This is a genomic window from Actinocorallia aurantiaca (genome assembly GCF_039533685.1).
In the GTDB taxonomy this organism is placed as follows: domain Bacteria; phylum Actinomycetota; class Actinomycetes; order Streptosporangiales; family Streptosporangiaceae; genus Actinocorallia; species Actinocorallia aurantiaca.
Genome location: NZ_BAAATZ010000007.1, coordinates 18,374 through 120,252, shown reverse-complemented (window position 1 = coordinate 120,252; position 101,879 = coordinate 18,374). Strand labels below are relative to the sequence as shown.

Annotated in this window: 72 protein-coding genes and 1 riboswitch; of the genes, 42 read left to right on the top strand and 30 right to left on the bottom strand. The window is 72.6% G+C overall.

The annotated features are described in order from the left end of the window. Positions 1–7: 7 nt before the first annotated feature. From ABD327_RS11035 to ABD327_RS10965, 15 genes are all read right to left on the bottom strand, one after another. Positions 8–706, bottom strand: coding sequence for a hemerythrin domain-containing protein (locus ABD327_RS11035; RefSeq protein ID WP_344450202.1), 699 nt, complete (start codon positions 704–706; stop codon positions 8–10). A 148-nt stretch (positions 707–854) separates the two neighbouring features. Then, positions 855–2,078 carry an aspartate aminotransferase family protein gene (locus tag ABD327_RS11030; RefSeq protein WP_344450201.1) on the bottom strand — a complete coding sequence of 408 codons (1,224 nt, stop codon included), beginning with the start codon at positions 2,076–2,078 and terminating at the stop codon, positions 855–857. Next, positions 2,065–3,483: a GMC family oxidoreductase gene (locus tag ABD327_RS11025; RefSeq protein WP_344450200.1), complete on the bottom strand. Its 1,419-nt coding sequence runs from the start codon at positions 3,481–3,483 to the stop codon at positions 2,065–2,067. The genes ABD327_RS11030 and ABD327_RS11025 overlap by 14 nt, the downstream gene beginning before the upstream one ends. Next, a complete protein-coding gene (locus ABD327_RS11020) occupies positions 3,468–4,124 on the bottom strand; it encodes a 4'-phosphopantetheinyl transferase family protein (RefSeq protein ID WP_344450199.1) in 657 nt (218 codons plus the stop codon). The genes ABD327_RS11025 and ABD327_RS11020 overlap by 16 nt, the downstream gene beginning before the upstream one ends. Then, positions 4,108–4,947: an aminoacyl--tRNA ligase-related protein gene (locus ABD327_RS11015; RefSeq protein WP_344450198.1), complete on the bottom strand. Its 840-nt coding sequence runs from the start codon at positions 4,945–4,947 to the stop codon at positions 4,108–4,110. The genes ABD327_RS11020 and ABD327_RS11015 overlap by 17 nt, the downstream gene beginning before the upstream one ends. Next, on the bottom strand, positions 4,925–5,176 hold the full coding sequence (locus ABD327_RS11010; RefSeq protein ID WP_344450197.1) for an acyl carrier protein: 252 nt from the start codon (positions 5,174–5,176) through the stop codon (positions 4,925–4,927). The genes ABD327_RS11015 and ABD327_RS11010 overlap by 23 nt, the downstream gene beginning before the upstream one ends. 67 nt (positions 5,177–5,243) lie before the next feature. Next, positions 5,244–6,131: a diiron oxygenase gene (locus ABD327_RS11005; RefSeq protein ID WP_344450196.1), complete on the bottom strand. Its 888-nt coding sequence runs from the start codon at positions 6,129–6,131 to the stop codon at positions 5,244–5,246. Between the two features lies 1 nt (position 6,132). After that, the gene (locus ABD327_RS11000) at positions 6,133–7,167 is read right to left on the bottom strand and encodes a hypothetical protein (protein WP_344450195.1); all 1,035 of its coding nucleotides are present in this window, start codon (positions 7,165–7,167) and stop codon (positions 6,133–6,135) included. Then, entirely contained in the window at positions 7,164–7,418 is a 255-nt protein-coding gene (locus tag ABD327_RS10995) for an acyl carrier protein (RefSeq protein ID WP_344450194.1), read from the bottom strand. Before ABD327_RS10995 ends, ABD327_RS11000 begins: the two co-directional genes overlap by 4 nt. Beyond that, on the bottom strand, positions 7,415–8,407 hold the full coding sequence (locus ABD327_RS10990; RefSeq protein WP_344450193.1) for a ribonucleotide-diphosphate reductase subunit beta: 993 nt from the start codon (positions 8,405–8,407) through the stop codon (positions 7,415–7,417). The genes ABD327_RS10995 and ABD327_RS10990 overlap by 4 nt, the downstream gene beginning before the upstream one ends. Then, the gene (locus tag ABD327_RS10985; RefSeq protein WP_344450416.1) at positions 8,404–10,941 is read right to left on the bottom strand and encodes an AMP-binding protein; all 2,538 of its coding nucleotides are present in this window, start codon (positions 10,939–10,941) and stop codon (positions 8,404–8,406) included. The genes ABD327_RS10990 and ABD327_RS10985 overlap by 4 nt, the downstream gene beginning before the upstream one ends. Before the next feature lie 2 nt (positions 10,942–10,943). Next, positions 10,944–11,630 (bottom strand): class I SAM-dependent methyltransferase, encoded by a 687-nt coding sequence (locus tag ABD327_RS10980; protein WP_344450192.1) that lies wholly within the window; start codon positions 11,628–11,630, stop codon positions 10,944–10,946. A gap of 23 nt (positions 11,631–11,653) precedes the next feature. Beyond that, complete coding sequence (locus ABD327_RS10975; RefSeq protein WP_344450191.1) at positions 11,654–12,322, bottom strand: SGNH/GDSL hydrolase family protein; 669 nt, start codon at positions 12,320–12,322, stop codon at positions 11,654–11,656. A gap of 20 nt (positions 12,323–12,342) precedes the next feature. Beyond that, positions 12,343–13,788, bottom strand: coding sequence for an NAD(P)/FAD-dependent oxidoreductase (locus tag ABD327_RS10970; protein ID WP_344450190.1), 1,446 nt, complete (start codon positions 13,786–13,788; stop codon positions 12,343–12,345). Between the two features lie 52 nt (positions 13,789–13,840). Further along, positions 13,841–14,641, bottom strand: coding sequence for a methyltransferase domain-containing protein (locus ABD327_RS10965; protein ID WP_344450189.1), 801 nt, complete (start codon positions 14,639–14,641; stop codon positions 13,841–13,843). 448 nt (positions 14,642–15,089) lie between these two features. Here ABD327_RS10965 and ABD327_RS10960 point away from each other — a divergent pair, with 448 nt between their 5' ends. The 18 genes from ABD327_RS10960 (at position 15,090) to ABD327_RS10875 (ending at position 58,779) form a co-directional block, all read left to right on the top strand. Continuing rightward, on the top strand, positions 15,090–16,292 hold the full coding sequence (locus ABD327_RS10960; protein ID WP_344450188.1) for a helix-turn-helix domain-containing protein: 1,203 nt from the start codon (positions 15,090–15,092) through the stop codon (positions 16,290–16,292). A 138-nt stretch (positions 16,293–16,430) separates the two neighbouring features. Further along, complete coding sequence (locus tag ABD327_RS10955) at positions 16,431–17,123, top strand: MOSC domain-containing protein (protein WP_344450187.1); 693 nt, start codon at positions 16,431–16,433, stop codon at positions 17,121–17,123. Between the two features lies 1 nt (position 17,124). After that, positions 17,125–17,751 carry a TetR/AcrR family transcriptional regulator gene (locus ABD327_RS10950; protein ID WP_344450186.1) on the top strand — a complete coding sequence of 209 codons (627 nt, stop codon included), beginning with the start codon at positions 17,125–17,127 and terminating at the stop codon, positions 17,749–17,751. A gap of 31 nt (positions 17,752–17,782) precedes the next feature. Next, entirely contained in the window at positions 17,783–19,180 is a 1,398-nt protein-coding gene (locus ABD327_RS10945; protein WP_344450185.1) for an MFS transporter, read from the top strand. Positions 19,181–19,440: 260 nt separating this feature from the next. After that, the gene (locus tag ABD327_RS10940; protein WP_344450184.1) at positions 19,441–20,436 is read left to right on the top strand and encodes a DUF7064 domain-containing protein; all 996 of its coding nucleotides are present in this window, start codon (positions 19,441–19,443) and stop codon (positions 20,434–20,436) included. Next, entirely contained in the window at positions 20,433–21,491 is a 1,059-nt protein-coding gene (locus ABD327_RS10935) for a phosphotransferase (protein ID WP_344450183.1), read from the top strand. Before ABD327_RS10940 ends, ABD327_RS10935 begins: the two co-directional genes overlap by 4 nt. A gap of 82 nt (positions 21,492–21,573) precedes the next feature. Further along, positions 21,574–21,685: riboswitch (SAM riboswitch) on the top strand. Positions 21,686–21,695: 10 nt separating this feature from the next. After that, a complete protein-coding gene (locus tag ABD327_RS10930) occupies positions 21,696–23,066 on the top strand; it encodes a helix-turn-helix transcriptional regulator (RefSeq protein ID WP_344450182.1) in 1,371 nt (456 codons plus the stop codon). 103 nt (positions 23,067–23,169) lie between these two features. Next, positions 23,170–32,448 carry a type I polyketide synthase gene (locus ABD327_RS10925; RefSeq protein ID WP_344450181.1) on the top strand — a complete coding sequence of 3,093 codons (9,279 nt, stop codon included), beginning with the start codon at positions 23,170–23,172 and terminating at the stop codon, positions 32,446–32,448. Positions 32,449–32,502: 54 nt separating this feature from the next. Continuing rightward, positions 32,503–37,065, top strand: a complete 4,563-nt coding sequence (locus ABD327_RS10920; protein ID WP_344450180.1) for an SDR family NAD(P)-dependent oxidoreductase — start codon at positions 32,503–32,505, stop codon at positions 37,063–37,065. A 1-nt stretch (position 37,066) separates the two neighbouring features. Then, positions 37,067–45,712 carry a type I polyketide synthase gene (locus ABD327_RS10915; RefSeq protein ID WP_344450179.1) on the top strand — a complete coding sequence of 2,882 codons (8,646 nt, stop codon included), beginning with the start codon at positions 37,067–37,069 and terminating at the stop codon, positions 45,710–45,712. Between the two features lie 12 nt (positions 45,713–45,724). Beyond that, positions 45,725–51,781, top strand: coding sequence for an SDR family NAD(P)-dependent oxidoreductase (locus ABD327_RS10910; RefSeq protein WP_344450178.1), 6,057 nt, complete (start codon positions 45,725–45,727; stop codon positions 51,779–51,781). Beyond that, the gene (locus tag ABD327_RS10905) at positions 51,778–52,551 is read left to right on the top strand and encodes an SDR family NAD(P)-dependent oxidoreductase (RefSeq protein ID WP_344450177.1); all 774 of its coding nucleotides are present in this window, start codon (positions 51,778–51,780) and stop codon (positions 52,549–52,551) included. The genes ABD327_RS10910 and ABD327_RS10905 overlap by 4 nt, the downstream gene beginning before the upstream one ends. Before the next feature lie 40 nt (positions 52,552–52,591). Beyond that, positions 52,592–53,014, top strand: coding sequence for an ester cyclase (locus ABD327_RS10900; protein WP_344450176.1), 423 nt, complete (start codon positions 52,592–52,594; stop codon positions 53,012–53,014). After that, positions 53,011–53,466, top strand: a complete 456-nt coding sequence (locus ABD327_RS10895; RefSeq protein WP_344450175.1) for a nuclear transport factor 2 family protein — start codon at positions 53,011–53,013, stop codon at positions 53,464–53,466. Before ABD327_RS10900 ends, ABD327_RS10895 begins: the two co-directional genes overlap by 4 nt. Positions 53,467–53,592: 126 nt before the next feature. Beyond that, a complete protein-coding gene (locus ABD327_RS10890) occupies positions 53,593–55,236 on the top strand; it encodes an ABC transporter substrate-binding protein (protein WP_344450174.1) in 1,644 nt (547 codons plus the stop codon). Then, positions 55,233–56,174 carry an ABC transporter permease gene (locus ABD327_RS10885; RefSeq protein WP_344450173.1) on the top strand — a complete coding sequence of 314 codons (942 nt, stop codon included), beginning with the start codon at positions 55,233–55,235 and terminating at the stop codon, positions 56,172–56,174. Before ABD327_RS10890 ends, ABD327_RS10885 begins: the two co-directional genes overlap by 4 nt. Further along, on the top strand, positions 56,171–57,022 hold the full coding sequence (locus tag ABD327_RS10880) for an ABC transporter permease (RefSeq protein WP_344450172.1): 852 nt from the start codon (positions 56,171–56,173) through the stop codon (positions 57,020–57,022). The genes ABD327_RS10885 and ABD327_RS10880 overlap by 4 nt, the downstream gene beginning before the upstream one ends. Next, the gene (locus ABD327_RS10875; RefSeq protein ID WP_344450171.1) at positions 57,019–58,779 is read left to right on the top strand and encodes a dipeptide ABC transporter ATP-binding protein; all 1,761 of its coding nucleotides are present in this window, start codon (positions 57,019–57,021) and stop codon (positions 58,777–58,779) included. Before ABD327_RS10880 ends, ABD327_RS10875 begins: the two co-directional genes overlap by 4 nt. On the opposite strand, the gene ABD327_RS10870 is transcribed toward ABD327_RS10875, so the two are convergent. Together ABD327_RS10870 and ABD327_RS10865 are read right to left on the bottom strand one after the other, a co-directional pair. Further along, positions 58,772–59,263: a hypothetical protein gene (locus ABD327_RS10870; protein ID WP_344450170.1), complete on the bottom strand. Its 492-nt coding sequence runs from the start codon at positions 59,261–59,263 to the stop codon at positions 58,772–58,774. The genes ABD327_RS10875 and ABD327_RS10870 overlap by 8 nt on opposite strands. A gap of 108 nt (positions 59,264–59,371) precedes the next feature. Next, a complete protein-coding gene (locus ABD327_RS10865) occupies positions 59,372–59,764 on the bottom strand; it encodes a hypothetical protein (RefSeq protein WP_344450169.1) in 393 nt (130 codons plus the stop codon). A 147-nt stretch (positions 59,765–59,911) separates the two neighbouring features. Here ABD327_RS10865 and ABD327_RS10860 point away from each other — a divergent pair, with 147 nt between their 5' ends. After that, positions 59,912–60,298, top strand: coding sequence for a DUF6221 family protein (locus tag ABD327_RS10860; RefSeq protein ID WP_344450168.1), 387 nt, complete (start codon positions 59,912–59,914; stop codon positions 60,296–60,298). 6 nt (positions 60,299–60,304) lie between these two features. On the opposite strand, the gene ABD327_RS10855 is transcribed toward ABD327_RS10860, so the two are convergent. Together ABD327_RS10855 and ABD327_RS10850 are read right to left on the bottom strand one after the other, a co-directional pair. Further along, positions 60,305–61,888 (bottom strand): CocE/NonD family hydrolase, encoded by a 1,584-nt coding sequence (locus tag ABD327_RS10855; protein WP_344450167.1) that lies wholly within the window; start codon positions 61,886–61,888, stop codon positions 60,305–60,307. Between the two features lie 8 nt (positions 61,889–61,896). Continuing rightward, positions 61,897–63,531, bottom strand: a complete 1,635-nt coding sequence (locus tag ABD327_RS10850; protein WP_344450166.1) for a DUF3237 family protein — start codon at positions 63,529–63,531, stop codon at positions 61,897–61,899. 63 nt (positions 63,532–63,594) lie between these two features. Here ABD327_RS10850 and ABD327_RS10845 point away from each other — a divergent pair, with 63 nt between their 5' ends. From ABD327_RS10845 to ABD327_RS10835, 3 genes are read left to right on the top strand one after another with little or no spacing between them, the layout of a single operon-like run. Further along, on the top strand, positions 63,595–64,095 hold the full coding sequence (locus ABD327_RS10845; RefSeq protein WP_344450165.1) for a MarR family winged helix-turn-helix transcriptional regulator: 501 nt from the start codon (positions 63,595–63,597) through the stop codon (positions 64,093–64,095). A gap of 33 nt (positions 64,096–64,128) precedes the next feature. Further along, positions 64,129–64,944: an SDR family NAD(P)-dependent oxidoreductase gene (locus ABD327_RS10840; protein WP_344450164.1), complete on the top strand. Its 816-nt coding sequence runs from the start codon at positions 64,129–64,131 to the stop codon at positions 64,942–64,944. Beyond that, entirely contained in the window at positions 64,934–65,542 is a 609-nt protein-coding gene (locus tag ABD327_RS10835) for a TetR/AcrR family transcriptional regulator (protein WP_344450163.1), read from the top strand. The genes ABD327_RS10840 and ABD327_RS10835 overlap by 11 nt, the downstream gene beginning before the upstream one ends. Positions 65,543–65,548: 6 nt before the next feature. Here the strand turns inward: ABD327_RS10835 and ABD327_RS10830 are convergent, their stop codons facing one another. Beyond that, positions 65,549–66,136 carry a TetR/AcrR family transcriptional regulator gene (locus ABD327_RS10830; RefSeq protein WP_344450162.1) on the bottom strand — a complete coding sequence of 196 codons (588 nt, stop codon included), beginning with the start codon at positions 66,134–66,136 and terminating at the stop codon, positions 65,549–65,551. 103 nt (positions 66,137–66,239) lie between these two features. Here ABD327_RS10830 and ABD327_RS10825 point away from each other — a divergent pair, with 103 nt between their 5' ends. Next, positions 66,240–68,414 (top strand): MFS transporter, encoded by a 2,175-nt coding sequence (locus tag ABD327_RS10825; RefSeq protein ID WP_486303497.1) that lies wholly within the window; start codon positions 66,240–66,242, stop codon positions 68,412–68,414. Next, positions 68,407–69,492: a CU044_5270 family protein gene (locus ABD327_RS10820; RefSeq protein WP_344450161.1), complete on the top strand. Its 1,086-nt coding sequence runs from the start codon at positions 68,407–68,409 to the stop codon at positions 69,490–69,492. The genes ABD327_RS10825 and ABD327_RS10820 overlap by 8 nt, the downstream gene beginning before the upstream one ends. Before the next feature lie 72 nt (positions 69,493–69,564). On the opposite strand, the gene ABD327_RS10815 is transcribed toward ABD327_RS10820, so the two are convergent. After that, positions 69,565–70,152, bottom strand: coding sequence for a TetR/AcrR family transcriptional regulator (locus ABD327_RS10815; protein ID WP_344450160.1), 588 nt, complete (start codon positions 70,150–70,152; stop codon positions 69,565–69,567). A gap of 124 nt (positions 70,153–70,276) precedes the next feature. Here ABD327_RS10815 and ABD327_RS10810 point away from each other — a divergent pair, with 124 nt between their 5' ends. After that, positions 70,277–71,815, top strand: a complete 1,539-nt coding sequence (locus ABD327_RS10810) for an MDR family MFS transporter (RefSeq protein WP_344450159.1) — start codon at positions 70,277–70,279, stop codon at positions 71,813–71,815. 56 nt (positions 71,816–71,871) lie between these two features. Here the strand turns inward: ABD327_RS10810 and ABD327_RS10805 are convergent, their stop codons facing one another. Continuing rightward, the gene (locus ABD327_RS10805) at positions 71,872–72,708 is read right to left on the bottom strand and encodes an oxygenase MpaB family protein (RefSeq protein WP_344450158.1); all 837 of its coding nucleotides are present in this window, start codon (positions 72,706–72,708) and stop codon (positions 71,872–71,874) included. Then, entirely contained in the window at positions 72,705–73,580 is an 876-nt protein-coding gene (locus ABD327_RS10800) for an oxygenase MpaB family protein (RefSeq protein ID WP_344450157.1), read from the bottom strand. The genes ABD327_RS10805 and ABD327_RS10800 overlap by 4 nt, the downstream gene beginning before the upstream one ends. A gap of 470 nt (positions 73,581–74,050) precedes the next feature. Between ABD327_RS10800 and ABD327_RS10795 the strand changes: the two genes are divergently transcribed. Beyond that, the gene (locus ABD327_RS10795; RefSeq protein ID WP_344450156.1) at positions 74,051–74,524 is read left to right on the top strand and encodes an NUDIX hydrolase; all 474 of its coding nucleotides are present in this window, start codon (positions 74,051–74,053) and stop codon (positions 74,522–74,524) included. Positions 74,525–75,056: 532 nt separating this feature from the next. After that, positions 75,057–75,347 carry a hypothetical protein gene (locus tag ABD327_RS10790; RefSeq protein WP_344450155.1) on the top strand — a complete coding sequence of 97 codons (291 nt, stop codon included), beginning with the start codon at positions 75,057–75,059 and terminating at the stop codon, positions 75,345–75,347. Positions 75,348–75,474: 127 nt separating this feature from the next. On the opposite strand, the gene ABD327_RS10785 is transcribed toward ABD327_RS10790, so the two are convergent. Next, positions 75,475–76,107 carry a hypothetical protein gene (locus ABD327_RS10785; protein ID WP_344450154.1) on the bottom strand — a complete coding sequence of 211 codons (633 nt, stop codon included), beginning with the start codon at positions 76,105–76,107 and terminating at the stop codon, positions 75,475–75,477. Positions 76,108–76,230: 123 nt separating this feature from the next. Continuing rightward, on the bottom strand, positions 76,231–77,613 hold the full coding sequence (pdxR, locus tag ABD327_RS10780; protein WP_344450153.1) for a MocR-like pyridoxine biosynthesis transcription factor PdxR: 1,383 nt from the start codon (positions 77,611–77,613) through the stop codon (positions 76,231–76,233). A gap of 46 nt (positions 77,614–77,659) precedes the next feature. Between pdxR and ABD327_RS10775 the strand changes: the two genes are divergently transcribed. The 6 genes from ABD327_RS10775 to ABD327_RS10750 all read left to right on the top strand — a co-directional run bounded on the left by ABD327_RS10775 (position 77,660) and on the right by ABD327_RS10750 (position 84,317). Further along, entirely contained in the window at positions 77,660–78,865 is a 1,206-nt protein-coding gene (locus ABD327_RS10775; RefSeq protein WP_344450152.1) for an MFS transporter, read from the top strand. Continuing rightward, on the top strand, positions 78,798–79,391 hold the full coding sequence (locus tag ABD327_RS10770; RefSeq protein WP_344450151.1) for a dihydrofolate reductase family protein: 594 nt from the start codon (positions 78,798–78,800) through the stop codon (positions 79,389–79,391). Before ABD327_RS10775 ends, ABD327_RS10770 begins: the two co-directional genes overlap by 68 nt. A gap of 290 nt (positions 79,392–79,681) precedes the next feature. Beyond that, on the top strand, positions 79,682–81,130 hold the full coding sequence (locus ABD327_RS10765; protein ID WP_344450150.1) for an APC family permease: 1,449 nt from the start codon (positions 79,682–79,684) through the stop codon (positions 81,128–81,130). Continuing rightward, positions 81,111–81,581, top strand: coding sequence for a hotdog family protein (locus ABD327_RS10760; RefSeq protein WP_344450149.1), 471 nt, complete (start codon positions 81,111–81,113; stop codon positions 81,579–81,581). The genes ABD327_RS10765 and ABD327_RS10760 overlap by 20 nt, the downstream gene beginning before the upstream one ends. Then, the gene (locus tag ABD327_RS10755) at positions 81,574–83,145 is read left to right on the top strand and encodes a class I adenylate-forming enzyme family protein (RefSeq protein ID WP_344450148.1); all 1,572 of its coding nucleotides are present in this window, start codon (positions 81,574–81,576) and stop codon (positions 83,143–83,145) included. The genes ABD327_RS10760 and ABD327_RS10755 overlap by 8 nt, the downstream gene beginning before the upstream one ends. Further along, entirely contained in the window at positions 83,121–84,317 is a 1,197-nt protein-coding gene (locus ABD327_RS10750; RefSeq protein WP_344450147.1) for an MAB_1171c family putative transporter, read from the top strand. The genes ABD327_RS10755 and ABD327_RS10750 overlap by 25 nt, the downstream gene beginning before the upstream one ends. Here the strand turns inward: ABD327_RS10750 and ABD327_RS10745 are convergent. From ABD327_RS10745 to ABD327_RS10735, 3 genes are all read right to left on the bottom strand, one after another. Further along, entirely contained in the window at positions 84,254–85,111 is an 858-nt protein-coding gene (locus ABD327_RS10745) for an SAM-dependent methyltransferase (RefSeq protein WP_344450146.1), read from the bottom strand. The genes ABD327_RS10750 and ABD327_RS10745 overlap by 64 nt on opposite strands. 111 nt (positions 85,112–85,222) lie before the next feature. Then, on the bottom strand, positions 85,223–85,744 hold the full coding sequence (locus tag ABD327_RS10740) for a hypothetical protein (RefSeq protein ID WP_344450145.1): 522 nt from the start codon (positions 85,742–85,744) through the stop codon (positions 85,223–85,225). Then, positions 85,741–86,466 (bottom strand): hypothetical protein, encoded by a 726-nt coding sequence (locus ABD327_RS10735; protein ID WP_344450144.1) that lies wholly within the window; start codon positions 86,464–86,466, stop codon positions 85,741–85,743. The genes ABD327_RS10740 and ABD327_RS10735 overlap by 4 nt, the downstream gene beginning before the upstream one ends. 140 nt (positions 86,467–86,606) lie before the next feature. Between ABD327_RS10735 and ABD327_RS10730 the strand changes: the two genes are divergently transcribed. The 3 genes from ABD327_RS10730 to ABD327_RS10720 all read left to right on the top strand — a co-directional run bounded on the left by ABD327_RS10730 (position 86,607) and on the right by ABD327_RS10720 (position 90,311). Further along, entirely contained in the window at positions 86,607–87,206 is a 600-nt protein-coding gene (locus ABD327_RS10730; RefSeq protein WP_344450143.1) for a TetR/AcrR family transcriptional regulator, read from the top strand. A 217-nt stretch (positions 87,207–87,423) separates the two neighbouring features. Next, on the top strand, positions 87,424–88,767 hold the full coding sequence (locus tag ABD327_RS10725) for an MFS transporter (RefSeq protein WP_344450142.1): 1,344 nt from the start codon (positions 87,424–87,426) through the stop codon (positions 88,765–88,767). Between the two features lie 92 nt (positions 88,768–88,859). After that, on the top strand, positions 88,860–90,311 hold the full coding sequence (locus ABD327_RS10720; protein WP_344450141.1) for a pyridoxal phosphate-dependent decarboxylase family protein: 1,452 nt from the start codon (positions 88,860–88,862) through the stop codon (positions 90,309–90,311). On the opposite strand, the gene ABD327_RS10715 is transcribed toward ABD327_RS10720, so the two are convergent. Next, a complete protein-coding gene (locus ABD327_RS10715; protein WP_344450140.1) occupies positions 90,271–91,383 on the bottom strand; it encodes an acyl-CoA desaturase in 1,113 nt (370 codons plus the stop codon). The two genes, ABD327_RS10720 and ABD327_RS10715, sit on opposite strands and share 41 nt — an antisense overlap. A 195-nt stretch (positions 91,384–91,578) precedes the next feature. Here ABD327_RS10715 and ABD327_RS10710 point away from each other — a divergent pair, with 195 nt between their 5' ends. From ABD327_RS10710 to ABD327_RS10695, 4 genes are all read left to right on the top strand, one after another. After that, positions 91,579–92,856 carry a cytochrome P450 gene (locus ABD327_RS10710; protein ID WP_344450139.1) on the top strand — a complete coding sequence of 426 codons (1,278 nt, stop codon included), beginning with the start codon at positions 91,579–91,581 and terminating at the stop codon, positions 92,854–92,856. After that, the gene (locus ABD327_RS10705) at positions 92,853–94,436 is read left to right on the top strand and encodes a peroxidase family protein (protein ID WP_344450138.1); all 1,584 of its coding nucleotides are present in this window, start codon (positions 92,853–92,855) and stop codon (positions 94,434–94,436) included. The genes ABD327_RS10710 and ABD327_RS10705 overlap by 4 nt, the downstream gene beginning before the upstream one ends. Before the next feature lie 327 nt (positions 94,437–94,763). Next, positions 94,764–96,947: a hypothetical protein gene (locus ABD327_RS10700; RefSeq protein WP_344450137.1), complete on the top strand. Its 2,184-nt coding sequence runs from the start codon at positions 94,764–94,766 to the stop codon at positions 96,945–96,947. 556 nt (positions 96,948–97,503) lie between these two features. Continuing rightward, on the top strand, positions 97,504–98,499 hold the full coding sequence (locus tag ABD327_RS10695; protein WP_344450136.1) for an aldo/keto reductase: 996 nt from the start codon (positions 97,504–97,506) through the stop codon (positions 98,497–98,499). Between the two features lie 271 nt (positions 98,500–98,770). Here the strand turns inward: ABD327_RS10695 and ABD327_RS10690 are convergent, their stop codons facing one another. Continuing rightward, entirely contained in the window at positions 98,771–99,193 is a 423-nt protein-coding gene (locus ABD327_RS10690) for a VOC family protein (RefSeq protein ID WP_344450135.1), read from the bottom strand. Positions 99,194–99,691: 498 nt separating this feature from the next. Here ABD327_RS10690 and ABD327_RS10685 point away from each other — a divergent pair, with 498 nt between their 5' ends. Together ABD327_RS10685 and ABD327_RS10680 are read left to right on the top strand one after the other, a co-directional pair. Continuing rightward, entirely contained in the window at positions 99,692–100,276 is a 585-nt protein-coding gene (locus ABD327_RS10685) for a TetR/AcrR family transcriptional regulator (RefSeq protein ID WP_344450134.1), read from the top strand. Then, positions 100,273–101,862, top strand: coding sequence for an MFS transporter (locus ABD327_RS10680; RefSeq protein ID WP_344450133.1), 1,590 nt, complete (start codon positions 100,273–100,275; stop codon positions 101,860–101,862). The genes ABD327_RS10685 and ABD327_RS10680 overlap by 4 nt, the downstream gene beginning before the upstream one ends. Positions 101,863–101,879 lie beyond the last annotated feature (17 nt).

Here is a 101,879-nt window from a genome sequence, read left to right as displayed (position 1 = left end):
CGGCGGGTCAGCGTCCTCGTCCGCCCATGGGGTCCTTGGGCTTCTGCCGGCCCTGCGGCTGCTCCTCCTGCTCCTGCTCCTGCTGGAACCGGCTCCGGTTCTGGTTCTGGCCCTGGTTCTGGTTCTGGCCGCGCTGCTTCTGGCCCTGGTTCTGGCCCTGGTTCTGGTTCTGGCCGCCTCTGGCCTGAGCGGTGCCCTTGAGCGCGCCGGGCCGGGGCGCGGCGTGCGGGCGTGCCCGTCCGGCGGACGCGGACTGCTTGCTCTGCATGAGCTGCTCGCCGATCCGCTGGGCGCGCTGCGGGTCCATGACCTTGCGCAGCGCGGGCATGACCTGCTGCTCCTCGAAGTCCATGTGGGACTTCATGTCCTGGGCCGCGTTGCGCAGCATCTCCTCGAACCTGGCCTCCTGCGGGTCGATGTTCCGCAGTTCGCCCATCATCTGCTGCGCGGCCTGCTCCTGCCGGACGCCCTGCTCGGCCAGCTGCTCACCGTTGGCCATGAGCTCGCGGACGGCCGGCCAGAAGCACTCCTGCTCGGCGGTCTCGTGCCGGGAGTGCTCCATGATGAGCCGGTCGACCATCTGCCGGCGCCGGGCGAGCGCGGCCTGGTTCGCCCCGTTGGCGCTGTTCGGCGAGCTCTCCAGTTCGCGGAGCATGCGCCGGATCTCGCGGTGGCCGTTCTCCAGAGCGGTGAACACGTCTTCCATGTTTCCCCCGTTGGTATCGTGCGTCACCGTCGGTGACGACAGCAGAGGGCCTCCCCTGATCACATCCGGCAAATCCCTGTTATGCGCAGTTCGGGGCGTTTCTGGCGATGCCTTTTCCGGGCTTTCCTGTGTCTTGCCGGAAGTGTGCTCAGTCCATGAGAGTGCCGATGGAGTCCTTGAAGGCGGCGCGGATCCTGTCGGCGTCACCGTCGGTGAGTACTGCCGGAGGCGTGAACCGCACGACCCGGTCGGCCGAGAGGGTGGAGGCGGTGATGACGCCCCGGGCCAGCAGGGCGGAGACCAGCGCGCCCGCGCGGGCGGGGGTGTCGAGCTCCACGCCGAGCAGCAGCCCGCGGCCCCGGACGTCGCGTACGGCGGGGTGCCCGGACGCCGCGCGCAGCCCGTCCAGCAGGAGGCCGCCGAGGTGCTCGGCCCGCTCCAGCAGCAGCTCGTTCTCGACGGCGTCAAGGGTGGCGGTCACCGCGGCCATCGCCAGGGGGGAGCCCGCGAAGGTGGAGGTGTGCAGGCGCGCGTTGCGGTCCAGGGGGCGGAACGCCTCGGCGGTGCCCAGCACCGCGCTGACCGCCACGCAGCCGCCGCCCAGGCTCTTGCCCGCCAGCAGGAGGTCGGGGGAGACGCCCTCCCGGTCGCAGGCCCACCAGGTCCCGCCGAGCCTGCCGGTGCCGGTCTGGATCTCGTCGACGACCAGGAACGCGCCGGCCCGGCGGCACTCCCGCGCGACGTCGGCCAGGTAGCCCTCCGGCGGGACCACGACGCCGCCCTCGCCCTGCACCGGCTCCACGATCACGCAGGCCCTGGCCGGGTTCGCCGCCAGCTCCTCGGCCAGCGCGCCGGCGTCGCCGTAGGGCACGGTCGTCACGTCCGGAAGGAGGGGGCGGAACGGCTGCTGGAAGACGGGCCGGTCGGTGACGCTCAGCGCGCCCAGGGTCTTGCCGTGGAAGCCGCCGCGCATCGAGACGATCCGGCGGCGGCCCGCCGCGCGGGCCAGCTTCAGCGCGGTCTCCACCGCCTCGGCCCCGGTCGTGGCGAAGTAGACGTGGTCCAGCCCGTGCGGGGCGATCCCGGTCAGCCGGGCGGCGGCCTCGGCGAGCTCCCCCGACAGCAGCGTCCGGGTGGCCAGGGGGTGCCGGTCGAGCTGGGCGTGCAGCGCGGCCACCACGGCCGGGTGCCGGTGGCCCAGGAAGAAGGTCCCGTAGCCGCCGCAGTCCAGGTACTCGCGGCCCTCCTCGTCCCAGACGCGCGCCCCCTCGGAGCGGACCTCCACCGGCAGCCCGGCGTGCTCGGCCAGCCGGGCCGCGCTCGCGCTGAGATGCCGCCCGTACAGCTTCACGATGTCGTCACGGGTCTTCAAGGCTCTCCTCCAGGATCAGGTCCACGGCGCGTTCGCCGACCACCACGGCGGCGGCCTGGGTGTGGGCGCGGGGGATGGCGGGGCACACGCTGACGTCGGCGACCCGCAGCCCCCGGACGCCGTGGACGCGCAGCCGCTCGTCCACGACGGGTCCGATCCGGCAGGTGCCGACGGGGTGGTACAGGGTCTCGGCGCCGAGCCGCACCGCGGACTCCGAGGCGCTTCGCGCGGCGGGGGTCAGCGGCTCGCCCGCCCAGGCGGCCAGGTCGGGGTCGTCCAGCAGCCGGTGCGCCCGCCGCACCCCGGACAGCAGGACGCGCAGGTCGGCGGGGTCGGCGAGGTAGCCCGGGTCGATGCGGGGCTCCCCGCCCTCGAGGGTGATCCGGCCGGCGCTGCCCGGCCGCAGCAGGACGACGGCCAGGGTGCAGCCGGTGCCGGGCGCGGCCCGCCCGTGGTCCAGGAACGGGACCGGCATCCACAGGAACTCCAGGTCCGGGGCCTCCGCCCCGGCCGAGGAGCGCAGGAACGCCAGCGCCTCGGCGTTGTTAGAGCTCGGCCGGATCCGTTCGGCGCGCTCGCCCGGCCCGAACACCAGCGGCACCATGAGGTGGTCGAGCAGGCCGCGTCCGACCTCCGGCAGCGGCACGGCGACGTCCTCCAGGCCGTCCGGGTCGCCGATCCCCGACCGCATCAGCAGCACCGGGCTGCCGACCGCGCCCGCCGCGACCACGACCTCCCTGCGCGCCTCCGCGTACCGGAGACCGCCGTCGGCCGTCAGGTACTCCACACCCGAGGCCCGCCCTTCCCGCAGGACGACGCGCCGCACGTCCGCCCCGGTCAGCAGGGTCAGGCCCGGGCGTCCCAGAGCCGGCCGGAGGTAGGCGTCGGCGCTGGACCAGCGGCGCCCCCGGTGCTGGGTCACCCGGACGGGACCGCACCCCTCGCCCTCGGCGAGCGGGAGCATTCCGTCCCGCGCGCAGGCCCGGAGGAAGTCCGCCGTGCTCGGGTGCGGCGAGCGCAGCGCCTCCAGCCGGACCGCCCCCTTTTCCGCCCGTTCGAAGCAGGGCAGCAGCTCCTTGTGTGACCAACCGGGTACGTCCCAGTCGTCGTAGTCCGCGGGATGCCCGCGCGTCCAGATCTGGGCGTTGACCGCCGACGAGCCGCCGAGGGTCCGCCCGCGCGGCCAGTACAGCGCCCGCCCGCCGAGCCCGTCCTGCGACTCGGTCGTGTACGCCCAGTCGTACTCGGTCCCGAACAGCCGGGGGAACGCCGCGGGCACGCGCACCTCCGGCCGCCGGTCGGGCGGGCCGCACTCCAGCAGCGCCACCGACGCCCCGGCCGCGCTCAGCCGGGCCGCCAGCACGCAGCCCGCCGTGCCCGCGCCGACGATCACGTAGTCGTGCATCCGGGTCCTCCGTTCCAGTCCAGGGCAGCCACCGCCCCCGCGAAGCCCGCGGGCACCGGGAGCGGCACCGCGGGCGAGCCGGGCCCCCCGGTCGGCGGCGGGTCGAGCAGCCCGGAGCCGTGGGCCTTGATCAGCGCCTCGGTCCTGGTCCAGGCCTGGAACCAGTACGCCTCGCGGGCCGCCCCGTCCAGCGCGTCCAGGGCGGCGCGGTCGGCGGGGGAGAAGAACCGCTCGGCGACGGCGTCCCCCTTGTCCAGCGGGCGGACGCGCTCGACGTCGACGCCGATCCTGGCCCGGTGGGCGACCGCCACGCAGACCAGGCCCGAGGAGTAGGAGAGGCTGAAGTCCCAGTCGGCGCCCGGCAGGTACGGGCGTCCGGTGAGGGTCCTGGCGAACCGGACGCGTTCGGCGGGAAGGCCGAGCCGGTCGCCCAGGACCCAGCGCAGGATGGCCCGGCCGTGGGCGGCCTCGGCCCTGACCTGCGGCAGGGCCAGCCGCGCGAGGTAGCGCAGGTCGTCGGGGGCCAGCATCTCCCAGCCGTCCTCGGGCACCTCGCGCGCCTCGGCCGTCCACACCTCGACCGCCGCGCCCCCGACGGTGAGCCCGGCCGCCTGCGTCAGCGTCCTAAGTCCCGCCGACATGCTCGCGCAGCGCCTCGGGGGACAGGTCGAAGTGGCCGGTCAGGGCGCTGATCCAGCGTTCGATCCCGAAGGCCACGCAGCCGGAGAAGGCCGGGGAGCCGTCGGGCAGCCGCAGGTCGCAGCGCTCCCCGAAGAAGTTGCGGTGGAAGTTCACCGAGGCGATCGCCAGGGAACCTCCGAAGACGAACTCCTCCTTGGTGGGGAACAGCTGCGACATCAGCGCCCGCGCCCCGCCGGAGTCGAAGAACGGGTCACTGGCCGCCTCCACCTCGACCGGCAGCCCGATCCGCGTGAAGTACTCCAGCAGCCGGGTCTTGAACTCCGCCAGATGGGCCAGGACGGACTCCCGGTCGCCGACGCAGACGATCTCCCGCATGGAGAAGCCCAGCAGCCGCCGCAGCCCGTCGTAGTGGTCCTCCCGCCGGAAGCAGGTGGCCACCGTGGTGACCTTCAGCGGCTCGGCGACCTCCGTGCCCGCCCGGTCGAAGTAGACGTTGTAGCAGGCGGCCGACGGCAGCGCGTACGAGGCGTCCAGCAGGTCTCCGGCAGGGATCGCCGGCTCCCTGCCCTGTTTTTCGAGCGCCTCGGGACGCAGTCCGCTGCCGGTGATCGCCAGATGCGGGAAGTTCTGGAAGTAGTCGATCCGGTGCAGGTCCTCCACCCGCATCAGCGGCGGGTACAGCCGCGCCTGTGCGCCGCAGTCCGCGGCCCAGGAGGTGAACAGTTCTTCCAACGCGGTGCGCAGCGCGACCGCTTCCGGGCCGAGGGTGGCCAGCCCGTCGCGGGTCCGGGCGGCGGGGTCAGCCGAGATCGGGGACGGCATCGAAGAACCTCTTCGCGATCGAGCGGACGGTGCGGAAGTCCTCGGGGGTCACGTCCTCCAGCGAGATCTCGGTGCCGGTGTGCTCCTCGACGACGTACAGGAAGTTCATGAAGCCCAGAGAGTCGAGGATCCGGTTCTCGATGAGGTCCAGATCCAGGTCGATCTCGGTCAGGTCGGGCCTTTTGGACAGCAGGTAGTCGACGACGAAGTCGACGCCGCTCTGGCTCACGGGACCTCCTTGCGGGGAGAGAGGGGCGATGGCGTGCTCGGCAGGGCGCGGACCGCGCGGCGGGAGGTCAAGAGTCCTCGAGGCTCTCGTCCGGGAGGATTCCCTCGTTGACGAGGAACCTCATGGTCCGCTTGAGGATGTTCCGGTTGTGCTCGGCGTGCGCGGGGTCGGCCAGGACGCGGTTGCGCACCTTGTAGGGCTCGGGGATGCCGGCGTCCCGGAAGACCGCCGGGTTGACCAGCGACTCCAGGGAACGGCGCAGGTAGGACTTCAGGTAGCGTTCGACCTCGCCCAGCTCCTCCGGGGTGAGCCGGGAGCGCAGGTCCTTGTGCAGCAGCGCGACGATCTGCCGGCCGAAGGCCACGTGGCGGGACTCGTCCTGGTGGTGGATGGCGTTGACCTGCCGGATGGTCGTGTCGAGCCGCTCGTCCACGCCCATCTGCCGGTTGAAGTGGTCGACGATCTCCTCGAACAGCAGGAGCCGGGCGAAGACCAGGAAGTGCGAGGCCGGACCCTGGATCCCCTGGTCGAACTTGAACGTGAGATCGGGGTAGATCTTCCCGCCGTACTTGTTGCAGAAGGTGGCGAAGAACCACATGTGCTCGTTCTCTTCGCCGATGATGTGGTGGAAGTACTCCGAGGTGAGGGCGAACTCCTTGGTGTGGATGCGCGCGATGACCTCGGTGACCAGCTCCCGGATGCCGTGCACGTTCAGGCTGTAGAAGTTGATGCTCTCCCACTTGCTGAGCCGGTGCAGCTGCTCCTCGGTCAGTTCGCCCAGGACCTCGGTGCCGTGCACCGACATCAGCTCGGGGGACATCCAGTAGCGCTCCTCCGGCAGCGAGTCCGGCCACTGGAAGAGCTGGTAGGGGTTGTAGTAGTCGGCCTCGGACTTGGCGACGAGCCGGTCGAGGATGTCCTTCAGCCTTTGCTCGGAGTCGAGGAGCAGGGCCATGTCACGCTCCCTCTCTGGGTGCGGTGCGGACGGTGGTCCGGGTGGCGGGGGCGTGCTCCGCGCCGCCGCAGCGGTGCCGGAACAGCGGCTGGTCGGCCTCGTGCGAGGAGGGCAGCAGCCGGTTGAAGAAGGAGCCCGAGCACGCCCGCCGGAAGTCCGGGTGCGGCGCGTCGGCGTGGCCGGAGAGCAGGCCGAACACGGGGTCGACCGCCTTGACCCGGCCGTCGGAGTCGACGACCTCCAGCCAGGAGTGCGCCAGGTCGAGCATGCCCAGGATCCAGCCGCGACGGGTGCGCGCCTCGAACCCGGCGTCCCGGCACCTGGCGGCCAGGTCCAGGCTGACCGAGATGCACGGGGCGACGCCGTGCGGCAGGACCAGCTCGGGCCGGGCCTGGAGCTCGACGGGGAGCTTGACCCAGCGGCTCCGGTCGTACTCGCCGACGATGTCGCGCAGCACGGGCGAGCGCAGTTCCCGGCGCTCGCCCCGGGTGGCGACCCGGGCGGTCATCGTGAACCCGTCCGGTCCGGAGCCCCGCAGGGCGTCCTGGCCGTCCTGCGGGGGTTCGAGCTCCAGCAGCCGGCCGCCGAACGCCTCCGGCAGGGGCAGGGCCGCCCGCCAGGACGGCTCTTCGGCGTCCCCCTTCCCGGCGGGGCAGCCGTCGGGGAGGGGGCAGGACAGCGCGACCGACAGGTCCCAGTGCCGTTCGTCGAACCAGGTGGAGGGGTCGCGGCCCATCCAGCGCAGCGCGAACCGGATCCCGGTCTCCGGCGCCGAGGCGCCGGAGCCGGAGTGCAGCGCCAGGTTGAACAGGTCGTAGCGGTCGAACCACTCCGCGCCGGACGGCCCCGAGCAGGGCAGGCCGGCCGCGACGAGCTCCTCCAGCAGGCCGTCGCCGCAGCGCAGGATGTCGAGCGCGCCCCGCCGGTCGACGACCTCCTCGCGGTAACCCTCGGGGACGGGGAACAGCTCCTCCAGCGCGGCGAGCCAGCGCTCCCGCAGCAGGGCCGGGTCGGTCCCGGCGGACAGGACGCTCATGCCCGCGCCGAGACCATGTGCTCGACGAGCTCGGCCACGTCCCGGACGGTGACCAGGTCGATCGCCTGCTCCTCCTCGATCGGCTCCAGCTCGAACTCCGCCTCCAGGACCAGGGCCAGCTCGACCACGGCCATCGAGTCGTAGCCGAGGTCCTCCATGATCCGCTCGTCCGGGCCGGCCTCCCGGGCGCCCAGCGGGCACATCTCGCCGATGATCCGGCGGACGTTCGTCAGGATCTCCTCGTTGTTCAACGGGTGTCCTCTCCCTTGCTCAAGGCGCCGGCGGCCCGGACCGGGTGCGGCGTGTTCCAGTGTTCGGCGTAGGCGTCCAGGGCCCGCTCCAGCGCGCGGTCCCAGACGGCCCCGGCCTCGGGGACGGCCTCGGGCAGCCCGATGTGGGAGAGCTGGCGCATCGCGCGGTCCCGTGCGATGTCGAAGCCGCCGCGCAGCTGGGCCGCGCGGATGCCCAGCGCGGTCCGCACCGCGGGCACGGCCTGCTTGCGCAGCGGGCCGACCAGGACCCGGGCGGCCAGATCCAGGCCGTGCAGGTAGGACTCGAGCACCGGCCCGCCGTACCCGGCGCCCACCCCGTCGCGGGCGGCGAGCATCCCGAACGCCACATGCCGGGACTCGTCGCGGGTGACGTTCGTCAGCCCCTCCACCAGGGCGGGAAGCGGCAGCCGCCGGGCCAGCTGCCGGGTGGTGCGCAGCGCGGTCGCGGCCAGCACCCCCTCGGTGATCAGGTGGTAGTAGACGACCGCCCGGTACCAGGAGGCCCGGTCGTCCTCCGCCCAGACCGCGCGGGTGACGCGGCGCAGCTCGGGCGCGAAGTGGTTGGTGTAGTCGGCGGAGTCGGCCAGGCCCTCGCCGCTGATCCCGGCGGCCTGCCGCAGGTAGGTCTGGAAGAAGCGGACGTGCCGCCCCTCGTCGGCGAGCTGCGTGGACAGGTAGATCCGGTCGTCGTCGGTCGGCGCCCGGTCCACCAGGGAGCTGAGCGTCTCCACGACGGTCACCTCGCCGACCTCCAGCTCGGTGAGGGCGTTGAGGAGCTCGGTCCGGTAGAACGGCCGCAGCCGCGTCCACGCCGCGGTGTCGTCGGCCAGGTCGAGCGCCGCGACGCTCCACTGCTGCCGCTCCCACCGGTAGTACAGGTCCTGCGAGGTCGGCATCAGGTCGGGTCTGACGTCCTGGGTCTCGGTGATGTCCGAGACGACGCCGGGCAGGTCGCCCGCGATGGTCATCGTGCCCCTCCGAATTCGAACGCCCTGGTCAGGCCGTTCAGCAGATCGAGAGCCCCGTCGACGCGCGTCTCCGGGGCGGGTTCCGCACCGCGGACGAAGCGGTACCAGTCGGTGAAGACGCCGGTGAACGTCACGTCGCATGCGGCGTCCGGGCCGGGCCCGGCGGTGGCGACCAGACCGTCGGGCCCGGCGGACAGCAGCCACTCGCCGGGATCCGCGTCGGTGATCCTCAGCCGGACCCGCACGGGCGCGGTCAGCCTCTCCGGCACGAAGAACTGCTGGAGGCCGCCGTCGAGCTGCCAGCGCAGGAACGTCGAGGGGTCGCCGCCGGTCAGGTCGAGCCGCTCCATGGCGGCGCGCTGCTCCTCGTTGCCGCCCGTCCAGCGGGTCCGCGGCACCCGGACGCACACGACGCGCGCCTCGAACAGCAGCGTGTCGCCGTCCTCCGGGTAGGCCTCCAGCCGGACCACCACCCGCCGCTTGCCGGAGTCGACGACGAACGCCCGCATCCGCATCGGGCGCCCGATCGGCACCGGGGCGCGGTAGTCGAGCTCCGTGCGCCGCGTCATCGTCGGCTCGCCCGCGAACTCGGACGCGACCAGAGCCGTCATCTCGTCCACGAGCGAGGCCAGATGCCCGCCGTGCGCGATGCCCGGACCGCCCTGGGCGTGCTCGGGAGGCGTGTGGACGCACACGGCCGCCTCGCCGTCCCACTCCACGTGCAGGTGCAGCCCGCCTTCGTTGGCGCCGCCGCAGCCCATGCACTGCGGATAGTGGTCCAGCCTGCGGCCCGGCGCGGTCTGAGGCTCCTCCGGGGGTTCGGCCCCCGGCCAGGGCGCCGGCCGGTCGGTGTGGTCGCTCCAGTCGGTGAAGCACAGCCGCGCCGCGGACCCGCCGCGAAGCAGGGTGTTCCAGATGACGCGGCGGCGGGGCTTGCCGCTGGAGGTGCGCTCCACGCAGCCGCGCCTGCCGTGGAAGACGGCCATGGCGACCGAGCCGGAGGTCGCCGAGCGCAGCACCGGGACGACTCGGTCGAGCCAGTCCGTGCCGGCGTCCTCGACGATCGCCACCACCACGTCCTGGTCCCCGACGGCGCCGGCGACCACCGCGCAGCGGTCGGCCCGCTGCCCGGTCGCGGCGGCGACCTGCTGTTCCAGGTCCTCCGCGTGGATCTTGCGGCCCCGGACCTTCAGGCTGTCGCCGATCCGGCCGACGACGTAGAGCTGGCCGTCCAGGAGGAACCCCGAGTCGCCCGTGCGCAGCCCGTCCGGGGTGAACCCGGTCGCGCCCTCCGCGGCGGGGGCGTCCGTGCGGTAGCCCTGGGCGACCGACTCCCCGGAGACGACGATCTCGCCGAACCGGCCCTCGGGCAGCGGGACCCCGGCGTCGTCGACGATCCGCACCCCGACCCCGGCCAAGGGAGCGCCGCAGCCGGTGAGCCAGCCCGGCCCGCTCACCTGGTCGGCGCCGAGCACGGCCCGTTCGGCGACCTCCACCGGCTCGCCGACCCGCAGCCCCGTCCCGGCCGTCCGGATGACCGTGCTGCCGTCGCCCGGCCGCACCCCGGTGACCGCGAGCGTGGCCTCGGCCATTCCGTAGGCGGCGACGAGGCGCTCGGGCGGGAACCCGAACGGGCGGGTCAGCGCGGTGAAGGCGGCCACGCCCGCCGGGTCGATGCGCTCGGCGCCGAGGATCGCCATCCGCAGCCCGCTGAAGTCCATGCCCTCCAGCTGCTCGGGCTTGAGGCGGCGGGCCGCGTAGGAGTAGCCGAAGCTGGGCGCGGTCGTCATCGTCGCGCCGAGCTCGCCCAGGCAGGCCACCCAGCGCAGCGGGTCCCGGACGAACTGGTCGGGCGTCATCAGCCTGAGGTCGACCTGCTGCACCATCGGGCACAGCAGCGAGCCGACCAGGCCCATGTCGTGGTGCAACGGCAGCCAGGAGGTGAACACGTCCCCCCTGCGCAGGCCGCCCCACTCGATGATCGCGCCGAGGTTGTGCTCGAGGTTGTCAGGCGAGACCCGCACGCCCTTGGGCCGGCCGCTGGAGCCGGAAGTGAACTGCAGCAGCGCGGTTTCGGGCAGGGGCGCGCGTACGGCGTCCGCGGCCTCCGGCAGGGCCGGCCAGTCCAGCAGGACGCTGCGCTCCGCCCGGCCGGACGCGGCGGCGGCCTCCGCCGCGGTGTCGGCCAGGCCCTTGTCGGTGAGGATCAGCGACGGGCGCGCGACGTCCAGGATCCCGGCGACGTGGTCGACGTACACGTCCCGGCCTCGGAAGGTCAGGGGGGCCGCGACGGGCGAGGGGGTCGCCCCGGCCAGCAGCGCGGCGACGAAGGAGACGATGAAGTCCCGCGAGTCCGAAAGCATCAGCGACACCGGCTCGCCCGGCACCGCCCCCTCCTCGCGGAGCAGGGCGGCCACCCGGCGGACGTCTCCCGCCAGTTCCGCGTAGGAACGGAACGTCCAGGAGCCGCGTTCGCCCGCGAAGTGGATCCCCTGATCCGGAACCGGATCGTCGAGCCAGTCCAGGAGGCGCATCCTCACGCCGCTTTCGTGTACTCGAAGTACAGGACGGCCCCGGACGTCTCGGTCGCGACCTTCGTCAGCCCCGCGTCGGCGAACCAGCCGAGCACCTCGTCCACCGGGGTGACGACGTCGAGGATGTTCATCTTCACCCACAGGTCGATGAACCGGTCGGGCAGGAAGCCGGCCTTGCGCACCACGACGCTGCCCCGGACGGTGCCGCCGGGCTTGACGACGCGGGCCATCTCCTTGACCGCGGTGGCCGGGTCGGGCACGCAGTGCAGCCCGCTGTAGGAGACGACGACGTCGAACGAGCCGTCCTGGAAGGGGAGCGCGCCCGCGTCGGCCTGCCGGGCCTCCACGTAGTCCAGCCCGCGCCGGGCCGCCTCCGCGCGCACCCGTTCGAGCATCACCGGGGAGATGTCCGCGGCGACGTAGCGCAGTCCGGCCCCCGGCCGGAGGCCGAGCAGCACCACGCCTCCGCCGGAGGGAACGTCCAGCACGGACGTGCCCGCGGGCAGGTCGCGGACCTGCTCCATGTGCCGGTACATCTTGCGGTTGTCGGTGCCGAAGACGATGATCCCGTAGGCCATCGCGACGGGGCGGCTCTTGACGCCCCGGTCCCAGGACGAGGCCAGCCGTCCGTTGGAGATCCAGTTCTGGCTGACCGTCGAGGGCGCGGGGGATTCGGATGTTCCAGCCATGGCGATTCCTTTCAGGCGGACGTTCAGGGGGAGAGGTGGCGGCCGAGCCGCCTGACGGTCTCGGCGGCGAGCAGCCCGTGGCCGCGCATCGAGGAGTGCAGGAGGTCGGAGCTGTACATCGTCTTCTCCGCGCAGGCGGGGTGGCCCCACATGTCGACGACCAGCGCGCCGTGCTCGGCGGAGACCCGGCGGACCCGGGCGTTCAGGTCCTGCATGCCCTCGCTGAGCGCCTCCAGCTCGGGGTAGGCCGAGATGATGTTCATCAGGCAGTACGTGACGACGGTCGCGCCGGAGGCCCGCAGCCGGCCGATGAGGGTGTCCAGCTCGCCCTCGACGGCGTCCAGGTCGACCGGCGGGCGCAGCAGGTCGTTGCCGCCGCAGACCACGGCCGCCAGGTCGGGGCCGAACTTCAGCGCCTCGTCCAGCTGCTGCTCGCGGACCTCGGCGGCCAGCAGGTCGCGCAGGCCCAGGTTGAGGTAGGCCAGGTCGGGCTGCCGGCGGGCCAGGGCCTCCCTGGTGCGGTCGGCCCACGGCAGGGTGCGGTAGCCGGGGGTCTCCTCGCCCAGGCCCTCGGCGAGGCTGTCGCCCAGCACCGCGAACCGCTTCCACGGCGCGCCGGCCAGCAGCCGGTCGGCCTCGTCGTCGGACAGGCAGAAGGCGTCGGTCTTCTCGGCGGAGAGGTCTTGGATCACGGTCTTCCCTTCGGGGGCGGTCAGGCGGGCTGGGAGGACGGCTCGTGCCCGGCGGACACGGCGGGTGCGGCGTTTTCGGCGGTTTCGGCGGGTCCGGTGGGACGGCGGCGCAGCCCGAGCCGGGGCTCGAAGACGAGGTAGACGCCGCCGACCGCGGTCTGCTCGGAGGTCGGCATCGAGGCCAGGGCCTCGTTCTCGCCGGCGAACAGGTGCCCGGACTGGGTGAGCCGCTGGGCCACCGCGTCGAGCGCGCTGTCGCGGGTGTCGGCGATGTCCTCCACGCCGGTCACCACGTAGAGGAAGGACTCGTACAGGTTGAGCATGTGCCGCTCGCGCCTGGTGAGCTTCTGCGCCTCGAAGAACTGCGACTCGCGGCTGAAGCTCTTGTAGAAGAACGACACCAGGATCAGCAGCCGCTCGTAGGCCTGGCGGTAGGCCTGCTGGTAGAAGGCGAGCACCTCGGCCTCGGGGAGCTCCTCGCGCAGCAGGCTGGAGACCCCGGCCCCGGCGAGCAGCCCGCTGAAGGTCGCCAGGTGCACGCCGGTCGACAGCAGGGGGTCGAGGAAGCAGGCCGCGTCGCCGGCGAGCAGGTAGCCGGGTCCGGCGAAGGAGTCGGCGGCGTAGGAGTAGTCCTGCTCGGTCTTGACGCCGGTGACCTGCTCGGCGTCCGCCAGCATGTCCTTGATCCGGGCGCAGCCCTCGATCGCCTCGGCGTAGGCGGCCTCCACGCCGCCGGCCTCGCGGCGCTGCTCGGCGAACCGGGCGGCGTTCTTGACCAGCCCGACGCTGTGCGTGCCGTCGTGCAGGGGGATCGCCCAGAACCAGCCGTCCGGCACCGAGCACACCGCGATGGCGCCTTCGGGCCCCTTGTCGAGCGGCTTGACCCCGCGCCAGTACGACCAGACGCCGAGGTTGCGGAACGCCTCGTTGTACTTGCGGTTCTTCAGGTACTTCGTGGCCATGACGCCGTTGCGGCCGGAGCAGTCGATGAGGAAGTCGAAGCCGATGGTCCCGCTCTCGGCGCTGTCCTTGCCGCGGTCCCAGCCGGCCGACACGGGGCGCTCGCCGTCGAACTCGATCGAGGTCACCCGGACGCCCTCGTGCACCTCCACGCCGGAGTCCTTGGCGTGGTCGAGCAGCAGCTCGTCGAACTCCGACCGGATCACCTGGTAGCTGTAGGTGTCGCTGCCCTCGAGGTGGTCGAAGTTCAGTTCCCAGTTCTCCGGGCCCCATTCGAAATAGGCGCCGCCTTTGCGGACGAAGCCGTGCTCCTCCACTTTCTTTCGGACGCCGAGCAGGTCCAGTACGGGAAGCGCGGACGGAAGGATCGACTCGCCGATGTGGTAGCGGGGGAAGACCGCCGCCTCCAGCAGCGTGACCTCGAAGCCCTGCTTGGCCAGGAGGGTCGCCGCGGTCGAACCGGCGGGCCCGCCGCCGATCACCAGGATCCGGGTGTGCGTGCGCATGGCTCTCCTTCGTGCTCGTGGTGCTCTGTGGCGGGTCGGGCGCGAGGACCGGTCAGGCGGGGCGGCGGCCCCACACCGACATCAGGGTCTGGGTGCACATGTCGTACTCGAGGTCGTCGAACCGCTGGTGCAGGGCCGCGGCGTCGTCCTCGCTCATCTGGCCGCCGGCGATGAGGTGGGGCAGCAGCCGGTCGAAGGTCTGGCGGAACATCGGCTCGAGCGGGAAGGTCGCCCCGCGCAGCGTGAGCACCAGGCCCTCGGCGTCCACGTCGACCAGCCCGGCGCGGCGCATGACGCCGGGCAGCCTGCGGCCGAAGGCGGTGTCGAAGCCGAAGGAGCGGGCCAGGTCGGAGACCGCCTCGATGGCCTTCTCCGCGGACGGGTTGGGCTCGGCGGGGCCGTAGGAGCCCCAGTCGAAGTCCTCGACGAGCAGGCCGCCGCCGGGCCGCAGCGCGTCGGCCAGCTTGGCCAGCACCGCCTCGCGCTGCGGCAGGTGGCCCAGCAGCAGCCGGGCGTGCGCGGCGTCGAAACCGCCGCCGGGCAGGTCCTGGGTCACGACGTCCTGCTGGACGACCCTGACGTTGGGGTAGTGCTCGGCCAGCGGCAGGACGAACCGGGGGTCGATGTCGACGGCCAGGACCTCTCCGCTGAGGCCGACGGTCTCGGCGGCCCAGCGGACGAGGCTGCCGCCGCCCGCGCCGGCGATCAGCACCCGGCTGCCGCGGCCGACGCCGAGCGCGGTGAGGTGCCTCTTGCTGCCCGGGTCGTAGGCCGCCTCGATGGCGGCCAGCCGCCGCCGCTCCCCTTCGTCGGCGTTGGAGAGCATGTATTCGGGTGCTGAATCGGTCTGCAATTCTTTCTCCCTGAATGACGGAGAATCCGGCGAGGTGCTCCGACCCTGGCACGCGGCATAATTTCGGGTCAATGATTTTTCGTTGAATTGTGCACGAGTACCATCCGGGCCTCGGGAATGTGCGCGCGCACAACGGCGGGGAGGCTGCGTGGGCGAGGGGGTGCCAAAAGCGGACAGGCATGACGCCTTGACGATTCCCCCATCGTGTGAAACTCCAGCTCATGGGGATTTATGCAGGCCGAGGGCGGGCCGGGCCGGGCTGTGAGGGGTTCCGCCGGAGGTTTTTCCCCGGGCGTCCGGCGGGCCGGTGCCTATAGGATCTGCGGATATTACCGGCGGGTCGGGCATGCCGCCGGGGGCTGTTTATCCCGTTCCAAGGAACCGGAGACCGGTGTTCATCTGACAGACCTATTGTCTTCAAGTGATTTTTTGTTGAAGGGTGTGCCAATTGGTCGACGAATCATCAGGGGCGCCGGCGTCCAGGGCCCGCGCGAGGGCCGCGGCCGTGCTGCTGGAGCGGGTCGAGAAGCTCGGCGAGCAGGTGGTGGCCGAACTGTGCGCCGCCGAGCCGGTGTACCTCGACGGCGGCATCCCGCCGCAGGACCCGCCGAGGTTCATCATCCGGTCCCTGCGCAACGGCCTCGCGGCCCTCGGGGGAGAGCGGGACGAGCTGCTGGCCTGGCCGGGGACCGTCGGGCGGCACCGCGCGTTCCAGGGCGTGCCGATCGTGTCCGTGCAGCGCGCCTACCACCTGGGCGGGCAGAGCATCGCCAACGCGGTGAGCCGGTGGGCGGCCCAGGACGGCCAGCGCCCGGAGGTGGCGGCCGCGCTGGTCGACCGGGTCTGGGACATCGCCTACGAGCACGCCGACGTCGCCGTCAACGCGCTGCGGACGGTCCAGGAGGAGGTGCGCGACCAGCGTTCGGCGGGCCACCTGCTGGACGCCCTGCTGAACGGCGAGACCGACGCGGGGTTCGTGGCCACGGTCGAGCAGGCCTACGCGCTGCAGCCCGGCGGGCGGTACGCGGTGATGGCGCACCGGCCCGCCGCGGGCGGGCCGCCGATGCGCCCGGCCGAGCTGTCGTCCTGGGTGGGCGACATCCGGGTGGTCTGGCGCATGCACGGCGAGACCGCGCTGGGGCTGGCCGTGCTGGGGGACCTGCCCGTCGAGGCGCTGCTCGCGGCGTTCCGCAGCCGGCCCGGGAGGCTCACCGCGATCAGCATCGTCGTCGACGACCTGGCCGAGCTGGGCCGGGCGCGCCAGCTGGCCGACCTGGCCTGCCGCACCCTGGCCGACGGGCGCGGCGTGGTCTCGCTGGAGGACAGGCTCTCCGCGGGGATGCTCGGGCTGAACCCCGATCTGGCCGAGCGGCTGCGCAACCGGGTGCTGGCGTCGGTGCTCGCGCTCGACGCCGCGAGCCGGGACGTCCTGCTCGACACCCTGAGCGCGTGGCTGGCCGCCGACGGCAGCGCCTCCCGGGCCGCGGCCGTGCTGGACTGCCACCGCAACACGGTGCTGCACCGGCTGCGCCGGCTGGAGCGGCTCACCGGCCGGTCGGTCACCTCGCCCCGGGACCTGGTGGAGCTGTCCCTGGCGCTGGAGGCGATCGAGGTGACGACGGGGCGCCGGCTCGTCCCGCGTCCTCGCTGAGGGTCGCATCGGTTCCAGTCATGATCGGGAAAGTTGATGTTCCCGGAAGTGTAAGAACGTACGGTCGTTCTATCAAGTGGTCAGAAGCAGGAATTTCGTCGTTGACCAAATAGAACGACCGTACGTATAGTTTCGGCCGTGACACCTCAGGAACCCTCCCGGAGGGCCATGGAGCCCGAGACGCTGACCGTGAACGGGCTGTTCGTCGGCATGCCCGCACCGCTGGGCGACGGCCCGCGGCGGGTGCTGAGCGCGATCCGCAAGGAGCCGGTCGCGGCGGACGTGCTCGAGCTCGGCGAGACCGGTCTGGAAGGCGACCGGCAGGCGGACCTGAGCGTGCACGGCGGCCCCGACAAGGCCGTCTACATGTATCCGGCGGCGCACTACGCCTACTGGACGTCCCAGGGCTACGACCTGGAGCCCGGCGGGGTCGGCGAGAACGCCTCGGTGACGGGGCAGGACGAGTGGACGGTCCGGATCGGGGACATCTGGGCCTGGGGGGAGGCGCGCGTACAGGTGTCGCAGCCGCGCAGCCCCTGCCACAAGTTCGCGCTGCGCGCCGGGCGCAAGGAGGCCGTCGCGCAGATGATCTCCAGCGGCCTGTGCGGCTGGTATCTGCGGGTGCTGCGCCCCGGAAGGGTGCCGTCGGGCGGCGTCCTGCGGCTGCTGGCCCGCGACGGCGCGGCCCCCACCGTCCGGGAGCTGTTCACCACCAGCTTCGCCCGGGACTACGACCCCGGCCTCCTGCTGCATATGGTCTCCGGGCCGGCCCTCGCCGACCAGTGGCGGGCCGGGGTGCTGACGAGACTCCAGAGAACGGGGACGGACTGACATGACACGGGACCGGAGAGTGGTGCGCGGGGACCAGACCCGCCAGCGGATCCTCGACCACGCGATGGCCATCGCCTCCCTCGACGGGCTGGAGGGCCTGTCCATCGGGCGGCTCGCCACCGACCTCGGGGTGAGCAAGAGCGGGCTGTTCGCGCACTTCGGCTCCAAGGAGGAGCTCCAGGTCGCGGTGATCGCGGCGGCCCGTGACGTCTTCTCGCGGGAGGTCGTCGAGCCCGCCTTCCGGGCGGCGCCCGGACTGCCGCGGCTGGTCCGGCTGTGCGAGGGCTGGCTGGAGTACTCCGAACGCCGGGTGTTCCCCGGCGGCTGCTTCTTCTACGCGGCCGGCGCGGAGTTCGACGCCCGGCCCGGCCGGATCCGCGACCTGCTGGCCGAGGCCCGGCGCGACTGGCTGGGCCTGTGCCGCCAGACCGCGCGGGACGCCCTGCAACTCGGGCAGCTCGTCGAGGACGTCGACCTGGACCAGTTCGTGTTCGAGCTCGACGCGCTGGCCACCGCCGCCAACTCGGCGGCGCTGCTGCTCGACGACGCCTCGGCCTACCAGCGCTCGCGCACCGGGATCCTCTCCCGGCTGCGCGCCTCGGCCACCGGGCCGGGGGACCTTCCCTGACCCTCCCCTCCCCCCAGAGAGGCACAGCCAGATGACATCGGAGACCGTCCCCAAGACCGAGGCGCCCCCGAAGCAGATCAACCCGGGGCTGGTGCTGGCGCTGTGTTCCGGCGCGACCTTCATGGCCTTCCTCGACCTCGCGGTCGTCAACATCGCCTTCCCCGACATCCTGGCGGACTACCCCGACACCCCCATGTCGACCCTGACGTGGGTGGCCAGCGCCTACGCCATCATGTTCGCGGCCCTGCTCACCCCCGCGGGCAAGCTGGCCGACGCGCTGGGCCGGCGCCGGGTGTTCATGATCGCGCTGGCCGGGTTCACCCTGGCCTCGCTGGTGTGCGCCCTGGCCCCGAACCCCGCCGTGCTCGTCGGCGGGCGGGTCTTCCAGGGCGCCTTCGCGGCCGGGATGATCCCGAGCGCGCTCGCCCTCATCATCGCCAACACCCCGTTCGAGCGGCTCTTCAAGGCGGTCGCGGCCTGGACCGCGATCTCCGGGTTCTCCGCGGTGGTCGGCCCCGCCCTCGGCGGCGTGCTGGTCGAGCAGTTCGACTGGCGGGCGGTCTTCCTCATCAACCTCCCGGTCGGGCTGCTCCTGCTGGTCGGGGGCCTGCGGGCGCTGCCCCGGCACGAGGCCCCCGGCGGCGCGTTCCCCGACGTCCTGGGCACCGTCCTGCTCACCGTCGGCCTGGGCGCCGCGGTCGCCGGGCTGACCGAGGGCGACCGCTGGGGCTGGCTCGACCCGCTCACCCTCGTCCTGCTCCTGGGCGGGGTGGCCCTGACGCTGGCGGCCCTGGCCCGCTCGCGCCGCCACCCGTCCCCGGCCGTGGAGACCGGGCTGTGGAGCAGCCGCCGCTTCGCCATGTGCAACGTCGCCTACTTCGTCTTCGGCGCCCCGATGTTCGCCTGGCTGCTCTCCGGCGCGCTGTTCACCACCGGCATCTGGGGGTGGAGCATCATGGAGAGCGCCGGCGCGCTGTCCATCGGCGCCTTCGCCTCCATGGTGACCTCGGTGATCGCCGGGCGGGTGAACGACCAGGGCAAGCACCGCTGGGTCATCGCCCTGGGCACCGCGATGTTCGCCGCCTGCTGCGCGATGATGTCCACCGACCTGTTCGGCGCCGAACCGGACTTCTGGGCGGCCTGGGTCCCGGCCTCGCTGCTGGGCGGCGGCGGCCTGGGCCTGGCCATCACGGGCCTGGGCGTGGTCGCCGCGACGAGCCTGCCGCCCATCCAGTTCGCCGCGGGCCTGGGCATGAACATGACCGCCCGCCAGCTCGGCGGCGCGCTGGGCATCGCCGCCCTGGCCGCGGTGATGTCCGCCGACCGGCTCCCGTTGGACAACTTCCACACGCTCTACCTGGGCTGCGCGATCGCCTCGGCCGTCGCGACGCTCATCGTCCTGGCCTTCCCCGCTCCGGCCGAGGACTGAGGAACGAGGGGGGCCGCACGGCCGGAGAAGCGAGGGCCCCCGCCCCCACCGCGAGGCGCGGGGGCGGGGGCCCTGCCCGCGTTCCCGTCCGAGTGCGTCCGGCACCCTCCGAGCGACCGTCGAGCCGCCCTTGCCGGGAACGTGTACTACCGCGCAGGGGTCTTCATCATTCTGGTTTTTGAACTCTGTTCTATTTTGTTGGCTCTTGTGACATCGTTCGGCGAACAACGTCATGCGTCCGTCTGAGGAGGAGCGACCGCATGGTGAGGATCGTGGAACACGGGACCTGGCGACTCACGGAGGAGGACGAGTCACGGCACGCTCCGGGGGAGGGGATGCTGTGGAACGAGTCCTACTACTTCGACTTCGCCACCGAGGACGGTTCGCTCGGCGGGTACGTCCGGCTCGGCCTCTACCCGAACTGGGGACGGGCCTGGTACTGGGCCTGCGTGGCCAGGCCGGGGCACCCGCTCGTCATCGTCGCGGACGACGACGCCCCGCTGCCCGCCCCCGGTGAGACGGCGGTGCGGACGGACTCCTACCGGGCCTCGCAGGAGATCCCGGAACCGTTCGGCCCCGCCCGCGTGAGCCTGGACGCCGTCGCGCACGTGCTCGCGTCCGCGACGGACGCCTACGGAGACCTCGGCGGGACCGAGACGACGAGGCTCGTCCTGGACCTCGAATGGGACACCGTCGGCGGCGCGTACCCGTACAAGGACCTGCCGCGCTACGAGATCCCCTGCACGGTCTCGGGAACGGTCCGGGTGGGCGACGAGACTTTCGACGTCACCGCCTCGGGGGAGCGGGACCACTCGTGGGGAGAGCGGGACTGGTGGTCGGTCTCCTGGCTGTGGAGTTCGGGGCGGCTCGACGACGGCACCTGGTTCCACGGGATGCAGGCCAACGTCGGCTTCCCCATGGAATGGCCGTCGTTCACCGCCGCGCGTGAGGAGGGTCCGGTCCACCTCGACGGCTTCCGCGCCGAGACGGTCTTCGGTCCGGACGACCTGCCGGAGTACTCGCGGCTCGGGCTGAAGGGCGCGCCGATGACCGCGACGCCGACGGCGTTCGCGCCCGTCGCGGTGACCTCCCCCGACGGCGTCCTCGCGTACTTCCCGCGAGCCCTGTGCCGTTTCGAGGCCGAGGACGGCCGCACCGGACACGGCTGGACCGAATGGCACCAGCCGCCGGGGTGGCGCGACCACGACTGGGCGCCTTCCCCGAACTCCGCCGACGACCAGGAGGACCGGTCATGACCGCCCCCGCCCTTCCCGGAGCCCACGGCCTGACCGCCGCCTGGCTGACCGAGGCCCTCGCGCCCCGCCTCGCCGGAGTGAAGGTGACCGGCGTCGACGCCGTTCCCGTCGGCACCGGCCAGGTCTCCGACACCTTCCGCCTGAACCTCGCCTACGAGCGGCCCGTGGACCTGCCCGCCACCCTGGTCGCCAAGGTCCCCGCCCTCGACCCGGCGAGCCGCGCCGCGGCCAGGGCGATCCGCACCTACGAGATCGAGGCGGGTTTCTACACCCACCTGGCGCAGGGGCTGGCCGCCGCGATCCCCGTCTGCCACTTCAGCGCATACGAGCCCGGACAGGACGACTACACCGTCATCCTGGAGGACCTCGCCCCGGCCCGCCCGGGCGACCAGCTCGCCGGCGTCACCGCCGAGGAGGCCGCGGCGGCCGTGGACGAGCTCGCGATCCTGCACGCGGCCGGCTGGGACTCCCCGGACCTGGCCGCCCTCCCGTGGCTGAACCGCCACGACGCGGCCTCCTCCGAGTTCACTGCGGCGATGGTCACCGGCCTGTACGACGGCTTCCGCGACCGCTACGCCGAGCGCCTGACCCCCGAGATCCTCGCGCTCATCGAGGATTTCCTCCCGCGCATGGCCGCCTACCTGGCTCCCCGTCCCGGTCCGGCGAGCCTCACTCACGGCGACTTCCGCGCCGACAACCTCCTGTTCGGCCGCTCCCGCCCCTACATCGTGGACTGGCAGACCTGCACCTACGGGTCCCCGCTGTCCGACCTGTCCTATTTCCTGGGCTCCAGTCTCCCCACGGAGACCCGCCGCGCCTGCGAGCACGCCCTCGTCCGCCGCTACCACGCCTCCCTGGCCGCGAGTGGCATCCCCCTGACCTGGGACGACTGCTGGACCTCCTACCGCGAACACGCCTTCCACGGCATCACCATGTCCATCGGCGCCTCCATGCTCGTGGAGCGCACCGACCGCGGCGACGACATGTTCTGCACCATGACCGCCCGCCACGCCGACCACGCCCTGGACCTGGACTCCCTGTCCCTCCTCCGCTGAGCCGGGGAGGGGTGAAGATTCAACGAAAACGGGATGGATCTATGGTTTTCCTACTTAATTAGTGTGTATTCTGGCGATGTTCGGCAAGGAGCGCCAGCGCCAAGCCCCGGCTCGCTGGCCGGCAACCCTCACTGCTGCAGGGTGCCCCGGGTGACGCCAGGCGGCGTGCCTCGAGCACGTCGCAAGCAACAGTGAGGACGGACCATGCGGTATGCCCCCCCGATCACACCGGCCACCGTCAAGAGCCTGGTGCGGACCGGGCACCCCGAAGAGGCGGCACTCGCCCTGGCGGAGTTGGAGTCGGGACCCGACCCGAGAGGAACGGTCCGATCCCTGCGGGACTGGGCGTCCTGCTGGTACCCCGGTCTCCTCGGTCCGTCCCGGGACGCGTGCGCCTCGCCGCCCCCGATCTGCGAGGGCCTGGACGCGCTGCGCGAGCTCATGTCCACCGGCGCCGGGGACGAAGCGGTGGCCCGGGCCGAACGGGTGCTCGGCGACTGCCCGATGGGCTCCGGCGCGCTGGAGCCGCTGCTGGCCTCCCTCGCCACGCTCGTCTATGCCGACCGCGCGGACAGGGCCGCCCGCTGGTGCGAGCCGCTGCTGGAGCAGACCACCGCGCACTGCGACCCGGTCTGGCTCGGCGCCTTCGCCGCGATCCGCGCCGAGAGCGCCTTCCGGCAGGGCGACCTCCCGGCCGCGGTGGAGGCGGTGAGAACGGCGCTGACGCATATCTCGTGGCAGAGCTGGGGAGTGGCGATCGGCATTCCCTTCGCCATCATGATCTCGGCCAAGGCGGTGATGGGAAAGAATGAGGACGCGCTTCGCTACCTTGCCGTCCCGGTTCCTCCGACGATGTTCGAGACGCCTGCTGGACTGCATTATCTGGCGGCTCGCGGATATTTTCGCCTCGCTGCCGGAGATGCGGAGAGCGCTTTCGCCGAATTCCTGGAGTGCGGCGAGCGGATGCGGCGCTGGGAGGTCGACCTGCCCGGCCTGGCGGCCTGGCGGATCGGGGCGGGCCGGGCCGCGCTCGAACTCGGCCGCCGCCGCGAGGCCCTGGCGCTGGCCGAGGAGCAGCTGGACCGGCTGGACCGGTTGGGCGCCGGGCGCACCCGCACCCGGGGGCTGGCCCTGCGGCTCCAGGCTGAAGCCGGCACCCCGCGCCGGCGGGGGGCTCTGCTGGAGGAGGCGGCGGCGGTACTGGAGGAGGCCGGGGACCGGCTGGAGCTGGCCGGCACGCTGAGCGCGCTGGGCAAGGCCAGGGACGCCGGAGGCGATCGTGCGCGCGCCCTCGCCGCGGGGGCCAGGGCGCGCGCGATCGCCGCGTCCTGCGGACTGCCCTCCGACCCCGGGCAGGGAGAGGAGGTCCCGGCGGGCGCCCACGGCGTGTCCCGGGCCTCGGTGGTGCTCAGCGAGGCCGAGCTCAAGGTCGCCACCCTCGCCGCGCAGGGGCTGTCCAACCGGCAGATCTCCTCCCGGCTGTACGTCACGGTCAGCACCGTCGAACAGCACCTCACCCGTATCTACCGCAAGCTCGGTGTTTCTCGCCGATTGGATCTGGCGGAATTCCTGTGACCTCCTCTGCTAGGGGTTTCTAGGGGTTGTTAAGGGTGGTGAAAACCCTTGCCCGAGGCGCAGACTCGACTTGATGAATGGTCTGGTCGGCCAAGGAGCAGATATGGGTGGCGTTATTCCCGTCGCGGTCGTCGGATTGGCGTGCAGGATTCCGGGGGCGCCTGATCCGGAATCCTTCTGGCGAATTCTTGAAAAGGGTGAGAGTGCCGTCTCCGATAATGGGGCGCGGGGATCCGGCGCCTTTCTGGAACGGCCGGACCTGTTCGACGCCGCGTTCTTCGGGATCTCGCCGAGGGAGGCCGCCGCGCTCGACCCGCAGCAGCGGCTGGTGCTCGAACTGGCCTGGGAGGCCCTGGAACGGGCGGGCATCGTTCCCGCCGCGCTCGCCGGACGCCCCGCCGGGGTGTTCGTCGGGGCGATCGCCTCCGACTACGCCGGGCTGGTGCGCCGGGCCGGCGCGGTCACCAGGCACTCGCTTCCCGGCCTGAACCGGGGCCTGATCGCCAACCGCGTCTCCTACGCACTCGGCCTTCGCGGGCCCAGCCTGACGGTCGACTCCGCGCAGTCCTCCGCGCTGGTCGCGGTCCAGCTGGCCTGCGAGAGCCTGCGCCGCGGGGAGAGTGAACTGGCCTTCGCGGGCGGCGTCAACCTCATCCTCGGCGAGGAGTCCCGGCTGGTGGCCGACCGGTTCGGCGGGCTCTCGCCCGACGGGCGCTGCTTCACCTTCGACGCGCGGGCCAACGGCTACGTCCGGGGCGAGGGCGGCGGGCTGGTGCTGCTCAAGCGGCTCGACGACGCGCTCGCGGACGGGGACCGGATCCACGCGGTGATCCTCGGCGGCGCGGTCAACAACGACGGCACCACCGAAGGGCTGACCGTACCGAGCGCCCGGGCCCAGGAGGAAGCCGTCCGCCAGGCGGTGGAGGCGTCCGGCCTGGCCCCCGCCGACCTCCAGTACGTCGAGCTGCACGGAACCGGCACCCCGGTCGGCGACCCGATCGAGGCCGCCGCGCTCGGCGCGGCACTCGGCGCCGGACGGACGCCCGAGACGGCGCTGCGCGTCGGCTCGGTCAAGACCAACGTGGGCCACCTCGAAGGCGCGGCCGGCATCGCGGGCCTGCTCAAGGTGGTCCTCAGCCTGAGCCACCGCGCCCTTCCCGCCAGCCTGAACTTCACCGAGCCGTCCCCGCGCATCCCCCTGGACGAACTCGGCCTGGCCGTCCAGCACGAGACCGGAGCCTGGCCTCGGCCTGACGCGCCCCTGATAGCGGGCGTCAGTTCCTTCGGCGTGGGCGGCACCAACTGCCACCTCGTCGTCGCCGAACCGCCGAACTTCGAACCCCGCCGTACCGCCCTGGCCGAGCTCCGGGAGGGACAAGGCTCGGCACCGCACACCGGGGTCGCGGAATCCGAGGATGGAGCCGAGGCCGGTGGGGACGCCCCGGTCGTGTCCTGGCTGGTGACCGGGCGTGATCCCGCGGGGCTGCGCGCGCAGGCGGTGCGGCTGGCCGACGCGGTCGAGGCCCGTCCGGAACTGGAGGCCGCCGATGTCGGGCGGACTCTGGCGGGGCACCGGACGCACTTCGCGCATCGGGCGGTCGTCGTCGGGGAACGGGAGGAACTGCTGGCGGGGCTGCGGACGCTGGCCGCCGGGGGCCAGGCCGCCGGGCTCGTGCGCGGCACGGCACGGGAGCGGGGGAAGACCCTGTTCGTCTTCCCGGGCCAGGGTTCGCAGTGGCCGGGGATGGCGCTGGGGCTGCGGGAGGAGTCCCCGGTGTTCCGGCGCGAACTCGACAGGGCCGCCGCCGCGCTCGAACCGTACGTGGACTGGTCGCTGACCGAGGCGCTGGCCGACCCGGAGGCGCTGGCCCGGGTGGACGTCGTCCAGCCCTCGCTGTTCGCGGTGATGGTCGCGCTGGCCGCCCTGTGGCGTGCACACGGCGTGGAACCGGACGCGGTGATCGGCCACTCCCAGGGGGAGGTCGCCGCCGCCCACGTCGCGGGGGCGCTTTCGCTGGAGGACGCCGCCGCGCTGAGCGCGCTGCGCGCCAGGGCCATCGCCTCGATCTCGGGCACCGGCGGGATGGCGGCCGTCGCGCTGCCCGCGGCCGAGATCGAGGCCCGGCTGGACGGGCGGCTGAGCATCGCCGTGGTGAACGGGCCCGCCGCGACCGTCGTCGCGGGCGAACGCGAGGCCCTCGCGGAGCTGCTGGCCCGCTACCGGGAAGAAGGCGTGCGGGTCAGTGAGATCCCGGTCGACTACGCCTCGCACTCCCGGCAGGTGGAACCGCTGCGGGAGCGGCTGCTGACGGTCTTCTCCGGGCTGCGCCCCGCCCGTTCGGAGATCGCCTTCTACTCGACGGTGACCGGCGGGGCCTTCGACACCACCGGCCTGACCGGTTCCTACTGGTACCGGAACCTGCGGGAGCCGGTCTGGTTCGAGCGGGCCGTCCGGCAGGCCGCCGCCGACGGGTACGGCCTGTTCGCCGAGGTCAGCCCGCACCCGATCCTCACCGGCGCGCTCGGCGAGATCCTGGCCGCCACCGATGACGCTGCCGCCGGTGACGCAGCCGTCGCCGTCGGCACCCTCGCCCGGGAGCAGGGCGGCCTGCGGCAGTTCCTGACGTCCCTCGGCCGGGTCCAGACGCTCGGCGGACCGGTGGGCCGGCCCGCCGGAGGACCGCCCGTGGAACTTCCCACGTACCCGTTCCAGCGCCGCTCCTTCTGGCCGGATGGCGTGCCGCTGCCCGGACGGGACGAGCCGTCCGCCTCGTTCCCGGTGCCCGGACCCGAGGAGGCGCCGGAGCCGCAGGAGGAGCCGGAACAGGCGGAGGCCCTGTCCGGGAAGGAGGCGCTGGAGCTCGTCCTGGGCGCGGCCGCCGTGGTCCTCGGCCACGGGTCGGCCGCCGACCTCGACCCCGAGAGCGCCTTCCGCGACCTGGGCCTGGACTCGGCGGGCGCGGTGGAGTTCCGCGACCGGCTCGCCGCCGCCACCGGCAGGACCCTACCCGCCACCCTCACCTACGACCGGCCCACCCCACGGGAGGTCGCCTCCTACCTGGCCGGAGACCGGGAGGCCGTTGGGGCGGCAGCGGGCCCGTCCGCCGAACCGATCGCGATCGTCGCGGCGAGCGGCCGGTGGCCGGGCGGCGCGAACTCGCCGGAGGAGCTGTGGCGGCTGCTGCGCGAAGGACGCGACGCCATCGGGGGCTTCCCCGTGAACCGCGGCTGGGACCTGGACGCCCTGCACGCCCCGCGCGAGCGGGCACGCCCCGGCACCAGCGACGTGGACCAGGGCGGATTCCTCCATGACGCGGACGAGTTCGACGCGGCCTTCTTCGGGGTGGGCCCCCGGGAGGCCGCCGCCATGGACCCCCAGCAGCGCCTGCTCCTGGAGGCCGGCTGGGAGCTGCTGGAACGGGCCCGCCTGGACCCGTCCTCGCTGCGCGGCAGCCGCACCGGGGTCTTCGTCGGCGTCATGCCGCAGGAGTACGGCACCCGCCTGCACGAGACCCCTCCGGGCTACGAGGGCCACGCCCTGACCGGCAGCCTGATCAGCGTCGCCTCCGGCCGCCTCGCCTACAGCCTCGGCCTGACCGGCCCCGCCCTGACCGTCGACACCGCCTGCTCCTCGTCGCTGGTGTCGCTGCACCTGGCGGCCCGCGCCCTGCGCGACGGCGAGTGCGACCTGGCGCTGGCGGGCGGCGCGACGGTCATGTCCGCCCCCGGCATGTTCACCGAGTTCAGCCGCCAGGGCGGCCTGGCCCCCGACGGCCGCTGCAAGCCGTTCGCCGCCGCCGCGGACGGCACCGCCTGGTCCGAGGGCGTCGGCCTGGTCCTGCTGGAGCGCCTCTCCGACGCCCGCCGCAACGGCCGCACGATCCTGGCGGTGCTGCGCGGCAGCGCCGTCAACCAGGACGGCGCGTCCAACGGCCTGACCGCCCCCAACGGCCCGTCCCAGGAGCGCGTCATCCGCGACGCCCTGGCCGACGCGGGCCTGAGCCCCGCCGACGTCGACGCGGTGGAGGCCCACGGCACCGGCACGGTCCTGGGCGACCCCATCGAGGCGCAGGCCCTGCTGTCGGCCTACGGCCGCGACCGCCGGGCCCCCCTCCTCCTGGGCTCGGTCAAGTCGGTCCTCGGCCACACCCAGGCCGCGGCGGGCATCACCGGCGTCATCGCCCTCACCGAGGCCCTGCGCGCCGGCGAACTCCCCGCCACCCTCCACGTGGACGAGCCCACCCCCCACGTCGACTGGTCGAGCGGCGCTCTCCGCCTGCTCACCGAACCGACCCCCTGGCACCCCGGAGAAACCCCCCGCCGCGCCGCCGTCTCCTCCTTCGGCATCAGCGGCACCAACGCCCACGTCATTCTCGAAGAACCCCCGACCCCGACTCCCGCGCCCCTTGCGGCCCCTCTCCTCGCCTGGACCCCGCCCACAGGGCTTCCCGAAGGCCCCGCGACGGACGGGGTCCGGGAGCGAGAGGCCCTCTCGGCCGAGACGCCGTCCTCGAACGACGGCGGAGCCCTTCGGGAAGGGGCTCCTTCGGTGCAGGCCGATGCCGCATCGGGTTCCGATGACGCGGCGGGTGAGGCCCGGGAGATCCTTCCGGTCTGGGTGCTTTCGGCTAAGGACGACGCGGCGCTGCGGGAGCAGGCCCGCCGGGTCGGGGGGCTGCTGGAGGCCGGAGCCGACGCCGGGGCCGTGGGACGGGCGCTGGCCGGGACGCGGACGGTGTTCGGGCGGCGGGCGGTCGTCGTGGGGGATCCGGGCGGGTTCGGGGTGCTCGCCGCGGGCGGGGAGGCGCCCGGGGTCTTCGTCGGGGAGGCGGCGAAGCGGGGCGGGACGGCGTTCCTGTTCAGCGGGCAGGGCAGCCAGCGGGCGGGGATGGGGCGGGAGCTGTACGCGGCGTCGCCGGTGTTCGCCGCCGCGCTGGACGAGGTCTTCGCGCACTTCGATCCGCTGCTGGGGCGTCCGCTGCGGGAAGTGGTGTTCCACGGGCCGGAGGAGGTCCTGGAGCGGACCGAGTTCACCCAGCCCGCGCTGTTCGCGATCGAGTTGGCGCTGTTCCGGCTCGTCGAGGCGGCGGGGGTGCGCCCGGCGGTGCTGCTCGGGCACTCGGTCGGGGAGCTGGCCGCCGCGCACACGGCGGGGGTGCTGTCCCTCGCGGACGCGGCGAAGCTGGTCGCGGCGCGCGGCAGGCTGCTGCAGGCGCTCCCCGAGGGCGGGGCGATGGCGGCGCTCCAGGCGACCGAGGAGGAGGTCGGGCCGTTCCTGGACGGGCGGATCGACCTCGCGGCGGTCAACGGGCCGTCCTCGGTCGTGGTGTCCGGCGACGCCGACGCGGTCAAGGAACTCGCGGAGAGGTGGCGGGAGGGCGGACGGCGCAGCCGGGTCCTGCGGGTCAGCCACGCCTTCCACTCCGCGCACATGGAGCCCGCGCTCGCCGAGTTCGGAGAGGTCGCCGCCGGGCTGGACTTCCACGAGCCGCGCATCCCCGTCGTGTCCAACGTGACGGGGCGGCTCGCGGAGGAGCTGACCGACCCGGCCTACTGGGTCCGGCACATCCGGGGGGCCGTCCGGTTCCACGACGGGGTGAAGGCCGCCGAGGAGCTCGGCGTGTCGGCGCTGCTGGAACTGGGGCCCGACGGGACGCTCACCGCCCTCGCCCACGAGTTCGCCGGCGGCAAGGTGATCGTCCCGGCGCTTCGCAAGGACCGGTCGGAACCCGAGGCGTTCGCCGGGGCGCTGGCCGCGCTGCACGTCGCCGGAGAGCGGGTGGACTGGGCGGCGCTGCACGGCGACGGCCCCGTCGCGGACCTGCCGACCTACCCGTTCCAGCGCGGCCGCCACTGGCTGTCGCCCGCGCCCGCCCGGGACGCGGCGTCGGTCGGGCTCACCCCGTCCGGGCACCGGCTGCTCGGCGGCGAGCTGGAGCGCGCGGACGGCGAGGGCGGCGTGCTGACCGGCGTCCTGTCCTTGAACGCACACCCGTGGCTGGCCGACCACGCCGTGCTCGGGGAGGTCCTTCTGCCCGGCACCGCGCTGGCGGACCTGGCGCTCCAGCCCGGAGGGAGGCTGGCCGAGCTGACCCTGGAGCAGCCCCTCGTCCTGACGGCGGAGACGAACGTGACGCTCCAGGTCGTGTCCGGCAAGGAGGAGAACGGAACCCGGCCCGTCACGGTGTACTCCCGCGTCCAGGACGGGCCGTGGACCAGGCACGCCTCCGGTTCCCTGGCCGAACCCCACGACGCCCCGGAGCCGCTCACAACCTGGCCGCCGGAGGGAGCCGCCCCGGTCGACGTGACGGGTCTCTACGAGCGGCTCGCGGATCGCGGATACGAGTACGGGCCGTCCTTCCAGGGCCTGCGAGCGGTCTGGAAGGACGGGAACAAGACGTTCGCCGAGGTCTCTCTGGACGGCGAGGCGGACGGGTTCGCCGTCCACCCGGCCCTGCTGGACGCGGCACTGCACGCGGTCGTCGGCGTGGTGTTCACCGACGACCGGACCCGGATTCCGTTCGCCTGGTCGGACGTGACCGTCCACGCGACGGGCGCGACCTCCCTGCGCGTCACGATCACGCCCGAAGGGGAGGGCGCCGTCTCGCTCGAGGCCCACGACACCAAGGGCCGGTCCGTCCTCACCATCGGCAAGATCGCCTTCCGCCAGGCAGCGACGGGACGCCGGCGCGACGCCGACCGCCCCCACCGACTGGACTGGACGCCCGTCGAGCCATCCGGCACGGCCGTCGACGACGGCTGGACGGTCCTGTGGGACGGGGCGCTCCACACGGGCTTCACGGCCCTGCCGGAACGCCGTCCGGCCCCGCCCCTGCCCGAAGGCGTCCACACCGCGACCGTGCAGGCCCTCGGCCTGCTGCAGACCTGGCTGGAAGAGGGCGAAGGCAAGCTCGCCGTTCTCACCAGGGGCGCGGTCTCCGTCCGGCACGGCGAGGACGTCCCGGACCTGGCGGAGTCCGGCCTGTGGGGTCTGGTCCGCACCGCGCAGGCGGAGCACCCCGGCCGGATCGTCCTGCTGGACCTCGACGACCCCGCCGGCACCGGGACGATCGCGGCGGCCCTGGCCTCCGGGGAGGAGCAGCTCGCCGCCAGGCAGGGCGAGCTGCTGGCTCCCCGGCTCGTCCGCCATCCCGGCGACGCGCTCGTCCCGCCGGACGGCCCGTGGCGGCTGGACGTCACCGAGCGCGGCAGCCTCGACGCCCTGGCCGCGCTGCCCGCCCCCGAGGCGGACCGGCCCCTGGCCGAGGGCGAGGTCCGGGTCGCGCTGCGCGCCGCCGGGCTGAACTTCCGGGACGTGCTCATCGGCCTGGGCGTCTACCCGGGAGAGGCCCGCATCGGGGCGGAGGGCGCGGGCGTCGTGCTGGAGACCGGCCCCGGCGTGCGCGGCCTGGCCCCCGGAGACAGGGTCTTCGGCCTGATCCAGGGGCAGCTCGGCCCGGTCGCGGTCACCGACCGCAGGCTGCTGGCCTCCGTCCCGCCCGGCTGGTCGTTCACCGAGGCCGCGGCCGCCCCGGTCGCCTTCCTCACCGCCTACTACGGTCTGGTCGATCTGGGCGGCCTGGGCGCGGGGCAGCGGGTGCTGATCCACGCCGCGACCGGCGGCGTCGGCTCCGCCGCCGTGCAGCTCGCCCGCCACCTGGGCGCGGAGGTGTTCGCGACCGCGAGCCCCGCCAAGCAGCCGCTGCTGCTCGCCGCGGGGCTGGACGCCGACCACGTCGGATCCTCCCGCGACCTGGAGTTCGCCGACCGGTTCGCCCGGACGGGCCCGTTCGACGTGGTCCTCAACGCGCTCGCCCACGAGTTCACCGACGCCTCGCTGCGGCTGCTCGGCCCGGACGGCCGGTTCGTGGAGATGGGCAAGACCGACCTGCGCGACCCCGCCGACGTCCCGGTGCGCTACCTGCCGTTCGACCTGTTCGAGGTGGACCCGGGCAGGATCGGGGAGCTCCTGGCCGAGCTGTCCGTCCTGTTCGGGCAGGGCGACCTCGTCCCGCCGCCGGTCGAGTCCTGGGACGTCCGATATGCCCCGCAGGCGCTGCGGCGGCTCTCCCAGGCCAGGCACACCGGCAAGCTCGTCGTCACCCTGCCCCGCGTGCCCGATCCCGACGGCACCGTTCTGATCACCGGCGGGACCGGCACCCTCGGCGGGCTGCTGGCCCGGCACCTGGTCACCGAGCACGGACGCCGGAACCTGCTGCTGGCCTCCCGGCGAGGCCCCGGCGCCCCCGGCACCGCCGAACTGCTCGCCGACCTGGCGGAGCTGGGCGCGAACGCCAGGGCGGTCGCCGCCGACACCGCCTCCGCCGACGAGTTGACCCGGCTGCTGGAGGACCACCGCGTGACCTCGGTGTTCCACGCGGCGGGCACGCTCGACGACGCGCTGCTCGCCGGCCTGGCCCCCGGGCAGGTCCACGAGGTGCTTCGGACCAAGGCCGACGCCGCCTGGCGGCTGCACCGGCTGACCGAACGGCACGACCTCGCCGAGTTCGTGCTGTTCTCCTCGGCGGTCGGCGTCCTCGGCAACCCCGGTCAGGCCGGGTACGCGGCGGCCAACACCTTCCTGGACGCGCTCGCCGCGCACCGGGCGCACCGCGGGCTGCCCGCGCTCTCCCTGGCCTGGGGCCGCTGGGCTCAGGCCAGTGCGATGACCGGGGACCTCACCGAGGCGCAGCTCACCCGGATGGCCCGGCGCGGGCTGACCGGGATGTCCGCGGACTGGGCGCTGGCCCGCCTCGACGCCGCGCTCGACGGCCCCGACCCGACACTCGTCCCGGCCCGCCTCGACCTGGGCGGCCTCGATGACACCGCCTCCCCGGTGCTGCGCGGCCTGGCAGCGCCCCGCCGCCAGGCGGTCACGGCACGCGCCGCGGGCGGCGGGCTCCCGGACGGCTTCTCCGAGCTCCCCGAGAACGAGAGGCGGCGCAGGTTGCTGCGCCTGGTGCGGGCCACGGCCGCGGCGGTCCTGGGCCACCCGGACGAGGAGGCGGTACGCGCCGACCACGGCTTCCAGGAGTCGGGCTTCGACTCGCTCGCCTCGGTCGAGCTGCGCAACCGGCTCGGCGCGGCGGTCGGCCTGACTTTGCCCGGCACCCTCACCTTCGACCACCCGACCCCGCAGGCGGTCACCGAGCACCTGCTCGGCCTGCTGGCACCCGCGCCGGAACCGGAGGGCCCGGCCCTCCTGTCCGAACTCGACCGGCTGGAAGACCTCCTGGAGCGGGCCGCCGAAGCCGAACGGGAACCGGCCGCGCTGCGGCTGGGCGCCCTGCTGGCCCGGTTCGGCGACCCCTCGGGGGCGCTGGAGGAGGCCACCGGCGACGAGCTGTACCGCCTCATCGACGACGAGCTCCGGCTGTCCTGACAGACACACCCTGACGAAGCGAACGCAGTGAACGAAGAGGGAGAGACGAGCCCGATGGCGGAGGAAGCCAAACTACGCGACTACCTGCGGAGGGTGACCGCGCAGCTCCAGCAGACCCGGCGCAGGCTGGAGGCCGCGGAGGAGGCGGCGGCCGAGCCCGTCGCGATCGTCGGCGTCGGCTGCCGCTACCCCGGCGGCGTCCGGTCGTCCGAGGACCTGTGGCGGCTGGTGCTCTCCGAGCGCGACGTCATCGGCGGGTTCCCCACCGACCGCGGCTGGGACCTGGACGGCCTCTACCACCCCGACCCCGACCACAGCGGCACCACCTACGTGCGCAAGGGCGGCTTCCTCTACGACGCCGGACGGTTCGACGCCGACTTCTTCGGGATCTCCCCGAAGGAGGCCCTGGCCGCCGACCCCCAGCAGCGGCTGCTGCTGGAGACCGCGTGGGAGGCCGCCGAGCACGCCGGGATCGACCCGCACTCGCTGCGCGGCACCCGCACCGGGGTTTTCACCGGCGTCATCGCCCAGGAGTACGGGCCGAGCCTGCACCACCCGCCGGCCCACGACACCGACGGCTACGTGCTGACCGGCAGCACCACCAGCGTGGCGTCCGGCCGGATCGCCTTCACCCTGGGCCTGACGGGCCCGGCGGTGACCGTCGACACGGCCTGCTCGTCGTCGCTGGTCGCGGTGCACCTGGCGGTGCGGGCGCTGCGCTCGGGGGAGTGCTCGACCGCGTTCGCCGGAGGCGCGACCGTCCTGTCGTCGCCGGGCATGTTCATCGAGTTCTCCCGGCAGCGGGGCCTGGCCCCCGACGGCCGGTGCAAGGCGTTCTCCGCCGGGGCCGACGGCACCGTCTGGGGCGAGGGCGCCGGGCTGCTGCTGCTGGAGCGGCTGTCGGACGCCCGGCGGCTCGGCCACCGGGTGCTGGCGCTGATCCGGGGCAGCGCGGTCAACCAGGACGGGCGCAGCAGCCGGCTCACCGCGCCCAGCGGGCCCTCCCAGCAGGAGGTGATCCGGCAGGCGCTGTCCTCGGCCGGGCTCGCCCCGTCCGACGTCGACGCGGTCGAGGCGCACGGCACCGGCACCGCGCTCGGCGACCCGATCGAGGCGCAGGCGCTCCTGGCGGTCTACGGGCAGGACAGGGAGGAGCCGCTGCGGCTGGGCTCCCTCAAGTCCAACATCGGGCACACCCAGGCGGCGGCCGGGGTCGGCGGCATCATCAAGCTGGTCGAGGCGCTGCGGCACGGCAGGCTGCCCAAGACCCTGTTCGCGGACGAGCCGTCCCCGCACGTCGACTGGTCGGCCGGGAAGGTCGAGCTGCTCACCCGGCCGCGTAACTGGCCGGAGACCGGACGGCCCCGGCGCGCGGCCGTCTCCTCCTTCGGGGTGAGCGGCACCAACGCCCACGTCATCCTGGAGCAGGCGCCCGCCGAAGAGGAGGCGTCCGGGGAGCGGCAGCCGGGGCTGCCCTTCTGGCCGGTCTCCGCCCGCACGCCCGAGGCGCTCACCGAGCAGGCGGCGGCACTGGCCGGCGCGGTCGCCGGCGCCCACCATGCCGACGTGGCGTTCACCCTGGCCACGGGCCGGGCCTCGCTCGACGAGCGTGCCGTCGTGACCGGACGGTGCGCCGAGGAACTGGCCGAGGGCCTGCGGGCGCTGGCGCGCGGCGAGGAGTCCCCGCTGGTGCTGCGCGGCCGGGCCGGGAACGGGCTGGCGTTCCTGTTCACCGGGCAGGGCAGCCAGCGGGCCGGGATGGGACGGGAGCTGTACGAGAGGTTCCCGGTGTTCGCGGAGGCCTTCGACGCCGCGGCGGACGCCCTCGACCGGCACCTGGCCGGGGCCGTGGAGCGGCCTGTGAAGGACGTCGTGTTCGAGGGCGGCCCCGAACTCGACCAGACCGTCTACGCCCAGACGGGGCTGTTCGCGCTGGAGACGGCGCTGTTCCGCCTGTTCGAATCGTGGGGCGTGCGGCCGGACTACGTCGCCGGGCATTCGATCGGAGAGCTGTCGGCCGCGTACGTCGCCGGGGTGTGGAGCTTGGAGGACGCGGCGAAGCTCGTCGCCGCGCGGGCCCGGCTCATGCAGGAGCTTCCAGGCGGCGGAGCGATGATCGCCGTCGAGGCGGACGAGGACGAGGTCAGGGCGGTGCTGCCGCCCGGCGTCGAGATCGCCGCCGTCAACGGGCCGGCCTCCGTGGTCATCTCCGGGGACGCCGAGGCTGCCAAGCGGACCGCCGAAACGCTGGCCTCCGCAGGTCGCCGGACCAAGGAGCTGCGCGTCTCGCACGCCTTCCACTCCGCCCACATGGACGGGATGCTCGACCGGTTCGGGGAGGTCGCGGCCGGGCTGAGAGCCGCCGAACCCGCCATCCCGGTGGTCTCCAACCTCACCGGACGGCTCGCGACCGGCCTCACCGACCCCGGCTACTGGGTCAGGCACGTCCGGGAGGCCGTCCGATTCCACGACGGACTACGTGAACTGGCCGCCTCCGGGGTGACGACCTTCCTGGAACTCGGCCCGGACGGGGTGCTGAGCGCGCTCGCCGCCGCCGCGCTGGAGGATGGGATCGTCGCCGAGCCGGTGCTGCGGCGGGAACTGCCCGAGACCGACACCGTCACCGCCGGACTCGCCCGACTCCACCTGCACGGCGCGCGCCTGGACTGGGCGGCGCTGCTGCCAGGGGCCCGCACCGTCGAGCTGCCGACCTACCGCTTCCAGCGGCGGCACTTCTGGCTGGACTCCACCCTCCCGGCATCTGCGTCGGCGTCCGAGTCCGCGTCGGCGGAACAAGGGCCGCCGAGCTACCGGGCGGCCTGGCGTCCGGTGACTCCGACGCCCGCCGCCGAACCTGGATCCTGGTTGCTGGTCACCCGTGGCGGCCCCTGGAGTGCTGCTGCCTTCCAGGCGCTCCAGGCCACGGGAGCCTCCGTCGTCAGGATCGACGCCCCTCCCGGCCTCGGACGCGAGGAGCTCGCCGCCGCGCTTCCGCCCGCCGCCTACACCGGTGTCCTCTCCTTCCTGGCGCTGGGCGAAGACGCCGACCATGCCGCGAGCGTCACCCTCTTCCAGGCGTTGGAGGACGCCGGGATCGACGCCCCGCTGTGGTCGCTGACCCGCGGCGCGGTCGCGGTGGATCCGGCCGAGGACGTGCCGCACCCCGAGCAGGCCCTGCTGTGGGGGTTCGGCGCGATCGCCTCGGCCGAGAGCCCCGAACGCTGGGGCGGCCTGATCGACGTCCCGGAGGAACCCGACTGGGCCGCGGTGGCGGCCCTGCTCACCGGACCCGGCGGAGAGGAGGAGCTCGCGGTGCGCGCCTCTGGTTCCTTCGCCCGGCGGCTCGTGCGGTCCCGGCCCTCCGCCGGAGGGAAGGGCACGGCCCCTCGAGGCACCGTCCTGGTGACCGGAGGGACCGGGGCGCTCGGCGGGCACGCCGCGCGCTGGCTGGCCCGCAACGGAGCCGAACGGCTGATCCTGGCGAGCCGCCGGGGCGCCGACGCCCCCGGAGCCGCCGAACTGGCCGGGGAACTGCGCGAACTCGGCGCGGAGACCGTCTTCGCCGCCCTCGACGTCGCCGACCGGGAACAGCTGAAGGCGCTGCTGGCCGAGCATCCCGTCGACGCCGTCGTGCACACCGCCGCCGCGCTCGACGACGCGCTGATCGGCGCGCTCACACCCGAGCGCGTCGCCCGGGCTCTGGCCGCCAAGGCCACCGCGGCCCGGCACCTGCACGAACTGACTCTGGACCGGGAACTGGAGGCGTTCGTTCTGTTCTCCTCGCTGGCGGCCGTCGCCGGGGTCGCGGGCCAGGCCAACTACGCGCCCGGCAACGCCTACCTCGACGCCCTCGCCCAGCACCGCAGAGCACGCGGGCTGCCCGCCGTCTCGTTCGGCTGGGGCCACTGGGCGGGCGCTGGCCTGGCCACAGAACAGGCCGCCGGGGAACTCGCCGGGCAGGGAGTCCGCCCGCTGCCACCGGAAGAGGCCGTCGAACTGCTGGGGGTCTCCTCCGGCGCGCACCTGGTCGTCGCGGACGTCGACTGGGACCTGCTCGTCCCGGACCGTCCGATCGCCGCCGAACTGCGCACCCGCGCACCCGCGACCGGACCGGTCGCCGGCGAGCTGGCCGCGCGCCTCGAAGGCAGGCCGGAGACCGACCGGCGGCGCATCCTGCTGGACGCGGTCCGGCAGGCGATCGCCGAGGTGCAGGGCCGCTCGGGCGCGGCGGAGGTCGATCCCGCCGCGCCGCTGCGGGACCAGGGCCTGGACTCCCTGGGCGCGGTCCGGCTGCGCGGAAGGCTCGGCGCCGCGACCGGGCTGCGCCTCCCGGCCTCCCTCGCCTTCGACCATCCCACCCCGGCGGCCCTCGCCGACCACCTCCTCGGCCTGCTCACCCCCGAGGAGGAGGACCCCGCCGTCGCCCTGCTGGCCGGCATCGACGCGTTGGAACCGCTGCTGGAACGCATCGACGAGGCGGCCAGGACCGCCGCCGCGTCCCGGCTCCGCGACCTGGCGACCCGCCTCGGCGGCGGCGGAGAGACCGCCGGCCGGCTCGCCGAGGCCACCGACGACGAGCTCGTCGAGTTCATCGGATCGACCCTGGGGATCGAGTGACATGAGCGACCAGATCAGGCACCTTCTCAAGCGCGTCAGCGCCGAGCTGTACGAGACCCGGGAACGCCTCAAGGGCATCGAGGACGACCGGCACGAACCCCTCGCGATCGTCGGAGCGTCCCTCCGCCTCCCCGGCGGCGTCACCTCGCCCGAGGACCTGTGGGACCTGGTGGCCTCCGGAGGCGACGCCATCGGGGACTTCCCGTCCGACCGGGGATGGGACCTGGAGTCGCTCTACGACCCCGACCCCGAGCACCAGGGCACGACCTACACCCGCAAGGGCGGCTTCCTGGAGGACATCGCGGGGTTCGACGCGGAGTTCTTCGGGATCTCCCCGCGCGAGGCCCTGGCGACCGACCCGCAGCAGCGGCTGCTGCTGGAGGTCGCCTGGGAGGCGTTCGAGCGGGCCGGGATCGACCCGCACTCCCTGCACGGCAGCCGGACCGGGGTGTTCGCCGGCGTCAACGGCCAGGACTACGCCGCGCGCCTGCCCGGCGTACCCGCCTCCGTCGAAGGACACCTGAGCCTCGGGAACGCGGCCAGCGTGCTGTCCGGGCGCATCTCCTACCAGTTCGGCTTCGAAGGCCCGGCGGTGACCGTCGACACCGCCTGCTCCTCCTCGCTGGTGGCCCTGCATCTGGCGGCCCGCTCGCTGCGCTCGGGCGAGTCCGACCTGGCCCTAGTCGGCGCGGCCACCCTCATGACGTCCCCGGTGAACTTCGTGGAGTTCTCCCGTCAGCGCGGCCTGTCTCCCGACGGCCGCTGCAAGGCGTTCGGCGCGGGCGCGGATGGCACCGGCTGGGCCGAGGGCGTCGGAGTCCTGCTCGTGGAGCGCCTCTCGGACGCCCAGCGCAACGGCCACCGCATCCTCGGCGTCGTCCGTGGCACGGCGATCAACCAGGACGGCGCGTCCAACGGTCTGACCGCCCCCAATGGTCCCGCCCAGCGCGCCGTCATCCAGGCCGCCCTCGCCGACGCCCGCCTGAACCCCGCCGACGTCGACCTCGTCGAGGCCCACGGCACCGGCACCGCCCTGGGCGACCCCATCGAGGCCGAAGCCCTGCTCGCCACCTACGGCCGCGACCGCCTCCACCCTCTGTGGCTCGGCTCGGTCAAATCCAACATCGGCCACACCCAGGCCGTCGCGGGCCTCGCCGGAGTCGTCAAGACCGTGCAGGCCCTCGCTCACCGCGAACTTCCCAGAACCCTGCACGCGGACGAGCCGTCCCCGCACGTGGACTGGTCGGCCGGCCCGGTGAAACTCCTCACCGAGCACCGCCCCTGGCCCGCCCGATCCGCCCCCCGCCGCGCGGCGGTCTCCGCCTTCGGCGTCAGCGGCACCAACGCCCACGTCATCCTGGAAGAGGCCCCGGAGCAGATCGTCTCCTCGGCCTCCGGCCCCGAGACCGGGACATCCGGTACCTCGCCCGAGACCGCCCCGGCACGGTGGGGCGGCCTCGACGCGCGTCCTTCCGGGCGGGCCGCCTCTTCGGAGGCCGACCGGCTGTCGCCGCAGGCGGTCTCAGCGCGGCCGGACGGTTCCGACGCGCGCCTGTCGCCATGGGTGGTGTCGGCGAGGACGGGGGAGGCGCTCGCGGCGCGGGCCGGTCAGCTGGCGGAGGTGTCCGGCGACGCCGCGGACATCGGATGGTCGCTGCTCGCGACGCGGGCGGCGCTGCCGGAACGGGCGGTGGTGGTCGCCGCCGGCGAGGACGGGCGGCGGGAGGCGCTCGAGGCGCTGGAGCGGGGAGAGGACGCGCCGGGGCTGGTGCGCGGACGGGCGGGGGCCGGGGGGACGGCCTTCCTGTTCACCGGGCAGGGCAGCCAGCGGGCCGGGATGGGCCGCGAACTGTACGAGCAGTTCCCCGTGTTCGCGGAGGCCTTCGACGCCGCGGCGGACGCCCTTGACCGGTACCTGGCCGGGGCCGTGGAGCGGCCGGTGAAGGATGTCGTGTTCGAGGGCGGCCCCGAACTCGACCAGACCGTCTACGCCCAGACGGGGCTGTTCGCGCTGGAGACGGCGCTGTTCCGCCTGTTCGAATCGTGGGGCGTGCGGCCGGACCACCTCGCCGGGCATTCGATCGGGGAACTGTCCGCCGCGTACGTCGCGGGAGTGTGGAGCCTGGAGGACGCGGCGAGGCTCGTGGCCGCCAGGGGGCGGCTGATGCAGGCGCTGCCGCCCGGCGGGGCGATGGCCGCCGTCCAGGCGCCGGAGGCGGAGGTGCTGCCGCTGCTGGAGGGGCGGGAGCACGAGATCGGGCTCGCGGCGGTCAACGGGCCCGCGTCCGTCGTCGTCTCGGGGACCGAGGCGTCCGTGCTGGAGATCGCCGCCGGGATCGAGGAGAGCGGACGGCGGGTCAAACGGCTGCGGGTCTCGCACGCCTTCCACTCGCCGCTGCTGGAGCCGATGCTTGAGGAGTTCGGCGTGATCGCGCGGAGCCTCTCCTACAACCGCCCGGACATCCCGGTGATCTCCACGGTGACCGGCCGGGAGGCGACGGAGCTCACCGACCCGGACTACTGGGTCCGGCAGGTGCGCGGCACGGTGCGCTTCCACGACGCCGTCCTGCGCCTGGCGGAGGCCGGGACCGCGACGTTCGTCGAACTCGGGCCCGACGGCACGCTGTCGGCGCTGGCGGAGGAGGCCCTCGACGGCCCGTCGGCGGTCCCCGCGCTGCGCAGGGACCGGGCCGAGGACGAGTCCGCCCTGCTCGCGCTCGGCCAGGTTTACGCCAACGGAGGGGAGGCCGACTGGACCCCGCTGTTCCCCGGCGCTCGGACCGTGGACCTGCCCGTCTACCCCTTCCAGCACCGCAGGTTCTGGCTGGAGGCCGAACCCTCCGCCGACGCGGGCGCGTTCGGCCTGGAGGAGACCGGGCACCGGCTGCTGCCCGTCATCACGGACCTGCCCGGTGAGGGCGGCGCGGTCCTCACCGGGCGGATCTCCCGCACCACCCACCCGTGGCTGGCCGACCACGCGGTGCGCGGCACCGTCCTGGTCCCGGGAACCGCCTTCGTGGACCTCGCGCTCCGCGCGGGCGAGCGCACCGGCACCCCCGAAGTGGACGAACTGGTCATCGAGGCGCCGCTGGTGCTGTCCTCCCCGTCCGCCCGGGCCGACCTGCGGGTCGTCGTGGGCGAGACCGACGCCTCGGGCGGGCGGCCGGTCTCGGTCCACGCGCGCACCGGCCACGCCTGGACCCGCCACGCCCACGGCAGGCTCACCGAGTCCCGGCCCGCCGCTCCGGACACCTCCTCGTTGGAGGCATGGCCGCCCCCTGGCGCGACCGCCCTGGACGCGGCGGACTTCTATCCCGCGCTGGCGGCCACCGGCCTGGACTACGGCCCGGCCTTCCAAGGCGTCACCGCCCTGTGGCGCGACGGCGACGTCCTGTACGCCGAGGTCTCCCTCACCGAGGCCGAACGCTCCGACGCCACCGGTTTCGGCCTGCACCCCGCTCTGCTCGACGCCGCCCTCCACCCGGCGGCCGCCGCGGCCGACGTCCCGGAGGGCCACAACCTGCTGCCTTACGCCTGGCACGGCGTCCGCCTCCACGCCACCGGCGCGACGGACCTTCGCGTCCGCCTCATCCCTTCGGCGGACGGAGACCTGGAGGTCATGGCTGCCGACGGCACCGGCGCCCCCGTCCTGACCGTCGCGTCCCTGCGCTCCCGCCCGGTCGAGGCCCGGAGCCTGGGAGCCGCCGCAGACGACCCCCTCTACGCCCTGTCCTGGCAGCCGGTCGACCTCACGCAGGCTCCGCCGACCCCCGTCCTGATCCACCACGCCCGCACAGGCGAGGGCGACCCCCTCACCGAGACGCGGATCCTGACCTCCAGCGTGCTGACCGCCCTCCAGAACCACCCCGAGGACGCCCCGCCTCTGGCGGTCCTCACCGGCGACCCGCGCACCGACCCGGCGGCCGCCGCCGTCTGGGGCCTGGTCCGCACCGCCCAGACCGAACACCCCGGCCGCTTCCTCCTCGCCGCCGCTCCCACCGTCACCGACCCCCTCCTGACCGCCTTCGCCGCCGGCGAACCCCAGCTCATCGAGACCCCCACCGGTCTTCTGGCCCCCCGCATCACCCGCGTCGTCACCGATCCCCTCCTGAACGCCTCTGCCACCGGCCTTCCGGCCACGCACACCGCCCCGAGCAACTCCTCTTGCGAGACTCCTGTGGGTAATCGCCAGTCGGATTCGGACGTGCTGGACAGCACTCTCGCGAGGGTGGGCGCTGCGGAAGGCGGCTGGGATCCGGAAGGGACCGTGCTGGTCACCGGGGGGACCGGCGGGCTGGGACGGCTGGTGGCGCGGCACCTGGTGCGGGAGCACGGGGTGCGGCGGCTGGTGCTGGCCGGAAGGCGGGGGCCCGACGCGCCCGGGGCGAGGGAGCTCGCGGAGGAGCTGCGGGAGCTCGGCGCCGAGGTCGAGGTCGCGGCGGTGGACGTCGCGGACCGGGAACAGGTCGCCGGACTGCTCGCGGCGGTTCCGGCGGAGCGGCCGTTGAAGGCCGTGGTGCACCTGGCGGGGGTCGTCGACGACGGGGCGCTGTCCGGGCTCACCGGGGAGCGGGTCGCACGGGTGCTGCGCGCCAAGGCCGAAGCGGCCTGGGTGCTGCACGAACTCACCCGGGAACTGCCGCTCGAGCGGTTCGTGCTGTTCTCCTCGGTCGCCGGGGTGCTCGGCAGCGGAGGGCAGGGCGCGTACGCCGCCGCCAACGGCTTCCTGGACGGGCTCGCCGGGCTCAGGAGGGCGCGGGGACTGCCGGGACAGTCGCTGGCCTGGGGGCTGTGGGCGGGGGAGAGCGGGATCACCGCGCACCTCACCGGGACGGACCTGGCCAGGTCGGCGCGGCGCGGCGTGCGTGCGCTCGAACCCGAACAAGGTCTGCGGCTGTTCGACGCGGCGGTCGGGGACGGGTCGGCCGTCCTCGTCCCGGCGGCGCTGAACCTGGACGCCGAAGAGGGCGGGCCCCTGTTGCGGGGGCTCGTCAGGCCCAGGCTCCGGACGGCTCAGGCCGCGCGGCCGAGCACCGCCGGGGCGCTCTCGGGAGAGGCGCTGCTGGACCTGGTGCGGGCCGAGGCCGCGGCCGTGCTCGGGACGCCGGGGGGATCCGTCCCGGCCGGGCGGGCCTTCAACGAGCTGGGGCTGGACTCACTCACCTCGGTCGAGCTGCGCAACCGGCTGTCGGCCGCGCTCGGGCGGAAGCTGCCCGCGACGCTGACATTCGACCACCCGACCCCCGAGGCGCTCGCCGCCTTCCTCGACGAAGGCCGCGGGAAGCATCCGGAGGCGTCCACGCGGGCGGCCGTCACGTCCGACGAGCCGATCGCGATCGTCGGAATGGCGTGCCGCCTGCCCGGCGGGGTCGCCACACCGGAGGATCTATGGCGGCTCGTCTCCGAGGGCCGTGATGCCGTCTCGGAGTTCCCGCAGGACCGCGGCTGGGACCTGGAAGGGTTGTACGACCCCGACCCAGAGGCCGTAGGGAAGACCTACACCCGGCACGGCGGGTTCCTCCACGAGGCCGCCGAGTTCGACGCCGAGTTCTTCGGGATCTCCCCGCGCGAGGCACTGGCCACCGACCCGCAGCAGCGGCTGCTGCTGGAGACCGCCTGGGAGGCGTTCGAACGCGCCGGAATCGAACCCGCGAAGCTGCGCGGCTCCCGGACCGGGGTGTTCGCGGGCGTCATGTACCACGACTACGTGCCCCGGATCGGCGAGGCTCCGGCCGCCCTGGAGGGCTACCTGGCCAACGGTTCGGCGGGCAGCGTCGCCTCCGGACGCATCGCCTACACCTTCGGTTTCGAGGGCCCGGCGGTCACCGTCGACACGGCCTGCTCCTCTTCTCTGGTCGCCCTGCACCTGGCGGCGCAGTCGCTGCGCACCGGGGAGTCGGACCTGGCGCTGGCCGGAGGGGTCGCGGTGATGGCGTCCCCGTCGGTGTTCGTGGAGTTCTCCCGCCAGCGCGGCCTGTCCGCCGACGGGCGCTGCAAGGCGTACGCGGGCGCCGCCGACGGGACGGGCTGGGCCGAGGGCGTCGCCCTCCTCCTGGTGGAACGGCTCTCCGACGCGCGCCGCAACGGGCATCCCGTCCTGGCCGTCGTCCGGGGCACCGCCGTCAACCAGGACGGCGCGTCCAACGGACTGACCGCGCCCAACGGCCCCGCCCAGCAGCGCGTCATCAGGCAGGCCCTGGCGAACGCGGGCCTGGCCCCGGACGAGGTCGACGCCGTCGAAGGCCACGGCACCGGCACCACGCTCGGCGACCCGATCGAGGCCCAGGCCCTCCTGTCCGTCTACGGGCGGGAGCGCCGGGAACCGCTGTGGCTCGGCTCCCTCAAGTCCAACGTCGGCCACACCCAGGCCGCCGCCGGAGCCGCCGGGATCATCAAGATGGTCCAGGCGATCGGCCACGGCGTCCTGCCCGCGACCCTCCACGTGGACGAGCCCACCCCGCACGTCGACTGGTCGTCCGGCGCGGTCGAACTGCTCACCGAGCCCCGCGAGTGGCCCGAGACGGGCCGCCCCCGCCGGGCCGGCGTGTCGGCCTTCGGCGTCAGCGGCACCAACGCCCACGTCATCCTCGAACAGCCCCCGGCCGAATTCGCGCTCCGAGCGGCGGCTCCCGCTGAGCCCTCGGAGTCTTCATCCGTGCGTGCGGGAACCGTCGTTGACGGGACGCCCCCGGCTGAATTCGCGCTCGGGGCGGAGGCCCTCCCCGAGCCGCAGGGGTCTTCGCCCGCGCGAGAGGGAACATCCGTTGACGGGCCATGCCCGGCGGACGGACCCGGTGCGAAGGTTCCGTGGGTGCTGTCAGGACGGACCCCGGCGGCGCTCGGGGCGCAGGCGGCCAGGCTGGCCGGGTACGAGCGGCGGGACCGGCTCGTCGACACGGCTTATTCACTCGTACGGACACGGACGGCCTTCGACGAGCGGGCCGTCGTGCTCGGATCGGACAGGGAGACGCTCCTCGCCGGGCTGGAGGCGCTCTCCCGGGGCGAATCGGCCCCCCAGGTGGTGCGAGGCAAGGCCGACACCACGGGCAGGACCGTGTTCGTCTTCCCGGGGCAGGGGTCGCAGTGGTTCGGCATGGGCGTCGAACTGCTCGATGACGCTCCGGTGTTCGCGCGCCGGATCGCCGAGTGCGAGCGGGCGCTGGCGCCGCACGTCGACTGGTCGCTGACCGATGTGCTGCGGGAGGGGCGCGACCTGGACCGAGTCGACGTCGTCCAGCCGGTGCTGTGGGCCGTCATGGTGTCGCTGGCCGAGCTCTGGCGTTCCCACGGGCTGGAGCCGGCGGCGGTCGTCGGGCACAGCCAGGGCGAGATCGCGGCGGCCTGCGTGGCGGGCGCGCTGTCGCTGGAGGACGCCGCCGCCGTCGTGGCGCTGCGCAGCCGGGCGCTGCGGGCGCTGGCCGGGCGGGGCGCGATGGCCTCGCTGGCGGTGACCGCCGAAGAGGCGGCGCGGCGGATCGGAGAGCGGGACGAACTGGTCTCGATCGCCGCCGTCAACGGGCCGTCCTCGGTCGTGGTGTCCGGCGACCCGAACGCGGTGGAGGCGCTGGTCGCCGAGGCCGTCGCGGATGAGGTGCGGGCCCGCCTCATCCAGGTGGACTATGCCTCGCACTCCCCGCACGTCGCCGGGATCGAGCAGGACGTCCTGGCCGCACTGGGAGGAATCGTCCCCCGACAGGGCGAGATCCCGCTGCTGTCGACGGTCACCGCGGAGTGGCTCGACACCCGGGAGATGGACGCCGCCTACTGGTACCGCAACCTGCGCTCGACCGTCCGGTTCTCCGAGGCGGTCCAGGCGCTCGCCGAGACGGGCCACGACGTGTTCGTCGAGATCAGCCCGCATCCCGTCGCCGTCTCCGGCATACAGGAGACCCTCGACGACGCGGCCGCCGCCGGAGGGGGCTTCGCCGTCACCGGCACGCTCCGCCGCGACGAAGGCGGCCTGGACCGCTTCCTGCGTTCGGCCGCCGAGCTGCACGTGCGGGGTGTCCCCGTCGACTGGGAGCCCGCGCTGCGCGGCGGACGGGAAGTCCCGCTGCCGACCTACGCCTTCCAACGGCACCGGTACTGGCTCGACCAGGCTCCGGCGAGCGGCGGAGGACGGGCCGAACTGCCCGCCGAACCCCAGCGGGAGGAGGCGGCGTTCGGCGCCGCGCGGCTGGCCTCCCTCACCGGCGCGGAGCTGGAGGAGGCGCTGGTCCGGCTGGTGCGGGTGGAGTCCGCGGCGGTCCTGGGCCACGCCGGACCCGCCTCGGTCGACCTCGACCGGGCCTACCGGGAGGTCGGCCTGGACTCGCTGACCGCGGTCGAGCTGCGCAACCGGCTGGGCGAGGGAACCGGCCTGAAACTCCCGGCCACGCTGGTGTTCGACCATCCGACGCCGCGCGCGGTCGTCGCCTACCTCCAGGCGGAGCTGGACGGCGGCGCAGCCGACCGCTTCCCGTCGCTGACGGCCTCCGTCGACTACCTGGAGGCGGCGTTCGGCTCGCTCGACGCGGGCGACCCGCAGCACGCCGAGGCGCTGGCCCGGCTGCGCCGCCTGCTCGGCGCGGCACCCGCCGCGGGCGACGGCCTGGACCTGGACTCGGCCACCGACGAGGAGCTCTTCGAGCTCATGGACAACCTGTAAGGGAACGGGCAGATGGCCAACGACGACAAGCTTCGCGAATACCTCAAACGTGCACTTGGTGACGTCCAGCGCCTCAAACGGCAGCTGAACGAGCCCATCGCCATCATCGGGGCGGCCTGCCGCCTGCCCGGCGGCGTGGCCTCCCCCGAGGACCTGTGGGATCTGGTCGCCCGGGGCGGCGACGCGGTCACCGGTTTCCCCGGCGACCGGGGCTGGGACGCCGAGGGCCTCTACGACCCCGACCCGGACCGCCCCGGCACCTCCTACACCCGGCACGGCGGCTTCCTCGACGACGTCGCCGGATTCGACGCCGAGTTCTTCGGGATCTCCCCGCGCGAGGCCCAGGCGATCGACCCGCAGCAGCGCCTCCTGCTGGAGGTGTCCTGGGAGGCCCTCGAACGCGCAGGGCTGGACCCGGCGAAGCTGCGCGGCAGCCGCACCGCGGTCTTCGCCGGCCTGGCGGGCGAAGACTATGCCCCCGACAACGTTCCAGAGGAGCTCGAAGGCTACGTCGGCATAGGCACGCTGCGCAGCGTCGCCTCCGGCCGCATCGCCTACACCTTCGGTTTCGAGGGCCCGGCGGTCACCGTCGACACGGCCTGCTCCTCCTCCCTGGTCGCCCTGCACCTGGCCGCCCAGTCCCTGCGCTCGCAGGAGAGCGACCTCGCCCTCGTCGGCGGAGTCTCGATCATGGCCAGCCCGTTCGGCTTCGTGGAGTTCTCCCGTCAGCGCGGTCTGTCTCCCGACGGCCGCTGCAAGGCGTTCGGCGCGGGCGCGGACGGCACCGGCTGGGCCGAGGGCGTCGGAGTCCTGCTCGTGGAGCGCCTCTCGGACGCCCAGCGCAACGGCCACCGCATCCTCGGCATCGTCCGTGGCACGGCGATCAACCAGGACGGCGCGTCCAACGGCCTGAGCGCCCCCAGCGGCCCCGCCCAGCAGCGCGTCATCCGCGACGCCCTGGCCAACGCGGGCCTGAGTCCCGCCGACGTCGACGCCGTCGAGGCCCACGGCACCGGCACCTCCCTGGGCGACCCCATCGAGGCCCAGGCCCTCCTCGCCGTCTACGGCCGCAACCGCGAGACCCCCCTGTGGCTCGGCTCCCTGAAGTCGAACATCGGCCACACCCAGGCCGCCGCCGGAGTCTCCGGCATCATCAAGATGCTCCAGGCCCTCCACCACGGCGAACTCCCCAGAACCCTCCACGCCGACACGCCCACCCCCCTGGTCGACTGGTCCTCGGGCCGCGTCGAACTCCTCACCGAGCACCGCCCCTGGCCCGCCCCCGCCGACCGCCCCCGCCGCTTCGCGATCTCCGCCTTCGGCGTCAGCGGCACCAACGCCCACGCCATCATCGAACAACCCGACACCTCCTCGACTCCGGCGCCGCGCATCCCGAGCCCCCGCCCGTCCGAGCGTTCCGTTGGATCCTCGGCGGACTCCGGGGTGTCCCCTGCGGACGTCGTCAGCGGACCGGCAGCCCCTGAGGCGGGTCTGAGTCCCGCCGGGGAAAACCCGTCCGCCGAAGCGCCGGTTCCCTGGGTGCTGTCGGCGCGGAGCGCGCGGGCGCTGGAGGAGCAGGCGCGGAGGCTCGAGCCCGAAGGGGATCTCGCGGACGTGGGGTTCTCGCTGGCCGTCACCAGGGCCCGGCATCCGGAGCGGGCCGTGGTGGTCGCGGAAGGGCCGGAGGAGTTCCGGGAGGCGCTGAGGGCGCTGGCCGACGGAGTGTCCTCGACGCGGGTCGTGCGTGGGTCGGCGGAGCGGAAGGGCGCGCTGGCGTTCCTGTTCACCGGGCAGGGCAGCCAGCGGGCCGGAATGGGCCGAGGGCTGTACGAGCGGTTCCCGGTGTTCGCGGAGGCGTTCGACGAGACGGTCTTCGAACTCGACCGGCACCTCTCGGGGCACGCGGAGCGGTCGGTGCGCGACGTGGTCTTCGACGGCGGCGAACTGCTGGACCAGACGCTTTACGCACAGACCGGGTTGTTCGCACTGGAAACCGCACTGTTCCGCTTGTTCGGCTCGTGGGGGCTCACTCCGGACTTCGTCGCGGGGCATTCGATCGGTGAGGTGGCCGCCGCGCACGCTGCGGGGGTCTGGTCGCTTCCGGACGCCGCCGCGCTGGTGGCGGCGCGGGCGCGGCTGATGCAGGCGCTGCCCGGCGGGGGAGCGATGATCGCGATCGGGGCCTCCGAAGAGGAGGTGCTGCCCCGCCTCGGAGCCAGACTGTCGATCGCGGCGGTCAACGGGGCGGCCTCCGTGGTGGTGTCCGGGGACGAGGACGCGGCCGAGAGGCTCGCGGCGGAGTTCTCCGGGCAGGGCCGCCGGGTCAAGCGGCTGCGGGTCTCGCACGCCTTCCACTCGCCGCACATGGACGGGATGCTGGAGGACTTCCGCGAGGTCGCGCACGGGCTGGCGTACGCGGACCCGAAGATCCCGGTCGTGTCGAACCTGACCGGAGGACTCGCGGAAGGACTGACCGACCCCGACTACTGGGTCCGGCACGTCCGCGAGGCCGTCCGCTTCCACGACGTCGTGCGGTACCTCGACACGCGGGACGTCACGGCCTACCTGGAGCTCGGCCCGGACGGGGTGCTGTCCGCCCTGGCGAAGGAGGCGGCGGGCGGCGCGCTGTTCGCGCCGGCCCTGCAGACCGGACGGGACGAGGGCGCCACCGCGCTGCTGGCCCTCGGCACCGCCCACGTCCAGGGCGCGGAAGTCGACTGGTCCGGTTTCTTCCCCGGTGCCTCGGCGGTCGACCTGCCGACCTACCCGTTCCAGCACCGCCGCTACTGGATAGAGGCCACCGCCACGGGCGACGCGGGCGGGCTGGGGCTGCGCGAGCCCGGTCACCCGCTGCTCGGCGCGGCCGTCCAGCTCGCCGACACTCCGGGCGTGGTGCTCACCGGGCGGATCTCCCTGCGCACCCATCCGTGGCTGGCCGACCACGTGGTGCGCGACACCGTCCTCGTGCCCGGCACCGCCCTGGTCGAACTGGCCGTCCGCGCCGGGGACGAGATCGGGCTCGGCGTCCTGGAAGAGCTGGTCATCGAGACTCCGCTGCTCGTACCCGCTCGCGGCGGCGTCCACCTCCAGGTCACCGCGGGCGAGCCGGACGGGCGGGGCGCGCGCCCCGTCGCGGTGTACTCCCGCCCGGAGGAGTCCGACGGCCCGTGGACGCGTCACGCCTCGGGAACGCTCATCGACGGGGAAGCGAACCCCTCGCAGCTGGGGGAGTGGCCGCCGTCCGGCGCGCAGCCCCTCGACCTCGCCCACCTGTACCCCGAACTGGAGGAGGCCGGGCTCCACTACGGCCCGTCCTTCCAGGGAGTGCAGGCCGCCTGGCGGCGCGGCGACGAACTGTTCGCCGAGGTGACGCTGCCCGAAGGCGACGGCGCGGGCTTCGGCCTCCACCCGGCCCTGCTGGACGCCGCCCTGCACGTCGCCGCCCACGACGCGCTCGCCGGAACCCCGGAAGGACGCAACCGGCTGCCGTTCGCCTACGAAGGAGTGCGGCTGCACGCGTCCGGGGCGTCCTCACTGCGGGTGCGCGCCACCCTGCTCGGCGACGACGAGCTGGCTCTGGAGGCCACGGACGCGTCCGGAGCGCCGGTCGTGTCCGTCGCCTCGCTGCGCGCCCGGCTGGTCTCCTCCGCCCAACTGCGGGCGGGCCGCGCGAGCGACCTGCTGGCCGTCCGGTGGAGAGAGGCCCCGGCACCGGCCGAGGACACCCGCGCCTCGCAGGTCGTCGAGGCGGCCGAACCCGCGCATGTCCTGGCCGAACTCCAGCGGCTGCTCCCCGGAGACCAGCCGATCCTCGTCGTCACCCGCAACGCGGTCGCCGCCGCTGACGGCGACCGCCCGAAGCTGTCGGCCGCACCCGTCTGGGGCCTGGTCCGCTCCGCGCAGGCCGAACACCCGGGCCGGATCGTCCTGGTCGACCTCGAAGAAGGCGCGGCTCCGCCGCCCTTCCCGTTCGGCTACGGCGAACCGCAACTGGCGATCCGGGACGGGAAGGTCCTGATCCCCAGGCTCGTCCGCACCGACCTGGAACCCGGCACCGGCCCCGGCTGGGATCCGGACGGGACAGTACTGATCACGGGAGGCACCGGCGTGCTCGGTGCGGCGCTCGCCCGCCACCTGGTGCACGCCCACGGCGCGCGCAGCCTCGTGCTGCTCAGCCGGCGCGGCTCCGACGCCCCCGGCGCCGCCGAACTCGAGGCCGAGCTCACCGGAGCCGGAGCACGGGTGGAGATCCTCGCGGGCGACGCGGCAGACCGGGACAGGCTCGCCGAAGTCCTGGCCGCCGTCCCCGGCACGAACCCACTCACCGCGGTCGTGCACACCGCGGGCGTCGTCGATGACGGGCTCCTGGAATCCCTCACCCCGGAACGGCTCGAAGCCGTCCTGGCCCCCAAGGCTCGGGGCGCGTGGAACCTCCACGAGCTCACCGAGGGCCGCGCCTTGGAGGGCTTCGTCCTGTACTCCTCGATCGCCGGGGTGCTGGGCGGGCCGGGGCAGTCCGCGTACGCGGCGGCCAACGGTTTCCTCGACGCGCTCGCCGCGCACCGCAGGTCCCGGGGGCTGCCGGGCCTGTCCCTCGCCTGGGGCATGTGGGCCGAGCCGAGCGGCGTCACCGCCCACCTGAGCGACGTCGACCGCAGCCGGGCCGCTCGCAGCGGCCTCCGCCCGCTGCCCACCCCGGACGGGCTGGCCCTGTTCGACGCGGCCGTCGGTGCGGGCGGCCTGGACACCGCGCTGCTGGCGCCCGTCCCCCTGGACCCGGTGGCGCTGCGGGCACAGGGGGACGCGCTGCCCTCGACGCTGCGCGCCCTGGTCCCTCCGGTCCGCAGGACGGCGGGCGGCGCGGCGGCCGACGCCGGGTCCCTCGCCCGGCGGCTTGCGTCGGTGCCCGAAGAGGGACGGCGGGAGGCGGTGCTGGAGTTCCTGCGCGGTGAGGTCGCCGCCGTCCTGGGCCTGCCCGGCGACGGCGTCCCGCCCGGCCGCCCCTTCCAGGAACTCGGCCTGGACTCCCTGGCCTCGGTGGAGCTGCGCAACCGGCTCACCACCACGACCGGCCTGCGCCTGTCCGCCACCGTCACCTTCGACCACCCCGACGCCGAAGCGCTTACCGGCCACGTGCTGGAACGCCTCGCCGAAGCCGGCGAGGCCGGTGAGGCCGGTGAGGCCGAATCCGAACAGGGCACCCCGGCCGGACGGGGGGACGGCCCCCTGTCCACCCTCTACCGGAGGCTGTGCGCCCAGGACGAGTTCGCCGCCGCGGCCGAACTGATCGCCGTCGCCTCCCATCTGCGCGGCTCCTTCACCGCGCGGGAGGCCCCCGACCACGTCAAGGCCCCGATCAAGCTGGGCGAGGGCTCCGGGAAGCTCGCCGTCATCCTGTTCCCCGCGGTGAGCGCGATCTCCGGACCGCACGAGTACGCCAGGTTCGGGCACGCGCTGAACGGCGAACGGGACGTCCACGTCCTGCCCTCGCCCGGCTACACCGAGAGCGACCTGCTGCCCGACGACGAGGCCGCCTACATCGGGATGCACGCCGACACCGTCCTCGGCCTCGTCGGCGACCGACCCTACGTCGTCGTCGGCCGGTCCATGGGCGGCTGCATAGCCCACTCGGTCGCGGCCGAACTGGAACGGCGCGGCCACGGTCCCTCCGGCCTCGCCCTCATCGACACCTATCTCATCGAAAGCCCCCTGCTGCCCGGCCTGCGTGACTGGTGGCTGAAGGCCATGCTCACCGGCATGCTCGACCGGATCGAGCGCTACGACATGGTCTGGAGCGACGCCAGCCTCACCACCATGGGCGGGTACGGCAGGGTCCTGGCGCAGTGGAAACCCGACCCGGTCGACATGCCGACGCTGCTCGTCCGCGCCGCCAAGCCGCTGCGCCACACCATCGTGGACTCCGAACACGACTGGCGGGCCTCCTGGCCGCTGCCGCACGAGACCGTCGACGTGCCCGGAGACCACTTCACCGTGCTGGAGGAGCACACCGAGACCACGGTCGAGGCGGTGCGCCAGTGGATCGACGTACTGGAGAAGGGAAACACATGACACAGGTAGTGGCCGTGACAGGAGCGGCCTCCGGCATCGGCAGGGCGACCGCGGAGCTCTTCGCCGAACGGGGCTTCAGGGTCGTGGCCGTCGACCTCGACCCGGGCGGCCTGGCCGAGCTCGAGAAACTCGACGGGGTCGTGACGCTCGTCGGCGACGTGGCCACGGCCGAGACCAACGAGGCGTTCGTCCGGCTGGCCGCCGAGCGGTTCGGACGGCTCGACGCGGTCGTGCTGAACGCCGGGTTCGGCGGAGCCGGGCCGCTGGAGTCCCCCGGGGCGATCGAGCGGTTCGACCGGATCCTCGCGGTGAACCTGCGCGGGGTCGCCCTGGGCGTCCGGGCCGCCGCGCCAGCCCTCCGGGCCGCGGGGGGCGGCGCGATCGTCGCCACCGCCTCGGTCTCGGGGCTGGGGGGCGACCCGGACACCTGGGCCTACAACGCGGCCAAGGCCGGGGTGGTCAACCTGGTCCGGGCCCTGGCCGTGGACTACGCGATCGAGAACATCCGGATCAACGCGATCGCGCCCGGCGGCACCGCCACCGCGCTCACCGCCGGCGTGCTGGCCCACCCGGAGCTGGGCGCGGCGGTCACCCGCCGGATCCCCCAGCAGCGCTGGGCCGAGCCCCGGGAGCAGGCCGAGGTGATCTGGTTCCTGGCCTCCCCGGCGGCGTCCTACGTCACCGGGACGACCCTGCCCGTGGACGGAGGCCTCACCGCGAACCTCGGCATCCTCCTGCCGCCCGCCTTTCCCGGCGACGGCCCGCACTAGCCCGTTCACCCCGTCCGTTCGTCTCACAGAGGAGTCAGCGATGAGCAGCACCATCACGACCGAACAGCGCAACAGCGAGCTGGCCCGGCGCTTCTACGCCGAGCTGGTCACCGGCCCCCATCCGGAGCTGCTGGAGGAGTTCGTGGCCGAGGACGCGGTCGACGAGGCGTCCGGGGGCACCGGCGGCCGGGAGGACTTCCGCGCCCACCTGGCGTGGATCGCCGAGTCGGTCGGCGGGGTCACCGCGACCGCCGTCGACACCGTGGCCGAGGGGGACCGCGTGGTGGTCTTCTGGCGGATCGAGGGCGTCCACAAGGGCGACCTGTTCGGGGTCCCGGCGACCGGCAGGAGGTTCGCCGGGCACAGCGTCAGCACGATCACCTTCCGCGACGGCAAGGTCGTGCGCTACCGGGTGCTGCCCGACCGGCTCGGCATCATCCAGCAGCTGGGGGCCCTGGGATGAGCACGGGCCCCGACCGGTCGGAGGTCCAGCAGCTGTTCGCCCTGTTCTCCCACGTCTTCGACAACGGGAACCTGGACAACCTCGGCCTGGTCTTCACCAAGGACGCCGTCATCGACCTGCGGAGCGGGCCCGGCCGGGAGTTCGACGGGCTGGAGGCCATCGCGGAGTTCGTGACGGCCCTGGGCCGGGACTCGCCCGACCACCAGACCCTCGACACCGTCCTCCTGCCGGGCTCTCCGGAGGATTCCGGCACGGCCCGCGCCCGCAGCCGCTACCTGGCGATCCTGCCGGACGGCTCGGTGCACAACGGTGACTACTACGACGATCTGCGACTGACCGCCGACGGCTGGCGCATCGCCCGCCGCGTCTCGGTCCCGCGCTACCCGCTCGGCGCGCACGCCCCCGTCCCGGAGGGCCTGCTCGACGCCTGGCGGGTGGATAAGGGGCGCTAGGGGTCGGCGGGGGTACCCGGTGGGGTGGCCGGATCCCTAGCCTCGGATTAATCCCTAGTTCTCCTACCGGGAGGGGTCGGAACTTGCTCCGGCTCCTCCCTACCTCCCCTCCCGGAGCAGTGCGCCATGAAGCTGTCCAGAACCACCCCCGCCGCGGCCCTGGTCGCCGCCGCCCTCCTCCTCTCCGCCTGTGGCGAAGGCGAGGCGGCCGGACCCGTCGCCGACGCTCCCGTCAAGGGCGGCGAACTGACCTTCGCGGTCGACACCGAGCCGGTCTCCTTCGACGTCCACGTCAGCCAGCAGGACATCACGGGCACGATCTTGCGCAACGTCTTCGACTCGCTGGTGCACCAGGACGGCCAGGGCGGGTTCCAGCCGTGGCTCGCCGAGTCCTGGGAGGTCGCCGACGACCTGAAGACCTACACCTTCAAGCTCCGCAAGGACGTCAAGTTCACCGACGGCACGGCCTTCGACGCCGAGGCCGTCAAGGCGAACTTCGACCGGATCGCCGACCCCGCCACCAAGTCCCAGCTGGCGGCGACCCTGCTCGGTCCCTACGACGGCACCGAGGTCGTCGACCCGCACACCGTGAAGGTGAGCTTCAAGCAGTCGTTCGCGCCCTTCCTCCAGGCGGTCAGCACCCCCTACCTGGGCTTCTACTCGCCGAAGACGATCAAGGAGAACGGGGCGAAGCTCGGCTCCGGAGGGGCGGTCGACGTCGGCACCGGGCCGTTCGTCTTCAGCGCCTACACTAAGGGTCAGAACGCCACCTTCACCCGCAACCCCGACTACGCCTGGGCGCCCAAGGGCGCGACCAACGCCGGGGCCCCTTACCTGGACAAGCTGAACATCCGGTTCCTGCCCGAGGCGTCCGTCCGGGTCGGCTCCCTCACCAGCGGCCAGGTGCACGTCTCGTTCGCGCTCCCACCGGCCGACGCCAAGGCCGTCGAGGGCAACTCCAAGCTCGCCCTGGACCGCAGGGACGCCCCCGGCGCCAACTACAGCATCTACCTCAACGCAGCCAAGGCGCCGCTGAACGACGAGAAGGTCCGCAAGGCCATCCAGCGCGGCATCGACATCGACACCCACGTCAAGACGCTGTACTTCGGCGAGTACAAGCGGGCCTGGAGCCCCCTGTCCCCGGCCACCGCCCCTTACGCCAAGGCCCTCGACGGCAGCTGGCCCTACGACCAGGCCCTCTCCGGCAAGCTGCTCGACGAGGCGGGCTGGACGACCCGCGACTCCGAGGGCTACCGCACCAAGGACGGCAAGCGCCTGACTGTGGACTGGCCGCTACTGCCCGCCTCGTTCATCCGCGAGAAGCGGGACGTGCTCGGGCAGGCCTTCCAGGCCGACCTGAAGAAGCTCGGCGTCGAGGTCAAGCGCCCGCAGGGCGACATCGGCACCTACATCGCCACCGTCTACGGAGGCAAGGCCGACCTCGCCGACTACAGCTGGGCCCGCGCCGAACCGGACGTCCTGTGGCTGCTGTTCAACGGCGCGAGCAAGCCCGCTGAGGGCGGCCAGAACGCCACGTTCATCGACGACCCCGAGCTGACCGAGTGGACCGACAAGGGCCGATCGACGCTCGACAAGGCCACCCGCGACGACGTCTACACCAAGATCCAGCAGCGGGCCGTCGAACTCGGACTGGTCATCCCGGTATACACCTCGGCCTTCACCAACGGCCGCAGCAGGACCGTCGGCGGCCTGGAGTACGAGGCCAACGGCTGGCCGGTGTTCCAGGGCGCCTGGGTGACGAAAAAGTGAGCCCGGTGGTCCGGATCCTCGCAGGGCTGGGAACCCGCCTGCTCGGCGCGGCGGCGGTGATGTTCGGCGCGGCCACCCTCGCCTTCGCCGCCCTCGCGCTGATCCCCGGCGACCCGGTGACCATCATGCTGGGTCCGTTCACCACGGCCTCGCAGGAGATCCGCGACCAGATCGTCCTCGACCACGGGTTCGACCGGCCGCTGCACGAGCAGTACCTCTCCTACCTGGGCCGGCTGGTCCAGGGCGACATGGGGGAGTCCTACCAGCTGCAGCGGCCGGTCGCCGGCCTGATCTCCGAGCAGTTCGGCCCCACCGCGGAACTGGCCTCGGCCGCCGTCGTCCTGGCCGTCGTGATCGCGGTGGCGTCCGCCGTCGCGACGGCCGGGCGCGGCCGGGCCTCCCGGAGGGCCGCCCACGCCTGGGAACTCGTCGCGGTGTCGCTGCCCTCGTACTGGCTGGGCATCGTGCTGCTCACCGTGTTCTCCTTCCGGCTCGGACTGTTCCCGCTCGTCGGGGCGAGCGGGCCGTCCGCGCTGGTGCTGCCCGCGGCGACCCTCGCGCTGCCGATCGCCGGAGTGCTCGCCCAGGTGCTGCGGGAAGGGCTGGAGACCGCGCTGGAGCAGCCGTTCGCGGTGACCGCCCGCGCCCGCGGCCTCAGCCGCACGGCCGTGCGGCTGCGCCACGCGCTGCGCCACGCCGCCGCCCCGCTGGCCAACCTCACCGGCTGGCTCGCCGGATCCCTGCTCGGTGGCGCCGTCCTCGTCGAAGTGGTGTTCGGCCGGGCGGGGCTCGGCGCGCTGACCCTGCAGGCGGCCCTCAACAAGGACATGCCCGTCCTCATCGGCGTCGTCCTCCTGTCGGCGCTGGTCTTCGTGGTCATCGCCGCGGCGGTCGACCTGCTCCACCTGCTCGTCGACCCGAGGTTGCGTCCCGCATGACCACTCCGACCCTGCCCGAGGCCCGCTGGAAGGCGTGGCGGCCGGCCCGGCCCGCGCTGCTGGCGGCCTGGACCGTGATCGCGCTCATCGTGCTGGCCGCGGCCTTCCCCGGCCTCTTCACCGGCCGCGACCCGCTCGAACTCGAACCCGCCGTGGCGATGCGGGGCCCGAGCCCCGAGCACTGGTTCGGCACCGACCAGCTGGGCCGCGACCTGTTCACCCGCGTCGTGTACGGAACCCGGCCCTCGCTGCTCGTCGGGCTCGGCGCCCTGACCCTCGCGCTGGCCGCCGGAGCCCTGTACGGGCTGGCCGCGGCGCTGCTCGGCCGGTTCGCGGACGTGGCGCTGATGCGGCTGCTGGACGTGCTGCTGGCGCTGCCCCAGCTGCTGGTGGCCCTGCTGGCGCTGACCGTGCTGGGTTCCGGCCAGGTCAACCTCATGATCGCGATCGCGCTGTCGCTGCTGCCCGCCTACGCCCGGCTCGTGCGGGCCGAGGCGCTGGTCGTCCGCCGGTCCGGCTACCTGGAGAGCGCGGTCCTGCTCGGGCAGCACCCCCTCGTCCAGGCGTTCCGCCACGTCCTGCCCAACGCCCTCGGACCGCTGCTGGTGCTGGGGACCGTCGGTTTCGGCATGGCCGTCATCGCCGCCTCCGGGCTGAGCTTCCTGGGCTTCGGCGCCGAACCGCCGTCGCCGGAGTGGGGCGTCATGCTCTCGGAAGGCCGCGACTACCTGCAGACCGCCTGGTGGCTCGGCGTGTTCCCCGGCGCTGCGATCACCCTCACGGTGGTCGCGGTGAGCGTCGCGGGCCGGTCGGCCCAGGCCCGCTTCACCCGGAGGACGACCCTGTGAACGAGCCGCTGCTGAACGTGGAGGGCCTCTCGGTCCGCTTCCCCGAGACGAGGGCCGTCCGAGACGTGTCCTTCACCCTGGACCGCGGCGAGTGCCTGGCCGTCGTCGGGGAGTCCGGCTCCGGCAAGAGCGTCACCGCCCGCTCCCTCGTCGGCCTCGCCGGAGACCGCGCCGAGGTCACCGCCCGGCGGCTGGAGTTCGCCGGACTCGACCTGGCCTCCCTGGACGAGAAGGCCTGGCGCCGGGTGCGCGGCGGCCGGATCGGCCTGGTCCTCCAGGACGCCCTGGTCTCTCTAGACCCGCTGCGCACGGCCGGCGCGGAGATCGCCGAGGCGCTGCGGACCCACACCAAGGTCCCCCGGGACCAGGTGGGGGAGCGGGTACGGGAACTGCTCGTCCGGGCCGGGGTGCCCGAACCCGAGGTCCGCGCCGGGCAGTACCCGCACCAGCTGTCCGGCGGTCTGCGCCAGCGGGCGCTCATCGCCTCGGCGATCGCGGCGGGGCCCGAACTCGTCATCGCCGACGAGCCGACGACGGCCCTGGACGTCACAGTCCAGGCGCAGATCCTCGCGCTGATCGAGGAGCTCAAGAAGGACGGCACGGCGGTGTTGCTGATCAGCCACGACCTGGCCGTCGTGTCCCGCCTCGCCGACCGGATCGCCGTCATGTACGGCGGAACCGTCGTGGAGCACGGCCCCGCCCGCCAGGTCCTGGACGACCCCCGCCACCCCTACACCAGGGCGCTGATCGCGGCGGTCCCCGAACCGTCCGGACGAGGCTCTTTGCTGTCTCTCCCCGCCCACGAAGGGAAGGAACCCGACCCGGACGGCTGCCCGTACGCGGCCAGGTGCGTCCTCGCCGACGACCGCTGCCGCACGTCTCTTCCGGCGCTCGCGCCCCGGGAGGCCGGGACCCGCTGCTGGCATCCGGTGTCCGGACCGATCACACGGGAGAGGCGGCCGCAGGCCGAGGCCTCTCCCGTGCGGGACGGAGACACCCCGCTGCTGGAGGTCCGGGAGGTATCCAAGTCCTACAGGGGACGGCCCGCCGTCAGCGGGGTCTCGCTGAGTCTCCTGCCCGGCGAGAGCCTCGGGATCGTGGGGGAGTCTGGCTCGGGCAAGACCACCCTGGCCAGGATCGTCCTCGGCCTCGTCTCGCCCGACGAGGGCTCCGTCTCCTTCGCAGGCGTCCCGTGGAGCGCGCTGCCCGAACGCCGCCGCCGCCCGCTGCGCCACCGCGTCCAGGCGATCGTCCAGGACCCCCTCGGCTCCTTCGACCCGCGCCACCCGGTGTCCCGCGTCCTCGATGAGGCCCTGGCCCTCACCGGCCACGAGCGCGGCCCCCGCCGCCGCGCCCGCGCCGCCGAACTCCTGGCCCTGGTGGGCCTGAGCCCCGCCGTCCTGCCCCGCAGTCCTTCGTCCCTGTCCGGAGGCCAGCGCCAGCGCATCGCGATCGCCCGCGCCCTGGCCTCCGAACCGGAACTCCTGGTCTGTGACGAGCCGGTCTCGGCCCTCGACGTCTCCGTCCAGGCCCAGATCCTCGACCTGCTCACCGGCCTGCGCGCCCGCCTCGGCCTGGCCCTCCTCTTCATCTCCCACGACCTGGGCGTCGTCCACCACGTCAGCGACCGCGTAGCCGTCATGAAGGACGGCCGGGTAGTGGAGACCGGCGAGGTCACCGCCCTCTTCCAGTCCCCGTCCCACCCCTACACGAAGGAGCTGTTCGCCTCACTCCCGGCCCTCCACAGGGTCAGTTGAAGCAGTCCTGCTTCGGGAAGACCAGACCCATCTCGGAGAGCTTGTTCTTCTTGTCGAACAGGAACCAGTACTGGGTCTTCTTCTTGCCGCCGGGCGCCGGAACCCACCAGAAGCTGACGGTCTCGCGGACGCTCGGGTACTTCTTCTTCACCTGGGCCAGGCTCGCGCCGAGCGCGATGCCCCGCGGGGTCTTCACGCCCTTGGCCGCGAAGATCGCGACCACTCCGTACTTCTTGGAGATGTAGCCCGAGACCTGGTCCTTGGGCGTGCGGTGGGCCTTCAGATCGAACCCGGTGCACCCCCCGTCGGCCCGCCCGAGGACGATCGTGCCGGTCCGGAGAGCCTGCTTCTTCGTCTGCCCGATCTTGAGCTTCCCGTACCCCAGCGGCCCCAGCTTCGGCTTCGCCGCCGCCTCCGCCGGCACCGAAACGGCCGTCGAGAGCGCCAGCACGCCCGCCAGTACCGCCGCGAATCCACGCCTCATCGTCATCTCCCTGAATGGATCTTCTTCAACGAACTGTCGGGAGTATCTCGGATGCATGATCCTGAGCGCATTCACAACGCGCCGAGGCCACCTCCGAGCGGAACACGGTCAGCCGAGCTGGACGCCGAAGAAGAGGGCGGCGAGGGCGGTGAGGAGGCCGATGGCGCCCCAGGCGGCGAGGGCGCCCTTGGTGTTGGCGCGGGTGTGCATGAAGGCGGCGATGCCGGAGAGGACGACGAAGCCCATCTTCACGTTGAGGGTCATCCGGTAGGCGTCGTCGGGGTCGCCCAGGGCGGTCATGTTCCAGATGCCGGTGATGAAGAGGACGGCGAAGGCGGGCCAGGCGACCATGTTGAAGCGGCCGGCGGCGACCTTGGTCACGCCCTCGAAGCCACGGAGGGCGGGGACCAGGGCGCCGAGGGTGAGCTGGCCGCCCACCCAGATGGTGGCGGCGAGCACGTGGAGAAAGATGCGCACCTGGTCGACGGTGACAGCGAGCATGGAAACCTCCGGATTGGTCTGGTCGGGGCCAAGTATGCCGTTGAGTATGGGAACTGGTGATCCGGGGTGATCTCTCTGTGGTCGGCGGGGCGGGCGAGGTTGTGAGTTCGGGGTGCGAAGAGGCACCGGACGCAGCAGGATTGTGGTGTGGAAGATCTTGTGACGTTCCTCAAGGCGCGGCTGGACCGGGACGAGGCCGTGGCGCGGGCCTGCATGGGCGCCTCGTGGCGGGTGGCGCCCGGAGGGCGGGTCCGGGTGGACGCGTGGCCGGAGACGGCGGGGGACGGGCAGCCCGAGAAGCAGGGATTCGTCGCCTCGGCGGAGAACGAGGCCTACGTCGAGCACATCGTCCGGAACGATCCGAAGCAGGTGTTGCGGCGGGTCGTGGGGCAGCGGCGGGTCGTCGCGCTGTACGAGAAGGAGCAGTGGGCGCGGCAGCGGGGCGTGCCGGGCAGCGGGGTGCTCGAGGACGTGCTGAGAGGCCTGGCCTCGCAGTACTCCGACCACCCCGCCTACCGTTCGGAATGGGCGTGACGCCCGTCAGGGGATGACGGGCAGGGTGATCCAGGAGGGGCGCTCCGCGTCGTGGAAGAGGGTCTGCTCGGCCTTCTCCAGCGCGGGGTGGCGGTCGAAGCGCGGGTGGTTGGAACCGGCGACCTCCACCCGGACGCGGTGGCCGGCGAGGAAGACCTGGCTGGTGGCCACCAGGTCGACCTCGTGGACGGCCTCCGAGGCGGGGGAGCGGACGATGCCGTCGGCGACGTTCATGGCCCTGCCGTCGGGGTGGACGTCGACGAGCTTCACCGTCCAGTCGGCTCCCGGCGCGGTGGTGGCTCCGTGGAGGGTCGCGGTCAGCTCGCCGGTGACCTCCAGGTCCTGGGCGAGGGGCTCGCTGGTGAAGCACAGCACGCCGGGGTGCCGCTCCACCTCGCGCTGGTCGCGGGGGCCGACGTTGAGCGGATCGGGCAGGAGCAGCCCGCCGCCGCGGGTGGGCACGGGGTTCTCCGGATCGTGCGGGAAGTGGGACGGCGGCGCGTCGGCGGCCGGGGCGTCCCGAGAGAGCACGCCGTCGGGGTGCAGGTGGAAGGGCGTGGGGACGGCGCGGGCCGGAGGCCACGACTCCTCGTCGCGCCAGACGTTCGCGCCCATGACGAAGATCCGCACGGCGGGCCCGTCCTGGTGCCCGGTCAGGAACGCGAGCTGCGTCTGCTCCAGCCCGGACGTCTGACCGGCGGCGGAGGCGCCGAAGTAGATCTCGCCGGCGGCCGCGCCCTGGCCGAGATGGGTCCACGGGCCGACGATGAGCCGTCCGCCGACCCGCCTGTGGTTCTCCAGCGTGCCCTTGAGGAAGACGTCGAACCAGCCCGCCGTGTGCAGCACCGGGACGTCGATGTCCTCGTGCCGCAGGGTCTCGGCGAGGTCCTGCCAGTAGGCGTCGCGTTCGGTGTGCTCCACCCACTCGCGCCAGAACGGGAAGTTCTTGGCGACGCGGGCGTCGGACAACGGGTGGTCCTCCGTCAGCGAGGGCGTCTCGCCCATGAGCGGGAGCTGCTCGAGGAGCCGTCCGAGCGCGTCGCCGTCACCGGCGCGCAGGTCGTGCAGCGCGCCGAGCATGCCCTGCAGCGCGCTCCAGTGGAAGACGGAGCCGACCGCGAACGCCCCGCCGTTGTAGTTGAGCCCTTCGTAGAAGTCGTGCGGGGTCATGGTCGAGACGATCGCCTTGAGCGCGCCGGGCCTCTCGGACGCCGCCTGCAGCGCGCACCCGGCCAGGTAGGACATGCCGGAGCCGACGACCTCCCCGTTCGACCAGGGCTGCGAGGCGATCCAGTCGACGGTGTCCGCCCCGTCCCGGCCCTCGTTCACCCAGGGGGCGAACTCGCCGTCGCTGTCGCCGCGTCCCCGGCAGTGCTGGAACACCACAGCCAGCCCCGCCTCCAGGGCGGAGACGAGGGGGAAGGAGCGGAAGGTCTGCTCCCCGTACGGGCTGCGGACCAGGACGGTCCGGTGCCGCTCTCCGTCGTCGGGGCGGTGGACGTGGGCGCGCAGGACCGTCCCGTCGCGCATCGCGACCGGCTGCCGGTGGACGGACACCACGGGCATGGGCGGCAGGTTCAGCTGACTCATGGGGCTCCTCAGCTCAGGGTGTAGGCGTCGTAGACGACGGCGTCGGCCTCCCGGCGGCCGGTGGCGACCGCGACGGTCCGGCCGAGCCACGCGTAGGCGGGGTCGGAGGTCTCGAATTTCAGCGTGAGCCGGAAGTAGTACTCCGACGGGTCGACCTGCTCGCCGCGCGCGAGCCGCTCCATCACCTCGGGCGGCCCGTGGCGGAAGCCCTGGGTCTGGAGGTAGATGAGGGCCCCGTCGTACGTCCGCAGGGTGTAGCGGGTGTCGATGGAGGCGGAGCCGTCGTCGTGGACGATCTGCCAGTCCGCGCCGCCGGGCAGAACGGTCCCGCTCAGCCGGGCGCCTTCGAAGCTCCCGCCGCTGATCTCGATGACGCGCCGGTCGCCCCACTGGGTGCGTCCGAAGTGCCGGATGGGAGCGAGCGTGACGCGGAACGTCGCGAGCGGGGCGAGGGCGGGCGCGTCCCGGTGCGCAGACCAGGACGCCCGCTCGTTGAGCAGCGCGGGGGCGAACCCGGCGAGCTTCTTGTACCGCAGCGAGATCTCCTCGCGTTCGGCGCGCGGAATGACCTTCTCGATGTCGTCGAACCCCTCGGGGGCGCGCTCGTGCGCGAGGGACAGCACCACCTCGGGCCCCTGCCCCCGGTTGGCGCGGACGATCGCGGTGGTGGCGGGCCGTCGCCGCTCCTCGTAGAACTCCAGCCCCTTGCCGGTGGCCAGCGCGTGCGCCAGGACCCGGGCGTCGATGATCGCCTGGGACGCGCCGTTGGACCCGATCGGGTACATCGGGTGCGCGGCGTCGCCGAGCAGCGTGACGTTCGCGCGGGTCCAGCGGGGCAGCGGGTCCCGGTCGACCATCGGGTACTCGTAGACGGCGTCGGCCGCGGCGATCAGCGAGGGCGCGTCGAGCCAGCCGAAGTCCCAGGAGGCGAAGTCGGCGGCGACCTTCGCGGGGTCGGTCCGCCGGTTCCAGTCCCCGGTGGCGACGGCCTGCTCGGTGGGACGCTCGGCGATCCAGTTGATCAGCACGCGGCCGTCGTCGTCCGGCCCGCTGATGGGGTAGGCGACGAACTTGCGGGAACCGTCGCCGGACATGACCATGCTCCGCCCGGTGAGGAACGGTTCGGCCCGGGTGACGCCGCGCCACAGGGTCAGCCCGTTCCAGATCGGCGGACCCTCGTCGGGGTGGAGGGCAGCGCGCACGCTCGAGCGGATGCCGTCCGCGCCGATGAGCAGGTCGGCGTCGTGCTCCGGTCCGGTGACGGGGACGCCGCAGCGCACGGCGTCGGGGCCGAGTCGCTCCCGGACGGCCTCCAGCAGCGTCATCTGCAGTTCGCCGCGGTGGACGGAGTACTGCGGCCACCGGTATCCGGCGGCCGTCCCGCGCTCCTCGGAGCCGATGATCTGGCCCTTGGCGTTGGCGTAGACGAGCTCGGCGATGGGGACGCCGAGCCGTGCCACCCGGTCGGCCAGGCCGAGTTCGGTGAGCTCGCGCACCGCGTGGGGGAGCAGGTTGATCCCGACGCCGACGGGCCGGAGTTCGGCGACCGCCTCGTGCACGCTCACCTGGGAGAACCCGGCGGCGTGCAGGCTCAGTGCGGTGGTGAGTCCGCCGATCCCCGCTCCTGCGATGATGACGCGCATCAGTGGCCTCTCACTACTTTGTTATGGCCGTAACAATATGGACCCGCCCGCTGGGGGAGCGCAATGGAGGAGTACGAGGAACTGGCCCGCCGGAGCATCCCGGACCGGGACCCCGGCGCAGACGTGGAGGCGTTCTCCCTGGCCTACAACCTGCTGCACGTGGCCTACCTGCTCATCAGCGACCTGGAGTCGGCGATCCACCGGCCGCGCGGCCTGACGCTGCCCGGCTTCCGGCTGATGTTCAAACTCTGGCTGCTGGGCCCGACGATGCCCGCCCGGTTGGCCGAGCTCTCCGCGATGAGCCGCTCGGCCGTCACCAACGCCCTGCACACGCTGGAGCGCGCCGGGCTGGTGGAGCGCCGTCCGTCCCCGACGGACAGGCGGGCCGTCACGGCGGAGCTCACCGGCAGGGGTGAGGAGGTGGTGCGGGAGGTCTTCGAGATCCAGGCCGCCCGGGAGCAGGAGTGGTTCGCCGACTTGGACGAGGCCGAGCGCGCCGGGCTGACCGCGCTGCTGCGGCGCCTGACGGCGAACCGCCCTCAGAATATTAGAGAGCCTCTCTAGAGAACCTCTCTGGAAACGGCTACCTTCGTCGTCATGACGGAACAGGGAGTCGTGGTCATCACGGGCGGGAACCGGGGCATCGGCCTGGCCACCGCGGAGATACTGGTCGCCGGGGGAGCGAAGGTCGCCCTGGTGGCGCGGAGCCGGGAGCAGGGAGAGGCCGCCGCGGCCCGGCTGGGGGAGAACGCCGAACTCGTGGTCGGCGACCTCGCCGACCGCGCCGGCGTCGCCGCACTGGCCGGAGAGCTGAAAGAACGTTTCCCCGACCTGCGCACGCTGGTGCACAACGCGGGGATCTGGCCGTCCGAACGCGTCCTCAACGCGGACGGTTTCGAGCAGGCCTTCTTCACCAACCACCTGGCGCCGTTCCTGCTCAACCACCTGCTGGAGGACCGGTTCAGGGCGTGCGGCTCGACGGTCGTCCAGGTCAGCGCGGGCCTGTACGTCAAGGGCAGGGTCGACCCGGACCGCACGCCCACCGGCCGGGACTTCCACGCCATCCGCACCTACGCGGACACCAAGCTGGCCAACCTCATGATGCTCCCGCTGTTCGCCGAACGCTGGAAGGATGCGGGGGTGACCGTCAACGCACTGCACCCCGGAGTGATCCGGACGGGCCTGGGCGACCGGCGCGGCCCTGTCGGCCTGCTGCTCAAGCTCGTCAAGCGCACCTGGCAGCCGCCCGAGGCGGGCGGACGCCCCGTCGCGCGCCTGGTCACCGACGTCCCCGCGACGTCCGGCGCCTACTTCGAGGTGGACGAGGAGACCCCGCTGGCCCCCGTGGCACTGGACGACTCCCTGGCCCGGCGGCTGTGGGCCGACGCGTCGGCGGCGCTGGATGTCGCCTAGGCACCGCACCACGGCGGAGACGGTGGAGCGGCTGCTGGACACCGCGCTGGCCGTCTACGCCCGCGACGGCCGCGAGGGCTTCACGATGAGCGCGGTCATCAAGGAGAGCGGTGTCAGCAGCGGCAGCCTCTACCACCACTTCGGCAGTTTCGACGGTCTGGCCGCGACCCTCTACACCCGGTGCATGACGGCCCTGCTGGAGTCCATGGTCACCGCGATCGAACCCTGTACGGGCGCCCGCGAGGGCGTCGAGGCCGCGGCCCGCGCCTATCTGGACTTCGCGGCGGGGCACCGCGCGGAGGCGGAGTTCATCCACGCCTCCGCCTACGCGGCGTTCCTGCCCGCCCACGCCCCCTCCATCGCGGAGGCCAAGGGCCCGCTCCTGGCGCGCATGATGGCCTGGATACGCCCGCACATCGCCTCGGGTGAGGTCGTCGACCTGTCCCCGGTCCTGCTGGAGATGCTCCTCGTCGGTCCCGTGGCCGAGACGACCCGGCGCTGGCTGGCCGGCGCCCCGGGCCTGGATCTGGCCGAGGCCTCGGCGCGGCTGCCCGAGCGGATCTGGTGTTCGCTGAGCCTCAGGGGCGGGGCCGTCTGACCGGCGTCACACGGTGACCGGCCGGCCCAGTTCGTCGACCGCGGCGAGGGTGAGGTCCTTCAGGCTCCGGTCCTCGTCCTCCTCCAGCCACAGGAGGTTGGCGACCCGCACGGCGCCGCAGTAGGCGGCGGCGAGCACGTGGGGACGCAGGCCGTGGTCGCCGTCGCGTTCGGCGATCGCCTGGGCCAGGTCGCGTTCCAGCGGGTCCATCGTGGCCATCCGGCGGGCCAGCAGGGAGGGGTGGCGGCGGGAGAGCCTGCTGCGCACCACCCATTCGCGGTCGGGTTCGCCGACCGCGTCGAACAGCTCCCTGGTGCCCTCGCGCAGGGCCTGCCACCCCGTCTCCCCGGCGGGGCGGGCCCGGACCGCCGCGGTGAGACTGCGGAAGCGCTGCTCCTCGCCGTACATGACGGCGTCCGCCTTGTCGGCGAAGTAGTTGAAGAACGTGCGCCGGGAGATGTTCGCCACATCGGCGATGGCCTCGACCGTGACGTGGTCGAAGCCGTGCTCGACGACGAGGCTGAGCGCGGCCCGGTGGACGGCCTGCCGCGTCGCGGCTTTCTTGCGTTCGCGCAGCCCCAATGTGGTGGTCATGTTCGTCAGTTTATGCGGAATCCGACATTACTGCCCAATGCGCAAAGTTGCCCGGAGTGCAGGTAGCCTCGGTTTGTTATTTGGGCAAAACGGGAGGAATCGGGTGGCAAAGACCGCAACCGAGCAGGCGGATCACCGGCAGATCATGAGAGTGCTGACCGGTCTGCTCACCGTCCTGGGCGTGACGATGATGAGCAGCACCATCGTCTCGGTGGCGCTTCCGCAGATCATCGGCTCGCTCAAGGGTACGCAGTCCCAGTACACCTGGGTCGTCACCGCGATGCTGCTCACCTCGACCGCCTCCACCCCGCTGTGGGGCAGGCTCGCGGACCTGTTCGACAAGAAGACGCTGCTCCAGGCCGGCATCGGGATCTTCCTGCTGGCGTCGCTGGGCGCGGGATTCGCCCAGAGCACCGAGCAGCTCATCGCCTTCCGCGCGGTGCAGGGCCTGGGCATGGGCGCGCTCCAGGTGCTGGTCCAGGTGGTGATCGCCGCGATGATCTCGCCGAAGGAGCGCGGCCGTTACAACGGCTACCTGGGCGGCGTCATGGCGGTGGCCACGGTCGGCGGGCCCCTGCTCGGCGGGGCCATCACCGAGGTGATGGACTGGCGCTGGTGCTTCTTCCTCCCGCTGCCCTTCATGGTGCTCGCCTCCTTCACGCTGCAGAAGACCCTGCACCTGAAGCACGTCCGGCGCGACGACGTGAAGATCGACTACGCGGGCGCGACGCTGATCGCCGCCGGAGTCAGCGTTCTGCTCGTCTGGATCACCTTCGTCGGCGACGCCTTCGCGTGGGCGTCGTGGCAGACCGGGGCGATGGTCGGCGCCAGCGTCGTGCTGCTGGGCCTCGCGGTGCTGGTGGAGACCAAGGCCGCTCAGCCGGTCGTTCCGGTTCACATCGTCAGGCAGCGCATTCCCGCTCTGGCGATCATCGGCAGCGCCGCGGTGGGCATGGCGATGTTCGGCGGGTCGGTCTTCCTCGGCCAGTACTTCCAGATCGGGCGCGGCTACTCGCCGACCCAGGCCGGTCTCCTCACCATCCCGATGATGGCCGGAGTGCTGTTCTCCTCGGCCATCTCCGGACGGATCATCTCCCGCACCGGCAACGTCAGGCCGCACCTCATCACCGGCCTCGCCGTGCTCACCCTCGGCTTCTTCGCCATGTCGACCATCGACCACGAGACCTCGCTGGTGTTCGTCGGCGCGGCGATGCTGGCGATCGGCACCGGAGTCGGCATGTCGATGCAGAACCTCGTCCTGGTCGTCCAGAACGGCGTGTCCATGAAGGACATGGGCGCGGCCAGCGGCGCGGTGGCGTTCTTCCGCTCGCTGGGCGGCACCATCGGAGTCTCGGTCCTGGGCGCGATCCTGGCTTCCCGGGTCGCCACCTCGATCAAGGAGGGCTTCACCGAGGCGGGCGTGCCGGTCAGCGACTCCCAGGGCGGGAGCCTGGACGTGGCGTCGATCCCCGAGCCGCTGCAGGTCATCGTCCGCGCCGCCTACGGGGACGGCACCGGCCACATCTTCCTGGTCTCGACCGGGATCGCCCTCGTCGGCCTGGTCGCGGTGCTCTTCCTCAAGCCGCCGCGGCTGCGCGACAGCGTCGAGCTGAACGAGTCCCTCGCCGTGTCGGAGACCTCCGGCACCGCCGCGATGGACATGATCGAGACCGCCGACGTCCGGGAGGACCCCGCCGTTCCCGTCGGCCTGTCCGCCGAGGCGGTCGAGACGAGCGGCCTGAGCGACGCCGAGGTGATCGAGAGGTCGCTGCGCGAGCCCCAGCTGTTCGCGGAGATCCTCGACCGGTACTACCCGCGGATCCGCGAGTTCGCCGAGTCCTGGCTGGGCGAGGACGCCGCGGCGTCGGTCGCGACCGACACGTTCCTCACGGCGTTCGACCGGCGGGGCAGGTACGACCCCGACGGGCCCGCGGGGGTCTGGCTGTTCGCCATCGCGACGAAGAAGATCAGGAAGCACTGGCAGGAGGACCGGAAGCCCGCCGGCGGCGGGCGGCATGCCGGCGGGAAGACCGCCGGAGCCCGCGCCGCCCAGGTCGGCATGGAGGACCGGCAGGAGGCGACGCTGACCGTCAGGCTGGCGGAGATGTCGCCGGGAGCCAGGGACGTCCTGCTCCTCGCCGCCTGCGCGGACCTCGGCCCGGACCGGGTCGCGGCCGAGCTCGACCTCCCCGTCACGGCGGTGGAGTCGCGGCTGGCCCGAGCCCGGGACCGGTTCAGGGAATCACTGCTCGAACAGGAGGGGGTCGACCATGGCTGAGCCCGGGTCGAAGGAGAACGACAAGGGCCAGGCCGAGGCGCGGGCGCGGCTCCTGGAGCACGCCGGAACGGCGCGCCGCCGAGGGTTCCGTCCGGGCCGCGCGGGATGGGCGGGCGTCGGTGCGGTGTGCGTGGCGGCGGCCGTCGCGCTCACCCTGGTCATCGGGACCGGAGACGACGACGGCGGCGACGACGCCGCCCGGGTCGCGCAGCCTCAGCGGACGGCGAACGCGGCCCTGCTGGCCGCCGCGGACGCCACGGAGCGCCGGTCCGCGGAGGCCGGCCGGTACCTGCACACGACCTCCCGCGAGAGCAGGCTGATGAGCGCCGGAACCCGGGCTCCGTCCTTCCTGGTCGTCAGGAAGCGGCTGGCCGACCGGTGGCAGGCGGCCGACCCCTCCAGCGACGGGAACCGGGTGTGGATCAAACGTCTCGGCATCCGCCCGCAGACCGCCGCCGACAGGAAGGCGTGGAAGGCCGCGGGTTCGCCCGCCGCGGTCGCCGCTCTGTCCCCGGACGGAACGCCGCGGGTCGTGCTGAAGGGCGTCGGCACGTGGCAGAGGAGCGGGACCGCGGAGGGGGCGACCGGCAAGGCCGGCACCCTGGGCGGCCGGAACGTCACCGCGGACCAGCTGAACGCCCTGCCCACCGACACGTCAGGGCTCCGGACGGCGCTGATGGCGCGGTACGAGGGCGAGTCCGGGGCCGAGCAGAACCAGTGGCTGTTCGCCGTGACCCGTGACCTCCTGGACGGCTCCCTCCCCGTCCACCCGGACGTGCAGGCCGCCGCCTACCGGATGCTCGCCGAGCTGGAGGGCGTCGAGCTGCTCGGCCCCGTCCAGGACCCGGACGGGCGCCGGGGCACGGGGATCGCCCTCGACGAGACGGGCGGCGAGTTCGGCTCCGTCCGGCACACCCTGATCATCGACGGGGAGACGGGACGGCTGCTGTCGGCCGACGAGGTCCTGCTGGAGCCCGCACAGGCCTACGCGGGGATCCCGGCGGGCACCGTCCGCACCTCCACGGTGTACGAGAGCCAGGAGTGGACCGACGAGAGGCCGGCCGCACCGAGATCCTGAGCGCGGTGACCGGCGACGGGCCGGACGACATCCTTCGCGGATGGCGTCCGGCCCGTTTCTGTTTCCGGCGGTTCAGTCCTCGAAGGAGCGGCCCAGCTCGTCGAGCGCGGCCATGGTGCTCTCGGCCAGGCCGCGGTTCTGGTCCTCTTCGAGCCAGACGACGGTGGCGATCCGCAGGGTGGTGAGGTAGGCCCCGGCCAGGACGCGGGGACGCAGGCCGTGGTCGCCGTCGCGTTCGGCGATCGCCTGGGCCAGCTCCCGCTCGAGCGCGCCCAGCCCGGCCAGCTGGCGGGCGAGCAGGGAGGGGTGGCGGCGGGCGAGCCTGATGCGCAGGGACCAGTCGCGGTCGGGTTCGCCGAGCTCGCCGTAGATCTCTTCGGCCACCCGGTACAGGGCGGGCCAGGAGGACTCCCCGGCGGGGCGGGCCCGGAACTTGGCGAGGATCAGCTGGTGCCGCTGCTCCTCGCCGTACATGACGGCGTCCGCCTTGTCGGCGAAGTAGTTGAAGAACGTGCGCCGGGAGATGTTCGCCGCGTCGGCGATGGCCTCCACGGTGACGTGGTCGAAGCCGTGTTCGGCGACGAGGCGCAGGGCCGCCTTGTACACGGCCTGGCGGGTCTCGGCCTTCTTGCGCTCGCGCAGCCCCGGCGTGGTGGTCATGAGGTGGATCATACTGCCCCAGGGGAATAAATGCCCAACGTGCAAACTTGCCCTGAGTGTAGTTAAATTGGTCTGTTCCACACGCAACGGGAGGAAGACAGTGACGGACCCAGCATCACCGGGGATGAGCCACAAAGAGATCATGAAGGCCCTCAGCGGCCTTCTCATCGTCATGGCCGTGACGATGATGAGCAGCACCATCGTCTCGGTGGCGCTCCCGCAGATCATCGGCTCCCTCAAAGGCACGCAGTCGCAGTACACCTGGGTCGTCACCGCGATGCTGCTCACCTCCACCGTCAGCACGCCGCTGTGGGGCAGGCTCGCCGACCTCTTCGACAAGAAGCTCCTGCTCCAGGTCGGCATCGGCATCTTCCTGCTGGCGTCGCTGGGCGCCGGCTTCTCCCAGAACACCGAGCAGCTCATCGTCTGGCGCGCGGTGCAGGGCCTCGGCCTGGGCGCGGCCCAGGTGCTGGTCCAGGTGGTGATCGCCGCGATGATCTCGCCGAAGGAGCGCGGCAAGTACAACGGCTACCTGGGCGCGGTCATGGGACTGTCCACGGTCGCGGGCCCGTTGCTGGGCGGCGTCATCACCGAGGCGATGGACTGGCGCTGGTGCTTCTTCCTGCCCATCCCGTTCGCGGTGTTCGCGGCCTTCATGCTGCAGAAGACCCTGCACCTGAAGCACGTCCGGCGTGACGACGTGAAGATCGACTACGCGGGCGCGACGCTGATCGCGGCCGGAGTCAGCGTCCTGCTCGTCTGGATCACCTTCGTCGGTGACGCCTTCGCCTGGGCGTCGTGGCAGACCGGGGCGATGGTCGGTGCCAGCGCCGTGCTGCTGGGCCTGTCCGTCCGGGTGGAGACCAAGGCCGCTCAGCCGGTCGTGCCCGTGCACATCGTCAAGCAGCGCACTCCCGCTCTGGCGATCATCGGCAGCGCCGCGGTCGGCATGGCGATGTTCGGCGGAACGGTCTTCCTCGGCCAGTACTTCCAGATCGGCCGCGGCTACTCGCCGACCCAGGCCGGCCTGCTCACCATCCCGATGATGCTGGGCATGATGATCTCCGCGACGGTCTCCGGGCGGATCATCTCCAACACCGGCAAGGTCAGGCCGTTCATCATCGCCGGCCTGGTCTCCCTCGCCGCCGGCTTCGCGCTCATGTCGACCATCGACCACGAGACGTCGCTGGTGCTCATCAGCGGCGCGATGATGCTGGTCGGCGCCGGAGTCGGCATGTCGATGCAGAACATGGTCCTCGCCCTCCAGAACGGCGTGTCCATGAAGGACATGGGCGCGGCCAGCGGCGCGGTGGCGTTCTTCCGCTCGCTGGGCGGCACCATCGGCGTCTCGGTCCTCGGCGCGATCCTGGCCTCCGAGGTGGCGTCCTCGATCAAGGAGGGCTTCACCAAGGCCGGGGTTCCCGTCAGCGACTCCCAGGGCGGAAGCCTGGACGTGGCGTCGATCCCCGAGCCGCTGCAGGTCATCGTCCGCGCCGCCTACGCCGACGGCACCGGCCACATCTTCCTGGTCTCCACCGGGATCGCCCTCGTCGGCCTGGTCGCCGTGCTCTTCCTCAAGCCGAAGAGCCTGCGCGACACCATCGACCTGCCGGAGCCTCCCGTCGCGGAGGAGAAGAAGGAGAAGGAGCTCTCCGCCTCCTGAGCCCCTCGCGTGTCACGGGCCGGCGCCGTCTTCGGACGGTTCCGGCCCGTTCGCCGTCAGGGTGCCGACTCCATCGCCTTCGCGGCCGTCGGCGCGGTCCGCAGCCGGGATGGCAGTCCCCGGTCCAGGACGCGCATGACCCCGGTGAACGCCTGGAACCCCAGGGCGCGCCCCGACGACCAGGGCAGCCCGAACCGCTCCCGTAGCACCGGGGGCAGCGCGGCCTGGGAGGACCGGCGCATGAGGACGGCCAGGGGCGCGGCGATCGCGAGCCAGGCCGCGGACGGCAGCCGCCAGTCCGGCGGAGGCGGCAGCGGCCTGCGGTCGAGCTCGATGATCAGCCTGACGGTGTCGTTGAACTCCAGCCGCTCGGCGACCATCCGGTCGAAGTAGACGGCGAACGCCTCCGGATCCGCCGGGACATGACGGTCCGGGACACCCAGGGCCAGGGCGAGGTCGCGCCACTCGGCGAACAGCCGCCGCTCCTCGGACGGGCTGAGCGGCCTGGCGAAGAGCCGCTGCGTCTGCACGATCCCGTGGTAGAGCGTCGCGTGCACCCACAGATAGGCCTCGGGCTCGAGCGCGTGGTACCGCCGGCCCTCGGAGTCGACGCCCTTGATCCCCTTGTGCATCTCCCGCAGCCGGGCCGCCTCCAGCCTGCCGCTCTCCTCGCCGTTGAAGCCGAGGAAGGAGTGGGCGGACTTGACCGTCCGGATCAGGCGCCCCCAGCGGTCCTCGAGGAACTCGGAGTGGTCGGCGACACCCGCGCCGACCACCGGATGGGCGACCTGGAGCATCAGCACCGCCCGGCTGGTGAGGACCGCCCGCCAGTCGGCCCCGTACCGCCAGGTCATCGAGCCGCGCCCGGGAATGGCCCCGGCGGGCGCCTTCATCCGGCCTTCCTGTTCTCGGCGGCGGGGGCTTCCCCGGTCTCGACCTTGAGGACGGGAGCCGAACGCCGTGAGGCGGGACGCTGGTACTTGCCCCACCGGAACCGCCGGGCGAACGGAACCGCGAGTTCGACGGGCAGCTTGAGCAGCGGATCCGGAACCAGCCTCGTCCCCGTCCTGGTCAGCTTCATGATGAGGACGAACGTACGCTGCCGCGCGGGAGTCCAGGGCAGCCCGTACTGCTCGCGGATCGGCTCGGGCAGCAGCCCGGTCGTCACGATGCGGAAGACGAGCATCACCGGGTAGAGCAGCACGCGCAGCAACTCGGGATGCATGACGGCCTGAGCCTGCTCGCGACCGTGCTGACTGATCTCCAGCGTCTCGACCATGCGCGCCCAGTACTCGTCGAACTCTTTCGCGTCGGCGGGCAGCGCCTCCCGCGGCGCGCCGAGCAGTTCGGCGAGTTGGGCGTTCTGCCGGTAGTACTCCTCGGCCCGCTCGGGCGAGAGCGGCCTGTGCATGTACTCGTACAGCTCTTTGGAGACCTGGAAGAGCGTGGCCTGCACCCACAGCAGAAGGTCCGCGTCGTGCGCGGAGTAGTTCTCGCCATGGACGGGATCGTGGGCGCGCATCGCCGACCAGGCCACCCGGTGCCCCTCGTCCTTGGTGCCGAAGACGGCCATCGACAGGAAGTCCAGGGTGGCGAACAGCCGGGGGAACGGACTCGCCTGGAACCCGCTGTGCTCGGCCACCCCCTGCGCCACCTTCGGATGCGCGAGCTGCAGCAGCAGCGCGGGCCCCCCGCCGAGGATCGTGTACGGCTCGGAGCCGATGTCCCGGATCGCACTGCGATCGTCGAAGAGCCCGGGTTTCATGAGCCGTCCCCTTCCAGGCAAGCCTTCGCTGTGCCTGGGATGCTACTCAACAAGGGCGTCGGTAGTAAGGGGTTACTTATGTTTTGAGGTGCGCATCTCAGAGGGTGAAAGCGCACTCGAGAAGTGATCCTTTTACCGGACGGTCTTGTCGGAACCTGAACGTGATGATCGAATCCTGGAACAGAGGAGCTGAAACGTCGCACGGTGGGTATATCTCGGTCCACCGGGACAAGGGCAGGTGAAGGATGATGACCCCGGGCCGGCAACGGCGAATCCTGGCCGACATGACGGAACGCCTGACCGAAGAAGACCCCCAACTCGTCGCCCGCTTCATGATCTTCGCCCGGCTCGCCGAAGAGGACGGCCCCGTCCCGCCCGAGCCCGCCTGACCCTGACCCGTGTCGGCGGCCGGACACGGCTGTCATCGAAGCGAGGGACCGGTAGGTGGCATGAATCCGGATGGGGTGCAGATGACTGCTTCTGGTTATATCGCCGAGCTCCGGGCGCTGGTCGGGACGCGGCCGTTGATACTTCCGGGGAGCTCCGTCGTGATCGTGGACGAGTCCGGCCGACTCCTGCTGATGGAGCGGGCCGATACCGGCGGGTGGGGTCTGCCCGGAGGGTTCATGGAGCCGGGGGAGTCGTTCGAAGACGCCGCCCGCCGCGAAGTACGAGAAGAAATCGGGATCGAGGTCGCCGACCTCTCCCTGCTGGGCGTGTTCTCAGGTCCGGAGTACTACTACCGCTATCCCAACGGCGACGAGGTCTTCAACGTCACGGCCGCGTTCCTGGCCCGGGCATCGACCGACGCGGTCTTCCGGCCCGACCCCGGAGAAGTGCTGTCCCTCCGGTTCTTCGACTTCGAGCGCCTGCCACCGGATGTCCTCATCCCGGAGCAGCTGATCGTCAGTACCTATGCCGCCATGCGAGGGCAGCCCCGATGACCGACGGCGATTTCAGAAATCCTCTGCACGGGTCATCGAGTCGGGTGCGGTTGCCGAGGTCTTGGTAGGCCACGCCTCTTGACCAGCATGGCTCTGGCCTTGGTCTGGCCAGAGGTCGGCCCGGTAGGTGGTCTCCTCCTGCGAATCGACAGCGGAATCCGGAACCTGCGAGCGTTCCGCGTTCGCGGCGCCACGGTGTCTTCCTCGCCCGGACCGTGTCTCTCGCCCTGACCGGGCTGGTCCTGTGCGGCACGCTCGTCGCGGCGGCGGACAAGAGGTGGTCGGCGTCGTGCACTGGATCATGATTCACCTCGGCGCCGATCATGTTCAACGATTTGACCAGAGGGCCCTTCTCCTGGGGCTCCGCCGAGCCCTCGCCGGCCAGCGAGGCGCAAGGGCGGAGCCTGATGACGACTCGCGCAGGTTCGGGTTCGTGGCATCGGCCAGGCAATCGCACCGAGGCCTATGCCCAGAGAATGTCAGCAAGGCGATGCATCATGGCGATACGGCTACTTTTCGCTGAAGGAGATCCATGGACTCCACGCGCATGGCCCTCGCCACCATCGCCGCCTTGGCCCGCAACGCCTACGGCCCTGACGACCGCATGCAGGTCCGCTCATCCGGCGTCATCCACGACATCGCCCTCACCCGCTGGCTCGCCGGTGAACTCCTTCCCGGGCCCGCCTGCATGGTCGGCGTCAGCGGGTGGGACCCGTACGCCGCCCATCCCGTCCAAGGCGCCGTCACCTGCCTGCGGTGCCTGCGGCTCAAGACACCCGCCCCATCCGGCGTCGAGCAGCTCGAACTGTTCGAGGTCGCCTGAACCCATCCCGGATCACCCGGTCGGCAGCGGTCTTCGGACCGGGTATCCGCGCATCGCTCCCAAGGTGCTGAAGCCGCAGCTCGCCCGTGAGCACGAGTACCGGATGGAGCAGGTCCGCCCGGCGGCCTCAGAGAGTCGTGCGGAGTGGAACAGACGACAGTTCTTCGGCGAGCTGGTCGACGGCGGCGGCCAGTTCTGGCAGGACGAACGCCGACCGACGGTAGTCGGCTACGGCATCGACCAGACGCCGCGCGGCGGCAATCAACTGGGGCAGGTAATCTGCACTGCCCTCCTCCTCTTTCCATATGTCCAGCATCGCCCTCACCGGTCGCCCCACGGCGGCTACCAGATCCTCGTCCGTGGTCTCGATGGCATCGTGCCCGACGTAGGACAACTCCTCCACCGCGTCGAACAGTCCACCGTATGCGGCACTGAACTTGACTTCGATATTCACCTCCTCCAGAAAGACCGGGTCGGGCAGGACATTCGGTATACGCCGGACCTGAGCACCATGAACGCCTTCCGGGCCGGTCCTGGCGGCCGCGTCGGGGGCGTCGGCGGGAAGCTCCACCAGGCAAGACACCCCATCCGCTGTCATCTGTTCGGCTTCAAGGATCTCCAGAGGGGCTGGGATGGGCGGGACATTCGAGATGCGCCGAACACCCTCGGCTTCCACTATCTCCGAGCAGCCCTCGTCCGGGTTCGTGCGAAGGACCCAGATCTCGCGTCGTACCAGGATCTTGTGGTGGTCGTATGGCACGTGGCGATCTCCTGCCTCTCCTGCGAAGCAGGAGCAGTGCTACGACCGGTTGAGAGCAGGCTGCTCTTCGTCGAGATTTTGGCTTTGGTCTTCGTCAAAACCCGAGCCGACCATAGAAGGAACTCATCCACCGATCAAGTCGGCGACAGCGGCGACACCCTCAGAAATGGCATCAGGGGTCACATTCCCAAACCCGAGAACAAGCTGGGAGCGACCGCCCCGAACTCGATAAGGACCGATACCGTACAAGCCGACCCCTCGGTCCAAAGCCGTATCGACGACGGACTGCTCGTCTACTCCGGCGGGCAATGGAACAACGGCATGAAATCCAGCGGCAAGACCGAGAAGTTCCACTCCGGGCGCATAGCGTGCCAAGGCGCCCACGAGAGCCGCACGACGAGCCGCATACCGCTGCCGCATCTGACGAAGGTGCCGGTCGTACTGCCCGGTCTGGATGAGGCTCGCCAGAGCCAGCTGGTCGAGGACCGGAGAACCCCGGTCCGCAAGCCGCTTGTTCTGCGCGACCGCCGCGGACAGCCGGGGCGGAGCGATGATCCAGCCCAACCGCAACGCCGGCGAAAGCGACTTGCTCACCGAGCCCAGGAGCGCGACCCGATCAGGAGCAAGCCCTTGCAGTGCGCCGACGGGCTCCCGGTCGTACCGGAACTCCGCGTCGTAGTCGTCCTCGATGATCGTCGCGTCACGGGAGGCCGCCCAGGTGATCAGAGCCTGCCGCCGGTCGGGCGCAAGGACCACGCCGGTCGGTGACTGATGCGCAGGCGTGAGAACCACGGCACGCGCATCGGTGGCGGCCAGGACGCCGACGTCTATGCCGTGTTCGTCCACCGGAACGGGGACCACCTTCAGCCCGAGCATGCCCGCGATCGCGCGATGGTCCGGGTCGCCGGGATCCTCGAAAGCCACGGTCCGTACATCGTCCAAGGAGCGCAGGACCAGCTGCAGACCCTGCGCGTAGCCCGCGCTGATGATCGTGTGAGCCGGGTCGGTGGCGGCGCCCCTGACCCGTCGCAGATAGGCGGCGAGGACCTCGCGAAGTGCCGGACTGCCGTGCGGAGACGGATAGCCGAGCTCCTTATGGGAAGCCTCCTGGCAGGCCCGGCGAAGAGCTCGGCTCCACTGGTCGCGGGGGAAGCTCGCCAGGTCGGGGATGCCGGGACGGAAGTTGATGCGGATCGAGGGCGGCTCTGTCGGCCGAGCGGGAGCCGTCGGGGACGCGTGCCCGGTGGCGGCGACCCGGGTACCGGAGCCGGGTCGGGTGACCAGGTAGCCCTCGGCTTGGAGCTGCGCATAAGACTCGGTGACCAGACCGCGCGAGATGCCGAGCGCGCGGGCCAGCGCACGGGACGAGGGCAGCTGTTCGCCCGCGGTCAGTCGGCCGGTGCGGATGCCTTCGCGCAGAGCCAGTTCGAGCTGTACGCGCAGCGGTCTGCCCCGGTCCAGCGGAACGAGCAGTTCAGGACCTGAACCGGTCCACTCAACAGGCATCGAACTGGACCTCCTTTCCGAACCGGTTGGATCCTAGGCTCATGGCATGACCACTGACGAGGTGCCACGGCAGCGGATCGTCACCCGCCCGACGGCCATGCTCCTCATCACCTCCGTCGGTGCCATGTCGGCCTTCTACCTGCTGATGCCCGTCGTCCCGCTGTACGCGGCGGACACGGGTGCGGACGGCGTCGGCGCGGGTCTGGCCACCGGCGCCCTGATGCTCGGGACGGTGCTCGCCGAGTTCGCGGTCGCCCGGCTGCTGGCCGGGCTCGGCTATCGCACGGTCGTCGGGCTGGGCCTGCTGCTCCTCGGGGTGCCCGCTCTCCTGCTCGCGGCCAGTCCACCGTTCACCGTCGTCCTGGCCGTGTGCCTGTTCAGGGGCGCGGGACTGGGAATCGTGGTCGTGTGCGGCGCTGCGCTGATCGGTGACCTCGTCCCGGCTGAGCGCAGAGGCGAAGGACTGGGCCTGTACGGCCTCGCGGTCGGAGTTCCGTCGATCGCCTGCCTGCCGGCCGGGCTCTGGCTGCAGGAGCGGTTCGGCTTCGCACCCGTGTTCCTCCTCGGCGCGGGGCTGGTCCTGGTCGTGCTGGCCGCGGTCACCGGCCTGCCCGCCAGGAGCACACGGCAGGAACAGCACGGCAGCATCCTCGCGGCCCTCCGTGACACCGATCTGGCCAGGCCTGCGTTCATCTTCGCCACCATCGCGATGGCAGGCGGAATCCTGCTGACCTTCCTGCCGCTGGCGGCAGGGTCGGCCGCGACGGCCCTGCTCGTGCAGTCCTGCGCGACTCCCCTGGCCCGCTGGTGCGCGGGCTGGTTCGGGGACAGGTACGACCAGGGCGGTCTCCTCCTGCCGTCAGTCCTCTCGGCCGCCGTCGGCACCGCCCTGATGGTCTTCGTCCCGCACCAGGGGGCCCTGCTCGCCGGAATGGTCCTGTTCGGACTCGGTTTCGGCGCAGCCCAGAACGTCACGCTGTCGCTGATGTTCGCGCGGGCCTCCCGCGCGAACTTCGGCCAGGTCAGCGTCGTGTGGAACCTCGCCTACGACGCCGGGATCGGGATCGGCGCCATCGGATTCGGGCTGCTGGTCCACCCGCTCGGCTACCCGACGGCCTTCGCGCTCACGGCCGCCGTCCTGTTCGTCTCACTCATCCCCGCCATCAAAGACAGGAGAAAATCTGATGACGGTCATCATGCACTCCTCGGTTTCGCTGGACGGCTTCAGCGCAGGCCCCCGGATCAGCCTTGACCACCCGCTGGGCGAGGGCGGCGAGCGCCTCCACACCTGGATGCCGGACGAGCCCGAACTGACGGCCGCGCTGTCCGAGGAGTCCGGCGCGACGATCATCGGCCGACGCATGTACGACGTCGGGGTGGACCTGTGGAAGGACGTTCCCTTCCCCGGCCGCTGCTTTGTGCTCACCCACGAGGTCCGCGCGGATCGGGAGATGCGGAGCGGCTCGTTCACCTTCGTCGACGACGGCCCGCAAAGCGCGCTCGACCAAGCCCGGGCCGCCGCCGGAGACAAGACCGTCGTCGTGCTCGGCGGCGCCGAGGTCTGCCAGCAGTTCCTCAGGGCCGGCCTGATCGACGAGATCCGGCTCCAGCTGGTGCCGGTCCTGTTCGGTGCGGGGACCAGGCTGCTCGACAACCTGGACCCCCGCCAGATCGAACTGCAGCCGCTCGACACGATCACCTCAGAGAACAAAGACGTCACCCATCTCCGCTACCGGGTCATCCGGAGCACTTCCCAAGGCTCGCGGTGCATCCGGTAGCAACTGAGGTCGCCCCTGCTTTACGGACTCGCTGGTGAGGAGACCGCGGGCGAACTGCTCGCGGAGATGCGGCAGACCGTCGACGATCGGTTGTGCGAGCTCCGCGCCGTTCAAGATCGAATCGCTGACGGGGCGGGGACGGAACGGGCAGTGCGTGACGAGCCTTCGTTGCGTCCCGTCCCAGCTCAAAACGGCCATATCCGGTCAGGTCCTCAGAAGTGGATCTTCTTGCGGTTCCTCTGTGACAGGTATGGAATCGCATGATTCGTTGATCTTCGGATGGGGTGGGGATGACCGGGACCGCCGGGGAGGTGGGCGCGCAGGCGCGGCTGGGCCGGACGTTGAGCGCGCCGAAGATAGTTTTCATGGTGGTCGCGGCGGCGGCGCCGCTGGTGGCGATGGCGGGAACGGTCCCGCTGTCGATGGGGTCGGGCAACGGGGCGGGCGTGCCGGGCGCCTACGTCATCGCGATGCTCACCCTGCTCTGCTTCTCCGTCGGTTACGCGGCGATGGCCCGTTCGATCACGGACGGGGGCGGCTTCTACGGCTACATCGCGCGCGGGCTCGGCCGTCCGGCCGCGGCGGGCGGGGCCGTGCTCGCGTTGACCGGGTACAACGGGCTCGTTGCGGCGCTGGCCGGGGGGATCGGCTACTTCCTCACCGAGATGGGCGGCGCGCCCGGGCCGTGGTGGGCGTGGACGCTGGGTGCGCTCGTCATCATGGGCGCGCTCGGGTACCGCAACATCGACCTGTCGGCGAAGGTCCTCGGCGTGCTGATGGTGTGCGAGATCGGGGTGCTGGTCGTCTTCGACGTCGCGGTGCTGGTGAACGAGGGGTTGGACGCCTTCCAGTTCACCTCCTTCGCTCCCGACACCATCCTGTCGGGAGCGCCCGGGGTGGCGTTCATGTTCGCGTTCGGGTCTTTCGTCGGCTACGAGGCCGCCGCGCTGTACTCCGAGGAGACCAAGGACCCGGCGCGTACGGTGCCGCGCGCCACCTACGCGGCGGTCCTGGTGATCGGCCTCTTCTACGCGCTCACCAGCTGGCTGATGGTCGGGGCGATGGGCGCGGACCAGACGAGGGAGACGGCCCGTACCCAGGAGGGCGACCTGTTCTTCTTCCTCACCGAGCAGCAGCTCGGCGAGGCCGCCAGCGCGCTGTTCGGGCTGCTCATCATCACCAGCCTCTTCGCCTCCCTGGTGGCCGGGCACCAGGCGGCCGGACGGTACGTGTTCGCGCTGGCCCGCGACGGCCTCGCCCCGGCGAAGCTCAGTGCCGTCCACGTCAAGCATGGTTCGCCGTACATGTCGAGCCTCGCGCAGAGCGGTTTCACCGCCGTGGTGGTGGTGCTGTTCGCGGTCGCCGGGCTCGACCCGTACAAGACGCTCGTGACCGTGATGAGCGGTCTGTCGACGCTGGGCATCGTGCTGCTGCAGGCGCTCACGTCCGTCGCCTGCGTGGTCTACTTCCGCAGGACGGGCTCCGGCGGGCTGCTGAGCACCCTGGTCGTCCCGTTGGTCGGCTGCCTGGGCCTGCTGCTCGCGGCGGCCCTCATCCTGCTGAACTTCGAGACGCTGGCGCACACCGGCTCCACGCTGATCAACGCCCTGCCGTACGCCGTTCTGGTGTGCGCGGTGGCGGCGGCGCTGTACGCGTTGTGGCTACGCAAGTCGGATGAGTCGCGTTATGTTCGGATCGGTGCGATGACAAGGGGAACCGATGAGCTACCCGCTGGCTGAGCTGCCCGCCCGCGTCGGCACGGAACTGTTCTGCTCCGACTGGATCCCGCTGAACCTGGAGGACGAGCAGGCGTTCGCCTCCGCGACGCTCCTGCGCGAGGACTTCCTCGGCCGCCCCCCGTCCAACGGCGACCCCTACGGCGAGAACCTGCTGTCGGGCTTCCTCCTGCTGTCCCTGCTGGTGGCCGTGCACAAGCGCTACCTGGACGTGGAGGCGGACACCGCGTACGGGCTGAACTACGGGCTCGAGAAGGTGCGGTTCCTCCACCCGGTCATGGCGGGGCAGAAGGTACGGATTCGCGCCGAACTCCTGGACGTCAAGGAGCGCGGGCCCGGACGGTACCGGGTCCTCACACGCAACGTCATGGAGGTCGAAGGGTCGGAGACCCCGGCGATGGTCGCCGACTGGCTCACCCTGTTCGTGGAACCCCAGGAGTCCGCCGATGAGTGAACTGCCCGGTGACGGCATCGTCCCCCCGGCCGTCCGGGTCGCGGACTACCTCACGTACTGGAGCGGGCTGAGGCCCGACGCGCTCTTCGACGAGCTCGACGGCCGCCGCCGCACCTACCGCGAGGCCGAGGCGGACGTGAACGCCTGCGCCTCGGCCCTGGCCGACGCCGGAGTGCGTTGCGGGGACAGGGTCGCGGCGCTGAGCACCCCCCGGCCGGAGTTCCTCACCCTGTTCCTGGCGCTGTCCCGGATCGGCGCCGCCTGGGTCGGCCTCAACCCGTCCCACACCAGGGACGAGATGCTGCACATCGTCTCCGACAGCGAACCGGTGCTGCTGTTCGGCCTGGAGCACCACCGGGGCCGCGACTACACCGAGGACCTCGCCGCCCTGCACCGCGCGGTGCCGAGCATCCGGGCGGTGCACCCACTGCCCGGCGCGGACTTCCTGAGCCGAGGCGACGGAACCCTCCCCGACCCGGGAGACCCGGACGGCGCGGCGCTCGTCGTCTACACCTCCGGCACCACCGGCAGACCCAAGGGTGTGCTCATCGGCCACCGGGCCTTCGCCGAAGGGTGCCGCCTCCAGGCCTCCCTGCTCTACCACCCGGACTGCGTCAGCCTGGCCAACCTTCCGGTCAGCCACGTCGGAGGGGTCATGGACGTGGCGTCGGTGCCGCTGGCGATGGGCGGCGCGATCCGGTTCATGGAGGACTTCGACCCTGCGGCGGTCCCCGGCGTCATCGAGGCGTCGAAGGTCACGCTGTGGGGCCAGATCCCGCTGATGTTCCAGTACGTCATGATGACGCCCGAGTACGCCTCCGCCGACCTGTCGTCGCTGAAGCGCGTCGGCTGGGGCGGTGCGCCGATGCCGCGTGAGACGCTGGCCGCGCTGCGGGCCACCGGCGCCCGGCTCACCTCCGTCTACGGGCTCACCGAGAGCTGCGTGGCCGTCGCCTACAACGACGAGACCGCCGACGACGAGAGCCTCACCACCACGGTCGGCCGCCCCGACCCGAGACTGGAGCTGCGCCTGGCCGGCGAGGACGGCGAACCGGTCCAGCCGGGGACGCCCGGCGAGATCCAGGTGCGCAACCCCTGCCTCATGACCGGCTACCTCGGCCTGCCCGAAGAGACCGCCGCGGCCTTCACCGAAGACGGGTTCCTGCGCACCGGCGACCTGGCCGCGGCCCGCCCCGACGGCGCGCTCACCCTCGTCGGGCGGCTGAAGGAGATGTACAAGTCCGGCGGCTACAACGTCTATCCCCGAGAGGTCGAGTTGGCCCTGGAAAAACATTCCGCGGTGGCGTCGGCCGCCGTCGTGAGCGTGCCGGACCCGGTCTACACCGAGGTGGGCGTCGCCTTCGTGGCGGGATTCGCCACGGCGGAGGAACTGGACGCGCACTGCCGCGAGCACCTGGCCCCCTACAAGGTGCCCAAACGGATCGAAGTCCTGCCGGGACTGCCGCTCCTGCCCGCGGGCAAGGTGGACAAGACGGCACTGCGCGAAGAGGCCCTCAAGACCCGCGAAGAAGCTCCCGGATGTTCCGCAGCGTCGTCTTCATAGCCTGCGCCGTCGCGATGACGGCCTGGTTCCTCTACAAGCTGCGGTACCTGCGCTCCCGGTGGGAGAGCCCGCGGTTGTGGGCGCTGTGCGCGGCGATCTTCTTCACCGCCGCGACGCTGTGGCTGGCGGCGCCCTCGAACGTGTTGTGGGTGGACGGCGTCACGGGCGTCCCCAACCTGTCGACGCTGCTGGTCGCCGCCTGCCAGACGGTGTCGGGCGGCGTCTACCTGACCCTGGCCCTGCTGTGGCGCCACCCGTTCCGGAAGGCGTGGCCGCTGGTGCGGTGGATCGTCCTGTCCTGCCCGTTGTGCGTCATCACGCTCTCGCTGCTGTTCTCCGCGTCGTCCACCCCGGTGGAGCGCACCGAGGACTTCAACACCTACTACGCCGGGCAGCCGACGGTGGCGGCGTTCTCCCTCCTGTGGCTGGCGTGGGTGCTGGCGGGGCACGCGATGCTCGCCTACTGGTGCTTCCGCTGGACCCGGGAACCGGACTACGCGGAGTTCCCCTGGCTGCGGCGCGGCCTGCGGCTGTACGGCGCTTACGGGTTGAACGTGGCGCTGTTCCCGCTGGTCGGCATCGTCGCGATCATCGCGCACCGCACCGGGACGGCCGAGCTGGACGAGCCCTACAAGGCGACGGGCCTGATCGTCGCCCCGATGGGCGTGCTGCTGGTGACGGCGGCGCTGACCCTGCCGACCCTGGGCCCCAAAGCGGACTCGGTCGCTTCCTGGACGTTCCGGTGGCGGCTCTACCTGCGGTTGCGTCCGGCGCACCGGGCGCTGGTGAAGGTGGCGCCCGAGCTGGCCCACACGGCCCCCGGCCGGCGGTTCGACCCCTACCACCGGACCCGGCGCATGGTGCTGGAGCTGAGCGACTGGCGCTGGAGCCTGGCGCCGTTGTTCGACCCGGAGCTGGCCGAGCTGGCCGAGCGCTGGGGCCGCAGGGCCGGCTACCGGGGGGAGGCGCTGGCCGCGATGGTCGAGGCCGCCCAGCTGAAGCACGCGCTGCAGGCCTGGACCAAGGGGGAGCGGAGCACGGCGAGGGACCGGGGGGGAGGGGAGGAGGCGCGGGACGGGGCGTTCACCACCGAGCTCACCTGGTGGGTTCAGGTCGCCGACGCGTTCTCCCGCTGCCCGGTCGTGGGCGCGGCCGTCGCGGCCCGCGCCTGACCGCCTCGCACCCGCCAGCCGATGCCGGTGTAGCCGGTCAGCCCCGGCACGTCCGGGTCGGGCCGCACGTCGACGATCTCGGGGGCGTGGGCGAAACCCGTGAACAGCTCGGCGATCTGGGCGTCGGTGCGGATGGACAGCCTGCCGCCGGTGCAGGCGTAGGTGTTCTCGACCGAGGCGACCATGCCCGGGTCCGCCCGGTCGCGGGACAGGTGGCTCAGCACCAGCGCGCTGCCCGCCGTCATGACGTTGCGGAACGCGCGCACCGTCTGCGCGGGCTCGGGCAGGTACGGCAGCACGTCGCCGAGCAGGACCGCCACCGGGCGGCTGAAGTCGACCGCCTCCGTCGCGCTCAGCCGGGCGATGAGGAGCTCGGGGGAGCGCAGGTCGCCCTCGAAGACCCAGACCCCGGGCCGTCCGGTGAGCAGGGCGCGGTTGTGCACCGAGACGACGGGGTCGTGGTCGACGTAGGAGACCCGGCAGGGACCGTGCTCCCGGACGACCTCGTGCGTGCAGGGGGAGGCGGGGAGTCCGGCGCCGAGGTCGATGAACTGGTCGATGCCGTGCTCGGCGGCGAGCAGGCCCGCGGAGCGCATGAGGAAGTCGCGTCCGGCGCGGGCCAGGGACGACAGTTCGGGAGCGGCCCGCAGGAGTTCGGTCACGGCGCGGCGGTCGCACTCGAAGTTGTCCTTGCCGTTCAGCAGGTAGTCGCTGATCCGGGCGGGATTGGGGGAGTTCAGGTCGGGTCCGGCGGGACGGCCGAAGGAGAAACTCGCGAGTGCGCTCTCCGTCACCGGCGCACCTCCCAGCTCTCATACTGGCGAGGGATCATCGCAGACCTCCGTGGACGTCAGTAGAACCGCAGCCTAGTCATCCGTGACCTTGATGGGCAAGACTCCCGGGGCTCAGCGCAGGTGCGCGAGCTCCTCCGCGATGCGCCGCAGCCGGGCCGACGCCTCGGGCGGGAGCGCCCCCGGCGCGGGCCCGCGGCGCTCGGTCAGCCGCTCCAGCAGCAGGTCGGCCAGGTCCTCGGCCTCCCGCTCCTGAGGGCCGGTGTGGCTGCTGCGGGCCGCGATGATCCGCGCCATCCGGCCGGGAAGGTGGGGGAGGAACTGCCGCCGCATGTCCTCCAGCGAGGTGGGCTCGTGGCCGAGCAGGACGTGCGAGAGCTCGTGCAGCAGGATGCCCATGCGGTGGTACCAGGACCGGGAGTTGGCGCAGTAGACGACGTAGGAGCCGTCGGCCAGCCGCACGGTCGCGCCGCTGAAGGGCGCGCCGCCCAGGGAGGTGAACTTCACCGCCACCTGCGCCTGCACCAGCTCGCCGAGCAGCGAACCGATGCCGCGGCACGTGTCCTGGTAGGTGGCCGAAGGCGAGGGCGCGAGCCGTTCGGCGGCCCACGCGCACAACGTCTCCCGATCGGTCATCCGCTGACACCTCCGGGTCGGAACGTCCACTGGGTCTCGCCCGTCTCGACCGCCTCGGTGACCGCGTGCACCGCCTGGCGGCGCAGCTCCGGCGTCCACTCCGAGGCGTGCCGCGCCAGCCGGGCGGCGAACTCCACCACACCGGCGTCGCGGAGCGCGATGAACCCGGCGAGCTCGGCGTCGATCACCTCGGCCAGCCGGTCGTCGAGGAAGTAGGAGACCTGCGGCCCTTGCCCGTCGCTGAGGCCGAAGAAGTCGGCCAGCGCCAGGATGTGCCGCAGCCGGGGATTGGGCTGGGTGCCGGGGGCCGGGTTGAGCAGCTCCCGGATGTAGCTCGAGGAGATCGACCCGAACCGGCCGCCCGAGGTGATCGTGGCGGCGGCCTCCTCCGGGGTGTAGGGGCCGCGGTGCGGGGGGTGGATCGCGGCGAACAGGTGGCGGAGCTTGCCGCTGAACGACCGGCGGGGCCGCTCGGGGCCCAGGCGCTCCCGCCTGCCTCCGACGAACACCGCGGGGCAGACGCCCAGCGCCGCCGCCAGGTCCTCGACCGTCTGGAGGGTGGGGTTGTCGCGGTGTCCCTTGCGCAGGTGGGAGATGTACCCGTCGGTGATCTCACCCCCGCTCCGGGTGATGAGCCGTGCCAGCTCGGTGTTGGCGAACGGCTCACGCCCCTCCGGCCGCGTGCACAGCCGGTCGAGGATCGTCGCGAAATTCTCGGTCATCCCTGCCCTCCAGGCGCCTCACTGTAGTGGGGCGGCCGAGCCGTCGATCACCGGACGGGACGGACGGCAGATTCCGGCCACAAGAGGACGTTTCCATCAAGTGATTGACTGAATGGCGAAGCTTGTCCTACTTTCCCGGGGTGACCAGTAGCGCAAGCAAGGTCCCCGCGGTGGAGCGCATCCTGGACGCGGCGACCCGCCTCTTCGCGGAGAAGGGCTTCGCGGGAGCCTCGACCCGCCTCATCGCCGAGACCGCGGGCCTCAACATCGCGACCGTCAACTACCACGTGGGCGGCAAACGCGACCTGTACCTGGCCGTCATGGAACGTGCCGCGGACCGTGAGCGCCACGCGCTGGAGGAGGTCATGAGGGCCTCCGCCCCCACCGCCGAGGACGCGCACCGGCTGGCCGACCGCTACCTCGACTTCTGCGTGGAGCACCCGGAGATCGCCGCGCTGTGGCTGCGGCGCTGGCTGTCCGACGCCGAGGACGTCACCTCCCTGGAGGCCGAGCGGGTACGCCCCCTGGTCGCCCGCATCGTCGACCTCGCCCAGCACGTGGCCGGCCCCGAAGCCGACGTCGAATACGCCGTCTGGTCGGTGATCTGGTGCGTACACGGCTTCGTGCGCGGCGGCGTCCTCGACGACCGGGGCGCACGCCGCCGCGGCGACGACCAGCCCGCCCTCCAACGCTTCCGCCGAACCCTCCACCACCTCGTGGACGGACTGCTGGACCTGTGAAGCGTCCGAGCCACGAAAGGCGAACCATGCCCAGCCGGGCCGAGGAAGGAAGGGCCGTGAAAGCGTGCCATGACAAGTCGGGTCCTGGCGGAAAAGGCGGTGGAAGACCGGACTGCGGAGGGCGGGTCATGACGAGCCGGGCCGTGGAACGCAGTGCCGTGGGAGACCGGGTCACGGAGGGCCGGGCATGAAAGGCGAGGCCTTGGAAAGCGGTGCCGTGAAAGGCAGGGTCGCCAGGGGGCGGCTGCTGGGATACGCACTCGGCTCGGTCGGGACCGGCGTCTTCTCCACCACTCCCGGGTTGCTGCTGCTCTACTACCTGACCAATGTGATGGGCGTCCCGGCGGCGGTGGCGGGTGTCGCGCTCGTCCTGCCCAAGGCGTGGGACGTGCTGCTCAACCCCTACGTCGGGGCGCTCAGCGACCGGGAGGCCGTGGGCACCGGGCGGCGCACCCGGCTGCTGCTCCTCGGCGCGGTCACGCTGCCGGTGCTGTTCGCGCTGATGTTCGCCGCGCCCGGGCACGGCACCGTCGCCGCGGTCTGGGTACTGGTGGTGTTCCTGCTGGCGGCCAGTGCCTTCGCCGCCTTCCAGGTGCCCTACGTGGCGCTGCCCGCCGAGATCTCCGACCTGCCCGCCGAACGGTCCCGCGCCATGGCGTGGCGGATCGTCGCGCTGACCGTCGGCATCCTCCTGGCCGGAGGCGTCGCACCCGCACTGGTCGACCTGGCCGGGGGAGGACGCGGCGGATACGCGCTCATGGGCGTGGTCGTCGGCCTGCTCATGGGGGCGGCGATGCTGGCCTCCACCCTGTCCACCCGCTGGATCACCTCACGACCCGGCCCGAAACCGCTGGGCTTCGCCGCCGCGCTGCGCGCCGCGCGCGGCAACCGGCCGTTCTTCGCGCTGCTCGGCGCGTTCGCCGTCCAATCTCTGGCCGTCGCGGTGATGCTCGCGGGCGCCGCCTACGTCGCCGAATACCGGCTGGGCGACGACGGACTCACCTCGGTGCTGTTCGTCTGCCTGGTCGCGCCCAGCGCCCTGGCGGTGCCGATGTGGAACCGGCTCGCGGGCCGGTACGGCACGGTGCCGTGCTACCTGCTGGCCGTCGTGCTCTTCGTCGTCGGAGTGCTCGCACTCCACCCCGCGCTCACCGCCGGGGCGGCGGCCGTGGTCTTCGCGCTGACCGGGCTGCTCGGCGTCTGCTACGCGGCATTGCAACTGCTGCCGCTGTCCCTGCTCCCCGAGACCGTCCACGCCGACGCGGGACGTACCGGGCACGCCCAGGCAGGGGCGTTCACCGGCGCCTGGACGGCCGCCGAGACCGGCGCGATGGCCCTGGGCTCCGGCGTGTACTCGGCCGTCCTGGCGTCCACCGGCTTCCGCTCCGCCGAAGCGGGACGGGAGGTGGCCCAGACGGACGGCGCGCTGGCCGGGCTCACCGCCGGATTCACCCTCGTCCCCGCCCTCCTGCTCCTGCTCAGCGTCCCGCTGGTGCTCGCATACCGCACCCGCGCGCTGGCCCACCGAACCGAAGGAACCCTTCCCGGGGACGGTGTGTGAGCGACCTCCATGACCGCACGCCCCGAAAGGCGGCGGGCGCGACGGCGTCGCACGCCCGTGTGACCTGGCCTCCCCACAGTTAAGGATTTCTGATGCTGCCCGAGAACGGACGCCCCGCCGAGGACCTGCTGGCCGAACTGGCCCGGCTCAAGGAGGCGGACCTGCCCGTCCACGGCGGGAAGGTGACCGCCTACGTCTACGACACCGGACGGGCCGAGGTCCGCGACGCCGCGGCCCGGGCCTACATGGCGATGCTGGAGGTCAACTGCCTGGACCCCACGGCCTTCCCCAGCATCGTGGAACTGGAGAAGCAGGTCGTCGGCGCCGTCGCCGCCAAACTGGGCGGAGGACCGGACACCCCGGGCATCTTCACCAGCGGCGGCACCGAATCGATCATGCTGGCGGTGAAGTCCGCGCGAGACGCCCGCCCGGTCGCCGCGCCCCGGCTCGTCGTCCCGGTGACGGCCCACCCCGCCTTCCACAAGGCGGCCCACTACCTCGGCCTCGAACTGGTCACCGTGCCGGTGGACACCACGACGTTCCGGGTGGATCCGGCGGCGATGGAGGCCGCGATCGACGAGGACTCCGAGAACACCGTGCTGGTCGCGGTGTCCGCGCCTTCTTACCCGCAGGGCGTGATCGACCCCGTCCCCGAGGTCGCGGCCCTCGCCTCGGCGCGCGGGATCCCCTGCCACGTCGACGCCTGCGTGGGCGGATGGCTGCTGCCGTGGATGCGCGACGCGGGAGAGGAGGTCGCCCCGTTCGACCTGACGGTGCCCGGCGTCACCTCGATCTCCTGCGACCTGCACAAGTACGGCTACGCACCCAAGGGGGCCTCGGTCGTCCTGTACGCCGACGAGTCGCTGCGCCGCCACGCCTACTTCGCCTCCGCGGCCTGGCCCGGATACACGGTCATCAACTCCACGGTGCAGAGCAGCAAGGGCGCCGGCCCGCTCGGCGGGGCGTGGGCGACGCTCCAGGCACTCGGCGAGTCCGGCTACCGGGAGCTGGCCGCCAACGCCGTGGCCGCCGCACGCAAGCTCGTCGCGGGCGTCGAGGGCATCCCCGGGCTGCGTGTCCTGGGCTCCCCGGCCGCCTCCCTGGTCGCCATCGCCTCCGACGACCCGGACCTGGACGTCTTCGTCCTGTCGGACAAGGCCCGCGACCACGGATGGCTCATCCAGCCGCAGCTGTCCTTCCCCGGCATCCCCGCCAACGTGCACCTGACCCTCACCGGCGTGAGCCTCGACGGGGTGGACGCCCTGCTCGAAGTCCTCGCCGAGGCCGCCGCGGAAGCCCGCGAGGCCGGCCCCGCGACCCTCCCCGAAGGCCTGGCCGAAGCCCTCCTGGAACTGGACCTCGACACCGTCGACGACGCCGGCTTCGCGGCCCTGCTGGCCTCCGTGGGCGCCGACCCCTCCGCCGAGCCCGGCACCGGCGGCGGCATGGCCGTGGTCAACTCCGTCCTGGACGCCCTGCCCCCGCACACTCGCGAGGGGCTCCTCATCCGCTTCCTCTCCTCCCTCTACCGCGCCTTCGCCTGAAAGGAAGATCAGGGACGCATAAAGGGGTCTTCACGAGGCGGGAGGAGAGGCGGGCCGGGTCGGGCCAGCGGACGTCGTGGGCCCAGCCGAGGCGTTCCAGGGCGCGGATGAGGGCGGCGCTGGGGTCGTGGTGGCCCTTGAGGACGCCGTGGCGGGCGCAGGTGGGATCGGCGTGGTGCCAGTTGTGCCAGCCCTCCCCGAAGGTGAGGAGGGCGACCCAGCGGAGGTTGGTGGACCGGTCGCGCGTGTCGAAGGGGCGGTCGCCGAAGCAGTGGGCGAGGGAGTTCACCGACCAGGTCACGTGGTGGACCACCGCGTAGCGGACGAGGCCCGCCCAGAAGAACGCCGTCCAGAAGCCGGCCCAGGACCAGGACAGCAGGCCGCCCAGCGTCGCGGGCAGCAGGAACGAGGCCGCCGCGACGAGCGGGTAGGCGGCGTCCAGCCGCCGGATGTCGGGGTCGGCCAGCAGGTCGGGCACCCAGTGCGCGCGGCTGGAACGGCGGCGTTCGGTGTAGAACCAGCCCACCTGGGCGTGCAGCAGCCCTCGGAGCAGGCCGAGGCCGCTCTCGCCGTACGCCCAGGGCGAGTGCGGGTCGCCGGGCCGGTCGGCGTACTTGTGGTGGCGCCGGTGCTCGGCGACCCACAGCGTCACCGGCCCCTGGAGCGCCAGGCCGCCCGCGACGGCCAGGGCGACGCGGACCGGCCGGACGCACTTGAACGCCCGGTGGGTGAGCAGGCGGTGGTAGCCGACGCTGATCCCGAAGATGTTGACCGTGTACAGGACCAGGGCGAGCGACAGGTCGAGCAGCCCGACCCCCCGTCCCCAGAAGACGTACACCGCGGCGCCGAGCACGAGGAACGGCAGCACGACGAGCATCACCAGGTAGGCGTGTCGGCGGGACCAGGAGACGGGGACCGTCCCGCGCGCGTCCGGCTCGGGTCTGATCGGGCTGACGGGCTCGGCGTCCGGCAGGACCGTCCCGCGCGCGTCCGGCTCGGGCCTGGCCGGGCCGACGGGTTCAGCGCCGGGTGGAGCCGTCCCGCGCGCGTCCGGTGCGGGTGGGTCGGGCATCGGGCCTCCCGGGGATGCGGTCGTGACTCCATTCGATCCGGGAGACGTGACGGTCGGTAGTGGCGCGGTGTGCATGAAAGTCTCACCCGGAGAATCGAATTGCCTACTCTTCGCGTTCTTCGGCTTGTGGACCGCGCGATCATCTGCTTACTCTCTGGCTCCGGCCGGTCACAGACCCCCTGCGTGGAGGCCAGCATGCACACCGACGGTTATCTCGCCCGATACGACGCGCTCCGGCAGACGGATCCGGGCGCGGCGCTCATGCTCCTGGCGGGCTGGCTGCGCACCGACTGGCGTGACCTGTTCGCCGAGCTCCGCGCCCGCAGACCCGTCCTGACGACCCCCGCGTTCACCCTCGTCACCCGCCACGCGGACGTCACCGAGGTGCTGTCCCGCCCGGACTCCTTCACCGTCGGGGCCTACACGGCGTCCATGGAGGCCGCGCTGGGCGGCCCCGTCATGCTCACCCGCGACGCCACGCCGATGAACTGGCGGGAGAAGGGCCTCATGCGGGTCATGCTCGCCCCGGAGGACGTGCCGGAACTGCGCGCGCTCACCGGGGCGCTCGCCGACGAGGCGCTCGACTCCGCCATCGACGGCCCGGGCGGCCCGGGCGGCCCGGACGGTGCGATCGACGTGGTCGGCTCCCTGTTCCGCGCGGTCCCGCTGGCCGTGTGCGCCCGGTACTTCGGCTTCCCCGGCCCTGACCCGCGGACGCTCTCGCGCTGGTCCCGCGCCGTCATGACCGACGTCACCGCCAACTTCGCCGGCGATCCCGCGGTCCGCGCGGCGTCCGCCGAGGCGGGCGCGGAGATGATGGCCTACCTCCGCGGCCTCGTCGCGGCCCGCCGCGCCGGCCCGGAGGGCGGGGACGTCCTCGGCCGGCTGGTGCGCACCCGGCTGCCGGAGGAACTGGGTTTCGACGACGAACGGATCGCCGTCAACACGGCCGGGCTCCTCCTGGGCTTCGTGGAGAACGCCGCAGGGTCGATGACGAACGTGCTCGCCCATTTCCTGGCGGACCCCTCGCTGATGGCGCGGGCCGCCGAGGCCGCCGTCGATCCCGAGCACTTCGAGCCCTACGTCTGGGAGGCGCTGCGGTTCGATCCCTTCCTCAAGATGATCGCCCGCGTCTCCGTCCGCGAGCACGTTCTGGCCTCCGGAGCGGTGGTCCCCTCCGGCGGTCTCGTCCTGGCCGCCGTCGCCTCGGCGATGTTCGACGAGACGGCGGTCGAGGAGCCGGAGTCCTTCCGGCTCGACCGGCCCGGGCACGTCCTGCTGCACTTCGGGCACGGCCCGCACGCCTGCCTCGGCGTCCACCCCGGACGCGCCGTCATCACCGAGGTGCTGCGCCGCCTGCTGCTGCGGCCCGGCCTGCGGTCGGACGGCGAGACCGTCCGCGACCGGGGCGTCTTCCCCGACAGCCACGTCCTGCACCTGGACGTCCCCACGTGCGAGGAGTCCCGGATATGAGCCGTTCCAGAGCACGGAGCATCGCCACCGACGGAGCCGTCAACCGGCTGCGCTTCCTCGCGCTCACCCACGGCCGGCCGCTCTGGCGGCTCGCCGAGACCGCCACGCCCGTCCGGCGCCGCCTCAACGCGACCCTGATCGACCAGGCGGTCCGCGAGATGCCGCCCCGGCCCGAGCCGCTGAGCACCCTGGCGCCCTACACGTCCTGGACGTCCCTCACCGACCGCACCTACAGCGGCAGGCACCTGCCCCCGCACGACGACCAGGAGACCGGCCGCCCGTCGGTCGACAAGGCCGCCGGCCTGTTCCTGCGGGAGGGACCGATGGACCCCTGCCCCCGCTCGACCGTGCTGTTCGCCTACTTCGCCCAGTGGTTCACCGACGGGTTCCTGCGCGGGGAGTCCCGTGAACCGCGCGATCCCCGGCGCAGCACCTCCAACCACGAGATCGACCTCAACCCGCTCTACGGCCTCGACGCGGCGGCCACCGCGGCGGTCCGCGCGCACGAGGGCGGCCTGCTCAAGAGCCAGCAGATCAACGGCGGCGAGTTCCCGCCCTATCTGTGCGAGAACGGCGAGATCAAACCGGAGTTCCGGGCGCTGTCGGCCGTGCGCATGGAGATGCTGCCGCCCGAGCGCCGCGACACCCTCTTCGCCCTCGGCGGCGATCGCGGCAACGTGCAGGTCGGTTTCACCATGATGACCGTGCTGTTCCTGCGCGAGCACAACCGCGTCGCCCGGATCCTGGCCGGCCACAACCCCGGCTGGGACGACGAGCGCCTCTTCCAGACCGCGCGCAACATCGTCATCGTGCAGGTCATCAGGATCGTGGTCGAGGAGTACATCAACCACATCACCCCCTACCACTTCCGGTTCCTGCTCGACCCGAAGCTCGGCACGGCGCTGCGGAACTCGCCCTGGCACCGGCAGAACTGGGCGTCGGTCGAGTTCAACCTCGTCTACCGCTGGCACAGCCTGATCCCCGGCGCGCTGTCGGTCGGCGAGCGGGAGCTGCCCCTGGCCGGCACGCTGTTCGGCGGGGCCCTCATCCCGGGGCCCGGCCTGGGCCGCCTCTTCGAGGACGCCTCCGAGCAGCGCGCGGGCCGCATCGGCCTCTTCAACACCGACCCGTCCCTGCGCGAGGTGGAGTTCTCCTCCATCGCCGACGGCCGCACCCTCGGCCTGGCCCCCTACAACGACTACCGGGAGCACTGCCGCTTCCCCCGCGTCCGGCGCTTCGACCAGGTCTCCGGCGACCCGCGCGTCCACGAGTCCCTGGCCGACCTCTACCGCGACGTGGACGACCTGGAGCTCTACGTCGGCCTGTTCGCCGAGGAACCCGGCTCCCCGAAGGCCGTCCTGCCGCCCCTGCTCACCAAGATCATCGCCATCGACGCCTTCTCCCAGGCCCTCACCAACCCCCTGCTGGCCCCCCGCGTCGCCAACGCGGCGACCTTCACCCGACCCGGCCTGGAGATCATCGCCGGCACCCGCACCCTCTCGGACGTCCTCCACCGCAACATCCCCGAGGACCCCGCCCCCCGCTTCGTCTCCATGACCTGGCGAGGCGCCGCCCGATGAGCGACGAAGACGAGGCTCCCGCCAGAGATCTGAAAGAGCGCGCTGGGGTGAGCACGGGGGAGGGCGGTGCTTCCGCCGGGGGTCCGGCGGGGCACGGTGAAGGCGACGGCACTCCCGCTAAGGGGGTGATGGGGCATGTCGCGACGAGTGCGGGGAAGGGCGGTGCCTCCGCCGGGGGTCCGGCGGTGGGAGACCTTGAGGAGGGTGGCGCCTCCGCCGGGCCGTCGGCGGGGTGTAGCGGAGAGCCGGGGGACGCTTCGGCGCGGCTGCTGGAGGCGGCTCGGGAGTTGGCGGAGATCTCCCATGCGCTGCGGGAGGTCTCCGGGCATGTCACGGCGGTGCTCCGGGATCCGGCGCTGGCGGGGTCGCTGCGGCGTTCGGCCCGCCAGCGGGGGGCGGGCGGAGCGGGCGCTGCTGCGGGCGGTCACCGACCGGCGCGGGCTGGGGTGGGCGTTCAGCGGGGGCGGGCTCGGGACGTTCGGGGCGAAACTCGGGGGGTTCGTGCACGCCGAGAACCTTCCGATCCGCGTGATGACCACGTCGTTGCGGCTGCGCATCGCGGCGGTCGTCCTGCGGCATCCCGAGCTCGCCGAAGATCCGCTGCTGCGCCGCCTGCTCGACGCCGTCTCCGCCGACGGGGACCTCGCCGCCGGGCGCGCGCTCCACGCGCTCGTCAAGGACCGGGGGGCGGCCCGCACCCTCTCGGGCGTCGCACCGATCTTCGGCGAACTGCTCGCGCTGCGCGCCCTGCTCGACAAGAACCCGCTCAACGACAACACCGCCTGGCTCATCGCCACGGGCCTGGGCGCCGCCACCGCCGATCCGCTCACCGGCATGAGCAACCGCGCCGTCGCCCGGCTCGACCGCGGCGCGGGCGCCGCCGTGCCCGCCCGGCCCGCACCGCACGAGGCCGAACGCCTCAGCGCCCGCGGCTCGTTCCTGGACTACCTGTCCGACCTGCTCGTCATCCGCCCCACGGGGCGCGTCCTCGTCCAGACCGTCCGGGGCCCCGACGGGGCGGAGCGCCACGTCGTGCTCGCCCCCGGCATGCGGATGGGCACCCCGCAGACGGACTCGCCGGCCGACCTCCTGGGCGCCTTCAGCAGCACGGTCCTGGACAGCGGCCCCTACAGCCGCTCCCTGGCCGCGGCCGTCGCCGACCACGGCGTCCCCCGGGGCGCCGAGATCGCGCTCATCGGCCACAGCGCGGGCGGCTCGGCCGTCATGAGCCTCGCCCAGGACCCGGAGTTCAACGCCCGCCACGTCGTGACCGACGTCATCGCCATCGGTTCGCCCATCGACTTCAAGCGGCCCGCCTCACCCGCCACGAGGGTCTCCAGCATCACCAACCACCACGACATCATCCCCACGCTCGACGGTCAGGGCGCCGGGAACTGCTTCGACCTGCACCCCGACTGGTACATCGTCGACTACACCGACTCCACCCACCTCTTCCCGGCCTGCCACGGCCTGGAGCAGTACGCGGCCAACCTCCGCGACGACCTGCCCGAGGCCCGCGCGCACCTGGAGGACCAGCTGTCCGCCTACACCGGCCCGGTCGTACGCCGCAGCCTCTACCGCCTGTACGACCACGCCCCGCACCCGCCGGGCTTCCCTTTCCTCACGGTGCCCACCCACCCGAGGGACACCTCCGAGGGGGCCGTCACCGTTCCGATCCGCACTTTCGACGCCGCGGTGTTCACCGCCTGGTTCACCGTCCCCGCCGCCCGAGTCGAGGCCCTGCTCTCCGGAACCCCCTTCACCGCGGTGACGGCGGGCTCCCGCGCCGTCGCGGTCCTGCACCTCGCCGCGCACCGCGAGAGCACCCTCGGCCCGCACCACGAGACCACCCTCAGCCTTCTCGTCCACTCACCTCTGCGCCCCCGCCCCGCCGACCTGTGCCGCGACCTGCTGCGCGCCCCGTCCCTGCGGCACGCGGGCCTGCACCCGCTGGCCACGGCCGTCACCACCCGCGAGGCCCGAGCCGCGGCCCGCGACCTGTGGTCCCACCCCGCGCACCTGGCCGAGACGACCCTCGACCTCACCCCCACGACCGTCGCCGCGTCCCTCACCGCCCCCGCGGACCCCGCGCCCGTCCTCACCCTCGCCGGCGCCCTGGGCCCCCGGCTCCGCCCTCCGCGCCCCCGCCGCCCCGTGACCACCCGAATCCTGTACTCCCACGCCGACGGCGTCCCCCTCCGCTCCCTCCTCCAGTCCACCGGCCCCACGGCCACCCACCCGGCCTCCCGCGTCTTCCTCGCCTCCACAGCCCCGGAACACCCCCTGTCCGTCCTCCTCCACGACCTCTCCCTCCCCGGAACCCGCCCCTTCCTCTGCCAGACCACCCCCTCCGCCCGCCTCCTGCGCCATCCCCCCGCCTCTCTCACCCCGGAGTTCGCGCCTGACGCCCTTTCCGGGACCGATCCGAGCCGGTCATCCGCCGTCCCGTCCTCCGCGCCATCCGACGCCTCGTCGCCCTCGCGCCTCCTCTCCCGACCTCTGGAACCCTGATGACCGACTCCCTCACCGCTCACTCCGACCGCCTGGCGTCCGACGTGGAGACCCTCGCCCGCTGCACGGCCCGCCTCCGCGACCTGGCCCGCCGCCTCCGCGCCGACGAGGCCGCACCGGCCTGGCTCCACAGCGCCCTCGACGCCCACCTGACCGCCTGTACGGTCGCCCACACCCGGCTCGACGCCGCCGCGACCTCCCTCCAGTCCCACGTTTCGGCCCTGGCCCAGCGCCCCGAAACGGGTGAAGCGTACGGACACCGTCGACAAGAAGGCCGCTTACGCGGCGGCCGGCATCCCGGTCCATCTGATCGGGTTCCTTTCCGAGGCGCAGGACTGCGTGGAGCGGATCGAGGAGTACCGGCTCTCAGAGGGCCTCCCGGTCTGTCTTCACACCCGCGCGCCGCCCCTCGCAAGCCCGATCCCATGGATGCCGGCGCGCTTGCCGAGGGAGGACGGGTCTGCTCGGCCCGCAGGACGAGCCGGCCGGATCCGCGGGTGAGGGTGAGGCCCGTCTCACGGTCCGATGAGGTTCTCCGGTGGGTAGGGGACCTGGCATGGATTATGTACAGCTGGGACGGACGGGGCTCAAGGTGAGCCGACTGGTGCTCGGGACCATGAACTTCGGGCCGGAGACCAACGAGGCGGACAGTCACAAGATCATGGACGCGGCGCTCGACGCGGGCGTCAACTTCTTCGACACGGCCAACGTGTACGGATGGGGGGAGAACAAGGGCCGCACCGAGGAGATCATCGGCACCTGGTTCGCGCAGGGCGGCGGGCGCAGGGACAAGACGGTGCTGGCCACCAAGGTGTACGGGAACATGGGCGCCGACGGGAGGCCCTGGCCCAACGACGACAAGCTCTCGGCCCTGAACATCCGCCGCGCCGCCGAGGCCTCCCTCAAACGGCTCGGCACGGACTACATCGACCTCTACCAGTTCCACCACATCGACCGGGCCACCCCCTGGGACGAGATCTGGCAGGCGATGGACGTGCTGGTCCAGCAGGGCAAGGTCCTGTACGTCGGCTCGTCGAACTTCCCCGGCTGGAACATCGCCCGCGCCAACGAGGCCGCGGCCCGGCGCGGCTCCCTCGGCCTGGTGAGCGAGCAGTGCCTGTACAACCTCTTCGAGCGCCGCGCCGAGATGGAGGTCATCCCCGCCGCGCAGGCCTACGGTCTCGGGATCATCCCGTGGTCGCCGCTGCAGAGCGGCCTGCTCGGCGGCGTTCTGCGCAAGGAGCGTGAGGGAGGCGGGTCCCGCTCCCTGTCCGAGCGCAACCGGCAGGTACTGGCCGATTCCGGGAACCGCGCCAAGATCCAGGCGTACGAGGACCTCTGCGGCTCGCACGACCTGGACCCGGGCGAGGTCGGGCTGGCCTGGCTCCTCACCCGCCCGGGCGTCACCGGCCCCATCGTCGGCCCCCGCACCTCCGAACAGCTCGAGTCGGGCCTGCGCGCCGCCGAACTCGACCTGTCCGCCGAGTTCCTCCGGGAACTGGAGGAGATCTTCCCCGGCCCCGGGCCGTCCCCGGAGGCCTTCGCCTGGTGACGGGAGCGTCGGCCCCGCCGCATGACGGCGGGGCCGACGACCGGTCGGGAGCCGCCCCGGGGCCGTGCGAACGTCGCGCCCCCGAGGATGCGAAGGACGCGGACCTCGGCGGTCGACGATCCGGTGGCGGACGGGCGTGCCGTGACCGGCCTGCCGGGGGATGCCCCACGGCACACCGGTGGGAGCACACCCGGCCCCTCCACCGTTCACCGCGCCACGAAGGGGCGGAGGCCACCGCCGCCCGCCTGCGGTGGCCGCCCTGGGGCGCCCTTCACGGCCGGGCGTACGGCCTGGTCATGATCTCCATGTTGTGGCCGTTCGGATCGTCGAAGTACGCGCCGCGGCCGCCGAAGAGGCGGTTGATCCGGCCGGGCTCGGTGTGGCTCGGGTCGGCGTAGTAGGTGACGCCGACCGCCTCCAGGCGGGAGAGCATGAGGTCGAACCGCTCGTCGGGTACGAGGAACGCGTAGTGCTGCGGCTGGATCGGCTCGTCGCGCTTCTCGTAGTAGTCGAGCGTCACCCCGTTGCCGAGCTCGACGGGGAGGAAGGGCCCCAGGGGCGCGCCGACCCCCAGGCCCAGGATCACGGCGAGGAACTCGGCCGACAGTCGCCGGTCCACGGCGTGGACGACGGTGTGGTCCAGCCGGACGGTGGGGGCCGACGGCTCGGCCCGGTACTGCTGTTCGTGTGACATGCGTGGATTTCTCCAGGTCTTGGCTCCGTCGGGGAGCGCCGCGCGGGCGCTGAGGAAGAACGGGGAAGGACCTGGGAAAGGCGGGGCTCTGGCCCGCCTCGTGCTCAAGCCGAGGCCGGGACCCTCACTCGTGTGTGGCCCATGGCCGACCCGGCAGTCACCCGACCGACCCTAACCTCAGGCCTCGGCCGGGACAACCCGAATCGGGGAGGCGCGGCCGGGTTCTCCGAAGCCGTGCGGCGGAGCCGTCGGCCGCGAAGGGCCCGTCCGGCCGCCGTCATCGGGCTGCGCGCCTGGCGGGCGGGGAAGGCCGGACTTCTCGCGACCGGGTTCCCGGGTTGGAGGAGGGCGGTGGCGGACTCGCCTTCGGCTGAGGCACTCCCCGCTCTTGTCTGTTTCGGTGTTCGCCCGGTCCGCTTCCGTTCTCTTATAGTACGTCCGTACATGTACGTTTGTACTAATGAAGACGATCATCGGCGGAACAAGGAGGCGGGCGCGGTGACCGGTCGGGAGACGGGGAGCAGGGCGCGGCGGGACCCGGAGGGGCGGCGCCAGGCGATCGTCGAGGCCGCGGCGGCGCTCGTCGTGGAGGACGGCGTCACGGAGCTGACGCATCGGCGGGTGGCCGAGCGGGCCGGGGTGCCGCTGGGGGCCACGACGTACTACTTCTCCTCGTTGGGGGAGCTGGAAGAAGAGTCGTTGCGGCATCTGGCCGAGTGGATCGAAGCCGATCTCCGGGAGGTCGCGCGAAAGCTGGAGGCGTGCGGCGGAGAGCCGGCGCCGCTGGCGGAGATGATGCACGCCTATCTGAGGGACCGGGCGCGGATGCGGGCGGACGCGGCGTTGTACGTGGCCGCCATGCGGCGTGAGGAGCTGCGGCCGTTGGCGTTGCGGTGGTTCGACGGGCTGGTGGAGGTGTTGTCGGCCCACACCGACGCGGAGTCGGCGCGGGCGCTGGCGGTGTTCGCGGACGGTGCCGCCATGCACGCGGTGCTGCACGACGAGCCTTTGGACGTCGCGCTCCTGACCGGCGCGGTCGTCAAGCTGATGGCCGACCGGGCGGGGGAGGTGACCGGGCGATGAGCGTCCTGGGGAACGAGGACTCACGGGCGGAGGCGCCGGAGCTGCCGTCCTGGCGGCGGTGGGCGTGCCTGGCGGTGCTGTCGGTGAGCCTGCTGGCGGTCGTGATGGACATGTCCGTGCTGAACGTCGCGCTGCCGGACCTGGCGGCGGATCTGAGCCCGTCGGCGACGCAGCAGCTGTGGATCGTGGACGTGTACTCGCTGGTCCTGGCGGGCCTGCTGGTGTCGATGAGCGCGCTGGCCGACCGGTGGGGGCGCAAGCGGCTGCTGCTGGCGGGGTTCGGCGTGTTCGGCGCGGCCTCGCTGGTGGTGCTGGCCGCGACGACCGCCGAAGGGGTGATCGCGGTGCGGGCGCTGCTGGGAGTGGGCGGGGCGCTGATCATGCCGACGACGTTGTCGATGGTCCGCACGGTGTTCACCGACCCGGCCGAGCGGGCCACGGCGCTGGGGGTGTGGGCGGCGGTCTCGTCGCTGGGCATCGCGGTCGGGCCGATCGTGGGCGGGCTGCTGCTGGAGCACTTCTCCTGGCAGGCGGCATTCCTGGTGAACGTGCCGCTGATGGCCGCGGGCATCGCCGCCGGGGTGTGGCTGCTCCCCGAGTCCCGCGCCTCGAAGCCGGGCCGGTGGGATCCGCTCGCGACCGCCCTGTCGATCGCGGGCATGGCCTCGCTGGTGTGGGCGATCAAGGATCTGGGCGAACGCTACGCCGACGACGGTCTGGCCAACCCCGTGGCCTGGACCGTGCTGGCCGCCGCGCTGGTCGCGCTCACCTGGTTCGTGCTGCGGTGCCTGCGCCGCCCCGATCCGCTGCTGGACGTGCGGCTGTTCGTCCACCGGGCCTTCACCGCCGGGACGCTGACGGCGCTGGCGTCGATGTTCGCGATGGCCGCGCTGCTGCTGCTGGTCGCCCAATGGCTGCAACTGGTCGAGGGCCACTCTCCGCTGAAGGCCGGGGTGTACCTGCTCCCGATGGCCGTCGGAGCCCTCCTGGCCTCCCCGGCGGCGCCCATGCTGGCCGCCCGGATCGGCGTCCGCGTCGTGCTGGGCGGAGGCCTGGCGATCGCCGGCGCCGGCTTCCTCCTGCTGTGCCTGGCCCCGGCCCCGCTGTCCTACCCGTGGGTGGCGGCGTCCCTGGCGTTGCAGGGCGCGGGGGCGGGCGCGCTGGCGGTCGCCTCGGCGGTCATCATGTCCGGCAGCCCGCCGGACAAGGCGGGCAGCGCGGCCGCGATCGAGGAGACCTCCTACGAGCTGGGCAGCGTCCTGGGGATCGCGATCCTGGGCAGCGTCGCCGCCGTCGTCTACCGCGCTCACCTGACGCTGGACGACCTGGCGGCCCAAGCCGTGCGCGACGGCCTGCCCGCCCCCGCCGTCGACGAGGCCGCGGACTCCGCCCGACAGTCGCTCGGAGGGGCGATGGAAGCGGCCTCCCGCGCCGGTCTGCCGGACCTCGCGGCCCGTGCCCAGGAGGCCTTCACCGACTCCCTCGTCCGGACCGGCCTCCTCGGCGGCGTCTCCCTGCTGGCCTTCGCCGCCGTGGTCTTCGCCCTCACCCCCCGCGACGCGGACCCCATGCACCAGCAGCACTGACCGGCCGGAGAACGGAG

Coding starts and splice junctions, on each gene's coding strand:
- ABD327_RS11035 (WP_344450202.1), bottom strand. CDS start 706: ATGGAAGACGTGTTCACCGCTCTGGAGAACGGCCACCGCGAGATCCGG.
- ABD327_RS11025 (WP_344450200.1), bottom strand. CDS start 3,483: ATGCACGACTACGTGATCGTCGGCGCGGGCACGGCGGGCTGCGTGCTG.
- ABD327_RS11020 (WP_344450199.1), bottom strand. CDS start 4,124: ATGTCGGCGGGACTTAGGACGCTGACGCAGGCGGCCGGGCTCACCGTC.
- ABD327_RS11015 (WP_344450198.1), bottom strand. CDS start 4,947: ATGCCGTCCCCGATCTCGGCTGACCCCGCCGCCCGGACCCGCGACGGG.
- ABD327_RS11005 (WP_344450196.1), bottom strand. CDS start 6,131: ATGGCCCTGCTCCTCGACTCCGAGCAAAGGCTGAAGGACATCCTCGAC.
- ABD327_RS11000 (WP_344450195.1), bottom strand. CDS start 7,167: ATGAGCGTCCTGTCCGCCGGGACCGACCCGGCCCTGCTGCGGGAGCGC.
- ABD327_RS10990 (WP_344450193.1), bottom strand. CDS start 8,407: ATGACCATCGCGGGCGACCTGCCCGGCGTCGTCTCGGACATCACCGAG.
- ABD327_RS10985 (WP_344450416.1), bottom strand. CDS start 10,941: ATGCGCCTCCTGGACTGGCTCGACGATCCGGTTCCGGATCAGGGGATC.
- ABD327_RS10980 (WP_344450192.1), bottom strand. CDS start 11,630: ATGGCTGGAACATCCGAATCCCCCGCGCCCTCGACGGTCAGCCAGAAC.
- ABD327_RS10970 (WP_344450190.1), bottom strand. CDS start 13,788: ATGCGCACGCACACCCGGATCCTGGTGATCGGCGGCGGGCCCGCCGGT.
- ABD327_RS10950 (WP_344450186.1), top strand. CDS start 17,125: ATGACACGGGACCGGAGAGTGGTGCGCGGGGACCAGACCCGCCAGCGG.
- ABD327_RS10945 (WP_344450185.1), top strand. CDS start 17,783: ATGACATCGGAGACCGTCCCCAAGACCGAGGCGCCCCCGAAGCAGATC.
- ABD327_RS10940 (WP_344450184.1), top strand. CDS start 19,441: ATGGTGAGGATCGTGGAACACGGGACCTGGCGACTCACGGAGGAGGAC.
- ABD327_RS10935 (WP_344450183.1), top strand. CDS start 20,433: ATGACCGCCCCCGCCCTTCCCGGAGCCCACGGCCTGACCGCCGCCTGG.
- ABD327_RS10930 (WP_344450182.1), top strand. CDS start 21,696: ATGCGGTATGCCCCCCCGATCACACCGGCCACCGTCAAGAGCCTGGTG.
- ABD327_RS10925 (WP_344450181.1), top strand. CDS start 23,170: ATGGGTGGCGTTATTCCCGTCGCGGTCGTCGGATTGGCGTGCAGGATT.
- ABD327_RS10920 (WP_344450180.1), top strand. CDS start 32,503: ATGGCGGAGGAAGCCAAACTACGCGACTACCTGCGGAGGGTGACCGCG.
- ABD327_RS10915 (WP_344450179.1), top strand. CDS start 37,067: ATGAGCGACCAGATCAGGCACCTTCTCAAGCGCGTCAGCGCCGAGCTG.
- ABD327_RS10910 (WP_344450178.1), top strand. CDS start 45,725: ATGGCCAACGACGACAAGCTTCGCGAATACCTCAAACGTGCACTTGGT.
- ABD327_RS10905 (WP_344450177.1), top strand. CDS start 51,778: ATGACACAGGTAGTGGCCGTGACAGGAGCGGCCTCCGGCATCGGCAGG.
- ABD327_RS10900 (WP_344450176.1), top strand. CDS start 52,592: ATGAGCAGCACCATCACGACCGAACAGCGCAACAGCGAGCTGGCCCGG.
- ABD327_RS10895 (WP_344450175.1), top strand. CDS start 53,011: ATGAGCACGGGCCCCGACCGGTCGGAGGTCCAGCAGCTGTTCGCCCTG.
- ABD327_RS10890 (WP_344450174.1), top strand. CDS start 53,593: ATGAAGCTGTCCAGAACCACCCCCGCCGCGGCCCTGGTCGCCGCCGCC.
- ABD327_RS10880 (WP_344450172.1), top strand. CDS start 56,171: ATGACCACTCCGACCCTGCCCGAGGCCCGCTGGAAGGCGTGGCGGCCG.
- ABD327_RS10870 (WP_344450170.1), bottom strand. CDS start 59,263: ATGAGGCGTGGATTCGCGGCGGTACTGGCGGGCGTGCTGGCGCTCTCG.
- ABD327_RS10865 (WP_344450169.1), bottom strand. CDS start 59,764: ATGCTCGCTGTCACCGTCGACCAGGTGCGCATCTTTCTCCACGTGCTC.
- ABD327_RS10855 (WP_344450167.1), bottom strand. CDS start 61,888: ATGAGTCAGCTGAACCTGCCGCCCATGCCCGTGGTGTCCGTCCACCGG.
- ABD327_RS10850 (WP_344450166.1), bottom strand. CDS start 63,531: ATGCGCGTCATCATCGCAGGAGCGGGGATCGGCGGACTCACCACCGCA.
- ABD327_RS10845 (WP_344450165.1), top strand. CDS start 63,595: ATGGAGGAGTACGAGGAACTGGCCCGCCGGAGCATCCCGGACCGGGAC.
- ABD327_RS10840 (WP_344450164.1), top strand. CDS start 64,129: ATGACGGAACAGGGAGTCGTGGTCATCACGGGCGGGAACCGGGGCATC.
- ABD327_RS10835 (WP_344450163.1), top strand. CDS start 64,934: ATGTCGCCTAGGCACCGCACCACGGCGGAGACGGTGGAGCGGCTGCTG.
- ABD327_RS10830 (WP_344450162.1), bottom strand. CDS start 66,136: ATGACCACCACATTGGGGCTGCGCGAACGCAAGAAAGCCGCGACGCGG.
- ABD327_RS10820 (WP_344450161.1), top strand. CDS start 68,407: ATGGCTGAGCCCGGGTCGAAGGAGAACGACAAGGGCCAGGCCGAGGCG.
- ABD327_RS10815 (WP_344450160.1), bottom strand. CDS start 70,152: ATGACCACCACGCCGGGGCTGCGCGAGCGCAAGAAGGCCGAGACCCGC.
- ABD327_RS10810 (WP_344450159.1), top strand. CDS start 70,277: ATGAGCCACAAAGAGATCATGAAGGCCCTCAGCGGCCTTCTCATCGTC.
- ABD327_RS10805 (WP_344450158.1), bottom strand. CDS start 72,708: ATGAAGGCGCCCGCCGGGGCCATTCCCGGGCGCGGCTCGATGACCTGG.
- ABD327_RS10800 (WP_344450157.1), bottom strand. CDS start 73,580: ATGAAACCCGGGCTCTTCGACGATCGCAGTGCGATCCGGGACATCGGC.
- ABD327_RS10795 (WP_344450156.1), top strand. CDS start 74,051: ATGACTGCTTCTGGTTATATCGCCGAGCTCCGGGCGCTGGTCGGGACG.
- ABD327_RS10790 (WP_344450155.1), top strand. CDS start 75,057: ATGGACTCCACGCGCATGGCCCTCGCCACCATCGCCGCCTTGGCCCGC.
- pdxR (WP_344450153.1), bottom strand. CDS start 77,613: ATGCCTGTTGAGTGGACCGGTTCAGGTCCTGAACTGCTCGTTCCGCTG.
- ABD327_RS10775 (WP_344450152.1), top strand. CDS start 77,660: ATGACCACTGACGAGGTGCCACGGCAGCGGATCGTCACCCGCCCGACG.
- ABD327_RS10770 (WP_344450151.1), top strand. CDS start 78,798: ATGACGGTCATCATGCACTCCTCGGTTTCGCTGGACGGCTTCAGCGCA.
- ABD327_RS10765 (WP_344450150.1), top strand. CDS start 79,682: ATGACCGGGACCGCCGGGGAGGTGGGCGCGCAGGCGCGGCTGGGCCGG.
- ABD327_RS10760 (WP_344450149.1), top strand. CDS start 81,111: ATGAGCTACCCGCTGGCTGAGCTGCCCGCCCGCGTCGGCACGGAACTG.
- ABD327_RS10755 (WP_344450148.1), top strand. CDS start 81,574: ATGAGTGAACTGCCCGGTGACGGCATCGTCCCCCCGGCCGTCCGGGTC.
- ABD327_RS10750 (WP_344450147.1), top strand. CDS start 83,121: ATGTTCCGCAGCGTCGTCTTCATAGCCTGCGCCGTCGCGATGACGGCC.
- ABD327_RS10740 (WP_344450145.1), bottom strand. CDS start 85,744: ATGACCGATCGGGAGACGTTGTGCGCGTGGGCCGCCGAACGGCTCGCG.
- ABD327_RS10735 (WP_344450144.1), bottom strand. CDS start 86,466: ATGACCGAGAATTTCGCGACGATCCTCGACCGGCTGTGCACGCGGCCG.
- ABD327_RS10720 (WP_344450141.1), top strand. CDS start 88,860: ATGCTGCCCGAGAACGGACGCCCCGCCGAGGACCTGCTGGCCGAACTG.
- ABD327_RS10715 (WP_344450140.1), bottom strand. CDS start 91,383: ATGCCCGACCCACCCGCACCGGACGCGCGCGGGACGGCTCCACCCGGC.
- ABD327_RS10710 (WP_344450139.1), top strand. CDS start 91,579: ATGCACACCGACGGTTATCTCGCCCGATACGACGCGCTCCGGCAGACG.
- ABD327_RS10705 (WP_344450138.1), top strand. CDS start 92,853: ATGAGCCGTTCCAGAGCACGGAGCATCGCCACCGACGGAGCCGTCAAC.
- ABD327_RS10700 (WP_344450137.1), top strand. CDS start 94,764: ATGTCACGGCGGTGCTCCGGGATCCGGCGCTGGCGGGGTCGCTGCGGC.
- ABD327_RS10695 (WP_344450136.1), top strand. CDS start 97,504: ATGGATTATGTACAGCTGGGACGGACGGGGCTCAAGGTGAGCCGACTG.
- ABD327_RS10690 (WP_344450135.1), bottom strand. CDS start 99,193: ATGTCACACGAACAGCAGTACCGGGCCGAGCCGTCGGCCCCCACCGTC.
- ABD327_RS10680 (WP_344450133.1), top strand. CDS start 100,273: ATGAGCGTCCTGGGGAACGAGGACTCACGGGCGGAGGCGCCGGAGCTG.